General features: G+C 38.5%; 103 protein-coding genes (1 of these 103 running past the window's edge). 57 read left to right on the top strand and 46 right to left on the bottom strand.

Annotated features, from left to right (window positions below; all coding sequences use genetic code 11):
• Window positions 1–433, top strand: partial view of a biotin/lipoyl-containing protein gene (locus LVD16_RS14815; RefSeq protein ID WP_233769047.1) — the 3' portion only. Its footprint begins 215 nt before the window's first position; only the last 433 of its 648 coding nucleotides appear in the window; its start codon lies beyond the left edge, outside the window; the stop codon is at window positions 431–433.
• 41 nt (window positions 434–474) lie between these two features.
• Here LVD16_RS14815 and LVD16_RS14820 read toward each other — a convergent pair whose 3' ends face one another.
• Entirely contained in the window at window positions 475–1293 is an 819-nt protein-coding gene (locus LVD16_RS14820) for a glycerophosphodiester phosphodiesterase (RefSeq protein ID WP_233769048.1), read from the bottom strand.
• 218 nt (window positions 1294–1511) lie between these two features.
• On the opposite strand from LVD16_RS14820, the gene LVD16_RS14825 reads away from it, so the two are divergent.
• The 5 genes from LVD16_RS14825 to LVD16_RS14845 all read left to right on the top strand — a co-directional run bounded on the left by LVD16_RS14825 (window position 1512) and on the right by LVD16_RS14845 (window position 5325).
• Window positions 1512–2546, top strand: a complete 1035-nt coding sequence (locus LVD16_RS14825) for a serine hydrolase domain-containing protein (RefSeq protein WP_233769049.1) — start codon at window positions 1512–1514, stop codon at window positions 2544–2546.
• A 56-nt stretch (window positions 2547–2602) separates the two neighbouring features.
• Window positions 2603–2773 (top strand): hypothetical protein, encoded by a 171-nt coding sequence (locus tag LVD16_RS14830; protein ID WP_233769050.1) that lies wholly within the window; start codon window positions 2603–2605, stop codon window positions 2771–2773.
• A 123-nt stretch (window positions 2774–2896) separates the two neighbouring features.
• Entirely contained in the window at window positions 2897–3295 is a 399-nt protein-coding gene (locus tag LVD16_RS14835; RefSeq protein WP_233769051.1) for a hypothetical protein, read from the top strand.
• Window positions 3296–3747: 452 nt separating this feature from the next.
• Window positions 3748–4683: a hypothetical protein gene (locus LVD16_RS14840; RefSeq protein WP_233769052.1), complete on the top strand. Its 936-nt coding sequence runs from the start codon at window positions 3748–3750 to the stop codon at window positions 4681–4683.
• Window positions 4684–4860: 177 nt separating this feature from the next.
• Window positions 4861–5325, top strand: coding sequence for an SRPBCC domain-containing protein (locus LVD16_RS14845; RefSeq protein WP_233769053.1), 465 nt, complete (start codon window positions 4861–4863; stop codon window positions 5323–5325).
• Between the two features lie 56 nt (window positions 5326–5381).
• Here the strand turns inward: LVD16_RS14845 and LVD16_RS14850 are convergent, their stop codons facing one another.
• Window positions 5382–6368: a helix-turn-helix domain-containing protein gene (locus tag LVD16_RS14850; protein ID WP_233769054.1), complete on the bottom strand. Its 987-nt coding sequence runs from the start codon at window positions 6366–6368 to the stop codon at window positions 5382–5384.
• Window positions 6369–6609: 241 nt separating this feature from the next.
• Between LVD16_RS14850 and LVD16_RS14855 the strand changes: the two genes are divergently transcribed.
• Genes LVD16_RS14855 through LVD16_RS14880 form a run of 6 tightly spaced genes read left to right on the top strand, consistent with a single transcriptional unit; the run spans window position 6610 to window position 12529 of the window.
• Complete coding sequence (locus LVD16_RS14855; RefSeq protein WP_233769055.1) at window positions 6610–8202, top strand: S8 family peptidase; 1593 nt, start codon at window positions 6610–6612, stop codon at window positions 8200–8202.
• 38 nt (window positions 8203–8240) lie between these two features.
• Window positions 8241–9212, top strand: coding sequence for a hypothetical protein (locus tag LVD16_RS14860; RefSeq protein ID WP_233769056.1), 972 nt, complete (start codon window positions 8241–8243; stop codon window positions 9210–9212).
• Window positions 9213–9230: 18 nt separating this feature from the next.
• Window positions 9231–10277 carry a hypothetical protein gene (locus LVD16_RS14865; RefSeq protein ID WP_233769057.1) on the top strand — a complete coding sequence of 349 codons (1047 nt, stop codon included), beginning with the start codon at window positions 9231–9233 and terminating at the stop codon, window positions 10275–10277.
• 58 nt (window positions 10278–10335) lie between these two features.
• Window positions 10336–11085, top strand: coding sequence for a hypothetical protein (locus LVD16_RS14870; protein WP_233769058.1), 750 nt, complete (start codon window positions 10336–10338; stop codon window positions 11083–11085).
• Between the two features lie 46 nt (window positions 11086–11131).
• A complete protein-coding gene (locus tag LVD16_RS14875; protein ID WP_233769059.1) occupies window positions 11132–12148 on the top strand; it encodes a DUF6973 domain-containing protein in 1017 nt (338 codons plus the stop codon).
• Window positions 12149–12172: 24 nt separating this feature from the next.
• Window positions 12173–12529: a hypothetical protein gene (locus LVD16_RS14880; RefSeq protein ID WP_233769060.1), complete on the top strand. Its 357-nt coding sequence runs from the start codon at window positions 12173–12175 to the stop codon at window positions 12527–12529.
• A gap of 81 nt (window positions 12530–12610) precedes the next feature.
• Here LVD16_RS14880 and LVD16_RS14885 read toward each other — a convergent pair whose 3' ends face one another.
• Window positions 12611–13420, bottom strand: a complete 810-nt coding sequence (locus LVD16_RS14885; RefSeq protein ID WP_233769061.1) for a rhomboid family protein — start codon at window positions 13418–13420, stop codon at window positions 12611–12613.
• Window positions 13421–13434: 14 nt separating this feature from the next.
• Window positions 13435–14226: a 3-keto-disaccharide hydrolase gene (locus LVD16_RS14890; protein ID WP_233769062.1), complete on the bottom strand. Its 792-nt coding sequence runs from the start codon at window positions 14224–14226 to the stop codon at window positions 13435–13437.
• Window positions 14227–14383: 157 nt separating this feature from the next.
• Here LVD16_RS14890 and LVD16_RS14895 point away from each other — a divergent pair, with 157 nt between their 5' ends.
• On the top strand, window positions 14384–14590 hold the full coding sequence (locus LVD16_RS14895; RefSeq protein ID WP_233769063.1) for a hypothetical protein: 207 nt from the start codon (window positions 14384–14386) through the stop codon (window positions 14588–14590).
• 73 nt (window positions 14591–14663) lie between these two features.
• Here the strand turns inward: LVD16_RS14895 and LVD16_RS14900 are convergent, their stop codons facing one another.
• The gene (locus tag LVD16_RS14900) at window positions 14664–15737 is read right to left on the bottom strand and encodes a M57 family metalloprotease (protein WP_233769064.1); all 1074 of its coding nucleotides are present in this window, start codon (window positions 15735–15737) and stop codon (window positions 14664–14666) included.
• Window positions 15738–15999: 262 nt separating this feature from the next.
• Here LVD16_RS14900 and LVD16_RS14905 point away from each other — a divergent pair, with 262 nt between their 5' ends.
• The 3 genes from LVD16_RS14905 (at window position 16000) to LVD16_RS14915 (ending at window position 19345) form a co-directional block, all read left to right on the top strand.
• Window positions 16000–17286, top strand: a complete 1287-nt coding sequence (locus LVD16_RS14905) for an acetyl-CoA hydrolase/transferase family protein (RefSeq protein WP_233769065.1) — start codon at window positions 16000–16002, stop codon at window positions 17284–17286.
• 217 nt (window positions 17287–17503) lie between these two features.
• Window positions 17504–18055 (top strand): YceI family protein, encoded by a 552-nt coding sequence (locus LVD16_RS14910; RefSeq protein WP_233769066.1) that lies wholly within the window; start codon window positions 17504–17506, stop codon window positions 18053–18055.
• Window positions 18056–18085: 30 nt separating this feature from the next.
• Window positions 18086–19345, top strand: a complete 1260-nt coding sequence (locus LVD16_RS14915) for a hypothetical protein (RefSeq protein ID WP_233769067.1) — start codon at window positions 18086–18088, stop codon at window positions 19343–19345.
• 95 nt (window positions 19346–19440) lie between these two features.
• Here LVD16_RS14915 and LVD16_RS14920 read toward each other — a convergent pair whose 3' ends face one another.
• Window positions 19441–20958, bottom strand: coding sequence for an Ig-like domain-containing protein (locus LVD16_RS14920; RefSeq protein WP_233769068.1), 1518 nt, complete (start codon window positions 20956–20958; stop codon window positions 19441–19443).
• Between the two features lie 155 nt (window positions 20959–21113).
• Window positions 21114–22637 (bottom strand): Ig-like domain-containing protein, encoded by a 1524-nt coding sequence (locus LVD16_RS14925; protein WP_233769069.1) that lies wholly within the window; start codon window positions 22635–22637, stop codon window positions 21114–21116.
• 216 nt (window positions 22638–22853) lie between these two features.
• On the opposite strand from LVD16_RS14925, the gene LVD16_RS14930 reads away from it, so the two are divergent.
• Window positions 22854–24425: a carboxylesterase/lipase family protein gene (locus tag LVD16_RS14930; protein WP_233769070.1), complete on the top strand. Its 1572-nt coding sequence runs from the start codon at window positions 22854–22856 to the stop codon at window positions 24423–24425.
• 93 nt (window positions 24426–24518) lie between these two features.
• On the opposite strand, the gene LVD16_RS14935 is transcribed toward LVD16_RS14930, so the two are convergent.
• The 11 genes from LVD16_RS14935 to LVD16_RS14985 form a co-directional block, all read right to left on the bottom strand.
• On the bottom strand, window positions 24519–25436 hold the full coding sequence (locus tag LVD16_RS14935) for a hypothetical protein (protein WP_233769071.1): 918 nt from the start codon (window positions 25434–25436) through the stop codon (window positions 24519–24521).
• 608 nt (window positions 25437–26044) lie between these two features.
• A complete protein-coding gene (locus LVD16_RS14940; RefSeq protein WP_233769072.1) occupies window positions 26045–27535 on the bottom strand; it encodes an Ig-like domain-containing protein in 1491 nt (496 codons plus the stop codon).
• Window positions 27536–27730: 195 nt separating this feature from the next.
• Window positions 27731–28045 carry a hypothetical protein gene (locus tag LVD16_RS14945; RefSeq protein ID WP_233769073.1) on the bottom strand — a complete coding sequence of 105 codons (315 nt, stop codon included), beginning with the start codon at window positions 28043–28045 and terminating at the stop codon, window positions 27731–27733.
• A complete protein-coding gene (locus tag LVD16_RS14950) occupies window positions 28045–29196 on the bottom strand; it encodes an Ig-like domain-containing protein (protein WP_233769074.1) in 1152 nt (383 codons plus the stop codon). The genes LVD16_RS14945 and LVD16_RS14950 overlap by 1 nt, the downstream gene beginning before the upstream one ends.
• Window positions 29197–29341: 145 nt before the next feature.
• Window positions 29342–29722, bottom strand: coding sequence for a ribosomal maturation YjgA family protein (locus LVD16_RS14955; protein ID WP_233769075.1), 381 nt, complete (start codon window positions 29720–29722; stop codon window positions 29342–29344).
• 4 nt (window positions 29723–29726) lie between these two features.
• A complete protein-coding gene (locus LVD16_RS14960; RefSeq protein WP_233769076.1) occupies window positions 29727–30671 on the bottom strand; it encodes an alpha/beta hydrolase in 945 nt (314 codons plus the stop codon).
• 6 nt (window positions 30672–30677) lie between these two features.
• A complete protein-coding gene (locus LVD16_RS14965) occupies window positions 30678–31361 on the bottom strand; it encodes a GOLPH3/VPS74 family protein (RefSeq protein ID WP_233769077.1) in 684 nt (227 codons plus the stop codon).
• 4 nt (window positions 31362–31365) lie between these two features.
• Complete coding sequence (locus LVD16_RS14970; RefSeq protein WP_233769078.1) at window positions 31366–32703, bottom strand: hypothetical protein; 1338 nt, start codon at window positions 32701–32703, stop codon at window positions 31366–31368.
• A gap of 2 nt (window positions 32704–32705) precedes the next feature.
• On the bottom strand, window positions 32706–34829 hold the full coding sequence (locus LVD16_RS14975; RefSeq protein WP_233769079.1) for a hypothetical protein: 2124 nt from the start codon (window positions 34827–34829) through the stop codon (window positions 32706–32708).
• Window positions 34830–34907: 78 nt separating this feature from the next.
• Window positions 34908–35591, bottom strand: a complete 684-nt coding sequence (locus tag LVD16_RS14980) for a hypothetical protein (RefSeq protein WP_233769080.1) — start codon at window positions 35589–35591, stop codon at window positions 34908–34910.
• Window positions 35592–35655: 64 nt separating this feature from the next.
• Window positions 35656–36027 (bottom strand): VOC family protein, encoded by a 372-nt coding sequence (locus LVD16_RS14985; RefSeq protein WP_233769081.1) that lies wholly within the window; start codon window positions 36025–36027, stop codon window positions 35656–35658.
• A gap of 105 nt (window positions 36028–36132) precedes the next feature.
• Here LVD16_RS14985 and LVD16_RS14990 point away from each other — a divergent pair, with 105 nt between their 5' ends.
• From LVD16_RS14990 to LVD16_RS15020, 7 genes are all read left to right on the top strand, one after another.
• The gene (locus LVD16_RS14990; RefSeq protein ID WP_233769082.1) at window positions 36133–36444 is read left to right on the top strand and encodes an ArsR/SmtB family transcription factor; all 312 of its coding nucleotides are present in this window, start codon (window positions 36133–36135) and stop codon (window positions 36442–36444) included.
• Between the two features lie 4 nt (window positions 36445–36448).
• On the top strand, window positions 36449–36877 hold the full coding sequence (locus LVD16_RS14995) for an SRPBCC family protein (protein ID WP_233769083.1): 429 nt from the start codon (window positions 36449–36451) through the stop codon (window positions 36875–36877).
• Window positions 36878–36951: 74 nt separating this feature from the next.
• The gene (locus tag LVD16_RS15000) at window positions 36952–37752 is read left to right on the top strand and encodes a carbohydrate-binding family 9-like protein (RefSeq protein WP_233769084.1); all 801 of its coding nucleotides are present in this window, start codon (window positions 36952–36954) and stop codon (window positions 37750–37752) included.
• 15 nt (window positions 37753–37767) lie between these two features.
• Window positions 37768–37974, top strand: coding sequence for a hypothetical protein (locus tag LVD16_RS15005; RefSeq protein ID WP_233769085.1), 207 nt, complete (start codon window positions 37768–37770; stop codon window positions 37972–37974).
• 19 nt (window positions 37975–37993) lie between these two features.
• Window positions 37994–39070, top strand: a complete 1077-nt coding sequence (locus tag LVD16_RS15010; protein ID WP_233769086.1) for a glycoside hydrolase family protein — start codon at window positions 37994–37996, stop codon at window positions 39068–39070.
• Between the two features lie 11 nt (window positions 39071–39081).
• Window positions 39082–40062, top strand: a complete 981-nt coding sequence (locus LVD16_RS15015) for an isoaspartyl peptidase/L-asparaginase family protein (RefSeq protein ID WP_233769087.1) — start codon at window positions 39082–39084, stop codon at window positions 40060–40062.
• Between the two features lie 20 nt (window positions 40063–40082).
• Entirely contained in the window at window positions 40083–40901 is an 819-nt protein-coding gene (locus tag LVD16_RS15020) for a hypothetical protein (RefSeq protein ID WP_233769088.1), read from the top strand.
• 272 nt (window positions 40902–41173) lie between these two features.
• Here LVD16_RS15020 and LVD16_RS15025 read toward each other — a convergent pair whose 3' ends face one another.
• A complete protein-coding gene (locus LVD16_RS15025; RefSeq protein WP_233769089.1) occupies window positions 41174–41476 on the bottom strand; it encodes a GIY-YIG nuclease family protein in 303 nt (100 codons plus the stop codon).
• 331 nt (window positions 41477–41807) lie between these two features.
• Between LVD16_RS15025 and LVD16_RS15030 the strand changes: the two genes are divergently transcribed.
• Window positions 41808–42185, top strand: a complete 378-nt coding sequence (locus tag LVD16_RS15030; protein ID WP_233769090.1) for a tellurite resistance TerB family protein — start codon at window positions 41808–41810, stop codon at window positions 42183–42185.
• 258 nt (window positions 42186–42443) lie between these two features.
• On the opposite strand, the gene LVD16_RS15035 is transcribed toward LVD16_RS15030, so the two are convergent.
• Window positions 42444–42746, bottom strand: coding sequence for a GIY-YIG nuclease family protein (locus tag LVD16_RS15035; RefSeq protein WP_233769091.1), 303 nt, complete (start codon window positions 42744–42746; stop codon window positions 42444–42446).
• Between the two features lie 318 nt (window positions 42747–43064).
• On the opposite strand from LVD16_RS15035, the gene LVD16_RS15040 reads away from it, so the two are divergent.
• From LVD16_RS15040 to LVD16_RS15070, 7 genes are all read left to right on the top strand, one after another.
• The gene (locus LVD16_RS15040) at window positions 43065–44240 is read left to right on the top strand and encodes a family 43 glycosylhydrolase (RefSeq protein ID WP_233769092.1); all 1176 of its coding nucleotides are present in this window, start codon (window positions 43065–43067) and stop codon (window positions 44238–44240) included.
• A 47-nt stretch (window positions 44241–44287) separates the two neighbouring features.
• The gene (locus LVD16_RS15045; RefSeq protein ID WP_233769093.1) at window positions 44288–44833 is read left to right on the top strand and encodes an STM3941 family protein; all 546 of its coding nucleotides are present in this window, start codon (window positions 44288–44290) and stop codon (window positions 44831–44833) included.
• A 24-nt stretch (window positions 44834–44857) separates the two neighbouring features.
• Window positions 44858–45418 (top strand): hypothetical protein, encoded by a 561-nt coding sequence (locus LVD16_RS15050; protein WP_233769094.1) that lies wholly within the window; start codon window positions 44858–44860, stop codon window positions 45416–45418.
• An 87-nt stretch (window positions 45419–45505) separates the two neighbouring features.
• Entirely contained in the window at window positions 45506–46096 is a 591-nt protein-coding gene (locus tag LVD16_RS15055; RefSeq protein ID WP_233769095.1) for a WG repeat-containing protein, read from the top strand.
• A 122-nt stretch (window positions 46097–46218) separates the two neighbouring features.
• The gene (locus LVD16_RS15060; RefSeq protein ID WP_233769096.1) at window positions 46219–47130 is read left to right on the top strand and encodes a helix-turn-helix domain-containing protein; all 912 of its coding nucleotides are present in this window, start codon (window positions 46219–46221) and stop codon (window positions 47128–47130) included.
• A 50-nt stretch (window positions 47131–47180) separates the two neighbouring features.
• Window positions 47181–48239 carry a TRAP transporter substrate-binding protein DctP gene (dctP, locus tag LVD16_RS15065; RefSeq protein WP_233769097.1) on the top strand — a complete coding sequence of 353 codons (1059 nt, stop codon included), beginning with the start codon at window positions 47181–47183 and terminating at the stop codon, window positions 48237–48239.
• A 98-nt stretch (window positions 48240–48337) separates the two neighbouring features.
• Window positions 48338–48661 (top strand): TfoX/Sxy family protein, encoded by a 324-nt coding sequence (locus tag LVD16_RS15070; RefSeq protein WP_233769098.1) that lies wholly within the window; start codon window positions 48338–48340, stop codon window positions 48659–48661.
• A 6-nt stretch (window positions 48662–48667) separates the two neighbouring features.
• Here the strand turns inward: LVD16_RS15070 and LVD16_RS15075 are convergent, their stop codons facing one another.
• The gene (locus LVD16_RS15075) at window positions 48668–49039 is read right to left on the bottom strand and encodes a winged helix-turn-helix transcriptional regulator (protein ID WP_233769099.1); all 372 of its coding nucleotides are present in this window, start codon (window positions 49037–49039) and stop codon (window positions 48668–48670) included.
• Window positions 49040–49139: 100 nt separating this feature from the next.
• Between LVD16_RS15075 and LVD16_RS15080 the strand changes: the two genes are divergently transcribed.
• The 3 genes from LVD16_RS15080 to LVD16_RS15090 all read left to right on the top strand — a co-directional run bounded on the left by LVD16_RS15080 (window position 49140) and on the right by LVD16_RS15090 (window position 50952).
• Entirely contained in the window at window positions 49140–49685 is a 546-nt protein-coding gene (locus tag LVD16_RS15080; RefSeq protein WP_233769100.1) for an NAD(P)H-dependent oxidoreductase, read from the top strand.
• 48 nt (window positions 49686–49733) lie between these two features.
• Window positions 49734–50231 carry a J domain-containing protein gene (locus tag LVD16_RS15085; protein ID WP_233769101.1) on the top strand — a complete coding sequence of 166 codons (498 nt, stop codon included), beginning with the start codon at window positions 49734–49736 and terminating at the stop codon, window positions 50229–50231.
• Between the two features lie 100 nt (window positions 50232–50331).
• Window positions 50332–50952: a hypothetical protein gene (locus LVD16_RS15090; RefSeq protein WP_233769102.1), complete on the top strand. Its 621-nt coding sequence runs from the start codon at window positions 50332–50334 to the stop codon at window positions 50950–50952.
• Between the two features lie 72 nt (window positions 50953–51024).
• On the opposite strand, the gene LVD16_RS15095 is transcribed toward LVD16_RS15090, so the two are convergent.
• The 7 genes from LVD16_RS15095 to LVD16_RS15125 form a co-directional block, all read right to left on the bottom strand.
• Window positions 51025–54600 (bottom strand): T9SS type A sorting domain-containing protein, encoded by a 3576-nt coding sequence (locus tag LVD16_RS15095; protein WP_233769103.1) that lies wholly within the window; start codon window positions 54598–54600, stop codon window positions 51025–51027.
• 19 nt (window positions 54601–54619) lie between these two features.
• Entirely contained in the window at window positions 54620–55930 is a 1311-nt protein-coding gene (locus LVD16_RS15100) for a hypothetical protein (RefSeq protein WP_233769104.1), read from the bottom strand.
• 463 nt (window positions 55931–56393) lie between these two features.
• Complete coding sequence (locus LVD16_RS15105) at window positions 56394–56579, bottom strand: hypothetical protein (protein ID WP_233769105.1); 186 nt, start codon at window positions 56577–56579, stop codon at window positions 56394–56396.
• 150 nt (window positions 56580–56729) lie between these two features.
• Window positions 56730–57092, bottom strand: a complete 363-nt coding sequence (locus LVD16_RS15110) for a hypothetical protein (protein WP_233769106.1) — start codon at window positions 57090–57092, stop codon at window positions 56730–56732.
• Between the two features lie 185 nt (window positions 57093–57277).
• Complete coding sequence (locus LVD16_RS15115; protein ID WP_233769107.1) at window positions 57278–58573, bottom strand: porin family protein; 1296 nt, start codon at window positions 58571–58573, stop codon at window positions 57278–57280.
• A 66-nt stretch (window positions 58574–58639) separates the two neighbouring features.
• The gene (locus tag LVD16_RS15120) at window positions 58640–59236 is read right to left on the bottom strand and encodes a hypothetical protein (protein WP_233769108.1); all 597 of its coding nucleotides are present in this window, start codon (window positions 59234–59236) and stop codon (window positions 58640–58642) included.
• A 2-nt stretch (window positions 59237–59238) separates the two neighbouring features.
• The gene (locus tag LVD16_RS15125; RefSeq protein WP_233769109.1) at window positions 59239–59730 is read right to left on the bottom strand and encodes an RNA polymerase sigma factor; all 492 of its coding nucleotides are present in this window, start codon (window positions 59728–59730) and stop codon (window positions 59239–59241) included.
• A gap of 522 nt (window positions 59731–60252) precedes the next feature.
• Between LVD16_RS15125 and LVD16_RS15130 the strand changes: the two genes are divergently transcribed.
• Entirely contained in the window at window positions 60253–60750 is a 498-nt protein-coding gene (locus LVD16_RS15130; protein WP_233769110.1) for a VOC family protein, read from the top strand.
• An 87-nt stretch (window positions 60751–60837) separates the two neighbouring features.
• Here the strand turns inward: LVD16_RS15130 and LVD16_RS15135 are convergent, their stop codons facing one another.
• From LVD16_RS15135 to bla, 4 genes are all read right to left on the bottom strand, one after another.
• Window positions 60838–62595 carry a glycoside hydrolase family 13 protein gene (locus tag LVD16_RS15135; protein WP_233769111.1) on the bottom strand — a complete coding sequence of 586 codons (1758 nt, stop codon included), beginning with the start codon at window positions 62593–62595 and terminating at the stop codon, window positions 60838–60840.
• 348 nt (window positions 62596–62943) lie between these two features.
• On the bottom strand, window positions 62944–63330 hold the full coding sequence (locus LVD16_RS15140) for a DUF1801 domain-containing protein (RefSeq protein WP_233769112.1): 387 nt from the start codon (window positions 63328–63330) through the stop codon (window positions 62944–62946).
• A gap of 890 nt (window positions 63331–64220) precedes the next feature.
• Complete coding sequence (locus LVD16_RS15145) at window positions 64221–64916, bottom strand: 2'-5' RNA ligase family protein (protein ID WP_233769113.1); 696 nt, start codon at window positions 64914–64916, stop codon at window positions 64221–64223.
• Window positions 64913–65650, bottom strand: a complete 738-nt coding sequence (gene bla / locus LVD16_RS15150; protein WP_233769114.1) for a subclass B1 metallo-beta-lactamase — start codon at window positions 65648–65650, stop codon at window positions 64913–64915. The genes LVD16_RS15145 and bla overlap by 4 nt, the downstream gene beginning before the upstream one ends.
• 107 nt (window positions 65651–65757) lie before the next feature.
• On the opposite strand from bla, the gene LVD16_RS15155 reads away from it, so the two are divergent.
• Entirely contained in the window at window positions 65758–66198 is a 441-nt protein-coding gene (locus LVD16_RS15155) for a GNAT family N-acetyltransferase (RefSeq protein WP_233769115.1), read from the top strand.
• Here the strand turns inward: LVD16_RS15155 and LVD16_RS15160 are convergent, their stop codons facing one another.
• Window positions 66199–67377, bottom strand: coding sequence for a glycosyltransferase family 2 protein (locus tag LVD16_RS15160; RefSeq protein ID WP_233769116.1), 1179 nt, complete (start codon window positions 67375–67377; stop codon window positions 66199–66201).
• 214 nt (window positions 67378–67591) lie between these two features.
• Here LVD16_RS15160 and LVD16_RS15165 point away from each other — a divergent pair, with 214 nt between their 5' ends.
• The 5 genes from LVD16_RS15165 to LVD16_RS15185 all read left to right on the top strand — a co-directional run bounded on the left by LVD16_RS15165 (window position 67592) and on the right by LVD16_RS15185 (window position 82569).
• On the top strand, window positions 67592–75103 hold the full coding sequence (locus LVD16_RS15165) for an MBG domain-containing protein (RefSeq protein WP_233769117.1): 7512 nt from the start codon (window positions 67592–67594) through the stop codon (window positions 75101–75103).
• Window positions 75104–75175: 72 nt separating this feature from the next.
• Window positions 75176–77935 (top strand): MBG domain-containing protein, encoded by a 2760-nt coding sequence (locus LVD16_RS15170; protein ID WP_233769118.1) that lies wholly within the window; start codon window positions 75176–75178, stop codon window positions 77933–77935.
• Window positions 77932–78936, top strand: coding sequence for a PorP/SprF family type IX secretion system membrane protein (locus LVD16_RS15175; protein WP_233769119.1), 1005 nt, complete (start codon window positions 77932–77934; stop codon window positions 78934–78936). The genes LVD16_RS15170 and LVD16_RS15175 overlap by 4 nt, the downstream gene beginning before the upstream one ends.
• Before the next feature lie 23 nt (window positions 78937–78959).
• On the top strand, window positions 78960–80180 hold the full coding sequence (locus tag LVD16_RS15180; protein ID WP_233769120.1) for a hypothetical protein: 1221 nt from the start codon (window positions 78960–78962) through the stop codon (window positions 80178–80180).
• A gap of 187 nt (window positions 80181–80367) precedes the next feature.
• The gene (locus tag LVD16_RS15185; protein WP_233769121.1) at window positions 80368–82569 is read left to right on the top strand and encodes a GumC family protein; all 2202 of its coding nucleotides are present in this window, start codon (window positions 80368–80370) and stop codon (window positions 82567–82569) included.
• A gap of 51 nt (window positions 82570–82620) precedes the next feature.
• On the opposite strand, the gene LVD16_RS15190 is transcribed toward LVD16_RS15185, so the two are convergent.
• From LVD16_RS15190 to LVD16_RS15210, 5 genes are all read right to left on the bottom strand, one after another.
• Entirely contained in the window at window positions 82621–83430 is an 810-nt protein-coding gene (locus LVD16_RS15190) for a hypothetical protein (protein WP_233769122.1), read from the bottom strand.
• A 110-nt stretch (window positions 83431–83540) separates the two neighbouring features.
• Window positions 83541–85154 carry a phosphoenolpyruvate carboxykinase (ATP) gene (gene pckA / locus LVD16_RS15195; protein WP_233769123.1) on the bottom strand — a complete coding sequence of 538 codons (1614 nt, stop codon included), beginning with the start codon at window positions 85152–85154 and terminating at the stop codon, window positions 83541–83543.
• A gap of 144 nt (window positions 85155–85298) precedes the next feature.
• The gene (locus LVD16_RS15200; RefSeq protein ID WP_233769124.1) at window positions 85299–86564 is read right to left on the bottom strand and encodes a hypothetical protein; all 1266 of its coding nucleotides are present in this window, start codon (window positions 86562–86564) and stop codon (window positions 85299–85301) included.
• A gap of 2 nt (window positions 86565–86566) precedes the next feature.
• Window positions 86567–88051, bottom strand: coding sequence for an SLC13 family permease (locus LVD16_RS15205; protein WP_233769125.1), 1485 nt, complete (start codon window positions 88049–88051; stop codon window positions 86567–86569).
• Between the two features lie 15 nt (window positions 88052–88066).
• On the bottom strand, window positions 88067–88834 hold the full coding sequence (locus LVD16_RS15210) for a universal stress protein (protein ID WP_233769126.1): 768 nt from the start codon (window positions 88832–88834) through the stop codon (window positions 88067–88069).
• 234 nt (window positions 88835–89068) lie between these two features.
• Here LVD16_RS15210 and LVD16_RS15215 point away from each other — a divergent pair, with 234 nt between their 5' ends.
• Entirely contained in the window at window positions 89069–89878 is an 810-nt protein-coding gene (locus tag LVD16_RS15215; RefSeq protein ID WP_233769127.1) for an energy transducer TonB, read from the top strand.
• A gap of 12 nt (window positions 89879–89890) precedes the next feature.
• Window positions 89891–90457 carry an HI_0787 family protein gene (locus tag LVD16_RS15220; RefSeq protein ID WP_233769128.1) on the top strand — a complete coding sequence of 189 codons (567 nt, stop codon included), beginning with the start codon at window positions 89891–89893 and terminating at the stop codon, window positions 90455–90457.
• 12 nt (window positions 90458–90469) lie between these two features.
• Here LVD16_RS15220 and LVD16_RS15225 read toward each other — a convergent pair whose 3' ends face one another.
• The 3 genes from LVD16_RS15225 to LVD16_RS15235 form a co-directional block, all read right to left on the bottom strand.
• Window positions 90470–91063, bottom strand: a complete 594-nt coding sequence (locus LVD16_RS15225) for a YceI family protein (RefSeq protein ID WP_233769129.1) — start codon at window positions 91061–91063, stop codon at window positions 90470–90472.
• 66 nt (window positions 91064–91129) lie between these two features.
• A complete protein-coding gene (locus tag LVD16_RS15230; protein WP_233769130.1) occupies window positions 91130–92206 on the bottom strand; it encodes a response regulator in 1077 nt (358 codons plus the stop codon).
• Between the two features lie 16 nt (window positions 92207–92222).
• The gene (locus tag LVD16_RS15235; RefSeq protein WP_233769131.1) at window positions 92223–93476 is read right to left on the bottom strand and encodes a PAS domain-containing sensor histidine kinase; all 1254 of its coding nucleotides are present in this window, start codon (window positions 93474–93476) and stop codon (window positions 92223–92225) included.
• 140 nt (window positions 93477–93616) lie between these two features.
• Between LVD16_RS15235 and LVD16_RS15240 the strand changes: the two genes are divergently transcribed.
• The 4 genes from LVD16_RS15240 to LVD16_RS15255 all read left to right on the top strand — a co-directional run bounded on the left by LVD16_RS15240 (window position 93617) and on the right by LVD16_RS15255 (window position 99534).
• On the top strand, window positions 93617–94063 hold the full coding sequence (locus tag LVD16_RS15240) for a universal stress protein (protein WP_233769132.1): 447 nt from the start codon (window positions 93617–93619) through the stop codon (window positions 94061–94063).
• A gap of 59 nt (window positions 94064–94122) precedes the next feature.
• Window positions 94123–96312: a CotH family protein gene (locus tag LVD16_RS15245; RefSeq protein WP_233769133.1), complete on the top strand. Its 2190-nt coding sequence runs from the start codon at window positions 94123–94125 to the stop codon at window positions 96310–96312.
• An 18-nt stretch (window positions 96313–96330) separates the two neighbouring features.
• A complete protein-coding gene (locus LVD16_RS15250; RefSeq protein WP_233769134.1) occupies window positions 96331–98274 on the top strand; it encodes a sialate O-acetylesterase in 1944 nt (647 codons plus the stop codon).
• A 105-nt stretch (window positions 98275–98379) separates the two neighbouring features.
• Complete coding sequence (locus LVD16_RS15255; RefSeq protein ID WP_233769135.1) at window positions 98380–99534, top strand: ATP-binding response regulator; 1155 nt, start codon at window positions 98380–98382, stop codon at window positions 99532–99534.
• Between the two features lie 48 nt (window positions 99535–99582).
• On the opposite strand, the gene LVD16_RS15260 is transcribed toward LVD16_RS15255, so the two are convergent.
• A complete protein-coding gene (locus LVD16_RS15260) occupies window positions 99583–100620 on the bottom strand; it encodes a hypothetical protein (RefSeq protein ID WP_233769136.1) in 1038 nt (345 codons plus the stop codon).
• A gap of 211 nt (window positions 100621–100831) precedes the next feature.
• Here LVD16_RS15260 and holA point away from each other — a divergent pair, with 211 nt between their 5' ends.
• From holA to trmB, 9 genes are all read left to right on the top strand, one after another.
• Window positions 100832–101854 carry a DNA polymerase III subunit delta gene (gene holA, locus LVD16_RS15265; RefSeq protein WP_233769137.1) on the top strand — a complete coding sequence of 341 codons (1023 nt, stop codon included), beginning with the start codon at window positions 100832–100834 and terminating at the stop codon, window positions 101852–101854.
• 116 nt (window positions 101855–101970) lie between these two features.
• Window positions 101971–105027, top strand: a complete 3057-nt coding sequence (locus LVD16_RS15270) for a tetratricopeptide repeat protein (protein WP_233769138.1) — start codon at window positions 101971–101973, stop codon at window positions 105025–105027.
• Window positions 105028–105054: 27 nt separating this feature from the next.
• Complete coding sequence (locus LVD16_RS15275; RefSeq protein WP_233769139.1) at window positions 105055–106713, top strand: TonB-dependent receptor; 1659 nt, start codon at window positions 105055–105057, stop codon at window positions 106711–106713.
• Between the two features lie 141 nt (window positions 106714–106854).
• Window positions 106855–107742: an SPOR domain-containing protein gene (locus LVD16_RS15280; protein WP_233769140.1), complete on the top strand. Its 888-nt coding sequence runs from the start codon at window positions 106855–106857 to the stop codon at window positions 107740–107742.
• A gap of 1 nt (window position 107743) precedes the next feature.
• Window positions 107744–108421 (top strand): MotA/TolQ/ExbB proton channel family protein, encoded by a 678-nt coding sequence (locus LVD16_RS15285; protein WP_233769141.1) that lies wholly within the window; start codon window positions 107744–107746, stop codon window positions 108419–108421.
• Window positions 108422–108429: 8 nt separating this feature from the next.
• Window positions 108430–108819, top strand: a complete 390-nt coding sequence (locus tag LVD16_RS15290; RefSeq protein WP_233769142.1) for an ExbD/TolR family protein — start codon at window positions 108430–108432, stop codon at window positions 108817–108819.
• Between the two features lie 4 nt (window positions 108820–108823).
• Window positions 108824–109705 (top strand): energy transducer TonB, encoded by an 882-nt coding sequence (locus LVD16_RS15295; RefSeq protein ID WP_233769143.1) that lies wholly within the window; start codon window positions 108824–108826, stop codon window positions 109703–109705.
• A gap of 54 nt (window positions 109706–109759) precedes the next feature.
• Window positions 109760–111067 (top strand): bifunctional folylpolyglutamate synthase/dihydrofolate synthase, encoded by a 1308-nt coding sequence (locus LVD16_RS15300; protein WP_233769144.1) that lies wholly within the window; start codon window positions 109760–109762, stop codon window positions 111065–111067.
• Complete coding sequence (trmB, locus tag LVD16_RS15305; RefSeq protein ID WP_233769145.1) at window positions 111067–111726, top strand: tRNA (guanosine(46)-N7)-methyltransferase TrmB; 660 nt, start codon at window positions 111067–111069, stop codon at window positions 111724–111726. The genes LVD16_RS15300 and trmB overlap by 1 nt, the downstream gene beginning before the upstream one ends.
• Here the strand turns inward: trmB and LVD16_RS15310 are convergent.
• The 4 genes from LVD16_RS15310 to LVD16_RS15325 form a co-directional block, all read right to left on the bottom strand.
• Window positions 111719–112390, bottom strand: a complete 672-nt coding sequence (locus LVD16_RS15310; RefSeq protein WP_233769146.1) for a LytR/AlgR family response regulator transcription factor — start codon at window positions 112388–112390, stop codon at window positions 111719–111721. The genes trmB and LVD16_RS15310 overlap by 8 nt on opposite strands.
• The gene (locus LVD16_RS15315) at window positions 112387–113403 is read right to left on the bottom strand and encodes a sensor histidine kinase (RefSeq protein ID WP_233769147.1); all 1017 of its coding nucleotides are present in this window, start codon (window positions 113401–113403) and stop codon (window positions 112387–112389) included. Before LVD16_RS15315 ends, LVD16_RS15310 begins: the two co-directional genes overlap by 4 nt.
• Window positions 113400–113981: a hypothetical protein gene (locus LVD16_RS15320; RefSeq protein ID WP_233769148.1), complete on the bottom strand. Its 582-nt coding sequence runs from the start codon at window positions 113979–113981 to the stop codon at window positions 113400–113402. Before LVD16_RS15320 ends, LVD16_RS15315 begins: the two co-directional genes overlap by 4 nt.
• A gap of 326 nt (window positions 113982–114307) precedes the next feature.
• Window positions 114308–115339, bottom strand: coding sequence for a LacI family DNA-binding transcriptional regulator (locus LVD16_RS15325; protein WP_233769149.1), 1032 nt, complete (start codon window positions 115337–115339; stop codon window positions 114308–114310).
• Window positions 115340–115343: the final 4 nt, after the last annotated feature.

Genomic DNA, 115343 nt, shown 5'->3' on the forward strand with positions numbered 1-115343 from the left:
CATGCTTTATCAAGTTGAAAAAGGTCAAAAAGTGAAGGTCGATGGTATTTTAGCTGTTATTGGAAACAAGGGAGATGAATACAAACATCTGTTAACTGATGCTGAGCAGATTGCAGAAAAGACTGGCGATATCGCCTCGCTAACGTATAAATTGAATAGCTTATTATCTTCGGAAGATAGCTTCGTTATGCAGCTTAGGTATCTTAAAGGTTGCGACGAAACAAAGCTAAATGAATTATTGCAGGTCTTGCAAGATTTAGCTTTTCACTTAAGGAGTAGGGACGAAGTGCCAAAAGCTGTTGTTAAACTTATAATGGACATTATTCCATCTCTGATTTCTTGTTCATCACAGTATGTTGAAGAAGAGGAGAGAAACAGGATCAACCTGGCTATAGATAAATTGAGTCACGCCATCAGAAAATGTTTTGCTTAAAAAGTTACTTTTCAAGCTAAGGTAAGTATAGCAAAAAGAGTCTAAAGAGACTCTTCCTCCATCAATTCTATTCTCTCAAAAACTAGCTCCGGCTCATTGGTAGTAATATAATCAAATCCTTGCCTCAGCAGGTTATCAATAACGGTAGTGTCATTTACTGTCCAGCTATTTAATGATACCTGGTGGTCTTTGGCCAGTTTGACCCAGTCAGGATGTTTTTCAAATACCGAGAAATGGTAATCAAGGCCATTTATTCCATCAGCGTGTAGTTGATCAGGAGCAACGTCACCATTCAAGTACCCTACTTCTGCAGCTGGCATTAGTTCGGTCAGTTTTTTAACTATATCGTAGTCAAAGCTGATAAACATGGCCCATGGCTCTGCAGAAAGTTGTTTTACTGTTGCTACTACTTTCTCAGTGGTAGTAATTCCTCTTTCTTTGCTTATTACTGATGGTTTTATTTCTAAGACAAGTCGAGTGGACCGCTGCTGCATACCGGCATTCAAGTACTGTTCTAAGGTGGGAATGGTTTCACCGTTAGTCAGTTTGTATGACTTCAAAGAATCATATGTACTTTCTTCTATAATATGACCGAAGAACTCTTTATCATGATTAACCACTAAAATACTGTCGGCCGTCATCCAGATATCAAATTCAGAGGCCGTGCATCCCAGGCGGATAGCCTCTTCGAGGGAAGCTATGCTATTTTCTGGTAAATTCTTCTTTTTCCAAGCCCCTCTATGGGCAATTACCTGATTTTCAGCAAAATCCATTTGATCATCATTAGTGCTCTCATTCGATTTATTTTGGCAATTAAACAGTAAAGCAGGCATTAAAGCAAAAAGTAGTATTCTTCTCATAGCCGCAAACATACCCGCTGCTCACATTGCTCACAAGAAATGTATATGAACAATATGTGAACTAAAAGGGACTGCCTCCGATGCTAAAAGTTATGAATCCGACTTTCTAGACTCATAATCCATATCTATAGTATATTTATTACCACTTCTCTAAACTTTGCATTTTCAGCTGCAATTTGTAAAATTGAAAGTTTAAACACGCTTTCATATCAGATTGAATGAGTAAATCAGCATCAAAAAACGTCTTTAGAGTTATCCTGCTCGTAAGTACTGTCATTTCCTTATACTTTGTACCCTGGCCTATTGTAATCGCCTGGATTTCACCATTGCCAGACACAGTTCAGGAGCAAGTAGATAAAGCTGCAGATTATGGTTTCGATGGCATTATAGTATATGTAGACAAAGGAGGTAGCGCACCGGCATTTTATACCTCAGGCTACAAAAATAGAGCAACTCAGGAACCGGCGGATCCTCATTCCTTATTCAAAATAGCCAGTGTGAGTAAGCTTTATACAGCTTTGTCAATAGCCAAGCTGGTACACAGCGGTCAATTGTCTTTAGATAAAACTTTGGCAGATTACTTCCCAGAGCTAGCCGGTAGAATAGAAAATGCCAATAAGATCACGATAAAAATGATGGTTCAGCACCGAAGTGGCATCCCTAACTTCACTGATACCCAAAATTACTGGATGCACCCGAAACAGAGTGATAAGGAACGGCTTGACCTTGTACTGGATCAGCCTGCTAATTTTGAGCCTGACTCTGATTTTGAATATAGCAACACCAACTACCTATTGCTTTCTATGCTGATTGAAAAAGTAACGGGGGCCAGTAAATTTCAATATATCAAAGAAAATATTCTTAATCCTCTGAACTTAACCCACACCTATGGCTCCATTAAGGATGTAAACTTAGAAGACATAATGAGCGGCTATTATGTAGGCTATGATAACGATCTTAAAACTGATGATAACGGGCTTATGCTGGCTACCGCCGATGACCTGGGCACGTTTATACGGGCATTGAATGATGGTTCTGTATTTACAGATAAAAAGGAGCAAGAGATATATACGTCCATCTACAAATATGAGCACACCGGCCTTATTCCTGGCTACCAAACCATTGCTCAATACCATAAGGACATTGATGCCGTAGTGATCCAGTTTACAAACACCGTGAATTTTGATGGCTATAACTGGAGCTTATCGGAAATGATGTATAATCGGATTTTGAAGATTTTGAAAGGGCAATGAATGCTAATGAACTTTGAGATTGATAATACAGTTATTAATGCATATTTTTATATATTATGAAAGTAGAAGTTTTTGCTACCATAGATGAATTAAAGGCAGATAGAGTCAAGAGAAAACTATCTGATCAGGAGATTATTGATCAAACAAATTTCGTTAATTCATTTAAGCGTTTGAGGAGTAAGAATCTAAACACAGAGTCAAGTAAATCTGATAATAAAACCATCTGATTTTATAAGCCATTCCTAAATATAATTTCAATACAAGTTTGGAGTACCTAGACACAGTAATAGGTTTCTTCAATGAAAAGAAAGTGGATTATATGATTGTGGGAGGTACAGCTGTAAATATTTATGGGCTACCACAGACGATCTGAGAATCTACCAGAAGGTATACTTTTTGATTTTGATATTTGGTATAACCCCACCACCGAAAACTTCAGTAGGGTAACCGATGCGCTGTCGGCAATTCAGCCTAACAATAGAAAAGAATTGAAATCGATTATTTTTCATCCAGAAAGGGCATATTTAAGGATAACAGAAAAGCCTTTTAAACTAGAATTGCTACCTGAGATTAAAGGGTACTCTAAGTCCGAATTTTATAAGGTGTTTAAAAATGCCATCAATTATAATCTGGGTAAAAATCAGGCTACAATTATTTCATATCAAGATTTGATAAGGTCGAAATTGGCACTGGCTCGCTCTGTGGATGCAAAAGATTTGGAAGAATTGAGAAAAATCAATAAAAAGTAATGTTACATTCGATTCTAAACTAGGTTCAATATCCAATAATATTCTCAAAACGAATAGGGGATATCTTTCATTACCCTGTCTTTAAAATGGTAAGTCAATCATTATATGATACTTGTGTTTCTATTATATCCATTCCTTCAATGTTTAGGTAAATCACTCATTTAGACATTCCAAAACTCACTACTGCTGATCAGGGGATATTAAAAGAGAGGGCAGAATTGTATAAACCACAGCTGATTAATATATTGGAATTGAATAGGAATTACTTTAATGAAAATTATACTAGGTCAGTTTTTAAATCTGTCTTTTAAAGAGGATTTCATCCGGTATTATCACATTCTTTAAAGGAAAGTAGCTGATATGCTGCATGATGAAGGAGTGATTGTGATTCCTGAAAATGGCATTTACAGAGTAGCATTGGAGTAAAATAACCTTTGCTGTAGATCTAGCATATGATTAACAATATAAAACAATCTATCCACCCACCTTACCGATTTGATAAAACCAATGAAAGTCATGCCGCAAAGCGTAGACAGCTGGTAGATTTCTTAGTAATGGCCCCAATTTCATGCGTAATATTTGGGGTTGCTATCGCAGAGACTCGTTTCATTTTACTGCCTTTAGCAATAGCCATAATCCCCGCGACATTGGTTATCAAAGGTGTTTTTAGGCTTTTAAAAAATAAACATAAACGCTACTATAGACTTGTTAGACAAACTGTAGAACAGGGAGATAATGTTAATAGCTGCTATGTTGTACAGACTACTGTTTCTACCAAGACAATTAGTGAACTCGCATCTGATGATGTGAAGTGGAAAAACGCTGATGAATTTAGTAACAAAGAGGAGGCTGAGCATTTTCTAGATCGACATACTGAGCCGAAAATTATTAGTGAAAAAGTGATCTCAGAAGTTAGGAAATCTCTTAGAAGACCTACATTTTTAGATAGCTTCATGGAAATGCACAACCTTACAAGACTTCAGCTTAAGCCCTATTTTCCTGTATTGATCTTGTTGGCTATAGTCATTTGCTTTTCCTTATTTTTCAGTGTGCTATTATCATTGGTAAATCAAGACCCTTCTTGGGTGCTTTTCATTAGTCTACCATTGTTAATGACAACATTAGCTTTTTATCTCTTTTATACTAAAATGATTCGTTATCATAGACTTGTTAAAAGAACAGTTACTCAAGGCAGGTATAAAAAGACCTCAATTTTCATTCAATCATTTATTTCCAGAAAAGAGTTGATTTCTATAGGGGATGAAAAAGATAGAAAATGGCAGGACTTCTATATAAAAAATACCCTCTGGCTAGATTATGAAGAAAATCCTAAGAATCGATTCAATGAAGATACCATGGAGGTTAAGGTGTTTGAAGAGTTTGTTTAGTACATAAGCTTTCTGAAGTTGCATCTGGTTGTTTTTTTAAATTATTTTGTTGAGTTTGAGCGGAAGGCTTATCAATGATGCAACATCACACCCTCCAAATGTCGTTATCACACCTCAGGCATGGAAGTTTAAATAGGTAATTTAGTATTGAAATAAACTACCTTAAATACTCTAACCATGAAAACATTAGAATTTAAAAAAGATATCAAGGCTTCTGCGGAGAAGACCTATGACACTATGCTGGGGCTTAAGAACATTAAAACCTATGAGCAATGGGCCGCTGAGTTTAACCCAACCTCAACTTATGAAGGTAGCTGGGACAAGGGGTCTAAGATCTATTTTATAGGCACAGATGATGAAGGCAACAAAGGCGGTATGGTTTCAGAAATTGCTGATAATGTACCTTTCAGTTTTGTGTCCATTCGTCACTATGGCATATTAAATGGTGAAACCGAGATCACGAAAGGAGAGGAAGTGGAAAAATGGACCGGAGGAATGGAAAAATATAGATTCAACGAGCATGATGGAGTTACCACTGTCCATATAGAAGTTGATGTAGCAGAAGACTTTGCTGATGATTTCAAGGCTACCTGGCCTAAAGCTTTAAACAAGCTGCAGGAGCTTGCTGAGAATCAAAATTAAGATCCATTTAAAGATTTTTGCTGGCGCCGGCTCATCGCTGGTGCCCATTTCTATTCCTACACTGCTAGTCTTTCCAGGGCATTCACCTTCTTTCTAAGGCGATTGAAAAACCTTACCCGCTCCCTTTGATTAGTGCTACTTATCAACGTGGCTGTAGAAAGAAACTTTTCATGCATTTGTAGCGTGCGTTCGCAGAAATGTTGGTGGTGTGTTACTATGTTATCAATAATATTATGCGCTTTATAAACTGATTTTTGTTCGTTAATGTCCAAGATTATGGTGTTATCGCCAATCAGTATATCGCTGTAATAGAGATTGTAGTTCTTTTTGCATCCGTCACTATCTTCATTAAACTTAAACTTGCAGCCTATCTCAGCCTGTATTTCACAATGATCAATGAGTTCCTTCATTTTTTCCAATAGAACAATAAAGTCATCATCACTGGTGAAAAACCCCGAGTCATTATAAAACTGAATTTGGTTTAGGGTGCTGTTAAGCACGCCATCATTCCAAAGCTCTGAGGTTTCTACAGTATTATGATAATTCAGAATTTCCTCTGCAAGCTTTAGTCTTTTGTCATCTATCGATTTGGAGCTAAACTGAGCTTGTCGCAGATGTGGGAGTTGTGCTACGGATTTTTCCCAGAAAAAGCCTTTAAACTCTGCCAGTTCCGGAATTAGCAGATTGTAGAAGATCGGTATATCCTTGCTTGAGTAGAATAGGCGAGAATTAGGAATATCTGATAAAACCTCCATCTCACCCTTAATTCTTTCAAGATATAAGGTGTAATTAAACTCTTCACCGTTTCCCCAAGCCTGATGAAAATCTACTTTTTGAGAATTTTTACAAAGGAAAGAATCTATAGATATATTAAAGTGGTTGCAAATTTTGGATAATTCATCCAGTGTAATGTCTGTATCACCTCGCAGTCTTCTGTATACGCTATCTATGCTAACTGACAGTAAATCAGATAATTCTGAAACTAAAGAAGAGTCGTTTCTAGTAGATTTGAGATGATTGAAAATATCAACCTGAATACTCATTATTGATTTTTAATAAAAAGGGTTTAGGATTATTGATTATCACAAATTAATTAAATGTAATTAAATAATTCTGTTATTATATAATAATTTTTGTACCTCTCTTCGTGAACTTTTTAGAATCACGCCTGTACTATAATAAAAGCCTAACTTTTTTTAATAAATGCCACACTAAGGCTTATGATATTTGATTTTCTTTCACCGTAAGGTGTATGCTTATTGCGTTCATAATCAACTAACCATTATGAACTTAATAACCAAAATTCAAAAGGCATTATTGCTATTCGGAGTAATAGCAATGTGCAGTTGTGAAGATCAAACTACGGTCATTAAAACCGATGCAGAGGCCATAGCCGACCCTATATCTGGTATGGAGTTTCCTTTAATATCTGTGAAGGAAAATACTAAAGATGCATTGACCATTACAGATATTAATAGAATGGTTCCAGCAGAGGCTGGAAATCAATCGCCTTGGAGAGAAGTCGATGACTATGTGCTATGGAGTGCAGTAGTGAGAGGCGAAGGAAAAGTAGCCATAGGTGTTCAAGAACTTGATGAGCACGCCACACCAGCCCTTCAATCCGAAATCTCTGTGATGGAGTACGCTAAACTTTATACTCAGGCGTACTTAAACCTCTTGAATAAAGCAACTGATAATGCTGCCCTGGAATTTGAGTCTTATGATGGTTTCCCAATCATTTGGGCTACTATTAATGATTACGAAATGTTGGCCAAGCTTAGGCAGTTACCCACGGTACGATATATTGAGCCAGATGGCTTCGACCTGGCGGCAAATGAATCTATAAATGCTAAGCAAGCCAGCGGTAGTGGATGCTCTGATGATGAGAATTACGCCAATCAATCGGATAGATATACGATACCTCCAGGAACTAACTATAAAGTGAGTTGGCACTTATATACTCACAATATTCCTGCAGCCTGGAATTATGCAGACGGAGAAGATATAAGAATAGGCATGGTAGATACTGGGGTTGGAGAAAAACAAAATCAACTAAGAGGTAATTTCGGTTCTGGAAGAACAGTAATACTATCTCGTACCACAGAAGCACTATTCAAAAAAAACAGACATCCTTATGATGACTGTGGTCACGGTACCTCTATGGCTGGTCAGATGACTGCACCAAAAAATAGTATAGGAGCCATGGTGGGTATAGCACCACGTGCTGACTTGCATAGTGTAAAAATTGCCGATGGTGTAATAATAGAAACTACAAAAGAGCGTCAGGCATTTGTAAAGGCTGTTAGAAAACTGGCTGATGATGCTGCAGTGAAAGTAATAAACATATCCGTAGGTCGATTAAATGGCCGAGATGATATGAAAGATGCATTAGATTATGCTGATAGTAAAGGTAAACTGGTTGTTTGTGCTGCAGGAAGTGTATTAGGCCTGAAGATTTTCCCTGCCAGCTATAGCAAAACCATAGCCGCTACAGGTGTAGTTTATGACCCCAATCGTGATCCTCTGGGAATAAACCTACAAGTGATCCAGTCTGACGGTGTGCATAATGCCGATGGTGACCATGTAGACTTCGCCGTGTACCTTAAAAGAAAATCTGATGGTGACTATGCCTTAGGACTTAACAGAAGCAACCCTAATTCTAAAAAGGCTTTGGGTTCATCTGCGGCATCGGCAACAGTTTCTGGAATTGCTGCCTTAATCTGGTCGGTAAAGCCTAACCTTTCTAAAAATCAGGTGATCCAAATCATGCAGGATGCTTCCAGCTACCGCAGATACACCGGTGGACCCAGCAATAATTTCGGCTACGGAATCATAGATGCTGAAAGAGCAGTAAAGAATGCTCGTGATAACTACTAAGTAATCAATCAACCATATAATCACATAAATCATTAACAATGAGAAAATTAAATCTTTTTGTGGGTGCTATGCTATTGGCTATAGTTGGCACTTTCACCGCCTGTCAGGATCAAGATCTATCACAAAATCAGCAAGGTCCAATTGCTCTTAAAAATGATGTTCTGGTTTTCAAAACTCAGGCTGACTTTGAGTCTACTCTAACTTATTTGAAAGAAAATCAGGATGCTTTAGGGGAATGGGAGAAGAAATTTCCCGGGTTCGTATCACTAAGGTCTGCTTATGTAAAATTCGAGGATGCGTTAAATAACACTAATAGCGAGGCAGATGTAGAAGAGCTTATGGAGGCTAACAAATCCATCTTTACAACTACTGATAGAAGTGGCGAACTTGAATTAGTTCCTCTTATGGACGATGACCTTATTTCAACAGTATTTAATAAGGATGGGCTAATAGTAGTAGCGGGTAAATTGATGAAAGTGACTGATAAACAGTTATTTGAGCAAGAGCTTGTAAGTGATGCTGACTTTAAGGTGTCTCTACAGGATTTTCAACAATCAATATTGTCAGGAGGTGCTAAGAATACACCTGTAGTAAAAACAATAGTGAATTTCGATGTAAAAACAGGTAAAAGAATTGATACCTGTGATAAAACCTATGACGGCGGCAAGAAAAGATTGAAGGGCGAGATTTTTAGAAACATGGTGGGGCCTTTGTATTCATCTGTAGGAGCCAGAAGTAAGCATCAGAAAAAGAGATTAGGCCTATGGACAGCTGATAAAACTGATAAAATCAGATTAAAGATTGATGGTGAATACTTCCAGGAAGCACTTGGCGGAGTAGTTATACTTCCAATTACTTATGATAAGACAGAATCTGATGAGAATAAGATCTCTAAGACTTTTGAATTCTGTGTGTTGGTAGAATGTGAATTTGGCATCAACTACATGGAAAACCTTCACTGGTGCGATTGCGATGATTCCAATCAAAGAAGTTGCATTACAAGTATATAATTAACCCACCTAGTAATCATGAAAAATCTTTCAATTAATCTACGCATTTTCAGCTATTGGAGCTGTCTTATGGCTATCGGTTTTATAGTATTTCTTAGCTCATGTGAAGAAAGCGAAGATGGTCAAAAGTTAGGTGATGCACTTCAGGAAGTGACTTATCAATCAGATGACTATTCTGTTACTGTTAGGTTAGATCCAAACCTGGTACATAATTCTCACTCATTTAAGAGTTTGCAAGAGCACGATGATTACCTCATTGATTTAGAAAAATCATCTAATGGCCTGATTACACTTAATAAAAAGATGTATGAGGACTTATCGCATTATTTTGATCCATACCAAATAGCTGTTATTGATAATAACTATCAATTAGAAGTAGCGGGTGAAGTGTTCAAAGTGGATGAAGAGGCCGTGTATAAGCAAGTAAATGGAGCATGGGAACTGGATTTATTTTATGGTAAATCAGGTCTTGTGGATTTAGAGGAGACTGCCATGGTGTATAGTAATGTAGAAGATCTGGAAGCTCTAACTGACTACCAGTTTAAAAGCCCAGAGTCAAAAAGAGTGTATGAAAATAAAAAGGCGGAGATAAGCAGTGGTAAGGTGGCTCGTGACTATGGTTATTATTACTATAAGAACTCCAACGGAAGCCTAAGAAATGTAGAATACAAAAAAACTCCAAACGGCAATACTTACTATGCATATATAAGATGGTATTGCTGGAATGAATCTTATAGGAGAATGTTTGCTGCCAAGGCTAAAGGAGGAACTGAAACTCAAATCTTAAGGGCAGAAGATGGTGGTGATTTCGTGAAATTGAACAATGATGAAACTATTGGTAAATACTTAGTGTCCGGTCAGTTAGATACCGGCGGAGGTAATGTAATGGTAGAAATTGATGGAAGGACAGGGCGAATTGCTGGTGCTAGTGCCAGGTGGAATGCCATGCGAGATAATGTGAAAAGAGTAAAGGACAGATTCACACATAGCATACATTATGCTGCAGTCAGAGACAATAGCACTGGAACTTTGATTAGAGCAATGTACAGGTATGAATTAAACTAATATAAGGCTTACCACTATTAAAATTTCACTTATTAATTAATCTTAAATATCAACAATCATGAAACTTATTAAATTAAACTTAAGCTGGATTTGCGCATTAGCGTTAATGGCATCATGCTTTATGTCATGCGAAGAGCAGAAAATGGAAAAAGCTGAAGAAATCAATCACTTAGCTCAAGCACAGGCTGAATTCAACGTTTATGATGAAGCTAATGAGTACTTTGTTACATTGCAAATTAGCACTAATTCTCCTGAAGGATTGGATGAGGCTGATTTGAAAGGCTTTAAACTAGTTATCAATCCAGAGACAAAGTTATCTGCTGAACCAGTAAGCTACGATCTGGAAGACGGTTCTGATGAGGCGGGAGACGTGGTATCTGTTAATATTTTAGCTAATAACTTCGATGCTAGTGTTGAGTCTTACAAATTAGTAAAGTCGGTTCCTGAAGATTTAGTCAAGAGTGGAAGAATTGGATTCTTATGCAAGTCTAGAACCTATTGGTTCAAATCATGGCTTAGCAACAATGTTTATATCGAGAATAAAAATGGCGTTGATAAGTTTAAGGCTACTGTATACTATTGTAAATCAGCTGTTTCTCAGAATGCATTTGCTGCTATCGCTAATGATCATATAGAGGCTGGATTTTCGCCTTGGACTACAAAAGGTTCTTATGATATGCGTAAAAAAGGTGAGTCTAAATATATAAACACTTGTCCTGAAAACTATGGCTTCGGTATGGCAGTAAAACTAGAAACTAAAAAGTGTGCCACCTATGAGGTTAATTTCAGCGAACTACCATGTGATTAAAATGCCTTTATCCTTATTAAATTAATCTTATTTATATAAAACTAGAATGATCAGACTGAATAATACATGGTCTTATTTACCATTTGCTTTACTAATTATCCTTTTTGCCAGTTGTGAAAAAGATGCTGTAGAGCCACAAGTTGAAAAGGCAATTACTTTCGAAGGGTTGAAAGCCAGGATGCCTCAAAATTATAATGAGAATATACTTTCTCTATCGCTAGAGGACTTGAAGAGTCAGTATACCTCTCTTAAAGGATCTACCAACTCCAAAAGCAGCGCTGAGGAAATTGATGTTTCCATGGATGAGATGGCCTCGATAATATCAGTGATAATGAAGAAATATCCTGATACTGATGAGCTTACAGCAACAGATGTAGCTCGTGTTCAGGAAGACTTCAATGGTATTAGTAAGCAGGAAATCCATGAGAATATTGATGCCATCACCGACTTTTATGATCCTGTTTTGAGGTATGAATTGGTTAATGCTCTGGCGGCTTTTCAGCCACAAAGGAATTCTGGAGCCAGAACTTCTGATTATTTTGGTTATGATATCAGTGCTGCAGAAGCCTGGGCATTGATTTGGCACCCAAGGCTTATAAAGCCCACCAGGGATGCTACGGAAAAGGCCAAAGCGTTCACAAGTGAATATTTTCCAGGTCAGGGTGCCTGGAGGACCAAAGCTGATGCTTTCAGACATGGTATTTGGAATGCCTTACTGGCCAAATATGTAGGTGATAAGAAAAACAAAATCAGTAAGTGTACTGATTGGGCCAAAACCTTCACTGACAAACATGAAGAGGCAGCTGTGAAAATGCCAGATGTTACAGATGCTGAGTTCAGGTTGGATAAAGACATGGACTATCATAATAATAAAATAGGCAGAGACTACTTTAGCAGTGTGGCCTGGGTGGATAAAAGAAAATGGTACCAGACTGCAGTGGTAAAATCTCCTTCAGATGATACCATGGCTGATGCCATCTTTGCCAGGACCAATTCGGCCAGAAAAGTCACTACCAAAGCTCAAATGGATTCGTTCCCAAATAACCTGGTGTATTTATTCTAAGCAGTGAAAAAGGTGCTGTTTTTTATGCTAGCTATCTCTATTGCCACTTGTAATAAGTCGGGTTCCGATGAATTACAGGTGGTAGTAGAAAATAAGACTGATCAGGAGGTGGAAGGAGTGAAGCTATATACTAACATAGGATATAAGCACCATCAGTACACTGATTCTTTGGTTTTTGGTACGCTCAGAATGAAAAGCGACAGCAGCCAAGTTTGGTCTCTAACCCATTTGCCTAAGGCAGATGGTGGGTTTGTTTTAAAATACACATTGAAGTCAGGCCCCAGGGAAAGAGAGTTTGGCTATTTTACTAACGGAAACTTGTTAGATGACAAATATCATATTATCCTCGATAAGGACACTGTTCTTATCCTGCAAGAGTAGTTGATTAAGTTGTCAATAGTTGAAGTGGAAGAGGCTGTCTCAAAAGTAATTATAAGCCAATTACTTTTGAGGCAGTCTCTTTTACTTTTCAGAAAGTTCTTTCAGCCTTTTCTTCTCAGCATCGGTTAGCTTTTCGTACCCCAGGGCGCTTATTTTGTCCAGCAACTCATCTAGCTGCTGAGCACGAGAGGGTTCATACCTGTCATACTTCGGCTTGGATTTAGATGAAAAGGAATCAAAAACCAGGAAATTAGGATTCTTTAAAGTATAAAGTACAAAACCAATGCTAGGAATGCCTAGTAAGGCAAAGATCCATGGGTGAGATGTAAGTGTGTCAGGTCTAAGTAAGGCCGTGACGATCATGCCGATGATGGCACCACCCAGGTGAGCTTCATGGCCTACATTGCCAGTTTGCTTTCGAATTCCCCATACTGATACTAGTACGAAAATGATTCCCATTATCCAGCCGGGAATGCCCACCGGAATGAAAATAAACGAGATTCTTGAAAAAGGATTAAATACAATAGAAGAAAATATGACACCGAATACCGCACCTGAAGCCCCAAGAGCTCTATAATTTCCATGGTTCCTATGGACATATAAAGCCAGTAAGTTGCCTCCAATTAAGCTGGCCATGTAGAGTAATGAAAAACCACCAGCCCCCAATATATACCAGCTAAATTTTCCGAAAGATGCTAGCGCTAACATATTGAAGGCCAGATGTATCCATCCTCCATGTAAGAAGCCAGAACTGATAAGCCTGTAATATTCTTTGGCTATCAATATTCTATCTACATGAAAGAGATATTTTTCCTGAAATGAATAATTTCTCAGCCCATTATAGGTGATGATAACTATAAGAATAATCAGGAAAAAGATAGGAGAGTCCATGTGTTAGATTATGCTTACAGTTTTCTGATCCAGATGTTTCTAAACTGAGCTTTGGTGCCATGGTCTTGAAGTGAAATTACATCTTCCCCATGGGCTTCAGGGTAGTGGTGCAAGCCTATATATAATGTAAGGCCATTAATTGTTACATTATTTTGAACTATCACGCCATTATGCAGCACTGTAATGCGCGCAGGTGCATCTATTTGACCATTTTCTTTGAATCTGGGAGCTGTGTAAATCACATCATAAGTGTTCCATTCGTCTGGTTTTCGCATGGCATTTACCAAAGGAGCATGATCTTTATAAATACTACCTGCCTGGCCATTTCTGTAGGTTCTGTTGTTGTAAGAATCTAGCACTTGCAGTTCATATCTGTTTTGGAAGAATACACCGCTATTACCACGGCCCTGACCTGAATTTTCTACTTTATCAGGAGCGCTAAATTCCAGATGCAGCTGACAGTCAGCAAATTTCATTTTGGTTTGAATACCACCTTTTCCAGGCACTATTTCCATATAATCATTGTCCACTATTTTCCAGGCAGCCGCCTTACTGGGATCGTTTTGACTCACCCATTGATCCAGATTAGAACCATCAAATAAAATGATGGCATCTGAAGGGGCATCACCCAGCTTTTTACCCGGTGTAATCACAGCTACTTCCGGCTCCCAGATTTCTGTCATCTCTGGTTTCATAGGCATGGGAGATTCTTTGGGAGGAGTGTTAGGATAATTCTCCTGAGCGAAGGCTAATGTATTTAGTGCACCTGTAAGTACAAGTGCAAAAGCAGTTCTTTTTAAAAGCATTGAGGGAACGATTTTGTTAATGAGGCTCAAATTAAAGAATTGAGTTCAATTTTTCATCTTATCCCAAGCTTTTCGAAGATTGTGATCAATATATACTTCAATTCCAACCTTTTAGCCAAAGGTAGGGTCTTACCAATACACCTTATGAACTGGCTTTATGACTATAAATAAAAATATTACCTTCTATGAAAATGGAGAAGTAACTGATCAGTTCAGTTATATTCTTACCCGCAATTATATGGGATCACCAAACATGGTGTATCAAATATGTGTGGCCAATAACATTACCTGGGCGGCTAATTTGGACAAGACTAAGTTGTTCATAGAAGATCCTGAAGAGTTTGAATCTACTTTTATAAGATAGGCTCAATTTTAAACAGATCCATATAGAAAAGAGGGTGCTCAAATACGTTGAGCATCCTCTTTTTGTTTAGGAATTAAAATGCTTCCACCTTAATAGAAGAGATTCTGTCATTCCAATCATAATTTAACAGACAGCTGATATCTGAAGTAGCATAAGCACCAGCTCCCTGGAAATTATCATGTTCATAGAAAATGATTCTGTAGCCAGCGCTTACTCTGAAGCTAGAGATATCATCATTCACAGTGCCTCTGGCTTGCATTTGTGAAAGGGTGTAAGAACCTACAGGGTATCCTTGTGCAGCGCCACTATAGTTACAGTCTTTGTAAACAGTGACTACATTTCCTGTATTACCTTCAGGGTATAATACTTGCACGGCCACCTGATCATAGTAAGTGAAGCCATTCCATTCTAATACAAATGAATTCATTACTGAGTTAGCGTCTGTAGTAGGCGTTCCTGGTATGATGGCACCGTCAGTTTGGTTAGTGTGAAGCAAACCTATGTTATGTCCCATTTCATGAGCCATAGCAAATAGTTTCATGCCGGCACCCATAGAATTATAATAGGTGTTAATTTCCATGATGCTTCCTGGCGCACCGTTAGATCCTGGTAAAGTAGCTCTGGCCACCCAACCAGCACCATTGTCAGCAAGAGCACTTACTCTGATATTAGCGCTTCCGCTGTTACTCACTACTGACATGTAAAGCTTAGTGCCATTTACAGCATTCCACGCTGCTACGGCATCGTTAATGGCAGTTCTCCAGCTTGAAGGAACTGTGCCATCCATGTAGTACTTTACATTTGTAACGTAGGCATTGCTTACGATGTAAGTACCACGACGCTGCTGTTCTTTACCGTTTTTAGTGAGGCCATCTCTTTTAATGTAATTCTCTACTTCAGTTTTAGAGATCATTACATCTTCGCCGATAACGAACATCTGCCTTTCGTTATTAAAGGCGATTTCTTCTTTTTCAAAACCAGTGCTGGTAAGGAAAACCACATGATCATCAAGCTCTTCACTGAGAACTTCTGGCTTGTTGTTGGGAGCCATTTCTTCCTCCTGATTACAAGAATAAAAGGAGAACATAACAGCTAGAATAGCGAATACGCTCAAGTTCAATCTAAACTTCAATTGTTTAGTTTTCATAATTATTGGATTTAGGTTAAATAAATTGGTAGGTAAATTTACCTATTCGCCTAAACACTTCATCATGCTGAACCTGTCATAAAGGCGAATACCTTACATGCGTTTTATTTTGGGTGAAAAACCGATTTAGTTAAACTTAAAGGAGGGTGCTGATGGATTTCAGTAATTAACCTGACGCTTATCATATTCTGAACTTACCACCCAGTTTAGCTTTGAGGAGCAAAAAGAGATAAACGAATTTTTGATATAACTCATCATGATCATGAAAAATGAATTGAAAATAGTGAGCCCTGAAGAGGCAGTAAAATGCATATCATCTGGAAACAGAATTCTCATTCAGGGAGCTGCCATGACTCCTACAGTTTTGGTAGATGCACTCTGCCAGCGATATAAGGAGTTTGAAAACGTAGAAGTAATACATATGCACACAGAAGGTGAAGCATTATATACTGAAGAACCTTACAGGTCGTCTTTTAAAATCAATAGCTGCTTTGTAGGTAAGAATGTGCGGCAGGCAGTGAACAGTGGTTATGGTGATTATATTCCTATTTTTTTAAGTGAAGTACATCTTTTATTCAGAAGAAATATATTGCCATTAGATGTAGCCATTATTCAGGTTTCGCCACCAGATAAGCATGGCTATTGTTCATTAGGTACATCCGTAGATGTGGTGATACCTGCTTTGGAAACTGCTAAAATGGTTATCGCTCAGGTCAATCCAAGAGTACCAAGAACTCATGGCGACGGCATCATTCATGTGAGCAAAATCGACTTTGCTATTGAAGCTGATGAGCCTATTTATTGTTCCAGCATAAAAACTCCAACTGAGGTTGAAATAGAAATTGGAAGGCACGTGGCTGGTTTAGTGGAGGATGGAGCTACGCTACAGATGGGGATCGGTGGAATTCCTAACGTGGTATTGGCTAATCTGAAAAATCATAAGAGACTGGGTATTCATACAGAAATGTTTTCTGATGGAGTACTTCCATTAGTAGAGGCGGGCGTGATCACTGGTGAGGAAAAGCGTGTGAAGCCAGGGAAAATAGTGAGTTGTTTTGCTGTAGGTTCACAGGCACTCTATGATTTTATGGATGATAACCCATTGGTAGATATGAAAGAAGCGGCGTATACTAATGACACAGCTATCATAAGAAAAAATCCAAAAGTAACAGCTATAAACAGTGCCATTGAAATTGATCTGTGCGGTCAGATATGTGCAGATACTATTGGTAAATTCCAATACTCGGGAGTAGGAGGGCAGATGGATTTTATAAGAGGGGCTTCTTTATCTCCAGGTGGTAAAGCCATCTTTGCTATGCCATCTACAACTAATAAAGGTATATCTAAAATAGTACCTTATTTAAAAGAGGGGGCCGGAGTTACCACTACTCGAGCACATGTACATTACGTAGCTACGGAATATGGTGTGGTTGATCTTTTTGGTCTGAACCTCAAGCAAAGAGCACATGCATTGATATCCATTGCGCATCCTGACCATCGTGAGCAGCTAGAGCGAGAAGCTTTCGAAAGATTTAATGCCATGGTTTAAGAATTCCTTTTCCTTAACTTCCAAAAGGCCTTCCCGGAGAAAATATATCAGGGAAGGCCTTTCTTTTTTATGTTCTCCGAAGCCTCAACTAACTAACTGATATTCATCAGTTTTTTCTCAATTAAGTCTTCTTTTAAATCATCTTAAACTCTGACATCTGTCATATTCTACCCTTGTTTCCTCTCGTAATATTGTATCAACAAAAGCAACGAAGAAGATGAAACGATCTATCTATTTAACCCTGGTATTAAGTCTGGCAGCCTTTGCGGCGATGGCTCAAACCTATACAGTAAGTAATAAAACTTCCAAGCTGGAGGTGTTCGGAACTTCAACATTACATGATTGGGAAATCAAGGCAGAGACAGTGTCAGGAAAAGCGGATTTAACAGTGGATGGTACCAACGTCACTATTAACTCATTGTACTTTCAGCTAAAAGGAGAAACCCTAAAAAGTGGTAAATCTTCTATGGATAAAAACACATATGAGGCCTTAAAAACTGATGATCATCCATGGATTAAGTATCAGCTTAAAACAGCAAAAGCGGAGGGAGGTAAGTTGAGTACTACCGGTACGCTCACCATTGCAGGAGCTTCTAAGCAGGTCCAAATGAACGTAACACCCACTGTAGAAGGAAACAAGGTTTCTTTCAAAGGTAAAATCACTTTTAAAATGAGCGATTTTAAAATCGACCCTCCCACAGCACTTATGGGAACCATTAAAACCGGAGACGAAGTCACTATCAGCTTCGATGTACAGTACACCAAATAACGATCTATCTAATTTAAACACTATATTAAAATGAAAACTTCAATCAAAATAGCATTGGTAGCCTTCCTGGTAAGTTTAGCAGGACTAGGATATGCGCAGGAAAGCAGACAGCTGCAATTTTTCAGACCAGCTGGTCAGGATGGGCTAAACGTTTTTGAAACTGGTAAGCAAGATACAGTGCCTTACACTGGTCTTAAAGTAAGATTAGGAGGTGACTTTGCCATGCAGTTTCAGGGAATAGATCAGGAAAATGCTGGTGACACTTTGGTAGAATTAGGTTCTAACCTTAACTTACCTACCGCTAACCTGAATGTGGATGTTCAGTTATATGACGGTGTTAGAATGCACTTGAGAACGTATTTATCTGCAAGACACCACGAGGAATCTTGGGTGAAAGGTGGTCACATCCAAATGGATAAGTTAGATTTCATTAAACCAGGCTTCTTGGAAGGCTTTATGAAAATAGCAACCATAAGAGTTGGTTTGGATGAGTTTAACTACGGAGATGCTCATTTCAGAAGAACAGATAATGCCAGAGCTATCTATAACCCATTCGTAGGTAACTATATCATGGATGCGTTCTCTACTGAAGCCTTTGGTGAGGTCACTTTGCAAAGCAATGGCTGGTTAGGAGTAATTGGTGTAACTAATGGTAAGCTTAACCAAAATGTGGTAGTGAATGATAACACTGATAACAAGCTTTCTTTCTTCGGTAAACTAGGTTATGACAATCAGTTGAATGATGATTTAAGACTCAGACTTACAGGATCTTGGTACATCAACAAAGGTACAAGTACAGGTGGATATCTTTACGGTGGTGACCGTGGAGGTAGCAGATACTACTCTGTAATGCACACTTTGGTACAAGGTGGTAGCGACTTCGAAGGTAGATTTAACCCAAGATTTGCTGAGCTTACCGCCATTCAGATCAACCCATTCATCCAATATCAGGGACTAGAGTTCTTCGGTATCTATGAAGTAGCCAGCAACGGCGTGGATAATGGTGGGTCTTTCACACAAGTAGCCGGTGAGGTTATCTACAGATTTGGCGGACAAGATCAGCTTTACGTAGGAGGTAGATACAATACTGTAAGTGGTGAGATGGTAGAAAATGGTCCTACTATGAGCATCAACAGAGTGAACATAGGCGGCGGCTGGTACCTTACTAAAAACGTGATGGCAAAAGTAGAATATGTAAGCCAAAAATATGAAGACAACGGCTGGGGTGGTACTAAATACCAGGGCGGAAAATTCAACGGAATAAATATAGAAGCAACAATAGGATTCTAATAAGTAGTAGCTTGTAGGAGCAAAAAGAGGACGCCATTTGGCGTCCTCTTTTGTTTCATTTACATTTCTTACTTAAGCTTACAAATAGACCTATCTCACATGCTTCTTTTTCTACCCTGCGCTGTAGTTAACATATGACTTTCTTTGGCATAGTTTTTCTCCAGATTATTGAGATTGAGATGTGCATTTTCAGAAACCTTTATAAGGTCTAATGCCTCGTTATAGCCATCTATCTCTGCATAATCAATTAAATATAAACTTGATGAAGTCTCAGCGGCCGAAAGCTCAAACTCTTGCAATACTTCTGGTAACTGAAAAGCTGGAAGGGTTTTGTTTGAAGCTTGTGGCAAGTGTAATTCCCAGGAGACCTCTCTGTCAGGCATATAGAATGCTGAACTATAGACGGCTACATCGAAACTTCCGGTGGTACTATAAGTGGTGCTTCCCTCTGTAGTTTCAAATGAGAAGCTAGATTGAATTCCTTTATAAACCATATTATCAAGACCAAAGCTTCTTTGTTCGTAGCTGGTGGTTCTGTTATCAAGTCTTAGTGATAAACTGTAATCATCAAAGGAGTCATCTGGATATTCTATATATGCAGTTTGAAGATAAAAATCCGCTCTGATTTGTGATATAGGGAAGGAATGTTTCTCCTCTGTCAAATATCCCTCCACTGTAATTGTATGCTCAGCATGTTCAGGTAGTGAAAAAGATAGATTTTTATAGGGTTTATTAATTTGGTTAAGATCAATATGATTTTGACCTTCGCTTATGGAAAACATGTTATAACCAAGCTTCTGTCCATTCTGCATTTTAGTTACATAGATTGAAGTTGGACTTTGTTCTATTACTAAGCTCTTGACGTTATACAATTCGTTGATTCCTCGAAAATTCACTAAATTTGAAGCCGCTGAATAGCTGTAGTCTCGGCTGGCATTATCAAATGTGATTTCCGCTTCAAGATAATTAGGGTTTACAGATGCTTCATTTCGAATGGGCAGGGTCCAATGGCTACCTCTTTTTACACTACAATAGGTATAAAGTTCAATATATTCGTCCCCTTGCTTAAATGCTTCAGTGACATAGAAATCAGTTCCATTGAAATCAGAGTTTCGTAGGTGGAGCTCTTCATCTAATGCCAATTCTGCGCTCACTATTACTTCACCCTGCTCGTTAGAAACAAATATATATCCTGAGGTTTCCTCTTTAATATTCTCATTATCAACTGATAATGAAATTAGATCATTTTTAAGAATTACTGTGATCTCCTCTTCTGAAACATTACCAGAAGGGTCCGTGGCTACCACTTTTAAGTTATGGGGGCCATCTGTTAAATCACCAGTAATCCAGTCTCGGGATATAGTTTCTTTATTTTCACTCGCTGCGAGTAATTGATCATCAATAAAAAGTTCTAGAGTGAACACAGAGATATCATCAGTAGCTGAAGCTTGAATATTTACCGTGTTCCACAGTTCATCACCGTCTGACAGGTTGGTAAATGCTACTTCAGGCTTCATATCGTCTATTTCTTCTGGATCATCTGAGCAGGATTGAAATATAACGGCGGTTAAAAAAACTAATAGCTTGATACTATTCGAAAAATGATGGTTCATGTTGGGTGTTTAATCAGAAAGTTTAAAAAGTGGTTTGTGATTTTAAAAGCCGCAAATCTTCATAGTAAAATTTAAATACCGTAATTTTTTCAATTGTTTTTAAATAAGAAAGGGCGCCTGGAGTGGCGCCCTATGTTATAATAATTCAAAGAAGATTATTTTTTTAAATTAAGCCACCTTTCAAACAGAGTAGGCGCTTGAGTATTTCTTTTTTTACCATTTTCTGTATCCAGTGAAAAGTCTATTGCGCTGTGAGTATGCCCCGCCTTAGATTCATTGAAACTATCTGACGTAGTTACGAATTGTAATAGTTCCTCATAACCATTAAGCCCCGAATATTCTTCTAAAGAAATAGACTTGCTATTTTCTGTATTAAGGATATTAAGTGGTTCTAAATGGTCAGGAAGGTGAAATATTGGAACTGTTCGTTCATTGGCTTTGGGGAGAAGCATTTGCCACATTATTCGTTTGTCATTGATGTAGCCATCTACAGAATAATTGATATAATCGAAATTTCCTGAGGAGGAATAGCTAAGGGTATTGTTTTTAATTTCAAAGTTAGAATTGTGGCTAACTTCTTTGACAATCATGTTATCAATACCGTAACTATATTGTCTGTACTGGTAACGGCCTTTACTGTAACTAAATTGTAATTGGTGTTGATCAAAGGCCTCTTCTGCATAAAATAACCTGGTTGACGTTGTGCCTGACTCAATACTTGATTCATTAAATACCTCATATTCATCATTTAATTCTATATCACCGTAAAGGCCCCATATAAAGAGATAATAACTATCATAGTCTGGTAAGTTAAATTCTAAGTTTTTAAAAGGGATATTGACTTCGTCTAAGTCAAGCGTATTCTCACCTTCATTTATGTCAGTGAAGAGACGGTAGGTCAGAGGGTTGTGTTCATTATCAAATTTTACAACATATATTACGCCGGGGTTACTAGACAACTCAACTGTACGAGTATTATTTAATCCCTTCCTGATAAATTCTTCGTTATATCCACTAGTATAGGCTCTGTAATAAACAGATTCCGCGGCATTCTTGAAGGTAATATGAGCCTGAAAGGTATCGTTGCTTTGAGACTTTAACGGCGTTATTCTCCATTCGCGCCCACTTTTTATATCAGAGAATGTATTTAGGAGGCGGTAATTACGTATATCACTATCATAAACTTCAGTGAGGTAAAAAATGGAATCTTCAAATTCACTATTCTTTAAAATTAACTCTTCACCTGCTCTTAGTTCATCACTAACAATGACATTTCCATTCCTATCAGATAGAAATATGTATCCTTTCTGCTCATGAGGAAGTTTAGAGTCAAGTACTTGTAATTTTATTAGGTTGTTTTTGACGTTAACACTAATTTCTTTTTCAGATATATTTCCAGAATTATCAGTTCCTACTACTTTTAAGGTATGAGCTCCATCTTCTAAATCACCTGTATTCCAGTTGCTGGTTATTGTTTCTTGATTCTCTTTTGACGCAATTAATTGATCATCCACTAAAAGTTGAATGCTAGCTATTGAAATGTCATCTATTGCTGATGCCTGAATTTCTATCGTATTCCAAACATTATCTCCTTCAGCAAGATTATTAAATTCTACATCCGGCTTTATGTCATCTACGTCTTTTGGGTCATCAGCGCATGATTGAAATGTTAATATCACTGAAAAACATAATAGCTTTAAATTGCTAGATAAGTAATGGTTCATGTGGTTATAAATAATAAAATTTACATGTAGGTCGCCTCTAAATATGCTTAACGAATTATAGGTAACCTTTAAATATTTATAATAGCCAATGATTACTGGAACACTAACTACTGAAGATTCAACAAGTTTACCAATAATTTTTATCTAACTTTAGCTAAACGCATTTAACTCATGAATAAGCAGATAATCACAACAGTACTATGTTTCATTATATCCATCACTTTCATGCAAGCTCAGAACAATGATGGTGTGCAAGTAAAAATAGCCAACGGAAAGATTGAAGGGTTTCACGATGCTAATATGAAGCTCGATCGGTTCTTCGGTATTCCCTTCGCTCAACCACCGGTTGGCGATTTAAGGTGGAAGGAGCCGCAACCAGTGAAAGATTGGAAAGGTGTTTTAGAAACCAAAAAATTCGGTCCCACACCTATGCAGTTGCCTGCCTGGTGGGACATGATCTTTAGAGCTGATAAAATGAGCGAAGATTGTCTATACCTTAATGTGTGGACACCTTCAGATAGGAAGAAGGCTAATCTACCAGTGCTATTATACTTCTACGGTGGCGGATATGCTTCTGGTGGAGGCTCTGAGGCCAGGTATGATGGAGCTAGAATGGCTCAAGAGGGTATTGTGGTAGTTACGGTGAACTACAGGGTAAATGTATTTGGTTTTATGGCTCATCCTGAATTAAGTCAGGAAGCTTCTTACAAGGCCTCTGGCAACTACGGTTTGTTAGATCAGTTGGCAGGTTTGAAGTGGGTATATGAAAACATAAAGGCCTTTGGTGGCGATCCTAATCATATCACCATTGCAGGAGAGTCGGCAGGATCCATAGCGGTGAGTACTCACATGGCTTCTCCATTATCTAAAGATATGTTGGCAGGAGCAATAGGGGAGAGCGGAGCTGGAATTAACCCAACCTTGCCACCAGTTTCGTTAAAAGAAGGGGAGGATAATGGCAAAGAATTCGTAGAAGCTGCTGGCTATAAGTCGATTAAAGAGATGCGTGCTTTAAGTGCGGAAGAGTTATTGAAACTTTATCAAACCAAAAAGCCAAAATTAGCGCCAGTGGTAGATAATTACTTTTTACCAGATTATTTACCTGAAATTTATGAAGCAGGCCAACAAGCTCAGATACCTCTATTGGTAGGTTGGAACTCTGCTGAACTCAATGGCGAATTTTTGTTGAAACCCCCGTATTCTGAAGAGAACTATAAGAACAAGATCAAAGAGCTTTACCCTGAGAAATATGAGGACGTACTTAAGTTATACGGCTATGGATCTGAAAAAGAAATAGCGCAATCAGCTACAGCACTCATTTCAGATAGATTCATTTCCTATAGCACCTGGAAATGGTTTGATTTACAAAGAAAGCACAGTGATAAGCCTGTTTACAGATATTACTTTGATCAGCCAAGACCAAAGGGAGGTCCAGAGCAAGAGAATCCGAAAGGAGCACCACATGCATCAGAAATACCTTATTGCATGGGAAATCTCTATCTGGTAGATATTTTCAAGTGGACGGAGGATGATCGAAAGACTTCTGATACTATGATGACTTATTTCGCCAATTTCATAAAAACAGGGAACCCAAATGGTGAAGGTGTGCCAGAATGGCCAGTCGCTAAAGCTGATGATAAAACCCCACCCGTAATGATTCTAAAACCGATGTCAGAAATTGAAAATGCCCAACATGATGATAGGTATGAGTTTTTGGATGTGGAATATGGTAATAAGAAATAATGGTATCAAAAAAGAGAGCCACCTTTAAAGTGACTCTCTTTTTTGATAATATTTTAAGGAATTTGCAAAGTCCTCTATCAATTTAAAGAACGGTTACTTTTTTCTTCCCCCTGTATTTTCTGTATTTAATGTTATATCTAGTTTGGCATAACCTTTTTCGGCAGTATACAAATCGTATTGACCATTTTCGGAATTAGAGATGTAATCTTTAAATCCTTGAACACCCTCAAATGAATAGAACTCAGCCAGCTTTAAAGAATAATCAGCCCCGTCATATGTAACGGCATATTTTTCTAATTCCGTTGGTAGTGTTAAAAGCTTGGTAGTTAAATCATTACCTTCTTCTATATAATAAGTCCAATCATAAGAAATGTCATCAGAATAGGCGGAAATGAGTAATCCAATTGACTCAAAACTTCCTTCTGCTGAATAGCTTATCTCAGAGTCATCCCATGTAATACTTCCGGTATATTCTATGCCTGTATAGCCCATTTTATCTATACCATAACCATATTGATAATAATCAGAGTTATCAGTGTGGCTGGAAACTTGAGTATAATAATTATTAAAAACCTCTCCTGGATAATAAATGTCTAATGAAGTAGGCTCTGCATATGATCTATTATTTGAGAAAATAGGGAAAATCGCGTTAGGGTAATCGTTAAGAAAACCTATTATTAAAAGGCTAAATTCATTACTTGTAGGTATAGTGTTAGTGATTATATTGAAACTGTTGTCAACCTCATCTAAGTCCACTTCAATTTCACCAGCAATAATGTCTGTAAAGAGATTAAATGCTAAAAGATGAGTCTCATCTGATTTAGTGACGTATAAAGGACTAGGATTAGCTGTGAGAGGCAATGAAATAGAATTGTTTGATGAAGTTATTCTAGGAGGGAATATAGTTAATGCACCAGTATACGCGTTATAGTAAACATCGTCTTCTGATGCTGCATTGTTGAAGGTAAGATTCGCGCTCTCAGAAGGCTCAGAAATCGGAGGGTAGATCATTTCACTTCGCTCAAATCCTGAAGCCACCCATTACTGACCTCTCTTCATGTTTGTGTAAGTATCTATTTTTACGTAACTATTTTCTGGTTCTTCATAAGCTTCTGTAATATGAAATGAGGAACCATTAAAATTTTCGTTTTTAAAGGTAAAATCACCATCTTGGGTCACCTCTTGGGTCATGATCACTTGTCCCTCTTCATTATAAGTAACCTGGAAATATTATTATTATAAATTAATCATTTAATAGTTATGTAATGGCTTTTACGGAGTGCCGTGATATGCTATTTGGAAGATGTGTGATGATAAAAAAATAAAGACCACCCGTGGGTGGTCTTTGAGCTAGGTTGGATAGCAAAAAAGATAAGTTTGCGTCTCCATATAAGTAACAATGTGATGGGGTTGATCCCCTATATGATTTAGAGAAAGATTAAAAAAAAAAGGCCACCTTTCAGCAGCCCTTGTCACATTTATTAATCAACTACTATTCTTTCTTAGTTAAAAATTGTTCCTGAACAATAACCTACACCTTCTGCACCACTGAATTCCCCTATTGGAAATGATAAAAAAGGCCACAAAATGTAGGTGGCCTTTCTTCTGATGAGGATTTATTAATCGACATTCGCTTGTCTAAATACTGAATAACCTAAGCCCTCAGTATGTTCAGTGTCATAATAACCATAGGTACTAGTGCCTATGAATTCTTTTAGATCTTCATAATTTTCCATATCATCAACATCATAAAAATATCTATTTCCATATTCGGACAAATATTCAGCACCATTCAAACTTTCTGGTATTTCTAATAATGGTATTTCTCTGTTTTCTCCGCCGCTTAATATGTATTCCCAGGGAGTATCATAGCCAGGGTTCTCATTAGTGATGTAAAAAGTTATTTTCATATAATCAAAGCTTCCATCGGCACTATATGAGAACATGTCATCTTTTAGTTCTAAGTTAAAGTTCTGCTCTACTGCATTGATTTCATAGTCATCTATGCCATATGTATACTGGTCAAAGGACGAATATGCATCATACCAAGCAATATGGATTTGGTAATTGTCGAAGGTGTCTCCTGTATATGGAAATGAGGACACAGATTTGTCAGCGGCTCGCTCTGAGCATACTTGCACTCGTTCATTAAAAGAGTCATTATAACCATAGATATAGCACATGGATTTTTGATATTTTGGAAATGAAATATCTACATAATCAAACTCAGAAGTTACCTGTGATAAATCTATGTTAGACCCGTCTACCACGTTATTGTAAAGATGATAAGCTGCCGGTACATATCTACTGTTCTCTTTTATGACTATAAAATCATAAATGCCATCATACGCCGGAATGGTTATTTCATCCCTATTTACATCCCTTAGATTGTAAGCTGTGGAGATTTTGTAATGTGCATTGCTTTCCATGTTTTCAAATTTTACGGTTCTGCTAGATTGCGGATGACGGTGATCGATGGACCGATGACTTACATTCCAGATTTGTCCTCTTTCAATATGTTCATAGGTAATTAATCTTTGTAGATCATCCTCAAATGGACCAAACATTTCTGTTAGGAAAAACTCAGTGCCATCATAACCATTTTGTCTAATTTCAATAGTTTGTCCTGAGGTTATGGTTTGTTCTATAATTATTTTCCCCTCAAGATCAGAAAGAAATACTATTCCGCTTTGCCCACTGTCCATTAAGTCGGCCGCTGATTTTAATGTTACCAAAACATTCTTAATCTCAAAGCTAACTTCTTTTTCGGCCTTATTGCCAGCGTTATCAGTAGCTACCACTTTGATCGTGTGTTGGCCATCTTCATAATCATTTGTGTCCCATTCAGTCTTTATTGAGCCTGTGGTTTCATCAGATTTTAATAGCTCGTTATCCAGATAGAGCTCTATGGATGCTATGGCAATATCATCTGTAGCACTTGCCTGTATAGCCAGGTTATTCCATACTGCTTCATCATTTTCTATTCCTGATATTGTAATTTCTGGGTTTGTGGTGTCTAAAGGTTCGTCACTGTCACCATCATCGCCACAAGATTGAAAAAATAGGGCAGAGCTTAAGGCTGCCAATCGTAAGTAGTTTTTTAAATGCATTTGTTTGTATTGTTTGAAAAATCTATTCCTATTACTCGACAAGTTCATGTAGAAAATCCCCTATACAATTATGAAAAAGTTTTAAAAAAATAAAGGCCACCCGAGAGCAGCCTTTATCCGATTTAACAACCATATCAATATACTGATATGCATCTATGAACTTAGTCTTGATTCTGTGTTAACTCATATTAGTACTTACAAATTTGTGTAATTAAGGATGGTTTTATTTATTTTTAAGTCTCTCACTCCTTGAAGGCCATCATTTGTATTTTCTATTTTTTTCAAAAAGTCTTGATAATCATCTATTCCTTCGATATCATACATTTCATGTCCATACCGCAACAAATTATAGTCTGTAAACTCATCACTAATAATTTGAGGTAATGAGGGAATGATAAATTCATTATTTTCTCCAGTAGGTAAGTTATAGGTCCAGCGAGCTCCGTGGTTCTGACGTTGATATGAAAAATATATGGATATAAATGAAAAAGATCCTGATGTTGAGTACACTAGTTTATTTTCTTCCTGTTTATTGAGAAATCATAATTAACAGTCTGTGGAGAAAAATTGGTCTCGTTTAACCCATAATTGTATTGATTAATCGTTATGTTGTTGGTTGCATGAAAGCTTAATAATGTGAGGTAGTTATCGAAGGCAGATTCAGAATAGTGTAATGCGATGCTATTATTGCTGTTACTGGTTTCTCCTTCTGACAATAGATATTCACTTCCATCTTTTAGCCCAAGCAGCTCTACCTCCCAACGTTGATCTGTAGGAAAGTCTATTGTTTTAATAGAAAGAGGGGTGGTGAAATTACTGTTATCAATTTCAATTGAGTTTTCAAAACTTCCAAATAGCTCACCATAATATGCATTGCCTACTTTTTTAACACAATAGAAGCCAGGTTTATTTGACTGATAACTAATGGGGCTTTGTATTTTTAAATTACTGAAAGTATCAATATAGTAACTGTTTTCCGTTGAAATTTCACAGCTGGTCTCTTCATTGTCAGGGAAATTTTTAAAGGTTATATAAGCTCTTGTATTTTCATCTGAAGCTTCTTGAAAAGTGGGTGATGATAATGTCCAATCGTCACCTCGCTTAAGACCAGTGAACGTGTTTAATATCCATTGATCATCTTTTTTAAAAGCTTCGGTAATATTTAGCGCTTGTCCTGTGAAGTCTTTGCTTCTTAAGATGATGGCAATGTTATTTTCAATATTAGCTTGAGTTATTAGATTGCCATCAGTATCCGATATGAATACAATTCCAGTTATTTCATCTGAAAATAAATCAGAGGGGGTAGATATTGAAAGAAGTGTATTTTTAATTATGAAGTTTATAGCATGCTCAGCCCTGTTTCCGGCTTCATCTGTGGCTACTGCTTTGATAGTGTGCGCTCCGTCTTCTACATCATTAGTATCCCACGTTTTGTTTATAGACGCTGAAGTTTCATCTGATGTGATAAGCTCGTTATCCACATATAATTCGATTTTTGCTACCGCAATATCATCGGTGGCACTTGCTTCCAGATTGATGGTGTTCCAAACTTCATCACCTTCTGTAATTCCCGAAATAGTAATCTCAGGCACTGTTATGTCTTTGGGGCCATCATCATCCCCACAAGACTGAAAAAATACGACAGAGCTTAATGCTGCCAATCTTAGGTAGTTTTTTAAAATGCATTGTGCTAATGTTTAAAAAATTAGTGTTCTTATTAGTGAACAACCTGATGTTTAAAATCCCCTAGTGTTATTCTAAGAAATTTTAATTTTTTTCATCAGCACAAGTGGGAGATGAAGAATGCTAGGCAGTTTTTGCAGTGCCTCTTTTATGCTCAATGAAGATGATGGTAAGAACTCCCAAGGTATACGCAAGCATATCTACCCATTCGAAAGAAACGCCTATTACAATTACTGCCAGGCGATTACCTCTTAAACCTAAGATGTCTACTAAACCAATATACTGCATGAATTCTACGAAATATGAAAATAGTAGTACTCCGATGGCCAGCTTTGTGGCTGGTACATCCAGGAATGATTTTAGAAAGCAATAAATAAGCATAACCACAAGATAATCACCAATATATGGTCTTACAATCCTGTCGTGTACATAGAGGGCAATAACTACTTCAATAAGGAAAATGGCGATAGCGAGAAGAGCGTACTTAAATTGGAATTTGATCATTTTTCTACTTCAAAAACAACTGCATGTTTTCGGTCCATTCTTTTTCATGCTCAAAGACATAAATATTGTGACCAGAGCCCGGAATTATCTTTTTTGTTTTGGGCCCCGCTAAGTTAATGTAAATCTGATCAATTTCTCTTTGTGTTACTCGTACATCATTTTCGCCATACATAAGCAGGGTAGGCGTGGTTATTTCCTTAGCGTAATCTGCAGGATTGTGTTTGAAGCTATTGTAGTCATTAATAAATCCGCCCCAAAACAATAGAATTTTAGACATGGGAAATGTTGGTACTCTGGTGCTTCTAAATCTGGCATTTACCGTTTCTTCCATGGTGCCAAAAGGACATTCTAGTAAAAGTGCCTGAGGCTTAAGGTCATCATAATCCTTCATGGCCTTCATAATGGCTGCAGCGCCCATGGAGTTGCCAAATAAATAAAGATTATCGTCAGGGTAGTTGGCTTGTAAATAGTCATACGCATCTTTTACCTGCACTGCTTCATAATAGCCTATCGAGGTGTGATTGCCTTCGGAGCCACCTGATCCCATGAAGTCGATGAGCAAGGTGTTGTATTTCATTTGGTTGAGGATGTGGGCTTTCTTCACCAGTTGTGATTTATTGCCGATATAACCATGAAACATGATCACAGTGCCAATAGCACTATCCGCAGGGATATACCAGCCCTCTAGCTTGTGATTATAGCTATCAAAATGAACCACTTCATATGGAGTTTCTGGCAGACGGTCATTTTCCGGGCGGGCCAGGTCTATACCTGTGAAAAGCATTTTAATTTTCACGTCCATGGTGCGGTTATCCTTTGGCGCAGACACTTCACCCGAGGTAGAAAAATGAGTAAACTTATAAGCATGAATAGCTGCTATGATATTCATAGCAGCGAAAATGATAAGGGCTGCAATCCCAATTTTTATAAGTAAACTCTTTCTTTTCAATCCTTTTTAACTTGCTGTGCTTGCCGTAACAGCCGCTGTGGTGGCCACTACAGCTATTATGGTGGCAATGGATTCATTAATCTCCTGGATAGCTTGGCTGGTAACCTGACCCATTTTGTCGCTCTCTAGCAGCTGCTTGATCTCTTTCTTGTAGGCTCGTCTATTTTCCTTACCAAAAACTTCCTTGATCAGCCCACTGGCACTTACTAATCCGAGTAACATAACATCCTCGGCATTTGGTTTCAACTGATGTGTCATTATGCTTGCCAACCTCCGTCTTATTTCATTTTCAGGTTGTTGATTCTGAGTAGGGTAGTGGGTAGTAGGGATTATCCAAAGGATCTTGCCCTCTTTTCTTTCTAGTATGTTTAAATCAATGAGTTTATCTAAGCTCTCGTATTTTAGTCTTTTAAATGATGAGCCAAAGTTGTTTACCCAATAACGCAGCTTTTTCTCTTTATTCGAGGCGATAATGATGTCGAGATGCTTGTCTAGCATAATATCACTGGTTGAGGATGAGTCTTTTACCACCACCCGATCATTGTGAAGACCAATTTTCTCTTTCAAAGCAAGTTCCATCATCACCCCGCCAGCAAGCGCATATGGTAATGCAATAGAGTCTGATACAAAGTTTCCTTTATCATCATCCAATGCCAGAAGTGTAAGCTGATCTAATAAATTCAAGTACATGGTGTTATTTTATGAATTGTATAAAAGCATTAACGTCAGTTTCTTTCATTTTGATTTCACCAGTCAGACTTAGAAATCTTTCACTCATATTTACAGGGCTTGCACTATTCAAACTACCAAATATCCTTACAGATGAAATATGACCGAATGAATTGTTTAATATTTTTTTGGTGTCAATTTTTTTAAAATTTGCATCAATACCAATTATATCAGTTGACACAATATTTCCTGTTGGGAAATTTTTTGTATTACCTATGTGCAGGTATTCACCCGTTTGAGTGGCATTTAATTGATAAAGGGGAAAAAAATCTCTGTTAACTACTCCATTAGTTACCACAAGCTTGTCCTCTAGATAATTTAAGAGTTGATTTCCTTTAGTTTTGATCATTAAATCTAGTGACGGTACCGTATCAGTGATTATTTCAGCGGTTTCCACTTTTTCGAAATCATCATTAAACTCATAGGTGATAATGGTATCACTTTGCGTTGTTTGCCCTTTAACTTCCAGGTCTATATAATCGTCATAGTAGGAAAGTAAGCTGTCCCACGAAAAGATGGTGCTATTCCATTCAAAGGTTTTTCCTGCTTCAATGGTTGGTCGGCCAGAAAACCAGATATGGGCCACACTATCTCGGTTAGTTTTTCTTATAGGGTTTGAAGTATTAAACTGAAGGTATCGCTGTAGAAATAGATTGGCTTTAATTTCTAATGAGCCATTTTTGAATGTACCTGTTATCTCAGAACTGTCCGATAGCGCAATGATGTCACTATTGGTAGCTTTTAGGCGTTCTATTTTATAATTACTGGCATCTTTTCTTTCAGTTTCTAGCAGTAAGTCCGCAAGAATGACTTTTACGTTGTCCTTGTTTAATGATATGGCTACAAATAAGCGATCATCGTTGAAAACTAATTGTAAAAGATGATCTTTTGAATAACCATAGATATACTCGTTTTCGAACTCATAATGGTCTATAGATAATCGATTTTGTAAAAAAGACTTAATGTTTACACTATCCTTAATTTTTAAAGAGGTGAAATACGCATCAGGTGCATTATTGAGGTTATAAATGAAGAGATTGGCAGGAATATTAAAGCTGGGAATATCTTCATCCTCATCAGTATCGGTGCTATCAGGGGCAGATTCTCCGAAATAATAACTAGGGTGGCCGATGGCGTTGAGAGCTAACTTCTTGATAATCTGGTCTATATTAACCCTAACAATGACATCAGCATTTTCGGGAATGTGCCTGTAAGACCGTGTTTGCCTAATGGTTAGAAAAAGGTATAAAATAAGAAGCAGCAATAGAATAACTATTGCTGCCCTTTTTAGAAATCTTAACATATTTATCGAGATAAATGGTCAATCAAGTCAATGAGGTAGGTGGTAGCGTCTACGTGCCCTTCAGGTACCTCCATAACGATTTCACTGTGTATCATGTTGTTTTTAATGCGCTCTGATCTAATGTAGAAGTCTGTTGCATTTTCCTGAGCATAATCTAACTTGTTTCTGAATTCTGATTCTCCAGGAGCCATTTTCTCAGGCGAGAAGTCTTCGAAAAGAGCCTTACTTTTAAAGTAAACGGTGTAGTTCCCGGTTTTAATAATTTTCTTATGCTTTTTAGAAACCTTAGTTTTAAAGCTATTAGTTACAATGGCGTTCATGTCTTTTTCTGAAGTACTCATAAAGAAAATGCCGTCTTTGATCATAAAGAAAAGATCCATTGGCATATCTCTTTTGGGTAATTCTACTTTATAAAACCCTGCTGTAGTGGGTGTTATCAAATGTTTTTCTGCCATGTAGCCAATAAGCTTACCTGTAAAGTCAGGTGACTCTGTAGATGCCATCACCAAAAATTCCGGAAGCGGCTCTTTCTTAGTTTTAGTTACTTCTTTGAAGTTATAATCCTCATCATATTCATAGTCAGTGTAAGTCACTTCTTTTTCTCCTACACCAGAAACAAGAAATAGCAAATCACCTTTGATGAGGTCACCAATGGCTTCTTCATCAAGCATTAGGGAGAACAGATCTGTGGCTAGAGACATTTCTGCATCACTTACACCAGCTATGCCTTTATATTGTTCACTTATAATATCAGGATATGCCTTTAAAGCCTTTTCTACATTGATATTGTAGGCTAAATAGCCCAGCAGTTCGTCTTCATTGATATACTTAAAAAACTTCTTATTGATCTTTTGATCGGTAGCTTCCTTATATGCTTTAGCTAAATCCTCTTTTAGCGTGACATCAAAATTCCAATTGGCAGCATCTTCATTGAGCATGAGGTTACATGACATTTCACCATAGTTCATATTGATTTTTGAGTACATGTTCATGATAGGGTTAAAGGAAGCTCCATCATTCATGGTTTTCATTAAAGCACCCATATTTCCTAGCCAGAAGTTAAGTACGGCGCCTTCCTTTACTTGAGTTAAGTATTTTTTGTTGTTCAAAATTGAATTTCCAGAAGGGTAGAAGGCACGCTCTGTGTAGTTAAGAATCCACTGCTTTTCTAGGTATTTCTTTTCGTTATAGTAATCCTTATAGTCCAGATTGCTCAGGTATTTATTCTCTTTAATGCTGAAGCTATCACTGAAGAACGTAGCATTCTTTGCTATGGAAGATGCCTTTTCTCTAAGTTCTTCACTTTCAATAGTAGTTATTGCCTTTTTTAAAGCATCATTTTTTGCTTTAAGAAATTGATCCAGATTGTCGGGGTCAGGTTTACTAATGCTGTCTACCTCGAGTGCTGCAGTACCAATTTCCTTTGACTTAGCCTCTAGTGCTTCAAGGCTTTCTGCAGTTAAACCCTCATTGATCTTCTCAATGAATTCGCCTTGAAATTCATTATACTGATTAAGGTAAAGCTGCAAGGGATAATTAAACATAAAGGGAGGCTGAGCATTTGCTGCCTCTTCTCCATAAACCTCAGCTACTACGGCTTCAGCAGCAGCTTCTTCAGCTTGCTCTACTTTGCCTTCCACACCACTAAAGTCATATCCATAGAAGTAACTGTCTATATAACTGCCAGAGCTTATGATTAGCTTCTGCTCGTCCCAGGTGATATAAGTGGTGCCACCCATCTTTTTGGTAGAGTAATTTCCACTTTTTGCCAGCTCTTCATCATCTTTCATCAAATCTGTGATTATCTGCGATTTATTAAGAGGAAGAATGAAATTGTAGTAAAGAATACTATCTGTAACAGCCATATAGAAGTAGCCAGACTTATGAATATCTACTCCTATAGATTCTAAAGAGTTGATCTCATAGGCAAGTGATTTAGATAGCTTTTCAAAGGCCTTTTTTAAATGAGTAATATCATGCAGTCTCTGAATTACCTGTGGTTTAAATAATTCATCACCATGAATACTGCCAACCATCACGGCATCTGCAGGAATATATTGCCTCAAATCCTGGCTGAAGCCTGCCGTAGATATTAAAAATGTAAGTAGAAAAAGGAGTTTTTTCATTTCAAAAAGTTGATAAAATGTATGTATGCCTGTTATTGTATTCTGTTATAATATAGAAAAAATCAGCTATTGAAGCATCTATTCTGCCAGTTCTATTTTGTTAGAAAGTGAAGTGTTTCCATTTATTACGTCTATTGCTGAGCACTTTAGCATAATGGCTTTCTTTGATTTTGAAAGTTTGGCCTTATCGTTACTAAAAGTCTTTACTTCACTACCAAACCGGTAAATGCAGGTATAAAAAGCATTGTCAAAAACCTCTTTATCATCACGCTCTAATTTGCCATACTTTTCCTGAGCACTGGTGTTAAAGGTATTGGCGCGGTTAAAGGTTTTGCTGGTATTGCTGTAAGTAAAAGAGGTAGTAAAAGGTTTTACTTTAAGCTTGTTAGTTAGTTCCTGTATTACCAGGTTAACATTTTTCACATGCTTAAAATCACAGCTCAGTGAGAAAATGAAATTATCAAAATCTACTTTTTTCTGAATATTGCTGAGACCATCAGACTCTTTTAAGTAGCTAACTGCCTCAGAAAGAGCATGATTCACATCGGCTTCAGTAGGTACTTTATGACCGTTGATGCTGTCTAATAGCATAATAGAAGCCAGCTTGGTTTTGCTTTTGCTCAGATTCACAGTAAGTGTCATGGTGCCCGAACCATCATTATTTACATTAATCTCTTCAATAATGTCAAAACAAGAGGTGAGAGAAAATAACAATGCAATACAACTGAGCTTAAAAAATAGACGCTTGGTCTGGCTTCTCATTATTATGAATTTTTAAATAATAAATTACAAATCTAGAATTGGCTGTGTTAATTCAAAGCAAAAACTATTCTATATTGCTACCAATCTTAAAATCAGGGTTATATATTAAGCCTATAAGGTTTCCCCACGGATCTTTTACCGTAGCAGTCATAAGTTCTCCACCCACATTTTCCGGTGCTTCATAAGCAGTGGCACCCAGGCTGATAAGTCGGTCATATTGAGCTTGAATGTCAATAACACCCCAATAAGTGGCCACACTATTACCAGGAATCACTTCACCTTCATAAGGCATTACACCCAGCTCAAATCCACCAATGTTGAAACCTACATAGAATGGTTGATCAAAATAAGGCACTGCTTTAAACGCCTTGCAATACCATTCTTTGCCCTTGGCTATGTCTGGTACTTTATAAATTGTGGTTCTTAATCCTAACATGCCCTCAAATTATGAAATTTAATGATGTCATAGAAATTATTAGTGGTGCTAATATTGTGTAACAACATGGTTACGTATATATTTGTAATCAAACGGTTACAGATTATGAGGAGAGATGTATTTCAGGCCATTGCCGACCCTACCAGGCGGGAGATCATTCATATTTTGTCAAAGGCTCCGCTCACACCGAATGATGTGGCAGAACGATTTGATATTAGCAGGCCTGCCATTTCCAAACATATTAAAATACTGCATGAATGTGCGCTAATTTCAATAGAGCAAAGGGGCCGGCAACGCATTTGTAAGGCCCGACCGGAAAAGCTAAAGCAGGTGTCTGACTGGGTGGCCCAATACAGTGCTTTCTGGGACGAGAAGTTAAATGCCCTGGGTAGATTTTTAGATGAAAATAAAGACTAATCATATGAGCGAAACAATTGTTAAAGAGCAAACTTATAATGCTCCGGTGGAGCGGGTTTGGAAGGCGATCACAGATAAAGATCAAATGAAGCAATGGTATTTTGATCTGGCCGAATTTAGACCTGAAGTAGGTTTTGAGTTTGAATTTCTGGGTAAAGGACACAAGGGCGAGAGCTACCTGCACAAATGCAAGATCGTAGAAGTGATTCCTTTAAAGAAGTTGAAACATACCTGGACGTATGAGAACTACGAAGGTGTTTCTTATGTCACTTTTGAACTCCTTGCTGATGGCGATCAAACCACCGTTCGTCTCACTCATGAAGGTCTGGAGAGCTTCCCTCAGGATAATCCTGATTTTGCTGTTGAAAGCTTTAATGGTGGCTGGACTCAGCTCATAAGTACTTTACTTAAGGATTTTGTAGAAAAAGGCTGATAATATTTCAAATAACACAACCATTCATGTAATCCGCTGTGAATTATGTGGATGGTTCGTTTATATTAGCCCTAATGATTATTCAAAAATGCTGCGCAGTACTTTACTGCTCTTTGTGCCTGTCCTTCTGCTCTTTAGCTCAAACTGACTTACCCAGATCTTATAATGTTGTCCAGACATCTACACCCATTGATATAGATGGAAAAGCCGATGAACAATGGTCTCAGGCTACATGGTCAGAGTCTTTCATTGATATTGAAGGACAAAAAACTCCCAAGTATGACACCAGAATGAAGATGCTTTGGGATGACCAATATCTATACATTTATGCTGAAATGGAAGAGCCTCATGTCTGGGGAGATATCACCAAAAGAGATGAAATCATCTTCTTCAATAATGATTTTGAGGTGTTTATAGATCCTGATGGAGACACTCATAACTATATGGAGTTCGAAATCAATGCGTTGAATACTGGCTGGGACTTATTCCTGACCAAACCTTATCGTAACCGACCAAAAGTTATTGATAACTGGGACATCAGAGGAATAAAATCAGCGGTTGACATTAAGGGCACATTGAATAACCCAACGGATATCGATACCGGCTGGTCAGTAGAAATAGCCATGCCATGGTCAGCACTCGGTGAAGCCGGATATAACCTGAAAGCACCAGCAGGAAAGACCTGGAGAATAAACTTCTCACGGGTAAACTGGGATTATGAACTCGTTGATGGTAAATACTCAAGAAAAAAGGTAGATGGCAAATACTTACCTGAATACAATTGGGTTTGGACTCCGCAAATAGCTATAGACATGCATCGTCCTGAAATGTGGGGCTATATTTATTTCTCAAAAAGTAATGATGATACTTTTTAAAGGTCTGATGATCAGATGATTGAGTATCAATTGTATGCACTTTATCGGCAGGTTTTTGAAAAAGGTAAGCAAGCAGTGAAGGATCAAAAAATGCTTATTAAGGGTAAAGAAATCCCTTTAATATTTGAAGAACACACTTCTGGTTGGAATCTTTACGTTGTTAGTCCATTCAGCAAAAAGAAAATTATTATAAAAGAAGATGGCAAATTGATTCATCTTTAAACCATACACTTACTAAACCATGAACCTTACCTCCAAAACCTTAATAGCTTTCATCCTCTTGTTTTATGGATTGAATGCTATGGCTCAAACCGCTAAGGCAGATTTTAAATACTGGACCTGGCTTACCTACGATCAGAAAAAGAAGGATAAAGAATACAATAAGTTATTTCATCATCTAAGAGAAAATGGGATTGATGCAGTACTGATTAATACCAATGGCAATCCAGATGATCTGAAGAAAATGGCAGGCCTTGCGGGTAAGGAAGGCCTGGAGGTACATGCCTGGATCATGGCCATGAACCGCCCCGGAGATAAAGTGGCCCTGCAACATCCTGACTGGTATACAGTGAGCCGCGAGGGAAAATCGTGCTATGACACCCGTCCTTATGTTGATTATTATCAGTGGCTTTGCCCCACCAGAGAGGCCTCTCGTAACCATGTATTAGGCCTTGTAAAAGGATTAGCTGAAGTGGAGGGAGTTGCCAGTGTGCACCTGGATTACATTCGCTTTTCAGATATCTTTCTACCTATTGGTTTATTGCCTAAATATAACCTTACTCAAGACACAGAATTGCCAGAGTTTGATTTCTGCTATTGCGATGTGTGCATCTCCGAGTTTGAAGATATGCATCACAAGAATCCGCGAGAAATGGAGCATCCTGAATTAGACATAGAATGGAGGCAATTTCGTTTGAATAAAATTAAAGCAGTGGTTGATGATGCTTACAAAATAGCCCATGATCACAATAAGATATTAACAGCCGCAGTATTTCCTTATCCTGAAATGGCAGGCCGCATGGTGAGGCAGCGCTGGGATAAGTGGCAGATAGATGAGGTACTGCCCATGGTGTATCATAATTTCTATAATGAAGAAATAGACTGGATCGGCTGGGTAACACAGCAGGGTGTGAATGACCTGAAAGATACCGGCACCGGATTAAATACCGGAGTTTTCATTCCAGCTATACAGCCTGAGGAAATGGCTCAGGTCATAGACCAGGCCAAACAGAATGGTGCCAAAGGCATTGCCTTTTTTGATGCCAATGCTCTTACAGATGAGCACCTGGCCGTAATAAAATCATCAAAAAAACCTTAACCCATTATAACATGATCAAAAGAAGAGACTTTTTAGGAAAAGCAGCATTAGGAACCGTTTCATTGAGTGCATTGCCCACCATGGCTATGAAGGCAGAGAGCAAGAAGGGAGCGAAAAAGCCAGTGGTAATCTCCACCTGGAATCACGGTGTTCAGGCTAATGAAACTGCTTACCCTCTATTAGAAAAAGGAGGCACAGCTTTAGATGCCGTGGAAATGGGCGTAAGAGTAGTAGAAGCAGACCCTAAAGTGATGACCGTAGGCCTGGGAGGCTTTCCCGATCGTGAAGGCAAAGTGACTCTGGATGCTTGTATCATGGATAAGCATAGCAATTGCGGATCAGTAGCTTTTTTACAGAATATAGTGCACCCGATATCCGTAGCCAGAAAGGTTATGGAAGAAACTCCCCACATTATGCTGGTAGGAGAGGGAGCGTTGCAGTTTGCTAAGAGTCAGGGATTTAAAGAGGAAAACCTATTAACACCTGAAGCAGAGAAGGCCTATAAAAAATGGCTTGAAGAGTCTAAATACCAACCAGTGATCAATATAGAAAACCACGATACCATCAGCATGTTAGCCCTAGATAAAAATGGTGACCTGGCAGGATCCTGCACCACCAGCGGAGCCGCCTGGAAAATGCACGGCAGAGTAGGGGATTCTCCAATTATCGGAGCAGGTTTGTTCCTGGATAATGAAGTGGGCGGAGCCGCAGCCACCGGTCTGGGAGAAGCAGTAATCCGCACAGCAGGCAGCGCCATGGTAGTAGAGTTGATGCGCCAGGGAGACTCACCTTATGATGCCTGTAAAAAAGTAACAGAAAGAATTTACCAACTCTACAAGCGCAGAGATGATTTACAGTATTTGCAAGTAGGCTTCATTGCCCTAAGCAAAACAGGAGAGTATGCTGGCTACAGCCTAAGAAAAGGCTTTAACTACGCCTTCCAGGAGCCAGGAAAGAATGGCTTGTCAGATGCTGATTTTTCTATGGATTAAGCTGATAGGTAGTTCATAAAATGAAGGACTCCAAAATAATATTTTCCCTGTTTGTTGATCGTGAGTTAGAAGAACTATTGCCTGAGTTTAGTAAAATATTTGGTGTCAATGATTTTCTGATAGGGAATGAACAAAGTTTTGAATGGGTTGAATCAAAAGATGAAGGAGCTATTCGCTTGAATATTAAGCGAATGTACCAATGGAAGTCTGGCAATGATCTGGAACCAGCAATAGTGACTATAGAAAGTGTCGATTTGATAGAGGTAGATAAGATTGTTAAGGACATTCAGAAGCATCTAAACACTGAGGCAATAAACATTAAAACGGGAATTGAGAATGATAGACCTTTTGTAGTTAAAAGTTTGAGATTAGATAATAGATCTACCTTGTGGCACTTATTTATTCCATTTTTATTGTCAATTATGGGTGTTGTAATTTTGTTAAATATTCATGAGAATGAACCTATTGTTCATCAAATTATTTTAGGAGCCACTCTTTTTTTATTATTCCCTGTGATCATGCTTTGGATTAAGACAAGTAAGGTGGTTTTTGATCATGAGAAAGTAATGCGGAAATCTTTACTCGGCACCAAGGTTATATGGAATAGAGATATAAAGTCTATAGGTACTTTTGTACAAAGTAAGTATTCGGCCATTACGACTCCAGTGGGTTTTCTTAATAAAAAGGAATGGCTTGATTTTAACATGATCTACATCTGTGAATCTTCTGACCTGAACTTTAACAAATGGCGGATGGCCAAACATATCCGATTGCAGTTTAGGCCGATTGTATATGAGAGGATTTTATATTGGATTAAAGTACCATACAAAAAGGAGTAAACATCCAACTAATTGATTTTTACGGTTCTAAGCAAGAACCATCATTCCGGAATCATGTAGCGTAGCGAAATGATATCCGGAATCTTACTGTTCGGATGCAGCGGCTGATCAGCGAGATTCCGGCTCTCCACTGCGTTGCGGCCGGAATGACGCTGTGGGCTCCCCACTGCATTGCGGCTGGCATGACGGGCCTTGGCTCTCCGCTACGCTTCGGCCGGAATGACGGTTGGCAAGGGACGGGGTTGTTTTAGAATGTTTTTTATGCTCTTGGTTCACTTCATATCACCAACCTCATCATATAAATCTCTTAAGTCAGGATTGATTGTTCTTATCAAGTCGAATTTCCATTGGCGTTTCCACTTTTTGAGTTGTTTCTCTCTGGCTATGGCCGATACAATGTCTGGTAGAAATTCAAAGTAGACCAAGTCGGTGCATCTATATCTTTTGGTAAATTGTGAGCCTTCTCCATGCCTGTGCTGCCATGATCTGGCGGAGAGGTTAGATGTTACACCAATGTACAAAACGGTTCTGCTTTTATTACTCACTATATAGACATAACCACCTTTTACTCTCATTACAGAATTTAGTGAAAATAGAATTGGATTTAAAGAGAAATAGATGGTTTGCGGTTCATGTCGAGAACCGTCATTCCGGAATTATGTAGCGTAGCGAAATAATATCCGGAATCTTACTGTTCAGTCTCTGCTAGCGAGCGGTAAGATTCCGGCTCTCCACTGCGTTGCGGCCGGAATGACGCTCTTGGCTCTTCGCTGCGACTGGAACGGCGTGTTGTCGAAGAAATTTTAATCATAACCCTACCTCATTTTAATTCCTTTTATTTACCTTTTCAAATTAATTATAAGTACAGTTATGTGCTGGTGCACAATAGCATAGATAAAATAAAAAATGGCTGATAAAGAAAAACTTTACGAAACACTGGGTGAACTACTTTTTGTAATTGCCAAGGCTGACGGAATTATTCAAAATGAGGAGAGAGACTCTCTGAACGAACTTTTAAAAAACCATGCCTGGGCTTCTGAGATTAAATGGTCTTTTAACTACGAGGAGTCAAAGCAAAGCTCTGTAGAAGAAACTTATAATAAGGTGATTAACTTCTGCCACAGCTATGGACCTACTCCAGAATATAATGAATTCATTGACGCCATGAAGTTTGTAGCCGCTTCTTCACAAGGTATCGATCAGGACGAATCCGAAATTATCAATTCATTTTCCAGCGATCTTATTGAAAGATTTCAAAAGGATATGGATAAGTTGATGGGGTAATATTTTATCAGCGGTTCTATTAAAGAATCGTTATTCCGGAATTATGTAGCGCAGCGAAATAATATCCGGAATCTTACTGTTCGGGCACAGCGGCTGATCAGCAAGATTCCGGCTCTCCGCTACGCTTCGGCCGGAATGACGCTGTGGGTGTTTCACTACGTTAAAAGGTATGACCTGCAGGTTCACCACTGCGGCTGGAAGACGATTTATACAGTATATGCTTTCCTTGGTCTATAATAATCATGAGCAATAGTCATATCACTTCATATCCCCAACCTCATTATATAAATCTCTTAAGTCAGTGTTGATTGTTCTTATCAAGTCGAATTTCCATTGACGTTTCCATTTTTTGAGTTGTTTTTCTCTGGCTATGGCCGATACAATGTCTGGTAGAAATTCAAAGTAGACCAAGTCGGTGCATTTGTATCTTTTGGTAAATTGTGAGCCTTCTACATGCTTATGCTGCCATGACCTAGAGGCGAGGTTGGATGTTACACCAATGTACAGAACGGTTCTGCTTTTATTACTCACTATATAGACATAACCACCTTTTACTTTCATTACAGAATTTAGTGAAAATAGAATTGGATTTAAAGAGAAATGGATGGTTTGCAGTTCATGTCAAGAACCGTCATTCCGGAATCATGTAGCGCAGCGAAATGATATCCGGAATCTTACAGTTCGGATGCAGAGGCTGATCAGCAAGATTCCGGCTCTCCGCTACGCGTCGGCCGGAATGACGCTGTGAGCTCTCCACTGCGCCGGAATGACGTTCTGGGCTCTTCACGGCACAGCGTCCCATTTGAAAAATGACAGGCTAGACCAATCATTAGCAATTATCATATAAAACGTTTAATTTACGTTTATAATTATCAGCTCATGTACTACGACTCCCAACGAAATATATCTGTTTTTATAATGCTGTTATTTCTCAGTTTTTCATCAATATCCTTTGCTCAAGATAGAGTAGAGCCAGCTATGTCGGCTAAGGAGATTAGGAAGGGGTTGAAATCTCATGATAAGGCCCTGTTTATTAAGGAGCATTGGATTCGTGATCCTTATATTGTGCTGGGGCCTGATGATTATTACTATCTTACAGGCACCACACCAGCACCCAACGACCCCAGTGAGCAATCAGATCCCTATAACATTGGTCTGGGTAAGGAGTCGATCGTGGGGAATACAGTACGGCTTTGGCGCAGTAAGGATTTGATTGATTGGGAATATCTGGGCACACCTTTTACTTTAGACGATGCTTACAGAAAACAGAAAGGCCTTGGATCATCAGAAGCCGATTGGGGTGCGGCAGATAAGGATGTTTTGTGGGCTCCTGAGATTCATTGGGTGGGAGATAGGTGGGCTTTAACCCATTGTCCGCAGGGCTTCAGCAGTCTGGCTTTTTCTGCTGGTAAGGAGGTGGCAGGTCCATGGAGCCACCCTATGGGAGAGGCCTTTGATGGAAAACATGATCCTTCACTCTTTCAGGATGATGATGGCACCTGGTATGCGCTCTGGAAAAACACTTTTATAGCCCGTCTGAAAAGTGATTTCTCTGGCTTTGACTCTGAGCCTGTTTATATTCCACCGGCAGGTAACAGGTCTGATCCTAATGATGCTAACAAAACGATCAATCGAATAGGTCATGAGGGAGCAACGATGCGTAAAATCGGAGGTAAATATGTTTCTTTTGGCACCGCCTGGTCTACAGATAAGGGGCGAAAGGGTTCTTACAATCTATATTATTGTGTAGCGGATAACGTATTTGGACCTTATGGTCCGAGGAAATTTGTGGGCAGATTTTTAGGGCATGGTACACCCTTTCAAACCCGTGATGGCAAATGGTGGTGCACGGCATTTTTCAATGCCAATATCCCTCCGTTGTCTAGGGAAGGTATTGAAAATCAGGATCTTTCAGAAAATGCGCAAACCATAAACCAACGTGGAACTACTATAGTACCGTTGGAGGTGAAAGTTTTGGATAACGGAGAGATCTATATCAGAGCAATTGATCCTGCCTATGCGATGCCTGGTCCGGATGAAAATCAAAAGTTTTGATAACCAACAGTTTGTAGATTTTGAGATAAAGGGCTTTATTAGTCGTTATGAACGACGTCATCGAAATACATAGTAGTAAAGGCAAACTTTCTGCTCTGTTGGTAGGAAGTTTACTTTTCGTAATTATAAGTGTTCTCATGTTGGTTAATGCCAGCAGCTTTAAATCGCCAATATTTCAGAATGAAGTGCTGATCTTGGTAGTTGGGATTCTAGGACTAGTTTTCTTTGGTTTCTGTACTATTTTCATTGTAAAAGCCATATTTAGTCAAAAGATAATGCTTACTGTCAGTGAGTCCGGTATTGAAGATCGGTCTAGCGGGGTGAGCATAGGTTTAATAGAATGGCAGGACATTGTGGGCATTGAAACCCGTCAGATCTATTCTCAGAAGTTCGTGGTACTCTTGACGAGCCAGCCAGACAAATATTTGGACAAAGCGAATAGTGCCATGAAGCGGAAAGCAATGCAGGCCAATGCAAGGCTATGTGGATCTCCACTAGCTATCAGTTCCAACTCTTTAAAAATCAATCATGCCGATTTAGAAACTATGCTGCATCAAAAGTGGGAGAATTATCGAATAGGGTTAGATAGATAAAACTGTCTTCAAATCTCAATTATAATGTGCCATTTTATCACAGCCATAATTTCCTCCAATTCTGACCTTACTTTGTTGAATCGTATTGGTGATCAATTTGATATCGCTTTTGATTATATTAATAATGACCACATCAAAAATCAAATTGATACTAACTATAGCTATCTACAGAAATTAACTGCATGCTGTGAATGCGGCACCTCTCTGGGAGCTCAGGATCATATTATGTCAGCTGAAAGAGAGCAAATCAAGGATATAAACAGACTTAAAAGGAAAGGGTGGTCCCAAAACAAGATTGAAAGTTGGCTGACCAATAAACAGAGAAGTTCGGTGAATCAGCAAAGGAGTTTTGATCACCAATCAATTAACTACCAAGAGGATGCTGTGAAATGGTTGGGTTTCTTATCTCTGTTAATGAAATCATCAGAGATAGGCTATTTTGGACTTTTATTTCACTGGTACTCTGGTAGCGTAGATTCGGAAGACTTTCAGATTATAGAATATGAGAGATTAAAAGAACATCAGTTGAATGAAGATTTTATTTTTCACATGAAAGAGGATATTGTTTATGAAGTGTTGTTTTAATGATTCTGAGTCGCAATAATTGAATTATTTGAAGAGTTTCATTTTAGGGCCGAAATTGGCAAAACATGATATTTAATTACTAAACCGATGTCACCCAAACACTACCTCATTCCCATACTATTATTTGCCGCTTGTAAAAGTGCACCTGAAAACAAGGCCGAAGAAAAAGGACAATACTCAGAGACCTCATCTACTATCCAGAAAGGTGATACTCTATTTGCAGTAAGCCGCACGGAGTTTCTCGAATACGGCGAGAATATAGCTTTCATTAACCAAGAGGGCGATACGATTATTCCATTTGGTAGTTATGCCTATTTTGGCACTGACACGCTGGTTTATTATGCTAATGTCTTGGAACATCCTAACGACAGCACCTTTGGAAAGCCTGTTGGCATTAATGCGGAAGGACAGGTGCTCTTTGATCTCTATCTATTTGATAATGGCCCTGATTATTTCAGTGAAGGCCTCGTTAGGGTACAGCAGAATGGCAAAATAGGCTATGCCAATCAACTGGGGGAGATTGTTATTCCCTGTAAATATGCCTATGCAGGTCCATTTGAAGGCGGTCAGGCATCTGTGACCTACGAGGGGCAGGAGTATAAAGATGGTGATGATCATACCAGAGTAGAAAGTGACTCCTGGTTTAAGATTGATAAAACGGGCAAGAAAGTGGAGTAGTTTACAATTTCGACTACAACAAAGCCAGATTCGGTCACAAAAGGTGCAAAAGCATTGTTTAAATTTGTTCTTGTAGAAGTAGGAGTAAGTGATATTACTTTCCTGCATTAATGTTGTAGAAGATGAGCCCTGAAATTCTGAGAGTAAAAACGGTATCCCAATATCATAAAATTAAAGGTCTGACCAGCCCGGATCATCCCTTAATTAGTGTCATTGATTTTGCAGATATTCGAAATCCAGAACAAGCGCAAAACACTACCTATATCTTTGATTTATATGCTGTTGCGCTGAAGCGAGGATTTAAGGGTAAGATGAAATACGGACAGCAGGAATATGATTTCGATGAGGGAGTTTTATCTTTTATCGCACCTGGACAGGTCTTTGCCTTTGATGTTAATCTTAATACAAATTTATCCGGATTTCTCATTCTATTTCACCCTGATTTCATCTGGAATACACCTCTGGCCAGAACCATTAAGAACTTCGAATTCTTTAATTATTCGGTAAATGAAGCGCTATTTCTTTCCGATAAGGAAGAGAATACCTTGAAGCATATTGCGAATACCATAAAGTCCGAATACAGTGCAAACATTGATGATTTCAGTCAGCAGCTAATCATCTCTCAGTTAGAATCTTTTCTGGTGTATTCAGATCGGTACTACCATAGACAATTTCTGACCAGGAAAAGGAGTAGTCATGCCATTTTAGATAGGATGGAAGAGGTTTTGAATGATTATCTCAATGGTCATCAGGTGATGGAGAATGGTATTCTTACGGTCACGTTTCTATCTGATCAGCTGCACGTTTCTGCCAGCTATTTGAGTAGGTTGCTAAAGACCATTACCGGTAAGTCTACCCAACAACATATTCACGATAAGCTCATTGAGGTGGCTAAAGTAAAGCTATCCACCACAGATATGTCCATCGGTGAGATAGCTGTGGAACTTGGTTTTGAACATTCACAATCTTTCAGCAAACTTTTTAAGTCTAAAACTAGCTACTCGCCATTGGAATTCAGGCAGTCCTTCAACTAATCTTTTTTATTTTAATTATTTAATAATCAGCTATTTATAAATTATTTATTATGAATATCATACGCAATTTATGTATGAATGGGATAACTATGTCCTTTTCTAAAGCATCACTAATCATCCTCTTTATCATGACGTTACCATTTTCCCTGGCAGCACAAAAGACCTTGGTTTACTCCGATCATCAGCCGTTGGAGGGTATGAGGACTAAGTTCTTAAATGAAGTGTTTTTTCCAGCCATAGAGCGTGAGTCGGGAGGTCGATTAAAAATAGAAGCTCACTGGGACGGAGAGCTGGCTATTGCCTATAAGGCACTTGGTGCGGTAAGCGATGGCAGCGTAGATATCTCAACTGTAGTGCCTGAATACACCGCGAAGGAACTGCCTCTGCATCAAATCTTTAAAAGCTTTCCTGTGGGCCCATCAGGAGCTGATCAGGTGGCGATGTTTAGGAAAATATATGAGGAAGTGCCTCAGTTTACCGAAGAGTTCAATCAGAATAATATTGTGCCGATTTTCCTGGGTACAGGTTATCCGGTTGGCTTCTTCAGCAGAGAACCGATGGAGAACCTTGATCAGCTTGCTGGAAATAAATGGCGCTCAGCGAGTTTCTGGCATCTTGCTTTTCTTGAAAATCTAGGGGCTGTGCCGGTAAGAATGCATTGGGGCAATGAAATTTACGAGGCTTTAAAAAATAAAGAGCTGGATGGTATTATGGTGAACGTAGACAGCGGATATGATTTGAAGGTGTATGAGCATGCGCCCTATATTCTGGCATCAAAGGATCTGTGGTTGGGGCATCTGTATCCTGTAGCCATCAATAAGAATACTTGGGAGGCGCTCGATAAGCAGGATCAGGAAGCTATTCAAAGAGCTGCAGTTTACGCTTATAAGTCACTAGGTAAGGTGATGGATAAGAGCTTCAAAGCGCAAATGAAGACGTTGAAGCAGGAGGGGGCTACCGTGCGGTATCTAACCAAGAAGGAAGTTGAAGCATTTAAAGTAAAAACGAAGTACATGCAGGAGCAAGACCGCTGGGCGAAAGAGCAGCAAGAAGCCGTACCTAATGTCATTGAAGTAATGCAGGCGGTGAGAAAGATTATTGGTGAATAAAATTATGTAGACTTTCCAGTATAAGAACTCGGGAAGTCTACATCATCACTTTTGCGAGTATTAATAATTTACTACTTTGGGTCTAAAATCCCATAATTATGGCTTACGATGAAAAACTTGCCCAGCGCGTGCGTCATTACCTTCGTGAAAATGACATTCAGCCACAAGAGAAGAAAATGTTTGGCGGGCTGGCTTTTATGATCAGTGATAAAATGTGCGTGAATGTGAGTAAGAACAATCTTATGTGTCGCTTTGATCCTGTTCAGACTCAGGAACTGGCGGTTAAAAAAGGTTTTTCTCCTATGATCATGAAAGGCCGTGAATACAAAGGCTATTGCTATGTGGAGCCTGAAGGATTTGCCTCCGATGGTGATTTTAAATTTTGGGTTGATTTGTGTTTGGAGTATAATAAGACATTATAAACATTACTATTGTTCAACAAACTCACCCTTTTGCTCTACCACATGATTGCCCCATTGGGTGATGGCGGTTAGCACCGGAATGAAAGATTTACCAAATTCTGTAAGGCTATAAACCACTTTCACCGGAGGTTTCTTGCCATATACTTTTCTTGAGATTAGTCCATCTTTCTCTAACTGTTTCAATTGAAGACTGAGCGTCATTTCTGTTACTGAAAATAGCTCCTTCCTTAGCTCACTGAATCTTTTGGGCGAATCCTGAAGGTGGTAGAGAATCACTGTTTTCCATTTTCCTCCTACCAGATCCATCGCCAGACTAACGGTGCAAGGATATATCCTCTCACCCAATTTCACATAATTTGTTAAGCATTCATCCTTCATAAGCAGCTTTTTGCACCTATCAGAGTTGATAGTTATTGCTTTCCTAATGTACTAAAAATAGTTTTGTAACTATCATTTTTATAGTACTAAAATTCTACTTATGACTTTAATCATTTTAGGCCATCCGAATTATGAAAATTCTCTGGCCAATAAAACAATTATCGATGAATTACAGGCTAGTGATTTATCCGTAGAAGTAAGAAATATTTCTCAGCTTTACCCTCATTATCAGATTGATACAGTTGAAGAGCAGGCTGCATTGTTAAGACATCAGAACATTGTATTTCAATACCCGCTCTACTGGTATAACATGCCGGCCATACTAAAGCAATGGTTCGATCAGGTGCTGGAATACGGATTTGCCTATGGCTCTGCAGGGGATAAATTGAAAGGTAAAAACTTCATTCCCAGCTTCACAGTCGGGGCACCAGAGGCAGAGTACCAGACCCTGGGTGAGCACCATTTCAGGGTTTATGAATTTTGTAAGAACCTGGAGCAGACCGCTTATTATACCGGGATGAACTATGTAGAACCATTTTATTTCTATGGTACTTCTTTGAATGCGGGGTATACTGAATTGGAGGTGAGGAGTAAGGCGAAAAACCAAGCTCAGGAATTGATTCTAAAGTTGAGGCAGTTTGAGTGAATCTAGGTTTGCACGGTAAGTTTAAAATCTCTTTTTTAGGACTTTAATATGAAGGATTATTATAGAATATTAGAGATAGATTCAAACGCTTCTGTTGATGAAATAAAAAGGCAATTTAGGATGAAGGCATTGCAACTGCATCCAGATCAATCTAAAGCGGATACCAAGGATGCATTCATAGAATTATATGAGGCATTCGCCATTCTGAGAGCGGATAAGTCCAGAGAAGAATATGATACAGAAAATACCTCTAATAGATCTGAATCTCAAGCTTTTCGGGAAGAAATAGCATTGATAAGACAGGATGCCGAAAGATACTCTCGTAATTTCAAGGAATTCAATAAAAAAGTGATTCTATGGATTATACTGGCATCAATTCTTGACAGGAATTTATTTGCCTGTGTATTATTGGTGTTTTTTGGGATTTGGACTAGTATAAGAGGTGTGATGGATTTCAATATTGTTTATTTAATCATCGGCCCTGTTATGTTATTCTTTGGTTTATGGTTAGGCCGGAATAGGATTTGGTCTGAATTTAAGGTTTGATTATGGAATTAGCGGCTAACTATAAAGCTGGATACATTTTAACTATCTATTTAAAGGTCCGAAATACATTTTGAGAACAGATATATGTGCAGATTGAGTGATGAGGAGATTTAATTATTTAGCTTGTCTATGTATAGTCCTTTTTTTGCTAAGCTGCTCCATTAAGAAGAGAGAGCAGCAAGAAGAGGATCATCATTTGGTTCTGGATAGTGTGGTTTTACATGAAAAACCGACTACTGAAGCCCCTGACAGTATTTATTCATTCATAAAGCGCTTTATAGATCTTGATAGTATTGAAGCTCCTAATTCTGGCAAATTGATGATCGCTGGAGTGTTAGTTCCTGATTTACATGACTATGATATCCTGACAAAAAAGGAATTTTTTGTTGATAGACCTAATCTAGAAATATTCCACAAATTCAGTAGAGACCTGATCAATAATAAATCAAAATGTGGAAATTACTTTTTGAAAACAGATAAGTTACAGGGAGTAGGGTTAGTAGCAGCTGATTATCTGCCATTTATCCGTAATTCAACCATGTGGAATGGTCCGTCCTACTATCAAATTAATACGCCTTTATTTAACACCGATGCGAGCTTGGCCGTGGTTCATGTAACTTTGCATTGTGATGGATTATGTGGCGGAGAAGAATATGTGTTTTTAAGAAAGGATGAAGGGAAATGGGGGAAATTGGGAGAGATAGTAACTGTCTATGATTAGTTGGTTCTCTATTTAAAGCCCAAGAAATTAAAAAGACGTTCCACTGAGGAACGTCTTTTCTGTATTTTAAAACTATTTTCTAATTATTCTTCGGCTATTGGAAGTGCCATCTGGCAGTTCTATTTTTAAAATATAAATACCTGATTTCAAGGAGGATATATTAATGCGCCCTTCCAAATGAAATCCGCTAAAGACCTGGTCTTTACTTTCTATGAGCTTTTTGCCCCATATATCATATAAGGAAATTAGCACCTCGCCTTCAAGATCTGTATCGAGCTTAAAGTTAACTACTGAAGCCGATGGATTAGGATAAATAAGTAGTCCATTGTTATCGATAGCCTGATTGGTTAATTGACCTGCATCTTCCATAATTCTTGCTGAACTATTATTGGGATTTAAACCACTGCAGTAACTGTTCATAGCACTATATTGAGAACCACTCTGCTGACTAAAATCAGTATAATAAATGTTATACTCATCTCCGAAAATCGGATGATCACTGAAATTGTAGGTAGATAGAACTTCATCTGTTTCTGCTAATTCCGTGACTTTTTCTACTAATTGATAGGAGGGAGCATTACTGGTTTCATAGGCAAACACTGATTCACCCCCATAAATCATATTGGAATTTGCAAAGGACCTACTTAGGTTTCTGGCTATTAATGAACTCATAGTCAGCGATGTTACTCTATATGAAACATTAATCCATTTTGAAAGTTGGTCAGCTATTTCTTCGTCAGTGATGTTGCCATCTAGGCCTCCTATATTAGCTTCTATAGTTTTCCAGTCTATAAGATCTGAAATATCATGTTCAGCAATAAGACCTTCAGCGCCATTTACACCGATCAGTGTGGTGTAGCCCCTATCTGAGGTATACACACCGGTACTCTGATAATTAGCGGAATCAATATAAGTTTCTACGCTCAAGTTTATCGATAGAATGTCTTCTATTTTTCCTCGTGCTGAGTTATTATGGACAAAATATGGCTTTTCTTTAATGCGTAGATAAGCCTTGTGTTCATCACCATTACTAACTATTGCTATCCCAAATTTTGGCTGATTAAGTAGGTTATAGTTACCTAGAGGTTTATCATACAGTGGTGTGGCTCCGAGGGTACCATTGTTATACCATTCGCAACCAGGCCCTGTACAAGGATTTTTGCCGCCAGGAGTCACAATAATACCATCACCATCTCTGAGCATTTGTGTTTGTATGGTCAAGGTGCCTTTTAGGGCAAGATCACCAAAAATCACATGTGGGCGTGGTGGTGGTGCAGTCAGGTTTATATCCTGATCATCATACTTGGTTCTGTCTTTTATGTCATCATAATATAGCTTTTGAGCACTAGCAATTTTCAAGGTGCCTTTGCCTTCAACTATGGCGCTGGCACCCTGACCTATTTGAGCTATTCCTTGAGCTACTATGGCCCCACCTACCGCGGCATCTTTGCCCCAGTCTGCATAAAAGGTTGTAGGTACCATAGTTGCCACACCCTCAGCTATGGTAGCGGAGCCTTCAGCAATCATAAACCTACCACCTTTTATTTGTGCATTTCCTTGTTGTTTGGTGCCTTCCCATTCTAGTTTAGCGGCTTCTTTTTCCCAATCTTGAACGTCACTTCCTACCAATATTCCATTAATATCGTCAGAGTAGTCCCTCATGTCATATTGATCATACTGGTTGAATACTGTGGTGCCAAGGCTATTCTCCAAGCCACTATAGTCATTATCCATCACGCCCATTAGATAGTCTTCTCTATGATCTGCCCACTGATCATATTCCTCTGTGCCGGCAGGCAGACTTCCTCCTGAAAGTTTGCCAATAATAGAGAGGTCACCTCTGGTTTCTTTATAAATAGATAAGCTGAAATTAGATTCAAAAAAACAAACACACGGGTCAAACTCTGTATGGAAATCAGCAAAATACCATTGCCTGCCTGATGAGCTATAAAATGTAATGGGCTGGCTAAAAGCACTTGTTACTACTTTGTCTAGTGAAGCAAATTGTGCCATTCCACCCCACATTTTGGGTTTATAGCCCTCACTGTTGTTAGTACTTAGGCTCAAAATGAGCTGGTTGGCTTCTCCTTCATTTTTGGTGTACGCCATTACTCTTATAATTCCCGCCACACGGTCATATAGCATCACATAGGGGAGTAGCGGTGCTTGGGGCCGCACGGTACCATTGGCATTATACCCCAAATCAGCCTTTATTAGCTCCCAGCCTTCCTGATTAGAAAAGTCCTCGCCGCCCATATATTGACCATTTGAGCTATTATATCGGGCAGATATACTATTATAAAAGGTGCCGCTCTGGTAGAAAGGGCTAAATACTTCGTCTGTTTGCACACCATTATCCTGATACCTGATTGGCCATTTGGTCTGGGTCCAATCGAAGGTGTTAACTATTTCACCTTCAGGTGCGTGAGGGAAAAAGGCGTCAGATGAACGATAGTTACTGCCATCATCAGATCCAAAATCATCTCTCATGTTCACCAGTCCGTTTTTTAATGTGTAGGATAGCTGTACAGCACCACTGCTCAGACTGGTCAGCATTCTTGCATATTGTGATATGGATTGGTTCATATAGAACTCCGAAGGATCATTGAGTGCTAGTTTATATGTACTTTCTCCTTGTGTGGCCACTAAAAATTTTTGACCTTCAAAACCAAAAGTGATAGGTTCATTCACTAGAAAATCAGTTTGAATTTCATCGCCAAAAATTACCTCTCCTGATCTGGGTAGCTCTTGTCCTCCGGCACCAAATACCAGCGAAATGTTTCCATCTTTTATTCGCAATCCCACTTTTGGTCTTGCGTTTTTAAATACTTCACTTTTGAAATCATGCCGTGTATAATCTACAAAGCCTATGGTTCCCTCAGTGCCTGGTTCTATGGTTATTTTAAAATCATTAGTGCCAAAGTCACCTACAAAAAATAGTGATGACACAAAGTTGTTTTGTTTACCATTTGCCTGCTGCGTAATGCGTGTGAAAAGATTCACGGTGTCTTCTAGAATAGTACCGTGGTTTACATTATCCAGAGGTTCAGCTTTCTCAAAAGAGATGGGGAAATATAGTTCGAATGGAAAATCTGCTTCCCTTATCTTAAAACTGTGCTCACCATTTTCAGATAGCTTCAATATATTGCAATGACAGTCATTATCAATGTCAGGATTTGTAAGACTGGTGATGTATCCTTGAGCTATAATGCCATTTTGCTTATCTTCTTCAGTAGATGAGGGGCCTTGTGAGCTCATTCTTAACAGGAGCTTATTGTTCAAAGTATCCAGCTCATTTTGAAAGTAAGAAGATCCATCACGGTTTATAATTAGGCTATGACCCCTTTGCGTGGTGCTGAATAGATGGAAGTATCCATTAAACCTATTTTCAACTATCCAGAAATAGAAGCTTTCATCACTTGGGTCCAGTGTATCTAGTGTTGCTTCACCATTGGCAGCATGTTTTAGGTATAATCCGTTTTCCCTGTTTTCTTGGATCCGATAAACTCCTGAGAGGTAGGAACCCAATGGCAGGTTTCTAAAATCTGGTTCTTTAAAATTCAAAGCACTGCTTTGCGCGTTTGCATCAGTGGCAAACCATACACAAGCGCATGCAAAGAATAGATAGTAATATATTCTTGTAAGCATAATATACTTGTTTTATGGTTTATTTAATTTGGCTTAAAGCTTTCTGAAGCTCTTTGTTCTCTTCTTTTAAGCTTTGAAGCTCTTTTTCTAACCTGATCAGGTGAAGGTAAATGGTCTCTATATTTTCTACAGACTGAATGGCTACAGTGTTTAATGATAAACCATTAGTTACCACCTCTTGCTCTGATGGCATATTAGGCAGATGATGGTAGCTTTTCACAAACTGTTCCATATCTGAAAGAGACATTACTTCATAATTTTCTTCAAAAACATAGTCAGGAAAGCTGGCAGCTGAAGTGACGAACGAGGTGGCGTAGGCATCGCCATTTACATGGAGTTTGTGTGCTACATTAGTAGTTCCTACACCTAAATTTCCTTCTTTGGTGATCGACATGAGGTTTTGATTACCTGTCTTAAACATGAAGATGTTTTTGTTATTGTTTGCCGAATCAGCAGTGAAATTTATAGCTCCGTTTGACATTAGATGATGGCCATTTTCAACGAAAATATCGCCATTTACATGAAGTTTGGCATTAGGAACTGCAGTGCCTATTCCAACATCTCCATCTTCGCTGATCACCATATTAACACCTGAGTCATCACTAGCCGAAAACATAAGACCTTGATAGCCTTCAAGTTTGTTCAAACCAAAAATACTTGAATTATCTGCTACTCGGATGTTGCCATTCACATGTAGTTTTTCTGAAGGCTGCATTATGCCAATGCCAAAATTACCGTTTTCCTTCATTAACATATGAACCTGATCAAATGACTTGAATCGGATATCTCCACCGTCATCAGCTCCTTCAATGTTGGCATGGATGTTAAGGTGTCCCTTAGTCATTAAATTATGATTGGCGGCCATAAGAATGTTACCATTTACATGCAGCCTCTGTTCGGGACTATTGGTGCCAACTCCAAATTTGGAATCGAAATTTGCCATTCCTTTTGGTATAAATATCACATCAGCATACCAAGTTTCATGATTCTTATGACTTCTGAGATTAGCTTTTAAGTGCCATTCTTCATTTTTAACGTACATAAATACCTTCAAAAAATCTCCGGTGTTATTTTCCTGTACATCAGCGCTTAAAATCTGAAATCCGATGACTCCTGCCTCCCAAGCATTAGCATCGAAGCCCGTGTTATAATCTACTTCATTACCCAGATTGGCATATCTTTTTATTCTCATCTGTGCTTCAGAGCTGATGCTCATAGCAGTTAGCATAAGAATAGTAATAGCGGAGGTTAGCAACATTTTTTGCAAACCATGACTGCTGTAAATGAAAGGGTTATAGAGGTTTTTGATTCTAGTAGATAGAGTTTTCATTTTAATAAATTTTAAATTATAAATAGATTAATGAATACATGTCTGGCCATTATTTCGGGTTGGAAATAATGGCCCTGACACCCTATCTGCGAAGCAATTAGAACTTATAAGAAAGCCGAGATTACATAGATTTTACTTATAAATCTCCTGAAAGTAAGACCCACTCAGCTTAGGTTGTTCTGAATTTGTTAATACAAAGGTAGACTGAGATAAAGCCTTTTCGATAGAAGGAAAACGACAAAGGATACAAGATATACGACACGGACTAAAACAAATCCGACATTGGGGATGTCGGATTTGTTCTGATTGGATCAAATCAAGATGTCAGCCTCTTTTCTGTCTATCCGCAATTTGTTGAAGGTAGTTCATGAAAAGAAAGAACAAGAGTGCCAAAATGAAAATTGCACTGACTAAGCTGCCGGTAAATATGCTATACCATTTATTTAAAACCACATCTTCGTCATTATAGAGGATTGATATCTCCAGTTTTATAGGTTCTATCACCAAGGGTGCCTACATGAAAACTGCTAGAATCCACGTCATAAGGTCTCTTAAATTTCGCATGGTAATTATAGGAGTCTCGCTGCACTTTGTATTTATAATATTCCTCTTTATAAATGACTGCCTTGGCTTCTTTAGAGTTATTCATCAAAAACCAGGATTCCGTAATTATAAAAAATAGGAATGCACCAAGTGCCACAACTAAGAATATGAAAATAACAACCGAGAAAGCTGTTTTGAATTTAAACATTATGTGTTGTATGCTTTAAATTGCTAGTTTTTAACCTTGAATTATAGCTTAGCCATTAGTATTATCCACCACCTCCAAGCCAAACGCATTACAAAGAGGCTCTAGTTTCTTCAGAAGTTTTTCTTTGTTTTTCATGCCTTTCAGATGAAGTTTATTGTCATCATCCAACTTTAAATAGGCATTAAATACCTGGTTAGTGAAAGTGCTTGAAGCACTTACCCTGCTGTAAATTCTTTGGCTCATCATGGCAGAGTTTACATATATCTTTTGTGCAGAATGATACTTTTCCCAGCTTCCTAATTTAAGTCCGGCAATATCGTAATACTCTCTATACTTGTTTGCATCCAGGTTGAATTGAAAGCCTTTTTCCGTGATGATCATCAATACTCCAATTAATATTAAAAGCGGCATTAATATATAATTTTGAGCAATTAGGCTTATGCCAACTATTATAAATAGAAGACCTGCGAATTGAAATTGCCGAGGAAATAATTTTGATGATTTAAAGTTTATGATTTTCACTTAGAAGCTATATGTTTAATTTACTTAAATATATAGCATTTAATAATGAGTTAAAAGATATGTTGTTAGAGAATTCAATTGCTTTTTAATATATCAAATGCGAGAACAATAAAAGATTTGTGCATTGCAGCATTTAATCCTGTACCATTAGATAAGCCAGATCCACTTTCGTATCTATATTGAACAGAGAGGCGATCACGTTTTAGGCCCACACCAGCCAACCAACCTGCTTCATAATTTGTTGCTTCGAGGATTTCTTCTTGTTTTATTCTGCTCGTTCCATAGAATTCTGATGTCTCAATTTTGAAATTTTCCTCACTTAAAAGAAAACCATTGATTACACCCATGTTGAACATTAGTTTCCAATTGTTTATAATATAGTTATACCTTAACATGTTCTTTAAATGTATATAAGAACCTCCAAAGTATGAATAGGTATGACTGTAATCGTTCTCATTATTGAAATCAGTATATTCCCCATCAGTTTCATATTTGGAGTAAATCAACTCATTGTTAATTGACCATTTGCCTCTATTGCGAGGGAGAATAATTTCTAAATATAATCCGCCGGTTACGTCTAAGGAAGCTGGAAAATTTGTCTTTTCCAAATATTGGGAGTTAGATGATAAAACATCTGTTTTACCATCTTTAAAGACAATATTTGTGCTACTTAAACCACCAATTAACCCAAATTGTAAAGTTTTACCTTTTTTATCTGGCGAGTAAGAAGGTTGAGTGTCAGAACACTTTTGGTAAAATTCTTCAAATAGATTGAATAAACTATTTTGTCGGTATGCTGTATTGTTGAGTTTGGAATCTATTTCTTTACAGGTGTTGAGGTATAATTTTAGCTGACCTATAAATTTTTTATTTTCTTTGATCTTTTCCTTATCGTAGTACTTTTTGTAAATCAGTAATTCTGGATTTTTATCATTACCAATGTAGAAATTTTCTTTGCCTTGTTCTGTAACATTGACAAATAGGTTCTTCTCGCCTTTTAATAACTGTAGTATAAAGGTGGTGTCCTTATCAATATTAATCTGTGGCGAATTTTCAAAACCTTTGTTGAAAGTGGATGACGAAGTTTCTGTTTCTACGATCGCACTCAGATATTTCTCATTATTCACATTAAAGCCTTCGATTTCAAAGGGTTTATATGTTTCCTCTTCAGTATTTGGGGCTAAAGATTTTTTGAACTTGATGATCTTTGGGTTAATCTTCCAATTTCTGTAATTAATATAACCGTTAGTAGATTCTCCACTATTTAACACTATGCTCCCAGGAATATAATTTTTCTGCGCTTTTAAACAAGATGTTGAAAGGAGTACGGTTATGAATGTTAGTCCGAGGAAATAAGTTGCTTTATTCATTATAGAGGTTAATAGAAATTAATGCCGAAATTCAAATCTAGAAGTTATAATCAATATTAGAATAGTTTAACCTTCTAATTCTTTCAAAATATTCTCCGCAGAGGAAGTGATTTTTACATAATGATTATAACCCCATTTCGAAAATATTATCAGAGCCACTAAAAATATTGGGATACACCACCATACTTTTAAACTAATCTCCATAAGGTCTTTATTGCTAAGTAACTTGCTGGACACTAAAATTATCGGCATCATAAAGAACCAGTTCATGTAAACACCTGCTTTTTGTATGCCAAGTACTCTTTTTCTGGCCTTAGTGAAGTTGAAAATGGTGTCTTTATAATTGCTCTTACCGATTTCTACGCTACGGATGTCTCGCAGTGACAGTAATACCATGGTGGGTAATATGGTCAGGTAGGCAATGGTAATAAGACCGCTGGTGGCCAGGTACCAATTATCCAGCTGCTGGAAGTTGGCTACAACGTAAATGGCTATGCTAAAGGTGATTACCGATGCAATAGTTTCATATTTATTGATGGTTCTAAACCTGTTTTTATATTTCTCCTTTGTCATATCAAGAATCATTTGATTGGTGAGTTTTTTTTGATTTTCTAACTCGAGGCTCATCTGTCCCCAAAGTGCTTTCATTTCTTCAAGTTCCATGGCTAGCTGTTTTTAATCTGGGACTTTAATTTTTGTTTAATTCTTGAAAGACGAGTACCTACGTTACTACTGGTAAAACCGGTAATAGCAGCGATCTCATCATAGTTTTTACCTTCCAGAAAAAGTAGAATAATACCTTTTTCAACCACGCTCAACTGCTTTATTTGGGCATAGAGCATGTTCACCCTTTCTTCCATTACAGTGTCTTTTTCATCATACACTATATGCAAGTCCAGGTCTATGGGTACATGATGTTTTTCTTTTCTATTTCTCCGGTTGAGATGGGAAATGGAGGTGTTCAAGGCCACTCGATACATCCAGGTGGATACTTTAGATTCTTCCCTAAATGATTCAAATGACTTCCATAGTTGATATACAATTTCCTGATACAGATCCTTTTGATCGTCCTCATCAGAAGCGTATACCCTGGAAATTTTGAATATGATCCCCTCATTTTCCTTTATCAATCGTACAAACTCGTCTTTACTGCGCATTCTAATTGATCAATTACACCTGATTAGTTTATGAGGGTGGAGATAAATCACACAAAAATAGAAATATTTTTTTCAGGGGGTGAATTTTAGGAGGTAGGGGCGTTGCAAACCTAATTGTGTCACCTCACCCAACCCTCTCCTCAAGGAGAGGGCTCTTATTCCCTTCTCCTTGAGGAGAAGGGCTGGGGATGAGGTGATTCTTTAACTATCTATTCCATTGTCATTTTGAACGATAGTGAAAAATCTATGAATTAGATTCATGCCCGCTGTGAGTAAGCCACAAAGTGAATAGATCTCTTCTGCGTTGAGATGACTGGTTTCTGCAGGCGATATACACACTTGCTCGTTTTAAATCTTATTGTCACCTCACCCACCTTCTCCTCAAGGAGAGGGCTTTACTCCCTTCTCCTTGAGGAGAAGGGCCGGGGATGAGGTGATATTCTTCGCATTACCCCCTTCAAAGTGACGGGATTCATGGTTGATATAAATTTATTTTATCACCATTTTTGAAATAAAGAAAAGATGGCCACCCTGAATAAAATATCAACATGTCTTTGGTTTAATGGAAACGCTACGGAAGCAGCAGGCTTTTATACTTCCATATTTAAAGATTCCAGCATAGAAAAAATCTCTCATTATTCGAAAGGCTTTGAGGAATCAGGATGGAAAGAGGGAGATGTTCTTTCAGTGGATTTTTATTTATTAGGTTATCACTTCGTAGCCATAAATTCCAACCCGAATATTCCATTTAATAAAGCGGTTTCGTTTATGATTAACTGTGATAATCAGGAGGAAATAGACTATTATTGGACTCGTCTTTCTGAAAGTAGTGACCCGGTAACACATCAATGCGGTTGGCTGGTTGATAAGTTTGGGGTCACCTGGCAAGTGAATTACAAGGATATGTCAGATTTCCTTTCACACTCAGATCCGGCGAGAGCCCAGGCGGCCTTACTTGCTCTTTCTAAAATGAAGAAATTGGATATTGAAGCACTAAAAGAGGCATCATTACACGTTTGACCTCATTTGGGTGTTACAATAATATCTTTTTACGTGGAGAATTAAGACCCTTCTCTACTTGCGAGAAGGGCCGGGGAATGGGTTTAATCACTTGCGTACAATAACCGCCTGATACGGCTCTAATGTCAATTCATTTCCGCTTAAATTCAAATCTGCCATATTATTGATCATAATGTTTTGAGCATCAATCTCATAAGGTAGGTTCAGTGTTGCTCCCTGGTCGGAGAAATTGAGCAGCACCAGAACCGCTTCACCATCTAACGATCTTTCGTAAGCATAGACTTGCTCGTTGTCAGGGTACAATAGTTTATAATCACCATAGATGAGGATGGGGTTTGACTTTCTGAGTTGGGTCATTTTTCTGAAGTAGTTTAAACAGCTATTGGGGTCCTTATCTTCTGCGTCTACGTTGATGGTGGTATAGTTAGGGTTTACGGCAAGCCATGGTGTTCCTCTAGTGAATCCTGCGTTTTCTGATGCATTCCATTGCATGGGAGTTCTGGCATTGTCGCGGGACAGAAAATTGAGTTTTTTCATAAACATATTCATATCATCACCTCTTTCTTTGGCAGCAGCATAGCTGTTGATGGCGCTGATGTCTTTATACTGTTTAATGTCATTAAAATCAATGTTGGTCATGCCGAGTTCATCACCATAATAGTAATAAGGCGTACCTCTCATAGACATGATGAAGGTGGTGAGCATTTTAGAAGAGGCCGCTCTAAACTCCGGACTGTCATTACCAAACTTGCTGACCATACGTGGCACATCATGATTGGCCAGGAAAATAGAATTCCATCCATTGTTCTGTAAAACGCTGTCCCAACTGGTGTAAACTTTTTTGAAGTCTTTCAGATCATAGCCATCCAGGCTGTTGCCAACATCCATGCCTTCAAAATGATAAACCATATTCAGTTCATGGCGATCGGGAGCCACCAGGTCAATGGCATCTTGAAAGGTAGAACCAGCCCCTTCAGCCACTGTCATAATATCGTATTTGCTAATCACTTCCTTGTTCATCTCCTGCAAATATTCATGTAGGTGCGGCCCCATGCCGTAGTATTTAATGATATCTTTCTCATATCCTTTCGGAAACTCAGGAAACAAAGTGTCTTTAGAGGCAAATTGAAAAGCATCCAACCTGAAGCCATCTATTCCTTTGTCTAGCCAGAACTTCATAATGTCATAGACCTCATTGCGGACTTTCGGATTTTCCCAGTTCAGATCAGGTTGTTTTCTGGAGAAATAATGCAGGTAATAGGCTTCCGTTAATGAATCGTAGAGCCAGGCATCGCTATTCACATCAAAAAAGCTCCAGCGTGGGGTGGGAGTTCCCTTTTCTGCGGGCCACCAGTGGTAATAGTCTCTGTAAGGATTGTCTCTCGAACTTCTTGACTGTTTGAACCACTCATGTTCATCACTACTGTGATTGACCACCAGGTCCATGACCAGCTTTATATCTCTGTCATGCATGCCCTGCAGCATGGTATCAAAATCGGCCATGGTGCCGAACTCATTCATTATGGCGCGATAATCACTGATGTCATAGCCATTGTCATCATTAGGCGAAGCATAAATAGGGTTCAGCCACACCATGTCTACTCCTAAGCTTTTAATATAGTCAAGCTTTTGAATAATACCCTTCAGATCACCCACACCATCACCATCTGTATCCTTAAAGCTTCTGGGATAAATTTGATATACAATGCCTTCTTTCCACCACTTTTTATCTGAGTCAGTTGCTACAGCGGTGGTGTCCATGTCTTTATCAGGGTTTGATTCTTTTTTAGGTGAGCAGCTCATTATGAGTGTAAATCCGAAGAAGAGTAGTAGCAATTTTTTCATGAGGCGATAAATTTTGATTAAGTAGCTTACTTAAATTACGATTTTTCATTGAAAGATGTGTAATGAGAGGAGGGTGTTTATTCACCTCACCCAACCCTCTCCTCAAGGAGAGGGCTTTTGCTCCCTTCTCCTGATAGGAGAAGGCTTTACTCCCTTCTCCTGATAGGAGAAGGGTCGGGGATGAGGTTTCTACGCTATTTTCTATAGCACAGACTGTCATTTTGAACGATAGTGAAAAATCTATGAATTAGATGGTACCTGTCCGGAAGGTAGCGGTTAAATGAATAGATCTCTCCTTCGCCGAGATGACCGGATGAGTGTTAAGTAGGTAATGATTACATTGTATTATCAAACAGCCACTTTAATCCATTGAGCAATGATGTGAGCGAAGGCAGCTTTTTGATCATCAAATTCACTCTGATTGTTGAAGGTGGCAATGGCTCTGTCGTTAGTTGCCCATTTCAAAATGCCGCTTTCATCATTGATGAGTTTGTTTTCTGGTTGGGCTTTGACTTTGGCCCCACGATGAAATATGACCTGTATGCGTTTGGGAGGGAAAAGCTTCATGGTAATGATATCAGTATCCTGAAGGCAGAAGCTGGGTGCATTCCATTTAATGTGTTCATCTAATTGATTATCAGAGTCTTTGATGAAATTCCTTATGTCCAGAATTAAATCTTTCATGGGATGCTCAAGTTCTTGCAGGAATTGATCTACGGTCTGGGTTGCTGGCATTGGATTAGCTTTTAACTTGTAGTGATATGTAATTTACCTAAAGCTAAAATAGTAGTTTACATTATAAATAAAGAAGTGTGAATGCGACATCGTAAGGGGCGAACCTTTCCTGAAAGGAGAGGTCTGTTACTCCCTTCTCCTGGTAGGAGAAGGGGCGGGGATGAGGTGTTAATAATCAAATTCTTATAAGTTTATTCTCAATGTTTTTTCGAATGGTAGTGATCTATGAAGTAGACTTATACATCAGTTAACTGTCATTTTGATTTGTACGTTTGAAATAAGTGTTCACCTCGACGCGACTGCCTGGAAATATGGATGCAATCCCGATCGTCTACCCTTCGACGGGGCTCAGGGTGACTCGGTTAATGTAGTAAATCTTGCTGCGAGAAAGACTTCGACTGAAAAAAAGTAATGGAACCGTGAGTATGAAATGAATACCTAGCAATAATCGCATTACAAATGCTGGGCTCTACAAATCCTCGTTAAAAACAAGGATTAGAGGTGGTTGTGAAAATATAAAGATCTCTTCTGCGCACAGATGAGTAAATCTTGCTGTCCAGTCGTGCGGTGAAATAATATTGAAAAATAGGCTTTTCTCAAGTCCTTAGTGGTAGTGAAGGTCTATGAAATGCTCCAGTTATCGGAAGACCTTGCAGCAAGAAATTTTTTTTTGTTACTTTTTTGATCGATTGCAAAAAAGTAAGGTACCTCTGCAAATGGAATATAAAAACTAGATAATCCAAATTAACTGGTGTTTGAAAAGTCTAAGCCAAAAGAATAGATTGATGCATCCTTTCGAACCAATGATATATCATTCTTCTTGGTGCGTTGAAACAAATGTTAGATCTCGAGATGGCTAGTGGGGTAGGAGGATTATAAGTATGCTAGCTTCAATCCAAAGGAAGCTCAAAAGCCTTCAGCAAATCTACTTTCTCAGTCTTCTGATACCAGTCGTTAAACACCAGTTCTAAGGTCTTCACTTCAAAGCTTCCGAAATCAAAATGATGGTATTCATCTAAAAGCCTTAAGTACTTCTCTTTTTGATTTAATGGCTGCTGAAATCGAACTACGGTTGAGTGGGCGGTCTTGATCGTATAGCGCTTGTCTATGGACTCTTCCAGGTCAGAGTTTTTGAATACTTCTCTCAGATTGGTTCGAATTTGGTTTAAAGTGCTATCTTCCGGGTAGCCGCAGATCATGATTGATGATGGTGATGCGGTAATTCCTTTATAATGGACTTTGAATGGCTTGATGGATGATAGGGCTTCTACCACCTTCTCAATATAATCAGGAACATGAGCCTGATTGAGTTGAAACCCAGAATAAGCCGAAATAATGGACATTACGGTGATGTGAATGTCTGAATTTCTATAGTAATAATGATGAGGTTCCACTGACTTCAGTTGTTGAAGAAAGCCTTGGATATTTTCTTTAATCCCATGGGGTGGTCTGGCCAATAAGGTCAGTCCACAGCGATCATCAGCGGGATCATTAATAAGAGGATCCGTCGTGCATACTTCTGATTGAATGGTTTGTATTGATTTCTTGTATAGCTGCTCGTAATGCTCTCTTAGTTCCTCGTTCACTCTTTGGTAAATAGCTTTTCTGTGTAAGTAAATAATTCTTTCCCTCCAACCTTTCCATGGCCCGGTATTACTGTTTTTACATCTGGATAGGCCGCTTCAATGTTCTGCATGGTTTGTGGCCAGGCATTTATATTAGCATCTCCCAGATTACCTTTTCCGGCACCGTCACATTTCAAAAGGCATCCTCCAAACATCACCTGATCATCGGGCACATAAACAATCACATTGTCTGAAGTATGACCTTCACCCATGAATTTTACCTCTACGGTTTGTGAGCCAGCAGTAAAGTCCTTATCGCCATCAAAACCAAATTGTGGTCTTCCATAATGTTCTATCTGTGAATTGGTTATAGTTAACTCATTGGCATAAGAGGGTATGCCGTATTTGTGAAACACATCCAGTCCGCCGAGGCAATCAATATGAAAATGGGTAGGGATCACGGCATTGATCTTTGCTTTTTCATTATGCTGAATCCAGTGCACCAGTTCTTCCGAGGTAATCGAGTCGCTGGGTGTGTCAAATACCAGGGCTTCATTGCCGTCAATCACGATCATGCCATTACATTCTACTTTGCCAAAGTCATCAGTATTTAAATAGGTAATATGTTCATAAACATGATCTGAAAGTTGATGAATGATCAGATTTTCGGAGCTGTAAACAGGCTCATCTTCATTGCTTTTACAACAAAAAAAGGCCATTGAAAAGCCTATCAGAAAGGTCAGGTTTTTGGACATGGTCAGGACGTAATTGGAGCTTTAAAGTTATTCTAAAAAGATAAATTATTTGATATCAAAACTGATTTGTCTTTTTAATATTGCGGCTGTTCTACAAATAACTTGTTATGATTAGTCTAGTACGAACCAGCCAGGATCATCCGGATTTTCTATTGCTAACACACCTTTTAAATGAAGATCTGGCGGTGCGTTATCAAGTAGAGCCTTCACTTTTTGTGAAAATCAATAGTAAATATCGCTTTGATCATGTGGTTTTGGCTTATGATGAAAATGAACCTGTCGGCTGCGTAACCATGAGTAACTATGCAGATGGTGCAGCAGAGCTGAAGAGGATGTTTATCCATCCGAAACATAGAAGGAAAGGGGCAGCCAAAATGCTGCTTTCTGAATTAGAAAAGTGGATGGTGGAGCTGGGCTATACTCGCTGTGTACTGGAAACGGGAATCATGCAGCCTGAAGCGATTCAGTTTTATCAATCGAATGGTTTTCATTCTATTCCTAGTTACAGCGGCTATGAAGGAAGCCGCTGTTGTGAAAAGAATTTGTAATTAAGTCGCTCTTTTTGCTTTTTCCCAAACGGCGGACTGAGAGCCTTTCACGTATCTGAAAAAGCCTCTAAATACAGCATAGTTCATCATACTGAAATAATAGGGAATAAAGAAAATCTTGATTTTGAGATTGTTGTTCTGTAGCAACCATCCAATAATTGAAAATAGATAAAAAGCCACCTGGCAAATCAATATCAACTCATACAAAGGTATTTGTAAATAGGCCAGATAAATGTTGGTGAAAAGCACCAATAATAAGCATAAAGGAGCTAATGTCCATCTTAACACCCTGTGAGAGATGTATTGAAAGCTCAAAACTCCATATTTAAAGAAGTTTAAAAGGCCTTTAAGTTTTACAATGGCTTGAATACCGCCTGCTGCAATTCTTATTTTTCTTTTCAGCTCTTCGCCCACAGATGCAGAGCCTGATTCCATTGCGTAGGCATCGGGTTCATAGACTACTTTATAGCCTTGCATGGCCAGGGATAATGATATGTAAAAGTCTTCAATTACTATGTTGGTGTCTACAGGCTTGAATAATTCTGTTCTTATCGCAAACAATTCGCCAGCGGCGCCTACAACCGAGTGTAATTCAGAGTCCCATTTCTTCAGTTTAGACTCGTATTTCCAATAGAAACCTTCACCTGAAGCAGCGGCTCCGTCCTTATCTTTAGACATTACCCTCTTTTCACCAGCCACCAGGCCTACCTTTTCCGCTGAGAAATGACGCACTATGTTTTTATAAGCTTCGTCATTAAGCAGGGTATTGGCATCTGAAAATACGGTTATAGATGATTTGATGTAAGGGATCATCCTGTTTACTGCAGCAATCTTTCCATTACGGCTATCTTCGTGGTAATGCTCTATTTCAGGATATTCTTTAATAATATCCATCGTTTTATCATTAGAGCCATCTGTAACAATGATTACCTGTAGTTTGTCCTTCGGATAATCAAGGTTGAGGGAATTACTTATCTTCTCTCTAATAAAATCTTCCTCATTGTATGCGGCAATCACATGGGTAATCTGAGGAAGAAAGTCAGTTGGAAGTTCCTCTTCTGCTTTACCAAAGGCTCTTTTGAGCTTTACTAGAATAAAAAGTAAAATGCCATATCCCAGATAGGAATAGAAAATGATAAACAAACCTATCCAAAATAAAATCTCTATAACTTCCTTCATTGATTCTTGTTAGTGGTAAAAGCTTCACAAAAAAACGACATAGAATTACATATCAAAACTTTTTGTTGGCCATTACGGTATCTTTTATAAAATTATATTCGAAACGTGTAATATTTTCTCTTAAATTTGTTATTCGGCTTAACTACACATATCTATTTTGGTTGGTTTTAAATATATATTAAGGACAATACTGCTTGGTGCAATTTTCTGTACATTGGTTTTTAATGCACAGGCACAAGTAATACAATTCACTAGTACTCCGGTAACTACCGGTACCTATAATTCCGCTTACTCCTACAATATTACTACCTCTGGTCCGGTGGGGGAAACCAGGGAGGTGATACTGGCCTCTGGCACTTTGCCTTTGGGTATTTCACTGGTGGATAATGGTGATGGTACTGCTTTATTATCCGGATCTCCTGGCAATAGTGGAACATTCAATTTTACGCTAAGAGTGCAGCTGGTCTCAGATAATTCCCAGCAAGATGACCAGGTGGTGGCACTTGAGGTTAGTAAAGCATCGGCAACTGTAACGCTTAGTGATTTATCGAAAACATATACTGGGTCACCCCAGGGAGCAACTGTGGTTACGGCTCCGGGAGGTTTATCAGTAGATGTAACTTATGATGGTAGCAGTACAGTGCCCACTGATGCTGGCACTTATGCTGTAGAGGCTACGGTTAATGATCCCAATTACGTAGAGAGTGCCTCGGGAACCTTGGAAATAGCCAAGGCTACAGGTACTGTTACGTTAAGTAGTTTAACAAAGACCTACAATGGTTCACCGCAAGGAGCAACGGTAGTGACCTCACCAGGTTCCTTATCGGTGGACGTCACATATAACGGTAGCAGTACGATACCAACAGATGCAGGAATGTATGCTGTAGAAGCTACCATTAATGATCTTAATTATGAAGGAAGCGCTTCTGGTACACTGGAAATATCCAAAGCCACCGCTACAGTAACCTTAAGTGATCTTACTAAAACATATACCGGTTCACCTCAGGGCGCTACGGTGACCACTTCACCAGCCTCTCTAACAGTAGACGTAACTTATGATGCTAGCAGCACAGAACCAACAGATGCAGGTAGTTATGCTGTAGTGGCCACAATCAATGATGCTAATTATGAAGGGAATACATCCGGTACTTTAGTCATTTCAAAAGCTTCAGCTACCATAGCCCTATCTAATTTAAGTAAAACTTATAACGGCGCTCCTCAAGGAGTAACTGCCACCACTACTCCTGCTGGATTATCTGTAGCATTTACTTATAACGGTGCTACTACTGAGCCTACTAATGCGGGATCTTATACTGTAATAGCGAATATTGTAGATGATAACTACTTTGGAAATACCTCAGGAACATTCGTTATTAATAAAGCAACTGCTACAATATCATTATCAGATCTAACGAAAACATATACAGGAGCAGGGCAAGGAGCAACTATTACTACAAGTCCATCGGGCCTCACTGTAAATACTACCTATAACGGCTCTTCCACCTTACCTGTGAATGCGGGCACATATGCAGTGGTATCCAATATCAACGAAACGAATTATGAAGGCAGTGCCACTAATACCCTTGTTATTAATAAGGCTACTGCAGGTATTAACATTAGTAATCTATCTCAGAACTATAACGGAACAGCCAAGTCGGTGACTGTAACCACTACACCTTCAGGTCTTACCACTTCGGTGACTTATGATGGAGGTAGTACATTACCCGTAAATCAGGGAAGTTATGCTGTAGAAGTGACAGTGAACGCCACCAACTACGAAGGTACAGAGACAGCAACATTAGTCATTAACGGAGCACCAACCAGCACTGCCATAAGTAATGTGAACGTTGCGGAGGATGCTGCCAACTCAACAGTAAATTTGAATAATAGCTTTGATGATTTGGAAGATGATGATTCGGAACTAACGTATTCCATTATAGGAAACAGTAATCCAGGATTGTTCTCCAGTGTGAATATCTCTGCAGGAATCTTGACCTTGGATTATGCAGAAAATAAGAATGGTACATCAAATATTACGGTTAGAGCTACTGACACCGGAGGTTTATTTAAGAATGAGTCTTTTCAAGTGAATGTATCCGCAGTTCAAGATGATCCTATTTTCACGAGCACACCAGTAACAGCTGCTGCTCAGGGGCAACTCTACACTTACGCCATAACTACAAGTGACCCCGATGCTGGTGATATTATCAGTTTTCAAAGTGTAGCTATTCCAGACTGGCTTTCATTTACAGATAATGGGGGAGGTCAAGGAGTTCTTACAGGAACGCCTTCTAATAGCGATGTCGGTACTGACGTAGTGGCTATTCAAATAACTGATAATCATGGAAATACTGAAACTCAAATATTTTCTATAAGTATATCTAATTCCAATGATACCCCTGAGTTTACTTCTATTCCCATAGTGGAAGCGACCGAGGGTGTTACTTATACTTACAACGTTACCACATCAGACGAAGATGCTGGCGATACTAGAACTATAACGGCTACGCAAAAGCCTATTTGGCTAACACTTACTGATAATGGAAACGGTACTGCTACACTAACTGGTGTGCCATCTAACGATGACACGGGAGATAATGATGTCACTTTGAGAGTAACAGATAACCTGGGAGCTTCCACCAGTCAATCATTTACTATAGCCGTAAATAATGCCAACAGCGCTCCGAAATTTGATTCATCACCGGTACTGATCGTAAATGAAGACGCTACTTACACCTATAATATTCAGACTTCAGATTCTGACGCCGGTGATGTGCTTACCATTACTGCACTAGCGAAACCTTCATGGTTAACCTTAACCGATAATGGTAACGGCACCGCAGTGTTAACAGGAACACCTACTAATGATAATGTAGGACAAAATAGTGTGGTTCTTAATGTGGCGGATGCAGAGGGAGCAGCTGTGAATCAGAACTTCACAATCACAGTTAGAAATACAAATGATCCTCCAGCATTTTCAAGTACACCGGTAACCGTGGCCATTCAGGGTTCTGAATATGTATACAACATTACTACTACAGATCAGGATGTTGGCGATACCAGAACAATAACGGCTACCACCAAGCCTTCATGGTTAACTTTAACCGACAACGGAAATGGTTCTGCGGTATTAAAAGGCACACCGGATAATGCTGATTTTGGAACGCATAATGTGAATATCAGAGTAAGAGATGCTGCAGGTTCAGTAGTTAACCAGCCATTCACGATTACTGTAGATAATGCCAATGATCCACCCGCATTTACCAGCACACCAGTGACTAGTGCTATTGAAGATATTCAATACACCTATAATATTACGGTTAATGACCCTGATGCCGGTGATGAGATTACAATTACAGCACTATCTCTACCAGGATGGCTCACTTTAACTGATAATGGTAATGGAACCGCAGTTTTAACCGGTAAGCCGTTGAACAGTAATGTTGGTAATAATACCGTGGTGCTAAATGCTAAAGATGCTATTGGTGCTAATGTAAATCAGAACTTTACTATTTCAGTAGCTAACACTAATGATGCTCCTGTATTCACCAGCGCACCTATCACTAGTGCTATTCAGAACATAAGTTATACTTACAATATCACCACCTCAGATCCTGATATCGGTGATTCAAGAGTGCTTACTGCCATCATTAAACCTGATTGGTTGAGTTTTACCGATAATGGAAATGGAACAGCAGTACTCTCAGGAACTCCAACTAACCTGAATTTAGGAGCCAATGTGGTGCAAATAGAAGTAAGAGACCAGTCTGGAGCAAAAACCTATCAGAATTTTGAAATCAATGTAGATAATTCTAATGATCCACCTGCATTTACAAGCACCCCTGTTTTAACAGCTGTTGAGGATGTAGTTTATACTTACAATATTATTACCAATGACCCTGATGCTGGTGATATATTGGAGATACGAGGCTTAACAATACCAGCCTGGTTAACATTAACAGATAATGGAAATGGTACTGCTACTTTAACAGGGACACCAACAAATAGTAATGTGGGTACCGGCAACGTAGTACTTAATATAGAAGATGCACAGGGTTTAAGTGTAAATCAGAACTTTACCATTACAGTATCTAATACCAATGATCCTCCAGTGTTTACTAGTACACCTATCACGGGGGCTATCCAAGGAGCTACTTACACCTATAATATCAATACGTCCGATCCAGACTTGGGTGATTCCAGAGATATTACAGCTAATACTTTGCCTTCATGGCTTACCTTAACTGATAACGGCAATGGAACCGCGACGCTTACAGGTGTGCCTACCAATTTAAATATTGGTGCGAATCCAGTTCAGTTGGTTGTGACCGATCAGGCAGGAGCCGCTATTCAGCAGAATTTTGTGATTAATGTCGATAATGCCAATGATGCTCCGTCTTTCAGTAGTATGGCTGTTACCTCAGCTATAGAAGATGATGTCTATACTTATAATATCACTACTTCGGATCCTGATAATGGAGATACCAGAAGTATCACCTCTCTAAGTAAACCCTCATGGCTTACGCTTACAGATAATGGTGATGGTACAGCGATTTTAACAGGAACACCTTTAAACACTCATGTAGGTAGTCATACTGTGGTTCTTAATGTTCGTGATGCTTTAGGTGCTAACGTAAATCAGAGTTTTACCATCGTGGTTTCTAATGTGAATGATGCGCCTTACTTCAGCAGTCCAGCGGTGACTTTTGCTATTCAAAATCAAGAATACGTTTATAATATTACCACTGCCGACCCAGATCAAGGTGATTCAAGAACAATAACAGTAGTAAGCAAGCCTTTCTGGTTGTCTTTTACTGATAATGGTAATGGAACTGCCGTACTATCAGGAACGCCTGGAAGTGGCGATTTAGGTGCTTATCAGGTTACTCTAAATGTAGAAGATGCTGCTGGTGCAGCCGTAGATCAGATCTTTACCATAAATGTTGATAATAGCAACGATGCTCCTCAGTTTAGTAGCACACCTACTTTATCAGTAGATGAAGATTCTCAATATACTTACGAAATAGCCACCACTGACCCGGATGAAGGGGATACTCGTTCGATTGTTTCTCTATCAAAGCCTTCATGGTTATCACTCACAGACAACGGTGATGGTACTGCTGTGTTATCTGGCGTGCCTAATAACTCACAAGTAGGTAGCTATAGCATCGTGTTGCAAGTGGAAGATGTGCAGGGAGCTACGGCGAACCAGAATTTTGATATAGAGGTGAAAAATATCAATGATGCACCTATCTTCAGTAGTACACCAATAACCGGTGCTATTCAGGATGCTAATTATGTTTATAATATTTTGACCTCTGATGTGGATGCCGGAGATAGTAGGTCGATAACTGGTACAACATTACCCTCATGGTTAACATTAACCGACAATGGTGATGGTACTGCCACTTTAACAGGTACTCCTTCCAATTCTAATTTCGGAGCCAATGAGGTAGTTCTTACTGTAACCGATGGCGCTGGAGCTGCTACCAATCAAAACTTTGTAATTAACGTGGATAACTCTAATGATCAGCCATCTTTCAGTAGCACTCCGGTAACAACGGTAGATGAGGATGTTGTCTATATTTATAATATTAAAACCACCGATCCTGATGCTGGTGATACCAGGACAATAACTTCTCTATCCGCTTTACCTGCATGGTTAGAACTGATTGATAATGGTGATGGCAATGCGCAGCTAACCGGCACACCGAATAATGATCAGGTAGGATCTTATAGTATAGTTCTGAAAGTTCAGGATGCATTGGGTAGCTCAGATACTCAGTCATTTAATATCGTAGTAAGTAATGTGAACGATGTGCCACTATTTACTTCGGAGCCTATCATTACTGCAAGACAAAGTGTAGCCTATACATATAATATTGTGACAGCAGATGTTGATGCTGGTGATTCACGAACTATTGATATTGTATCACCACCATCATGGTTATCGCTTACAGATAACGGTAATGGTACTGCAACCTTGAGCGGAACCCACCCAGTAGATACTGAGGATAATAATATAGTTTACAATATTCAGCTGGTAGTTACGGATAATCAAGGAGATCAAAGTGAACAGAATTTCGATCTTACAGTGAAATTTGAGAACCAACCACCAACTCTTGATATCATTCCAACACCGGAAGCCATTTTGGAAGATACAGAGCAGTTAGTGATTAACCTTAGCGGAATTACGGCAGGTGATGGTGAAAATCAAAACTTAAGTGTTGAAGTGACCTCAGATAATGAGGCTCTGGTTAATGATTTTACGATTAATTATACCAGCCCTGCTACAGAAGGACAGATCATATTAAGTCCTGAAGCTGACGCATTTGGTTTAGCCAATATTATTGTCACTGTAAGGGATGATGGAGCAGAGGTGAAGAATTATGTCATAAGACAATTTGAACTTACAGTGACTCCTGTTTCAGATGCTCCGGAGTTTACGAGCACACCAGAAACTACGGTCATAGCAGGAGAAGTTTATACTTACAATATCACTGTGGCCGATCCTGATCCTAATGATGTTTTAACTATAGCATCGGTTACACTTCCTTCATGGCTAACATTTGAGATCACAGGTGAGAATCAGGCCGCTATCACTGGTACAGTGCCAGCCTCGGGAATTGATGGTGACAATGAAGTAGAATTACAAGTAACTGACGCTACGAATGAAACTGCCACTCAGAGCTTTTTATTAAACTTCAATAATGCGCCTATTCTGAGCCCAATTACTACTTCTATAGAGGAAGATGTAACACTTTCATTACCACGTTCATTATTTGAAAATCAATTTACTGATGCGGATGATGATGAATTAGCGTCAGTAATTATCAAATCATTACCAGGTCATGGTAGACTTACTTTTAATGATGCTAATGTTAATGCCGGTGATGAAATTTACCTTACTGGAACAAGCGAGGGGTTAAAGTACGCTCCGGAAACTAATTTCAATGGCAATGATAGTTTTCAGTGGAACGCTTCTGATGGACTAACTAATGCTTTATCTAATGGTGTGGCAAGCATTGCAGTACTCCCTATCAATGATAAACCGACCGTTGAATTTGGCAAACCTCAACTTTCATTTAGCCAGGGGGATCCTCTACCATTAAGTGATACTACACAGGTGTCAATCTTCGATATTGATAATAATCAGATGGCATCAGCGAAAATTCAAATTACCACCAATTATGTTCAAGGTGAAGATTTTCTCAAGCTTGACTTAGTTCAGTTTCCTAACCTTGAAACAAGTTTTGATGCTGCCAGTGGTACGTTATCAATTACAGGAATAGATAACAATAACGTATATGAAAAGGCCATTGCTAAGGTAGAATATAGTAATAGCATATTAGGTGAGGTAGAATTTAATGAGAAGGCTATTGATGTAACGGTGAATGATGGTGAACTGAATAGTGATGTGACCACCTTGAGTATTATCATTTCAGAGGTTTTTCCAGACCTGGTAATATTCAGTGCTTTTACACCTAATGGTGATGGTAATAATGATCAGTGGGACTTTGATAATCTACAGTATTATACAGATATCAATATCTCTGTCTACAATCAGGAAGCCCAGGTGGTATATGAATGTAACTCACAGGATTGCGCCTGGGATGGTACTTATGAAGGTAAGGAATTACCCGCAGGTCCTTATTTATATACCATAGATCTTAACAATGGTAAGAGACAGTATAAAGGAGTAGTTAATATTTTAAAAGGTGAGTAGGCCGAAGAGGTGGAATAACTTTTATATGAGATGGATGTTATACATGCATTGCCCTCTTTACCTAAACTTGAGATGAAACACATATATCTATTTTCTATTAAAGCAGGTTTGCTATCTGTTGTACTTAGTCTGTGTGCATTTAGCATGACACAAGGTGCCAGCTTTACCAGCACTCCAGTAACGGAAGCTGCTATAGGAGAGGAGTATACATATAATATTACTACCGAGGGATTATTTTGGCTATTTGCAGATATTGATCTTTCAGGAGATTTGCCGAATGGCCTTTCTTTTACAGATAATGGTGCAGGAAGCGCTGTAATTTCTGGCGTGCCTACTGAGACTGGAGAGTTTGAAATAACATTGCATGGTAGTGATATAAATGATGATATAGAACAAACTTTTACCATTACAGTAAGTAAGGGTAATGCCAGTATTATATTCTCAGATCTTAACACTACATTCAATGGCAGCCCTCAATCAGTAGATGTATCCACAAATCCTTCAGGTCTTAATGTTACACTTACATATAACGGCCAGGCTCAAGCTCCAACTAATGCTGGAGTCTACACTGTGGAAGCCACTGTAGTGGATGATAATTATCAAGGCACAGCTTCTGATAATTTTACTATAGAAAAGGCCAATGCCTCCATAGCCATAGGAAATAAAAATCAAACATATAATGGCCTGCCAAGAGAAGTAAATGTAACACCTACTCCAGCTGATTTGTCTTATAGCGTTACTTATGATGGTAATACTAGTGCTCCGATAAATGTGGGTGTATATTCAGTGCATGTAACCATTAATGATAATAATTACCAGGGAGATAAAACTGCTAATCTCACGATTAATAAGGGAGAGGCCGATATTACCTTGACGAATCTTATTCAATACTATGATGGCACGTCCAAGCAAGCTGGTTACACTACAGATCCATCTGGCTTGTCAGCCAATCTAACCTACAACGGATCTACACAATTACCCGTGGAGGTCGGTACCTATAATGTTATGGCTGAAATAGCCGATGCTAATTATGAAGGTTCCGCTTCAGGAGTACTCCAAATCAATAAGACACAGGCTCAAATTACTTTAATCGGCCTTGAAAAAGTTTATAACGGAGAGGCACAGGCAGTGACTTATACCACTGATCCAGAAGGGTTGGACGTGAATATTACTTATAATGGTACAGGCAATGTACCTACAAATGCAGGTGTTTATACCGTTTATGCTTCTATTGTGAGTGATGACTATTCCGGATCTGTTACAGACGAGCTTGTGATAGAAAAAGCTAATGCTTCCGTAACCGTAACAAAGCTCAATCAGGTTTTTGACGGAAATCCGAAGCCGGTAAGTGTAGTGACTGCTCCTACAGGATTAAGCTACAAAGCTACCTATAATGGTTCTACCACAGTTCCTTTTAATGCCGGCGAATATGACGTGAAGGTAACAGTACAAAACGCCAATTATAAAGGTAGCTTCGAGGGCACATTGAAAGTTGAGAAAGCTCCGGCTACGGTTACTATTAATAACCTTGAATATACCTATAACGGTAATCCGCGTGGTGTTAACGTCACTGTTTCACCGACTGGTTTGCCATTTACTGTTACCTATTCAGGAGAACAAGCAAAGCCCGTAGATGCTGGAGAATATGAGGTGAAGGTAACTGTGAACGGTAGTAATTATAAAGGAGAGAAGACTGCTACCATGGTCATCAAAAAGGCTCAAGCCCAAATTACACTTGCTGATCAGGAATATACTTATACAGGTGAGGAAAGGGAGGCTGTATTCAGCACATCTCCTGGTAACCTTGCTGTGGATCTAACTTACAACGGAAATACAGAGACACCCGTTAATGCCGGAGTTTATGATGTGCAAGCAACAATAGCAGAAACAAATTATGTAGGAAGTACTTCTGGAAAACTCACTATAAATAAGGCTGAGGCAGATATTAGTTTTTCTGATCTTACAGTGACTTATAATGGAGAGCCAAGAGAAGTAGGGATCACCACAAGTCCTGAAGGTCTGAATGTATTGGTAACATACAATGGCGGCGAAAATCTGCCCAGAGAAGTAGGTAGTTATAATGTACTTGCTACTATTGATGAGCCTAATTATGTGGGGTCTAATACTACTACATTCGTAATCAAAGAGCCTGAAGGTACTAACTCCAAACCCGTTCTTACCAATATTGAGACAGACCCAATTTATTATAGACAAGGAGATGGAAAGGTAATCATTACTAATAATCTGATTATTAATGATTTCGATAATGTTTATATGAAATCAGCTAAGCTCACTATTGAAGGAAATTATGAGGCAGGAGTTGATAAGCTGGTTTATAATGGAGAGAATCAGGAGCTAGATATTAGTTTTAATGCTCAAACAGGGACCATGTCCATTATAGGAGAGGACACCAGGTCTAATTATGAGAACATTTTAAGAAGTATTAAATACGAGAATACCTTCTTTGGAGAAACAAATTATTTAACAAAACGTATCAATATCACTGTTAATGATGGCTTTAATGACAGTAACGAAGTGACCCGAGATGTAGAGATCACTGCATTGAAGGATCTGGGTATTGTAAGTGCATTCACTCCAAACGGAGATGCAGTAAATAATACCTGGTATGTTGAGCATCTGGATCAATACAGTTCAGTTCAGATAAAAATTTATGAGAAAAATGGTAATGAAGTTTATAATTGCGGCGGCAAAGAATGCCAATGGGATGGTACTTACAAGGGGCACGAGCTACCGGTAGGCACATACTTCTACACTATTGATCTAGACAAAGGAAAAAGAAGATTTCAGGGTACCGTTACAATTTTAAGATGAGTAAAATAAAGTTATTTGTTATAGTACTTTTAGCCTGTTTGGGCACAGGGAAGTTATTCGCGCAGCAGAGTAACATCTTTTCGCAGTATTACTATAACCTGCCAGCACAAAATCCGGCCTTTACTGGTATGGACCCATTTCTCAATGTGAAATTCGGGTTCAGACAGTCATGGAATGATTTTGCCAATACCAATAATTCTATCTTCTTTTCAGCTGATGCTGCACTAGGACAGAACTCATCAGAGGTACTGAAACATAATGTTTTACGCACCAGCCAGCAACAAAAAGGAGCCAAGAAAAATTCAAGGAGACATCATGGATTGGGTGGAATGGTTTTATCTCAAAAAATTGGCCCCTATGAATTAACTCAGCTTAATCTTAATTATGCATATCACCTGCCTTTATCAAGTAGCTGGAATTTGGCTATGGGTACGAGAGTGGCTTACGGAGCCTTCAAACTAGATTATTCAGATCTTACAGTGAGAGATGAAGCCAGCGATGCAGTTTATCAAAGTCTGGTAAATGCAGGGGCAGGGCAGCAGCAAAATATATTGGTAGACTTTGGCGTTACTTTGTACACAGACAAGTTTTATATGGGTATATCTTCTGTAAATCTTACTAGTGCCGAGTTGAATAGTGATGCCTTAGAAGAGGCAGCGCCAGAAAGTAGTTACAAGGCTAACCTGGGCTGGAATTTAACCCTTAACCGTAATTTTGATCTTTTACCCTCTGCAGATATTACTTACAACGATCTTTATGGTATGAACTGGCAGGCCACGGCTCGCCTGAGATACAGAGACTTAATCTATTTAGGATTGTCTTATGAGCAAGATATAAGAACATCATTGTTATTTGGCTTGTCTTTTGAAAATACCTATTATATTCACTATTCTTATGACTACTTTACCAATGATCTAAGTGATTTCAATAAAGGAAATCATGAGTTCGCCGTTGGAATTTTACTGTTCAATAAGTACGCTGCTACTCCTAAGTTTTGGTGATTTTTAAATTTTATTTGAATTAGATGATAAAACAGCTAATTGGCCTGATTTTTTTGATTTTTGCGTTTTGCAATACTTACAGCCAGGTAAAAGAATTCACAGCACCTGTGAAGCTGCCCTCTCAGATTAACTCAAAGGCAGAGGATATTTACCCAATACTATCTACAGATGGGAAAACACTCTATTTCAGTAGAGCTTTTGATAGTAAAAATGTAGGGGGCGAATACGCAGGTCTAGATGTATGGTTTTCCACTAGAGCAGCTAATGGCCAATGGGCAGAAGCTAAGAATGACCTGGAAAACTTAAATAATAAAGATAACAACGCCGTAATTGGTATTAAGGCAGATGGTCAAACCATTTACTTGCTCAATTCATATTCCAGAAAAGATGGGATTGCGTTCTCTAAAAAGGTAAAAGATCAGTGGATAAAGCCGGAGCCGATAGATATTCCTGGCGTTGATAAAAATAATCTAATGGGCTGCTATATGGCACCTTCTTATGATGTAATGATTCTGTCACTAGTTCAAAATAATGGTTATGGACAGGAAGATTTATATGTAAGTGAGCTAGTTAATGGCAAATGGACCAAGCCTGAGAATCTCGGAGCTACTATTAATACCAGCGGTTTTGAAATCTCACCTTTTCTCTCCCCAGATAAAAGACGTCTCTATTTTGCCAGCGATGGGCACCCAGGAATGGGGGAGGCCGATCTTTTTATGGCCGAAAAGCAATATGACAGCTGGTCAGTATGGTCTAAGCCAGTGAATCTTAAAGAATTGAACAGTAATAAATTTGATGCATACCTGACCATCTCAAATGATTCAGTCGCCTTCTTTTCAAGTAATAGAGCAGGTGATTATTCAGACATATATTATTCTAAAATACAAGAGGCTTATAATCAGGATTCTATCAGTATTTTATTAGCAGAAACAAAAAAAATGTTAGATGAAATCAATCCTGAATCAAATTATAGCTATATTGTGTGTGATAAACCTCTAATAAACAACTCTACTAAAGAAGCGGAACGTGCCAGTCTTAAGAAATTTTTTGCACAGTTCGCCGGATTAAACGTTACAGTAAACATAAGTGCTAAAAATGATTCATATGAGGATCAGGCTTCCTATCAGTTGATAAAAGAAACTATAGAAGCTGATGAACTTGTAGGAAAAAAGAGCGTTATAACTAAAGTTGACCCACTGGTTGATAGAGGTTGTACCAATATTAAAGTGACGTTAACAAAATAGTTAAACATTGTAGTTATGGTTACGAAAAGATTAAATCTTACACTGTTACCATACTAAAGTAAATTGTATTAAATATAATCAATATAGAATTTTTTTAAATTAGGAACAATAACTAAGTTCGCCCGAATTTTAATAATATAAAATGGATATTGTACTCATATTAAGGTTACTAACAAGACGGTTATGGTTGATTTTACTCGTACCGTCAGTTGCAGCCGTTGTAACATTTTTTCTAAGTAGAAACGCTGCGAAGGAATACAGATCCACCGCACATATTTCTACTGGATATACACAAGATGTGGGGATTAAGCTGACTGATGAGCGTTTTAACGCTATGGATGCAGGTACTAAGTTTTCTAACCTTATAGAGCGTGCTACTTCCAAGCAGGTACTTAGCTTAATAAGTTATAGCCTTATATTACATGACCTCCAATCTGAAGATCCATTCAGAAAATTGGTAGATAAGGATGATCAGCCCATCCGTATGAGTGCTGAGCAAAAGCAAATGGCCATTGCTTTATTTGAAAAGAAAAAGCAAAATATGGAGATTCTTTCATCATATAATGATGATGAAAGAGAGCTTATGGAGCTTTTAGATAAAGTAAAATATTCACCTGAGGATATTGCTGAGAATTTGAATGTAAGTAGAGTGAAGTTTACTGACTTCTTGTCCATCTCTTATTTATCTCAAAAACCAAAACTTTCGGCATTTGTGGTAAATACTCTTACAGATGAATTAATCAGATATGAGAAGTCACTACGTGCTGATAGAAGTACTGAAGCACTAGATTTCTTTGCTTCTTTATTAGCCGATAAACAGGCTGTTTACGAGGAAAAAACTGAAGCATTAAAAGCTTATAAAGCTGCCAATAATGTTGGCGATGTAGCTTTAGAGAGTTCTTCCAAAATAGCCCAGAAAGGAAGCTTGGAATTGCAGAGGGAAGAGACTATTAGTAAGATTCAATCTCTCAACCTTACCATACGTAATCTTGAAGGGAGAATTGCGAGAATGGAAAGCAAACAAGATTCTGAAGGTAGTTTAGCAGAACTCAATACAAAGATTGCAGAAATTAGAGGTAGAATTCGAACCCTAAGATCAGCTTACATTGATGGAGGATCTAAAGATGCTGACCTAAAGTCTAATATTGACGCTCTGAGTGCAAGGTTGGACATTCTTAATAATCAAGCAAGTCAGATATCCACTGTGAAGGTAGAAGGGGCCACATTACCTGAATTGAAGGAGCAATTGACGCAAGCTGAATTAGACTTGCAAATTGCGCAAAGCAAACTCTCTACGGTAAGCGCCACCATCGGTACCATTCAGGGTGATGTTAAAAACTATGCGGATAAGGAAGGTACAATTTCAGTTATGCGTCAAGCTGTAGAAAGAGCTGCGGAAGAATATTCAGATGCACTTAACAAATATAATCAAGAAAAAAGCAAGTCACTGATATCTGGAGTAGGGTTAAAACCTGTTTTAAGAGGTCAACCTGCTGGCGAGGCGGAGGCATCTAAAACCTTGCTTAAAACTGGACTTGCCTTTGGAGCAACATTAATGCTGTGTGTTTTTGGAGTGATATTTATTGAGTTTGCGGATCTGTCTGTAAAAACTCCTGCGCAGTTTGAAAGAATGACTAAGCTTGAACTTGCTGGTGTAATTAACCAGATTAAGATGACTAATAATAAGCTTAACCTTGGTTATATATTTAGTGATGACGGCAATACAGGCGATCTTACCACTTTCAAACACCTCATTAGAAAAGTAAGGTATGAAATTGAGAGCGATCAGGCACAGTCTATTCTTATTACTAGTACAGAAGATAAAGTAGGTAAGTCATTCCTTATTGTTTGTCTGGCTTATAGCTTGAGCCTTATTAAGAAAAAGGTTCTTATTGTAGATACTAACTTTAGAAATAACTCATTGAGTAAGATGCTGATGCCTAAGCAGAGCAATCAGAAATTACTTAAGAAAGGAGACTTTGATGATGTGAAGCTGATACCATCTAAAAGTGGTGAGCCGGCTTCTGAGGAGACTGAAAAGGACAGCAGATCTATTATTTCTAAAACTGCCCATAGAGATATTGATATTATAGGAAGTATTTCAAGCACAGACTCTCCATTGGAGATTTTATCAGGAAGAAACTTTAAGTTCTTGATAGAAGATCTAAAATTAGATTACGATTACATCTTAATGGAAGGAGCCTCTATTAATAATTATTCAGATACCATGGAGTTAGCTGCTTTTGCTGATAAGGTATTGCCTGTATTCTCAGCTGAATCTGTTATTAAGCAGGTAGATAAGGAATCAATCAAATACTTGAGGACCTTGAATGGACAGTTAATTGGCTCTGTTCTTAATAAAGTGAAAACAAAAGACATGAAGTCTTAATATTATAAAATCATTGAAAATGAAAAGGAAGCTGAAAGGCTTCCTTTTTTGTTAGTAAAAGATAGTATTCGAGGTGGATGTAGTATCCTCAAAACTTAGTGTGATTTGATGTATTTCTAAGCGACGGTTCAGGCTATCTACTGAAAATTCATAGTCTGTAAGCATATCTCCTCCCTGCCAATTATCTTCATAGATTTGCGTAGTTGAATTTTCTATTATATTCCAAATTAGCACAGTTAGTACACCCCAGGTCTCCCCAGCATCTCCACCAGCACTATTAATAATAACCAAGTTTTCTTTATCTGATATGTTATATACTTTATCAACCCAAAGTGATCCAATGCCGATGTAATAGATTTTTGGAAATATAAATTTGAGTTGAAGAGAATCATTCCGATTTTGCCAGATTGTGATGATATGCGCTACATTTTCAAAGCCATCGCCAGCCATCACGATCAACTTTTCCTCTGAATTTAAGTCATAATATTGCTTTATCCAGTCGCTTGTGCTAAAGTGCATTAAATGATTTGCATAATCATCATGTAAATGAGCGGATGAAGTATCTAGTTGTATAATAGCCTTTAATGAATCTCTCTCATAATGACCAAGTAATTCAAGGTGTTTTATGTCCGACTTGTGAATAATGATTGAATCGCTCAAATCTCGTAAACTACTGGAATCTGGCTTAGTTAAATTCTTCTTGTTATTAAGAGTTTCCGGTAAGCAGTTATTTTCTAAGTGGGTGGAATCACTTAATGGGCTTGTTTCTGTTTTTATTAAAGTTTCCCTCTTTTCAGTAGGAGTATCACATGCTACGATACTTATTATCAATAATATTAAAATTACTTTGTTTGTTATCATAGGAACTTCAAGTTAGACTTTTTTCAATTTAAAGGAGAGATTAAAAACAAAAATCCCCAGAGTATTCACTCCGGGGATTTTCTTATCCAACTGTTCTGTTTTTTCCGGCTTTAGGCCTGTTGCATAGCGGCTGGCGCTCCGGTCATGATCTCCTCATTAGCATATGATTCATAGTTTTGGAAGTTTTCAGTGAATTTCTCTGCTAGGAGTTGAGCTTTTTCGTCATACTCTTCTTTGTTGGTCCAAGTATTACGTGGGTTAAGAAGCTCCTCTGGTACACCTGGGCAAGTTGTAGGGTAGTTTAATCCAAATACCGGTAATTGGTTATACTCTACATTTTCAAGCTCGCCGTTTAGTGCAGCAGAAATCATTCTTCTGGTATACTTCAAAGGAATTCTATGTCCGGTGCCGTATGCACCACCGGTCCATCCGGTGTTAATCAGCCAGATATTTACTTTATGGTCTTTTATTTTCTCTCCGAGTAACTCAGCATATTTTGTTGGGTGTAGCGGCATAAACGGTGCCCCGAAACAAGCACTAAATACACTGGTTGGTTCTGTAATACCTGCTTCAGTTCCTGCCACTTTAGCAGTGTAACCTGAAATGAAGTGGTACATGGCTTGACCCACTGTAAGCTTACTTACCGGAGGGAACACTCCTGAAGCATCACAGGTAAGGAAGAAGATATTTTCAGGATGATCGCCCTTAGAAGGTTTGCAAGCACCTGAGATATAATCTATAGGGTAAGATACCCTGGTGTTTTCTGTTACCTCTTTGTTAGAGAAGTCTACTATGCTAGTACCTGGGATAAATCGTGTGTTTTCCAGTAATGAACCAAACTTAATGGCGTCAAAAATTTGTGGTTCAGACTCTCTGGTGAGGTCAATTACTTTTGCGTAGCAACCACCCTCGAAGTTAAACACTCCGTTTTCAGACCAGCCGTGTTCATCATCACCTATCAGGAATCTGTCAGGGTCTGCAGATAATGTTGTTTTTCCTGTACCAGATAGCCCGAAGAAAATCGCTGTATCGCCTTCTTTACCCGTATTGGCACTACAGTGCATTGATAATACATGCTTTTGCTCAGGTAGTAAGAAGTTGAGCACGCTGAATATACCTTTTTTAGATTCCCCAGTATATCCTGTTCCTCCCACTAGAATAATTTTTCTGGTGAAGTTGATGATCGCAAAGTTTTCAGCACGTGTGCCGTCTACTTCAGGATTAGCAAAGTACTCTGGTACTGCTACAATAGTGAAGTCAGGCTCAAAGTCTACAAGTTCTTCTTTTTCAGGTCTTATAAACATGTTATAGCAGAATAGATTGTGCCAGGCCTGAGTATCAATTACTCTTACTTTAAGCTGGTAATCTTTATCTGCACCAGCGTAAGCATCTCTTACAAACAGCCTTTTGTAAGCCAGACTGTTTACTACTTTGTCAAAAAGCTTATCGAATTTATCTGAATCAAAAGGAATATTGATATTTCCCCACCACACTTTATCTGCTGTAATATCATCTTTTACTATGTATCTGTCCTTTGGAGATCTTCCGGTAAATTTACCAGTGTCGCACATTAAGGCTCCCGTGCTGGTAAGTACGCCTTCATTGTTTTTGATAGCTTCAGAAACTAGTTCAGCAGGAGTTAGATTCCATAATACACCTTTGGCGTTAGCCAGGCCTAAATTTTTAAAGCCTTTAAAGATAGATTCGAGGTTAGAACGTTTCATGATTATTTAGTTTAAGTTTTCTGTGGTTTTAAAGGTGAGATTTGTTCTCTCGTTGTCTTTTTGATTTACGATATGAAGATCGCTTTATTTTCTATTGTATTGAATGACCTATGTTCGTCATAAAAATGATCTACATCAGGTTTATTAAAACTTGAATTGATATTGTAGAATGAATAGGTTTTTTCTGTCTATGGCCGTGATTTTCCCTTCTCTATTTTCAAAAATTGGTCGGTTTTGAAAGCCCAGACTTATTTTAGAGTGCAGGTCATTAGGGAAGTAATTAATGGCGAAGTCATAGTTGTTTACGCCGTCATTTAAACCGTCATAGTCAGCATAATAATGGCTTATTCCAGGCTGTATCATACGGTCATTGCCCAGATGGATATTCATGGCCAATTGGCTCATCCAAATGTTACCAGTACCAGCTGCCGGGTAGCTATTTCCTTTGCCATTAAAAGAAAGTGATTCTGTAACCGCACCATTTGCGGCATTGTTGGCTCCTACATTTCTAACAAAGTTTTTACCCAGATTCGAGTTTAAGTAGCTGCCATAGAAAATGATATCCATTTTAGCATTCAACTCCAATTGCCCAAAAACATCTATACCTTTCATTTGGATAGAGTGAAAAGTGGTGTCACCTTCGCTTAAATACCACATGGCTTTAGGTTGGTAGAGCTGACCTATACCTACATTTAAGATGTTTTTACGACCCATATAAAACTGTGGAGCAAAAGATGAACTCTGTTTTTCCTTATCAAGAAACTGATATTTAACATACCAGCTGGTTTGATAAGGTGAGTAGGCGTAAGCGAAGGTGGCTACATCATCCATAGGAGCAACCGTTTTCGTTTCCAGATAAGGTTTGGCCACAGCCAAACGATAATCCCAATTGCCTATTTGTCCGTAGGAAAAAACTGATGGTCTTCGCATCATATCATCATAAACATTGATGACGGGTAGGGCACTGAAAAAGATGTCTGATGAAACCAGTGATGAGGTTCCCGGGGCTGCATATCTGCTCAGGCCAACCCAGGCGCTTTTTCCAGCTCCAACATTTAACCATGGCCTTATTTGATAAAAGGCATAGGCATCCAATATCTTTAGCACATTTTCTTTAGAGTTAGTGTTAAGATTATTTTGACCTACCTGAAAAACAAAGCCTAGCTGATCTGTAAGTTGACCATATAGTTTCAGCCTTAATCTGCGTATAGAAACATCTGTAACTGAAGACTGCTCACTACCATTAACCACGGAACCTGGATTAAGCTCAGTGTGACGAAGCCAAAACTGACCTGAACCTTTTATGCCAATGTAATGACGATTGGTAGTGTCCAGGTTCACTTTAAGCTGTCCCTGACTCTTAAGAGCCAGGAAGCTTAAAGCTATAGCGATGATGAATCTTAGTTTCATGATTATAAGATTCCAATGTTGATATCAAAATAAAGAAGACCAAAGGCCACTAATAGCCCGATTATACCTACTGATATACCTATTACTGACAACTGTTTGGTGCTTATAAGGCCGGTGCTGTATGCCAAGGCATTTGGAGGCGTACTTATAGGTAAGCACATGCCTAAAGAAATAGCTAGTGTGGTGCTGATTAACAATGTTTTACCACCACCAAGGCTTTCCAGAGACATTAGACTGCCACCAATCACGGCTATAATCGGTATTAGAAGATTAGCTGTGGCTGTGTTAGACATAAAGTTGGCTATAACAAGACCTGTTACAGCGGCCAGAACAAAGATGAGGTAAACTGGCATATGAGCGAATGGAATACTATTTACGATAACGCCTGCCAGACCTGTGACACTTAGTGCCAAGCCTAATGCGATACCGCCAGACACTAGCCAAAGTACATCCCAGCTTACATGTTTTAGGTCATCTTTATTGAGAATATTAAGTGACAAGAATACGGCTATAGGAATAATAGCAATTACGTAGGAGTTCATACCATGCCAAAAGTCTGTGAGCCATAGCAGTACGGTCACTATGAAAGTTCCGTAAATGATCCTTGCGGCTCTCTTATCTTTAGTTTCGTGGAGTATGTTTAGTTTTATGTTTTTAGTGGTAGGCGGGTAAACCATAAGAATGATTAACCAGCTAATAATGAGCATGATAATTACAAAAGGAACTCCTAATGCCATCCATTTGCTGAATGTAATATCATTGCTTAAATATTTCATAGCAATGGCATTTGGCGGCGTACCAATCGGGGTGCCCAGACCTCCGATATTGGCTGCAATTGGAACGCAAAGAACAAAACCTACTCTTCCCTTATCTTCCTTATCCAGGCTGGCCAGTACTGGTACCAGTATAGAAAGCATCATAGCAGTAGTAGCAGTGTTACTCATAAACATGCTAAATACAGCTGTTATACTCATGATACCGAGCATAACCCATTTCGGCTTAGAGCCAAATGGTTTAATGAAGGTTCTGGCCATGGTAGAATCCATATTGTATTTTGAAGCGGCAATGGCTAGAAAGAACCCTCCCAGAAAGAGTATGATAATGGGAGAGGCGAAGGTGCCAATGATCTCTTTATAGTTTAAGATCACTCCAAACATTTCAGATTCCTTATTTAAAAAGGCGAAACTGATACCACTATCAGATAACAGCACCAATTCCAGAAGAATTACCACTATAGAGGTAGCATAGATTGGTATTGGTTCAAAAATCCAAAAGATGGCGGCAAAGGCGAATATAAAGATGGTTCTGTGTTGGGTAATGGTTAACCCTTCAAAAGGAAACCAGGCTGTAGGCATAGCCCACACTAACAGAGGTATTGCTATGCATAATACAAGTTTTAGTGCTGTGGTGTGGGCTACAAAGTTGTGTTTCAGGTGGCTGAATCTTCGATTGAGAAAATCGAAAGAATGTCTAAAATAAGCGTACATGGTTTAGGGTGCTTGTTAGCATAAAATGAGCATTGGTACTTTGGTGTTTTCAGCTATGTGGTAAATAAGCTTACCTTCAGAGTCAGATTTGTTTCTACCATGATCCCTAGAAAGTGTGATTAGTAAATCAATCTCTTGCTCATCTACATAGCTGTTAATAGCATTTTCCATATCCACATCATTTATAGCCACATATTCGTGCTTGATGTTTTCAAGGTAGTATTCCAAGATGTTTTCAGAATTATCAACAAGTACTGGCTCTTTTTCTCTGTTTACATGGAAGATGTAGAGCTTAGCAGCAAATTTTAGAGCCAACTCCATTACATCTTTCAAAACCTGAGATACTCTTATTTCCTTAAAGTCATTACCGTAGGCTATTCTGGCTAATTCAAACTCCTGATAGTCTTCAGGTACTGCTATTACTGGGCAATCCAGGTTTCGTAGTAAATCACCTGCTATGCTAATGCTACCTTTTCTGTTTTCAGTTTTCAATCCCATTACTACCAATGTTGCTTCATGTTCATCAGCAGCACGTGTGAGTTCTTCAGATGGGTCTCCTATATAAATATGGAATTCATACTGAGCTATGCCATCTAAGGCCTCATCTCGGAAAGCAATGAATTGCTCTTCAATATCTCTTTCAGAAAATAGGTTCTGAGTAGTTACATGAACCAGCACCAGATTAGCAGGATCCTGATCAAAGAGAAACTTGGCGTACTTGACTGCATTTTTACTGGCTTCAGTAAAGTCAATCGGGACAAGAATGCTTTTAGGATTTTTCATTTTTATTAATATTTAGGTGAAAGGACTATAATTAGGAGAAGTTCTCTCTCCTCTAATTTCTTAATGCAAGATAGACTTAAACCAATATTTAATAGTATGATGGGGGTTAGGGTAAAGACTGACTTTCGTCACTTTGGGTGGGTGCTAAAGGTCATATAGCATCCATACCTACGTCATGTTCATTCCGCTTAGGAAAAGTGACCTTTAGGTATAATTCAATAAAACAAAACGATCATGTTACTCGCTGAAAAAACATATAGTCCCACCATAGATAAGTATACAGAGAATACTCTCAAACAGGTGGAAGCAGATGCGCGTCATGCTCAGGTTATCACTGACCTGATTGCCATAAAAAAAGCTAAGAATAAAAAAGCCAAAGCACAGAGTTTGCTGTTTTTTACTATAGGTCTTTTTATTACAATGGTTGGAATAGTAGCAGTCTTTGAATGGAAAAGTTATGAAAATGGTGAATTAGTAGCCATAGCTGAAAGTAACGCTCCAATAGATGAGTTGCTAGAGATTCCTCCCACAGAGCAGGCCCCTCCGCCACCTCCTAAGCAGCTGCTACAACAACCAAATATTGTAGAAGTACCCGAAGAGGAGCAGATACAAGAGGAGATAGAAATAGACTTTGATATTGACATCACCACAGAGGAAGCCATAGAACAGATTGATTATGATAATCTAAACTTGACGGAACCTGAAGAGGAAGAGGTAGAAGAGGTGTTTACAATTGTTGAAACAAGACCTGGTCCTAAAATGGGTATGACAGAGTTTATGAAGTTCTTATATGAGAATATAAGATACCCACAAGGAGCGCTGGATGCCAAGGTACAAGGTAAAGTGTTTGTACAGTTTATAGTAAATTCTAATGGTACACTCACCGATTTCGAAGTGATAAAAGGGATAGGACAGGGGTGTGATGAAGAAGCTGTGAGAGTCTTGAAAAAAGCCGAGCCCTGGAATCCTGGAAAACAACGCGGTAAACCTGTAAAAGTAAGAATGGTACTGCCTATAAATTTTGTTTATAAAGAAAGAATGTAACAATAAGAAATCATGAAAGCCGTGAATAACATATTGAAAAGCCTGAAAGACTTTGAAGGTGAAAAGGGATTTTTTACCGGAGATAAAGTGAAAGATAAGTATTTCAAAGCCCACGTAGGAAATGCAGATGTCGAAGATATTACCCTGAAAATTAGCGCAATAGAAACGGATGAGCTCAGGCAAATAGTACCTGATTTAAGGAATCTCTCTAGCTACATTGCTAAGGCTGGAATAGATGAAGGGCTGGTAAGTGGAGACCCAACGGTGGTAAATAAGCTAATGGAGTTCTATCAAGGAGGTGAAAGAGTGACTTTTATGACATTTTGCAGTGCTTATAGCTGCTGGCATAATAAAGACGCCTATCCTGTTTTCAATCTGGAGGCCATCCGTATATTAAGTAAATACTACAAACGAACATTTTCTGAATACTTAGATGACTACACATTATTTCAGCAAGATATGGTAAAACTAAGGGAGAAGCTTGGCCTGGAGGAACTCAACTTTCAGGAGCTTGAGAAGTTCTTCTGGCTGTTTGCCAATGAATTAGAAAAGACTGAGGTAAAACCTGAAACGGCTTAAAGACGCGAGTAATTATTTCATTGTTACATGAAGGTGAAGGTTAATGGAGATTATTTCATTAACCTTTACTATTCCCATAAGCGCAGTAGGAGGGGTGATGTTAAAATCCCTCATATTAAAGTTGGCTTTTAATTCTATTTTATAACTTTCTTCAGAAACCTGCTTTACCTGATATGTGAGTAGATATTTATTGGTATTACCAGCAATGGTAATTAATGATTCTGCCTCTGCTTCACAATCACCAGCCACCAGCCCTTTAATACTCAAGAGCTCAAATTTAATCACAGGAAACTCATCTGACTGCAAAGCATCTTGCAGGTCATGCGTCATTCGCGAGTTTTCACAGTCAAACTTATTGATGTTAAGAGCAAAGCCTGAGTTATCAAACGTATATAGGTCTTCCTTTTCCTGATAACATACGGCTAGTTGATTTCTTGACAAACCTTTGGTCATGTTGCAGGTAAAATGGTTCACATTGGAGGTTCCAGATAGGGAAAATGTGCTCTCAGGAAGTATTGTAACATGTTTAGTACCTTGTGCATTACATAGCATAGATGCTAAACACAAGGCCAAAGGGGTGAGTTTTAAGGCATTTTTTATAAACATGTAGCAAAAAAGGCGATGAAACCATTGAAACTCAATGATCTAAGTCAGAGCAAACAGTGATGCTGATCATGACTTTGCAAAATGCCACTTTTGAATCTGGGCCAGCTTATCGTGGCTCTTGATCACGATCTTTCCAGAACGTGTTTCCACAATATCTTCATCTTTCAGGTCAGAGATAACTCTGATTACTGATTCGGTAGCGGTACCTACCATATTAGCCAGATCATCTCTTGATACAGATAGTTCGAAGTCAGCACTTTGTTCTGGATTAAACTTCTCACTAATGGTGAGTAGAGCCTCTGCTGTACGCTGCCTTACCGAATTATAGGCCAGGTTGAGCAATTTCTGTTCTTTCTCGGAAACTTTATTAGAGAGCATCTCAATGAATTTTTTTGATACTTCTCTATTTCCATATACCAGATCAAAAAACTCTTCTTTAGGTATTTGAATTACCTCAGACTGTTCCATAGTTTCAGCACTATCAGGGTGCTCTATGTTTTCTAAAAGCGCTTCATAGCCAAAGAAATCACCGGTAGTATAAATGCTGGTTATCAGCTCTTTACCGTCTTCATTGGTGCGGATGCTTTTCACTTTCCCTGAAGCCACGAAGTATACAAAATTCGCATATTCACCCTCGCGGTAAATATCGTGCTTCTTTTTATACTGTCTGGGTTTTTTGTTTTCATGAAGATGGCTCAGGTCATGTAGATCTTTTACATCCTTAATGAATTGGTTTAAACCTTCTGCATTGCTGTGATAATCCTTCTTCAGAGCTTCAGTTTTCTTTAATCTGATTTCTATGGCATCTAAAAGCTCAGTATCCTCAAAGGGTTTAGTAAGGTAATCATCGGCACCTAAATTCATGCCTTTTCTCACATCTGATCTTTCAGTTTTTGCCGTAAGAAAAATGAACGGGATACTGGCGGTTTGCTCTTTTTTAGCTAAAATATGAAGTACTCCATAGCCATCAAGTTCCGGCATCATGATATCGCAAATAATGAGGTCAGGCTGCTCAGACATGGCTAGTTGCACACCTTCTTTTCCATTAGATGCCTGCACAGGATTATAGCCGTCTAGCTCAAGAATTTCGGCTATATTCTCTCTTATTTCATGATTATCTTCTATGATCAGAATTTTTTTCATAATTCAGGTTGCTCTGTTATTTAGGTAAATCTACAATAAAGGTGGTTCCTTCGTTTAACTTGCTTTTAAAGGTAATATGCCCGTTAAGCATGTCTACATATTTTTTTACTATGTTCAGTCCCAGGCCTGTACCCTGGATATTGGTTGCATTCTTGGCTCTAAAGAACCTTTCAAACATATGCTTTTGCTCTTCTTCAGGTATGCCCATGCCCTGGTCTGTTACCTGAATTTGTATATTATCATCAACCTCGGCCATTTCTACAAAAATTTCAGTGGAAGGCTCTGAGTATTTAATAGCATTGCTTAACAGGTTGATAAGGATATTTTTAAAAATCTTCTTATCGGTATTAAGCACAATAGTATTGGGATTAGACTCAAACTTAATAGTCTGCTGGTCTTTGCAAATAGTGCTCAATTCATCGATAATATCTTTGAGCTCATCGGTGATGTTTACAGTGCTTTCATCTATTTCTACCTTACCTTCTTCCAGCTTTGAAAGCGATAAAAAGTCATTCAAAATGTTGGTAAGGTTGCTAATGCCGGATTTGATCTTGTCAATATGCTTTTTTCTTTTCTCTTCTGTGCCCGGTTCGCGATAGCGTTCTATTAAAGATGCTGATGATAAAATAGTGCTCAACGGGGTGCGGAACTCATGAGAAGCCATGGAGACAAATCGAGATTTAAGCTCATTAAGTTCTCTTTCCCGACTCAGTGCCAGTCTGGTATCATCTTCTGCTTTCTTCCTAATTCTCACTTGATCTTCCAGGTCGGCATTCACCTGCTCCAGCTGCTTAATGGTGTCATCAAGGTCCTGAGTTCTCTTAATTACTCGTTTCTCCAGTTCGGCAGCATAGACAATCAGTTGCTCCTCACTTTTCTTTAAGGCTACCTCAATTTTTTTTCGTTCGGTGATATCAATAATGAAGGCCAGGGTATGATCTACACCCTCAATTTGTGCCCTGTTTAGACTTATCTCTACAGGAAATTCACTGCCGTCCTTTTTTCGGCCAGCCAGGTCACGCCCATGACCCATTTTTCTTGGAGAGGGGTTTCTATCATAATTTTCACGGTCTTTCACATGGTGTGTACGTAGCGCAGGAGGAACTAATGACTCGATAGAGAGCCCAATCATTTCATTGTTTTCGTAACCAAAAAGCCTATGAGAGGCCATGTTTGCCATTATTATTTGGCCGCTGCTATTCACTACAAGAATTCCTTCCTCACAGGCTTCAAAAATGGCTTTATATGGATCGATGGCTTCGTTTTTCACTGACTTGGCGAATTTATAGAATTAGTGTCATTTCAAAAATATGATAAAAATCAGTATTTCAGTTGATCAAGCACCATAATTCCATTTTCCCAACCTTGATAATTTAGTAGAAAAATTATTTTAGACAGAGTAGTACCAACATGTTTAAACGAATTATTTATCCCACTGATTTTACAGAGACTTCCCTGAAAAGTTTCTCGCTGGCATTAGACATTGCCAGGGTTAATGAGGCTGAGATAATTGTACTTTATACATATAGGCTGATCACAGGAAGCTTAGAGCAGAGTAACAAGAGCAAGATAATGTTTAAAAGAGATCTGGAAGCCGCAGCTAATAGGAAGTTTGAAGAATTAAAATCATTTTACCCTGACATAGAAAATATTGATCATACCTTTCTGTCAGAAGTAGGGTTTGTAAAGGAAAGACTGGCTTCGGCAGTAAAAACATTTAACACAGACCTTGTGGTACTTTGTGAAAATATTCAAAGGAAGTTGCTAGAATGGGATCTGAGCGATGATAAATCATTAAGCGTCTTCCACTGCCCAGTGATGCTGGTGCCCTCCACTCAGGAACTGGTAAAACATTAAGGTTTTAGAGAGCCAACAAAAATCATTAGATTTGGCTCTATTCTATACCTTAATTAACAATGACTAAAACCTTTTACCTCTGCCTATTCTTAATAATTTCTTTCACCTCTTACGCTCAAGTTGATCATTGGGAATCTATAATTCGGGAAGATGATTCCTGGAAATTCATGGTGCCTACAAGTCAGCCCTCCAGCTCCTGGTACACTAATGCCTATGATGATAGCGAATGGAATGAGGGCCAGGCCGGATTCGGCTATGGCGATAATGATGATAATACTGTGCTTCCTGATGGAACAATAGCAGTATTGTTACGCTACACTTTTAATATAGATGATCAATCTATAATAGAAGATGCTTTACTACATTTAGATTATGACGATGGTTTTGTGGCTTACCTTAATGGCGTTGAGATAGATAGAAAATACCTAACAGCTGCAGGTGACCCAGCCTATAACGAATTAGCATCTGAGATACATGAGGCAGTATTGTATCAGGGGCAAGTACCTGAAGCATTTTCTGTAGATCCTGATCTTTTTATTAAGGGAGATAATGTCTTAGCGATAGAAGTGCACAACCAGAGCAGCACGTCCTCGGATTTTTCTGCTATTCCCGTACTTTCTGTAGCTGTTAATGTTACAAACACTACTTTTAAAGACCTACCATCCTGGTTTCAGGAGCCTCTAAACTTTACTCAAAGCACACTACCAATAGTGGTGATCGATACCGAAGGGCAAGAGATATTGGATGATCCTAAGGTTACTGCTCATATTGGCATAATAAGTAATGGAGAAGGAGAGATTAATCATCTTAATGATGAGTATAATGAATACTCGGGCTTTTGTGGAATCGAGCTCAGAGGAGAGTCATCTTTAACATTTGCCAAGAAGTCATATGGTTTTGAAATGTGGGATGAAGAGGGTGAAGATATGGATACATCGTTCTTAGATTTCCCTGCTGAAGAAGATTTTATACTTTACGGCCCGTATGCTGATAAGTCTTTGATGAACAATAGGTTAGCTATGCAGTTAGCTAATGATATGGGACATTATGCCAGTAGAACCAGATATCTTGAATTGGTAATCAATGGTGAGTATATGGGTGTTTATGTTCTTATGGAAAAAATTAAAAGAGGTGGTGATAGAGTAGATATCAATAAACTTAAAGAGGATGAAATAGAAGGAGATGACCTCACCGGAGGTTATATCATAAGAGTGGATAAGGGCGTGCATGACGGTTGGGCCTCTCAGTATGACGCTTATAACCGTGACTACAAGCTGTTTTTCCAGTATTTCTATCCGGATGAAGAAGATATACAACCAGAGCAAGAGGCTTATATTAAATCTTACGTTGATGAATTTGAGGCCGCTATGGCAGCCCGTAGTGGTTTTAATGCCCAAGGAAAACATTATACATCCTATATGGATCTAAACTCATTTGTTGACAACTTCATCATTAATGAATTAAGCAAAAATGTAGATGCTTACAGACTAAGCTCTTACTTCTACAAAGATAAAGATAGCAATGGAGGCAAGCTTACCTGTGGTTACTGGGACTTTAACCTTTCCTTTGGAAATGCCGATTACTGTGGTGGCGATGATACCTCTGGCTGGATTTACTATCAATGTCAGGAAGGTAGCCCTTTTTGGTGGAATGAGCTTTTGCAAGACTCTCTATTCACTAATGCCTTAAAATGCCGATGGGAGCAGTTAAGATCTACCACACTGAGCAATTCAAGTTTAATGAATGACATTGATAACTATGCCGCTGAACTTGAAGAAGCTCAGGTAAGAAATTATCAAAGGTGGCCCGTATTAGGCACCTACTTATGGCCTAACCCATGGTACTATTCACAAGCCGCTACTTATGATGATGTAATCACAGCAATGAAAGGCTGGCTCACTGATCGCTTGGCTTGGCTGGATAACAATATGCCAGGAGAAGCAAATCATTGTGAGCTTTATGAAGATTTTGATGAGTTAAATCTAGAGGATATTGTCTCTAGTGTAGAGGAGTTAAATAGTGGTATGAAGTTATATCCTAACCCTGCCGGCGTCGTTATCAATATCGAATCAAAGGAAATTATGAATGAAGTATTGGTTACTAACTTGTCGGGTAAGGTGTTAGCTACCTACCAGCCAAAAGCCTATCAATATCAGATTGATTTGGAGAAATATAAATCAGGGCTTTATTTAGTGACGATAAGAACCTCAAATAATACAGTTATAAGAAAAATTGAAGTGGTGAAATAACACCATAATCCTAACGCTATGAAAACTAATTTTAAGAACCTTTCCCTATTAATACTGCTGCTATGCGTTTGCGTAGTTGCTGAAGCCAAAATCAAATTACCAAAAGTCTTGGCTAGCCATATGGTGCTTCAAAGAGATAAGCCAATAAAAATATGGGGTTGGGCAGATAAAGGAGACAAAATAACCGTAGAGTTCAACGGCCAAAAAGCCAGCACGAAATCAAAGAAAAACGGATTGTGGGAGGTGGAGTTGTCCGCCATGCCCTTCGGTGGCCCATACACATTGAAAGTAAGTGGTTCCGGAGACGAGATCACCCTTGAGGATATTCTTATTGGTGATGTATGGATCTGTAGCGGTCAGTCTAACATGGAAATGCCACTAGACGGGTGGGGCACTATTGACAATGCTAAGCAGGAAATTAAGAACGCTGATTATCCTAATATCAGGTTACTTAATGTGGATCAGGACAGAAGCTTCTCACCTAAAGAAGATATCAAAAAAGGCGAGTGGCAGGTGTGCTCTCCAGATAATATAGCGCCGTTTTCAGCTACAGCTTATTTCTTTGGAAGAAAGATCAATAAGGAGTTAAACATTCCTATAGGACTTATTAGCACTAACTGGGGCGGTACGTACATTCAGGCCTGGACCAGCTGGGATGTGATCAGCCAGGATGCTGAATACAAAGACCTGGATCCTAATGAGTATGAACAACAATTGAAGAAGTGGGAAGAAAATAGAGTAGCTTATTTAAAGGCCATTGACAATGAGCCAGGTTTGAAAGAAGAATGGTTTAAGCCAGAAAACACTCCTGATGGATGGAAGGCTGTGAAAATGCCTCGTCCTTATGAGCAGTCTGTAGTAGGAAATGTTGATGGAGTAGTTTGGTATAAATATGAGTTTAATATTGATGATGACCCAACCAACGACAAGGCTCAGCTAAGCCTTGGACCAATAGATGACTTTGATAAAACCTATGTAAACGGACAGTTAGTAGGAGAGATGGGGGGCTGGAATACGCCAAGATTTTATGATCTTCCCAAAGGACTTTTAAAGAAAGGTAAAAACACTATTATGATCCGTGTATATGATAGCGGCGGCGGCGGTGGTACTCTTGCTGGTGTAAATGACTTCTATCTATCACTAGATGGCCAAAAAGTGAGCTTGGTAGGTGAGTGGCAATACAAACCAACCGTTACTACAGACCAATATGAAGTGAGAGATACAGGGCCTAATTCTTTTCCGTCACAGCTGTATAATGCAATGATAGCACCACTGCTTAATTTGAAAATTAAAGGAGCTATCTGGTATCAGGGGGAATCTAACACCTATGAGGCATACCATTACAGAACCATGTTTCCTTCCATGATCAAAAACTGGAGAGAAAAATGGGGTGAGGAGTTTCCGTTTTTCTGGGCTCAGCTGGCCAATTTCATGTCAGAAAGGCCAGAGCCGGTTTCTAGTGAATGGGCAGAACTAAGAGAGGCTCAGCACATTACATTAGATTTACCTAAAACCGGAGAAGCGGTTTTAATTGATGTTGGTATGGCGAATGATATTCACCCAACCAATAAACAAGATGTAGGCTTAAGACTGGCTTTATCAGCGCTTTCAGTGGCTTATGGTAAAGATTTAGTTTTCTCAGGACCGACCTATAAATCTATGACATTAGAGGATAACAAAGTGATTTTGGATTTTACCCATATTGGATCGGGGCTCATGGCTAAGGATAAATATGGATACCTGAGAGGCTTTGCTATAGCTGGTGCTGATCAAAAGTTTGTGTGGGCTAAAGCCGAAATTAGAGGTGATAAAGTGGTGGTTTATAGTGACCAAGTTACAGAGCCTAAGGCAGTAAGATATGGCTGGGCAGACAATCCTGCTGATGCTAATTTGTATAACAAGGAAGGTCTTCCTGCGTCTCCTTTCAGAACGGATAACTGGAAACTAACCACTCAACCTTAAGAAAAACGCTAAAATTAATCATACGAAGGACGTTATTTCGATTGTATCTTAATAGGAATTTTTTTAATTTATATTAAGATAAGTTTCAAGTCTCTGGTTTTAACAATGCAAAGAGATGTCCTTCGTATATTGGTGATAGACTCTTTGGCTGGTTTCGATTTAATCACTCAAGAGTTTGAGAAGAGAAAGGATAAGGTACTCTTCTCTCGTGTGGATACCGAAAGTGACTTTTTAAGTTCGCTGAAAGTTTCCATTCCTGATATTGTCATTTCTAAGCATTTGCATCCTGACTTCAGTGGTTTGAGAGTGCTACAATTAGCGCATAATGAAGGATATAAGTTTCCTATTATACTTATAACCGATTCTGAAGATCAGGAAGTAGTTAAAAGTTGTTTAAAACAGGGGGTTGATGAATGTATTTTTAAATTAAACCTTTCCAAACTCCCCATGGCTGTTAAAAACGTTCTCCACCAACATCAAACACTCCTGAAAAAGGATGAGTTGCAAAAGTCTCTTTTAAAGCAAAATGAGCAGCTTAAAAGAATCAACAGTGACCTCGATAACCTTGTGTACAGCGTATCACATAACCTAAGAGGACCACTGGCTACCATAGAAGGACTGATCAATGTAGCTGAAACAGATCAGAATAATAAAGGCTATAATGCTGGCTTTTATTTCAATCTGATTAAAGATCGTCTGGATCTGATTGATCAAACCATAAAACAGGTATTAGAATACTCTCGTAATTCCAGAACCAGTTTGGCGTCAGAAAATGTGAATATTTCTAAAGCCATCCATGAGGTATGGATGAGCCTTTCATACCTGCCATTATGGAAGCGTGCTATCTTTGAAACAGATGTAGACCCCACCCTTAGCTGGGCGGGAGATAAGCACCGCCTGATTGTCATCATTCATAACCTGCTCAGTAACGCTGTGAATTTCATTGACCAAAGTAAATCAGTGAATCTGGTAAAAGTGCATGCCTACGAAGTAGAAAGTCGCTTACGAATAGATATTGAGGATAATGGCATTGGCATACAAAAAGACATGATGCCTAAAATCTATGATATGTTCTACAGGGCATCAGAACAAGGTGAGGGAGCAGGCTTAGGCCTCTATGTAGTAAAAGAAGCGGTGAAGAAATTGCTAGGCCGAATAAAGATAGAAAGTGAATTCAGAGATGGAACCTCAGTATATCTCAATTTGCCAGCTCGGTATAAAAGCCGACAAACCATAGAAGAACTTATAGTTTCGGCATAAAAAAAGGCTACCTGAGAAGGTAGCCTTTCTTATTATCTTTAAAACCGATTATGGTTGTACTTTAATAGCTATTGTAATTGATCCAGTAAATCCTGAGACAATATTTGTTACTTTGATAATACCCTTATGACCATAGTTGTCAAGGAAAGCAAAAGTATCACCTACAACAAGACCTTTAACTGTTTGTACATCGGAAGTAGTTACAGATAAAGTTCCAAGGTCACCAACTGTAGTTACGGCATCAAAATCAACTGTAGTCTCTGCAAAATAGAAGTTGTTCAAATCTGCTTGAGGAGTATTAGTTAAGGTTGCGATACCAACTAAGTCATTTGGATCACCATCATCATCATGATCAAATAATTTAGGATAACTTGCAGGCGATGAAAGGCTAGCCTTGTTAGTATTTCCATAGTAATAACCTAAATCCCAATAAGCAGCAAGCTCAGAACTACTAAGTGCATAAACTTGTCCGTCAAATACAGACATAAATGTTTCAGATGAACCATCATCTAAAGGAGCAGCTAATATTGTAGCAGAATATTCTTTAATTGCAGTGGCATCATTGCTACCACCATAGTTCAATGTTAGTGTTGCAGGACCTACTAATAATCTCTTATCAGTTTCTCTGTAATCACCTTTTCCATATGTAGCCCAGAATGTATAAACTACAGTTCCAGATCCTTGTGAAGGTACTGGTAAATCAAATTCGTAAGTAACATCATTACCGTTGGTTCCAGAGATATCTAGAGCTCCATCACCTTTAGTGTCGATGCTAATACCTGAGTCTTTTAGGTCTTCTTCTAATTCATAAGGTTCATCACCTTGAGCATTTACATTTTGAAGAATATAAATTCTGGTCATTTTATCTGAAGCACTTGTAAAGTGTAATCTAACAGTTTTTGAGGTTACACTAGAGCTTACATTTACTGAAGTATCAGTAGCCATTGATTCTGACCCATTAATAACGATAGTCTCATCAGCTGGTGGAGTATCAGGAATGATCTCTGTGTTATCATCACAACTAGCTAACAAACCTGTTGCACCAATCAAGCCAAAAAATAATAGTTGATTAAATCTCTTTTTCATATTGTTAATTTTAAAAATTTGGTTGTGCAATACTACAGACATAAACTGTACCAATTTATCATAAGTGTTATTTAAAGTTTTTGAGGCTTGGCAGTGTAGAGGTGCTGTGGAATTGAGAAATTAATGTGGAAGTTTAGAAACACTCCTTCCACAATTTAGGCGTTTAGGCTGTTTTAGCTATTTTTGTCGAACTTATAACGAATCAATTTTTATGGCGCTAACTCCAGAAAGCATTCTGTCTGATCTTAAGAATAAAAAATTTTCGCCCGTGTACTTTTTTCAGGGAGAAGAGACTTATTATATAGATATGCTCACCGATTATATTGAGGACAATGTGCTCAATGAAACCGAAAAAGGTTTTAATCAGGTGGTCCTGTATGGAAGAGATGTGCAGATGAATGAGGTCCTTACTAATGCGCGCAGATTTCCTATGATGTCTGAACGTCAGGTGGTTATTGTGAAAGAGGCTCAGAACATCTCAGATATCAATAAAGAATCTGGACAAAAGCTGTTGATCGATTATTTAAAAAATCCGGTAGGTTCTACTGTTCTTGTTTTTGCCCATAAAAATAAGTCATTAGACAAGAGAAAAAGCCTTGGAAAGCTTATAGATAAGCATGCGGTAGCTTTAACTACTAAAAAGCTGTACGATAATCAGGTGCCAAGTTGGATAGATGGCTACCTTAAAGCTAAAGGCTTTAAAGCCACCACTAAGGCAGTGCAGATGTTGGCAGATTCCATTGGCAATGATTTGGAAAGATTGGCCAATGAGGTGGACAAAATTCTCATTAACTACAAGGAGAAAATTGATATAGACGAAGCCATAGTTCAGAAATATGTGGGAATTAGTAAAGACTACAATGTATTTGAGCTCCAAAAGGCACTAATTGCCAAGGATGTAATTAAAGCGAATCAAATCATTAATTACTTCGACGCCAACGAGAAGAAAAACCCCATTATACCAATCATTGCTGTCTTGTTTAGTTTCTACAGCAAGCTACTAATGGTGGTAGGTTCTAAAGATCGATCTGAAAGAGGCCTTGCTTCCGCACTTAAAGTAAACCCGTACTTTGTGAAAGATTATCTGGTGGCTGCAAGAAATTACTCACCAGTGCAGATCATCAATAATATTCATTATATCAAAGAAGCTGACTTGAAATCTAAAGGAATAAACAATGCATCAGCCACAGACGGTCAGCTTTTAAAAGAATTGGTTTACAAACTATTACATTAAAATAGAGCCATTAAAATATTTTCGATTGAAAATGTTATGCATCGTAAATAACTTTTTCCATTGTTTTCGTTATTAGGAGTGTAACCTCAAAAAAGAGTAAGAGATTTAAAAAATATATGCGATTTAAATATATCCTCATTGCCCTGGTTTTTCTTTCATTTCATGTAAGTGCCCAGAACACTTTGTACCAAACCAATGAAAATGAACTATATAGAAAGGGGCTAGACCTTCTGGACAAATCAAACTATACCGCAGCCCGCGAAAATTTTGAAAAATTCATAGCAGTTACAGATGATGACATTAAAAAGGCAAACGCCGAATATTATGTAGCTTTCTGTGCGCTTAATTTATATAATCCTGATGGAGAGAAGCTTATCTCAGATTTCATAAAAGAGAATGAGCATAATCCCAGAGCTATCTCTGCTTATTTTGACTTAGGAAACTTCTATTTCAGTCAAGGTAATCATAAAAAGGCGATTGAATACTTATCTAAGGTTAGGTTATCGGCCTTACCGATGAAGGAGAGGGATGAGACAAGATTTAAGTTAGGCTACAGCCATTTTGCACGCCAGGAGTTTGATGATGCTTTAAGATATTTCAATCCTATTAAAAACGAAAATAACCCATATTCTGCCGCTTCCAGCTATTATGCAGGCTATGTGGAGTACGAGAAGGGACAGTACGATCAGGCTGTAATAGATTTGCAAAGAGCAGAGAAAAACGATTCTTACAGAGCTGTAGTGCCAGGAATGATTGCCAAGGTATATTACAAGCAAAAGAGATATGATGATCTGATAAAATACAGTGATCAGGTAATGGCCTCAGGTAAAGCATCTCAGACAGATTTCTATTTACTTACTGCCGATGCCTATTTCAATAAAGAAAATTACAGCAAAGCTTCAGAGCTTTATGCCAAGTACTCTGATAAGATTCAGAACCCTCCGGTTGATGTAAGATATAGGATAGGATTTACCAATTATAGATTAGGCAATAATGAGGTCGCGATTACCAATTTGAAACAAGCAGCCTCAGAACGGGACAGCGTTGGGATCTACGCTTCCTACTATTTGGGTATTCTATATTTGAAAGAAGGAAACAAGCTATACGCGCTTACAGCTTTTGATAATGCTCGTAGAAATAAGATAAGTGCCGATCTGAGAGAAGAGGGGGCATATCAGTACGGTAAAATTAATTATGATCTGGAGAGATCTGGAGAGGCGATTCAGGCATTTGAAGAATTTATTCAAACTTATCCTAACAGCAAGCACTCTGATGAGGTGAATGACCTGCTCTCTGAGGTTTATCTTAACTCTAATAACTATAACCTGGCGATAGATCATATCGAGAAAATGAACTTCGCCAATCAATCTCTGCGGAAGGTGTATCAAAAGGCCACTTTTTACAAAGGGGCTGAGCTCTTTAATCAGGGTAATTATGCCCAGGCTGTGGAGTTCTTCAATGAGTCATTAAAATATCCAATGGAGCCTGAATACAAAGCCATGGCTAACCTTTGGACAGCTGAGGCCTATTCTGTAGGACTTAAATATGAGGAATCTATTCCATACTATCAGGCCATAATCAATGACAGCTATGCTAAAAACACGGCGCATGGCCTTAAAGCCAGGTATGGTTTGGGGTATGCCTATTATAACACCAAGCAGTATAGCGATGCTCTGAAACAGTTTAAGGCTTACGTGAATGCCTTAGAAAACAGTACAAATAAAGAATATTATGATGATGCATTACTTAGGCTCGCAGATTGCTATTATGTGTCTAAGTTCTATAAAGATGCTTTGACCTATTATCAAAGAGCAATCAGATATAACAAGGTAGATAATGATTATGCCCATTTACAAGCAGGTACTGTAATGGGACTTGAAAATAATGCAGAAGGAGCTAAAGAGGAGTATGATTACATCATTAAGAACTACCCTCAGTCTCGTCACTATGATGATGCTTTGTTTCAAAAAGCGCAGTTGAGCTTTGAAAATGGTAACTACGAGCAGGCGGCTAAAGATTTTACTAACCTGATGGCCAGAAAGCCATCCAGCCAGTTCATTCCTTATGCCTATATGAGAAGAGCTTCTGCTTATTATAACCTTAAAGAGTATGATAAGTCCATCGCTGATTATAAGAAAATTCTAGACGAATATACTACGCATTCTGCAGCTAAGGAAGTTCTCCTTCCATTACAAGAGGTATTGAACTTAACCTCAAGATCAGGAGAGTTTGATCAGTACCTGGCTAAGTTTAAAAAGGCCAATCCTGAGAACAAAAGCCTGGATAATGTAGAATATGAAACAGCGAAGAATCAGTACTTCAACCAGGCTTATAGAAAGGCCATAAGCTCATTTAGTGAATACTTAAAGAGCTATCCTGATAACGCCAATGCTGATGAAGCAAGATATTATATTGCCGAATCTTATTACAGATTGGCAGAGTTTGAACCTGCATTAGATGTGTATAATCAACTGCTTTCTGAAGGAAGATTTAAACAAGTGAGCAGGGTAGTAGACCGTATTGCTGAGATAGAGTTCAGAAGCAAGAGATATGAAAATGCCGTTTATTTCTATTATAAGTTGGTCTCATTAGCTAATACCAAGAAGGAGCAATATTATGGTTGGGCAGGTTTAATGGAATCATATTATTATATGGGTAAATATGATTCAGTAAAACATTATGCTAACGTCATATTAGAAAGAGGTAATGTAAACATAAGCTCACAAAACAAGGCTTCTCTTTACCTGGGTAAAGCTGCTTACGGACAGGGAGACCTTGAAGGGGCCAAAGATGAGTTTATAAATACTTTGAATACGGCCAAAGATCAGAATGGAGCAGAAGCACAATACCTGCTTAGCAAGATCTTCTACGAAAATAAAAACTATCAGCAATCAATAGAATCGTTGATTGATCTTAATCAAAACTTCACATCATATCAGGAGTGGGTTGGTAAGTCTTTCCTCATGCTGGCGGATAATTACGTTGCCATGAAGGATTATTTCCAAGCGAAAGGCACGCTTAATTCCATTATTGAGAACTTCCCGTTGGAAGATACCAAACAAAAGGCTCGTGAAAAGCTGAAAGTGGTTAATCAGCTGGTGGAGACGGAAAATAAAAAGTCTCAGAATGCAGGTGATAGCCTTACTATTGATATAAAAGATGTGGACAATTAATTCAGGTATAAAATGCTTTCGATAAAGATGAATAAGAAATTAATATATATAGTGTTTTTCTTTTGCCTTGTGTCAATGGGTGCATACGCTCAAGACGGGTGGGGAGAAGAAAGTGGTGAAATTGAGGATGTAGAGATTAATATTATTAAAGACCTTCAAATTACATTGCCTAAAGCCAATCGTAATTTTGAAAAAATACCACCGCTTACTACAGATGATAAGCCTGCTAACTTGCAGTACTTTTTTAGCAATCTGAATTTTGCTCTGCCGGATATTGATGTGAAGATGAGACCTTTGAGAATTAAGGATGAAAGTCTCAATAAACTTTATGGTAACTATGTAAAAGCGGGTTTCGGAAACTATGCCACACCTTACCTGGAAGCATATTTAAATAACAAAAGAAGTAAAGAATATAGTTATGGTGCGCATTTTAACTATTTGAATTCAGCCAAGGGACCAGTGGATGGTAAGAACTCTGGATCTGGGAATTTAGATCTTGATTTGTTCGGGAAATACTTCACTAAAAATGCCACTTTCAGTGGCGATGTAGGCTTCAACCAGCGTAAATATCATTTCTATGGTTATCCGGAAGGAATTGAACTGGATGAAGATACCTTAAAACAAAGCTTTAATGATATTTATGTTAAAGCTCAGGTTGAAAGTGCCAATAAGAAATCTCCATTTCACTATACATTAGGTGGTCAATACGATCGCTTAAGTGATAAGTATGACGCAAGAGAAAGTGAGGGGCAGCTGTTTTTAAAGTCTAATTATGATTTGAATGAGGATGCTTTCATCAGATTGAATGCCAGCCTTTCCTCTATTAGTCGCAAAGACGAGTTAGTGGAAAAGCAGAGTCGTACATTATTCAAGCTTAGGCCAACGGTAGGATTTGATCTGGAAGGATTCAAAGTGGAAGCAGGTTTTAACCTGGCTTATGAAAATGATAGCCTTGGCGACGGTGATAAGCTCCATTTTTATCCGGTGGCCCAGGCCAGTTATCCATTCACTGAGAGTATCATGATCTATGCCGGTATTCGTGGAGATATGCAAAAGAATAGCTTAAGAAGCCTTTCTACTCAAAATCCATACATGAGATCGAATGTGCCTATTTATCACTCTAACAAGGATTTTGATCTTTATGGAGGTTTTAAAGGTAAGCTAGGAGCCAAGATTGCATTTGAGGCTGGTTTGAGTGTAGCTAATTATAAGAACATGTACTTCTTCGTGAATGACTCTACAGACCAGTCTAAGTTTGATATTGTGTATGATGAAGGAAATACTGCTGTGGTCAATATCTTTGGTGAAATAGGAATCAATTCCAGCGAAAAACTAAGGGTGGCAGTAAGAGGTGACTACTGGGGCTATGGTACAGATGGTATTGATGAAGCATGGCACCGACCAAATTATAAGCTATCAGGACTGGCCACTTATAATTTATATGGAAAATTTTTATTTGATGCCGAATTGTACGCACTTGGCGGTATGAAAGGAAGAGATAACGATGGTGATGCCGTTAATTTATCTCCTGCTTTAGACTTTAACTTAAAGACAGAATACCTTGTTTCTGACCAGGTTTCGGTATTTGTGAAGTTTAATAACATCTTCAGTAAAGAATACGAACTCTATTATCACTACCCATCCAGAGGGTTTCAATTTATGGCCGGCCTTACCTACAATTTCTAGCGATAGGCCATTGATTTATAAATATTTGATAAAATTTATATATTGTGAACACGTGTGATAGCATGGTACATTTGTCACAGTGAAAATTTCAACTATTTTTGTACGTATTTTTTAAACTAGAGCAATTTTAAAGATTCAACCATGGCCAAGAAGAAAAAAGATGAAATAGAAGAGAATGATGATTTACATCAGGATAACGATAATATAAATGAGGCTGATGATAGTTTCGGTCTGCCAGATGTAGATTTTGAGCCCATCAGCAGAGAGGAACCGGAAGAAGAACCAGAAGAAGAACCATCATATACTACTACTGACAGCATTGAAGAGGAAGAAGAAACTACTGTAGAAGAACCTTATAATAATGATTATCAGGAAGAAGAGGTAGAGAGAGAAGTAGTAGAGGAAGAATATACTGTAAAAGAAACGGTATACTACGAGCCGGAATCTGATGAAAATGCTTACGAATCTGAAAAAGAACAGGAGTACGTGCCAGGAAGCTATACTCCTCCAAAAGATAATTCTGTAGTGCCTAAAGTTTTAGGTGTGCTGGTAGTTGTTTTATTAGCGGCTATAGCCATATGGTTCTTTGTTTTCGAACAGCCTAAAAATGACCAGGCAGAGAGTGATGCACTAAGAGCAAAAGCAGATAGCGTAGAACAAGCACAACTTGCTGAGAAACAGCGAGAAGCTGAAAGAATAGCGCAAGAAGAGGCTGCCAGAAGAGCCGCTGAAGAACAAGCTGCTGCAGAAGCCGCTGCCAAACCTAAAATAGGTGCGATAGAAACAATTTCATCAAGGACCGGACGTTACTATGTAGTAGTTGCCAGTGCTATAGATGGAGATCTTGCCATGGATCATGCTAAAAAGCTCAGTAAGGCCGGCTCTGACGTTGCCATTATTAAGCCTTTTGGTAAATCTAAGTTTCATCGTGTAGCCATTGGAAGCACAGACTCCTGGGCAGAGGCACAAAATAATGCCAATGACCTGAAAGGAGAGTATGGTGACGGCGTATGGGTAATTAAATATTAATATGATTTTTGCACAAATTACTACAAGTCTAGATACAGCTGAAGTTGTAACGGGACCTGATTCAGTATCAATATTAGACCTCCTTTTTCAAGGAGGTTTTATGATGGTTCCAATTTTGATTTTATCAATTGGGGCAGTTTACATTTTTGTAGAACGAGTTTTAACTATTAGTAAGGCGGAGAAAACTCCTGATGGATTCATGTCCAAAATAAGAGACATGGTGGAGAAAGGAGATATCAACGGTGCCAAAATTCTTTGCAAAGAGTACAATTCACCTACTGCTCGTATGATTGAGAAGGGCCTTTCCAGAATAGGTAGTCCTTTGAAAAACATCGAGGTAAGTATTGAAAACGTAGGTAAGATTGAGCTTTTCAAGCTGGAAAAGAACTTGTCATTAATGGCTACCATATCAGGATCGGCTCCTATGCTTGGTTTCCTCGGTACGGTAATAGGTATGATTGATGCCTTTATCGCTATAGCTCAGGAAGAAGGCTCAGTGAGTCCTAAATTACTTTCTGAAGGTATTTATACCGCCATGGTTACTACAGCTGCTGGTTTGTTCGTTGGTATTTTGGCCTATTTAGGCTATAACTATCTTGTAGCAAAAGTGCAGAAGGTAGTTCACAAAATGGAATACAATTCCGTAGATTTTATTGATTTATTACAAGAACCTAGATAAGCTTATTAATGGCTCTTCAATCAAAACATAAAGTAGACGCTATGTTTAGCATGTCTTCAATGACAGATATTATATTTCTGTTATTGATCTTCTTCATGCTTACATCGTCTTTTATTACACCTTCAGGTTTACCTGTAAATTTGCCTTCAAGCAAGGCGTCTACAGTAGAGATGCAAAAGGTTTCCGTTACAATTACAAAGGATTTAGAGTACTTTGTAAATGATAAGCGTGTTACCCAATCTACGCTTGAAAGGGAACTAAAACGCCAGCTAGTTGGTAATGAAGGAGTGGTAGTACTTCATATTGATGAAACCGTACCTACCAAAAATTTAGTTGAAGTAGCGGGTATAGCTACCTCTTTAGAGGCCAAAGTATCTATAGCTACTGAACCAAATTAATAATATGGAAACAACACTTCAGGAAGCAAAGAATAAAAGGGCAGGATTGATAGTAGCGGCATTAACACATGCCATAGTGTTACTGATATGTCTGTTTATTCTTGCGTGGGAGCCACCAGATCCACCACGTCCTGAATATGGTATTATGGTGAACTTTGGCAATAGTGCCAAAGGAACCGGAGATATACAGCCCACACAACCTGTAGAAGAAACGAAATCTGATGAAGAAGCTGCGCCCGAAGAAGTTCCGGAGGCCGCTGAAGAGCAGGTTTCTGAAGCAGAACCTGTAGTGGAAGAGGCTCAAACTGACGTTCAGGAAGTAGCACCTACTCCTGTTAGTACACAGCCGAGCCCGGATGTGGTTCCTGAAAAGAAAGTGGAGCAGAAAAAGCCCGAAGTAAAGAAAGAAGTAGTAGAAAAGCCTAAGGAGGTAACTAAACCTGCTGAGAAGCCACCAGTGAAGCCAAGCACAGGAGCTAATGGTAAATCTGGCACCAATGATACACCTCAAAACTCTAGCCAGGGAAATAGTACTGGAGCTACTGGAGATCAGGGAAAACCTGAAGGTAATCTCGATTCAAGAGCGTTGGTAGGAAGCACCTGGGATGGTTCTGGTTCTTCATTATCTATGACTGGCTGGGTATGGGATTCAAGGCCCGACCCTAAGGATGAATCTAGCGAGAATGGTCGTATAGTTTTTCAGATTAAAATAGACGATAGAGGTGAGATCTTGAGCATCACTACCTTAGAGCGTAGTGTTAGTCCTGATGTAGAGAAAAAGTATAGAGCCGCTGTACAGGAGCTTACTTTTAGCAAAACGGCTGATAACACTATACCAGCACCGATGTCAACGGGAACCATTACCTTCAATATTAAATCCAAGTAGTTTTTATACTGTCAATTTATTGATGAGATTTGTTGATCTTTTTGATTTTCAACTATGTCAGACAATAAAAACGGTAAATTTTCTTCATATCAAGAGGTTTTAGACTATTTATTTGTGCAATTGCCCATGTTTCAGAAGCAGGGAGCATCAGCATATAAAAAAGATCTTGATAATACCATAAAACTACTTGCGGCCTTAGATAATCCAGAACGCAAGTTTAAAAGTATTCATGTAGCTGGCACTAATGGCAAAGGCAGCACGTCTCATTATCTTTCTGCTATTCTGCAGGAGGCAGGTTATAAAACAGCATTATATACCAGTCCTCATCTCAAAAATTTCTCAGAACGAATAAAGCTGAATGGCCAGGAAGTATCAGAGGAATATGTGCTTGAGTTTATGAATCGGGTGGTGCCAGTATTAGATGAAGTGAAGCCCTCATTTTTTGAGTTTACAGTGGCTATGGCCTTTGATTTTTTTGCGAAGGAGAAAGTGGATATTGCCATCATCGAAGTAGGAATGGGAGGAAGGCTGGACTCCACGAACGTAATCACTCCGGAATTCTCCTTAATCACCAATATTGGATATGACCATCAGCAGTGGCTTGGCAATACACTGGAAGAGATAGCAGGAGAGAAGGCAGGCATTATCAAAAAAGGCGTGCCTGTGATCATCAGCGAGCGCCAACCTTCTATCAATGAGGTGTTTGAAGCCAAAGCCAAGCAACATAAGGCGCCTATTGTATTTGCTGATGATATTTACGAAGCTGAGTTTGATCATGAGCATCTGGTGCTTAACGCTGTCGATGAGGAGTTTCCGTCATATAGCTTTCACTTGCCACAGGCAGGGAAATACCAAAAGAAGAATCTTGCAGGCGTTTTAATGGGGGTAGAAGTATTGAACGAGCTGGGGTATGATATTGACCTGGATAATATCATTACTGGAGTAGAGCAGATGAAAGCGCTTTCTGGCCTTAAAGGAAGGTGGCAAATTATTGATAATGAGCCATTAACAATATGCGATGTAGGACATAATGAGGATGGTGTGAAGTATATTGTTGAGCAAATTAAGCAGACTCCGCATGAGCATCTACACATGGTGTGGGGTACGGTAAATGATAAAGACATTTCTAAGGTGCTGCAGCTACTTCCGAAAGAGGCAACTTATTACTTCTGTCAGGCGCATATACCGCGCGCGTTGGAAGCTGCTTCATTAGCCCAGAAGGCCAATGAAGCAGGTTTGAAAGGCGAAATTATACCAGAAGTGAGCGATGCCATTGCCCAGGCGAGAAGAAATGCTAAAAAAGATGATCTGATTTTTATAGGAGGCAGTACCTTTGTGGTTGCAGAAATTGAAAATTTATAATGGCAAGAGGAAAATTGTCGCGTTTTGCGGCTAATGCTGAAAGACACAATGTAATAGAGCCAGGCAAACCCATCATTGATGTGATTAAGGGTAACTGGCATAAGGATTACTTTAACAATGATAATGAAATTACTTTGGAGCTGGCGTGTGGCAGAGGTGAATATACCATTGGTTTATCTCAACTGTTTCCTGCTAAGAATTTCATTGGAATTGATCTAAAAGGAGATAGAATCTGGAAGGGTAGTGGTATTGCACTGGAAGAAGGAATTGAGAACGTAGGTTTTCTTAGGGTTCATATCTTAGAATTACAGAAATACTTTGAACCTGGTGAGGTGGCTAACATCTGGATCACATTCCCGGACCCACGTCCTAAAGATAGGGATGAGAAGCGCAGAATCACGCATGCTCGCTATCTAGATATTTACAAAAGCATTCTTAAACCAGATGGCAATATCTTCTTTAAAACCGATAATACCGGTCTTTTTGAATATACCCTGGAGGTTTTGAAAGAAAGGAATGATATTAAGGATCTAGTTTATACTTTTGACCTGTATCACTCTGAATTAAAAGATGAGTGCTATGATATCAGAACCCGCTATGAGAAGAAATTCAGCGCGGAAGGCCATGATATTAAGTATATGAGGTTTAAGTTCATTTAAAAATATCCATTACCTGCTTTCTATAGGTATTACCTATGGGAAGCAGTTTTTTACCGACTTTTATACAGTTCCCCTCCAAATACTCTACTTTATCAGCGTTTATCAGATAGGACTTGTGAATTCTTAGGAAATGTGGCTTTAGCTCACTTTCCACTGACTTCATTGTGGCATTAAACACCAGGTTGTTCTCTCTGCCGTAAAGCTTCAAATAATCACCAGCACTTTGTATGTAGTCAATGTCTGCAGGTTTTAAAACATAGGTTCTGTTGTTCGTTTTTACCGTAAAGGGTTTTTGAACAGATATACTCTCATTCCATCTCTCACATTTTTCAATGGCTTTTTTAAATCTCTCAAATGAGTATGGCTTAACCAAATAATCAACAGCATCCATTTCAAAGCCTTCAATAGCGTATTCTGGGTAAGCTGTAGTAAAAATAACTGCCGGAGGATGTATAAGCCCTTTTAATAAGTCTAAACCATTAAGCCCGGGTAGATTGATGTCCATGAAAAGTAATTCTACCTCTTCATGATTTTTGTTGAGCCAGGTAAGTGCTTCTATTGAACTGTCGAATACTTTTACTATTTCCAGTGCCGGCACAGCATTAACGTAACTTTCCAGTATCTCAATGGCTAACGGCTCGTCTTCTACTATAATGCATTTCATTTTTTGAGGCTGTTAATGGTAAGCTGTATGGTGTAACTGTCCACATTCTCATCAATATTTAACTGATGCCTACCAAGATAATAAATATTTAACCTGTTTTTGGCGTTGGTTAAACCAATGCCTTCAGTAGATGATTTTTTGCCTTGGTAACTGTTTTTGATAGTGAAATCAATATCATTTTCAGTGCTTTGCAGCGAAATAGATATAAAACCGGATGGGTTAGCGCCTAGATCTCCATGTTTAAAGGCATTTTCAACGAAGGTAAGTAATAGAAAAGGTATAATCTTCTTGTCATTAACTATCGAATGATCGATGGTTAGTGTCACGTTATCACCATATTTCAGGCGCAGTTGTTGAAGTTCAATATAGTGCTTAACAATTTCTATTTCCAGACTCAAGTCTATGTATTCATCTTTCTGATAAAGCACATATTTTAAAATTTCGCTGAGTTTAAGAATGGAAGCAGGTGTTTTATCATCTTTTTTTAAGGCCAATCCATATATGCTATTCAGAGTATTCATTAAAAAATGTGGATTAATCTGAAGCTGTAAGTTGTAGAGTTGCGCCTGGGTAGCTTCACTATGTAAACGTTCTACCTGAAACCATGCCTTTGATAGTTTTAGTAAACTGCTGATAAATAGGTAGATACAGAATATGGTAGTAAGTATATATGCATCTGAAAAAGATACAATAAAATAGTCAAAAGGAAGCCGCGGTATTATTATGTTGAAAACTAATTCATGAATATAATATACCAATATTAATAGAAGAGGAATTGATAATGCATAGAGCAAATACTTTCGTTTTGAAAGCAGTAAGGGTATAAGTAAAGAAGTATTAATGTAAACCAGCGGCACCAGCGATAAATGGAAATAAGCTGAATAAATAATATCAATACTTTTTATTTCATTAGAAATAGAAAAGTAGTAGGTGATGATGAATAAGGATGCACCCCAAAAGCTGAGGTGCTGAACATACCTGTTTTGAAAAATATGGTTAATAATCGCTTTCATTCACGGGTATATTTTACGGTCTGATCAAAAACTGATTCATCTTTAGAATATACCTCAATAAATTTCTGAAGTTCTTTTGGTTGGGCGGTAATCACTACCTCAGCATCTTCTGGATCACCATTCTGAGAAACTAGTTCATGTCTTAGTCTTATTTGATTTCGTTTGAATAATTCACTTAGTCGCTCTAATGAAAAAGTGGTGATAGACAGTTGATTATCTTTGATTGATACTTTTTGAAAAGTATGCATAGGGTAGAGGTTCATAGCGTATACCTCTAAAGCATGATGTAGATCTCCCATTTCAGGAAACATGTCTAGATAGAATTCATTACCTATTTCTACCAGAAAGGTCTTGAATTTATATTCACCACCAGAGTCGATAATGGTCATAATATAGCCCTCTGAAGTGTCCTCTTTGTTATTTAACTTAAAGGTAAGTTCGTTTTCCGGGCCTTTCCATGTACCTATTAATCGTTGATTATAACGAATTGTATCTGGTGTATATATAGGGAATAAAGAATATACACAGGAGCTTAAAATGAAGCTCATGGCTAACAATAGAATAATTGATTTTTTCATTTTTTTAGGTTGAAATACGCCTTTATTTATCAAGGATAATAATTTATTCGATGTGTGACGAAAATCAGCAGGTCAATAATGATTTTGGACCGATAAATTTTGAGGAAAGAGAAGACTATTCTTTACCTTTGTGCTACTCACAAGGTCGGCAAGTTTTTTAAACCTAACATTAAATACAATACCGAGTGAAGCCTTTGATCTAGGCCAGGCCTCACCCGCTTTGCGGGCCTCGTTTTTAGCAGGTTAACAGTGGAAGGCCGAAATTGTAGGGCAGCTCAAATCCTGTCTTATCGGGGGTTTAAATAACCACGAACCTTGTGAGTATTTTAATTTCTCACAGATGATTTTCTAACGATAAGGCTGGTTTTCAACACAACAGTCTCTGGCTCTATCACCTCATCTTCCTTAGCTTCAATCTCTTTTATTAGTAATCGTGCCGCTTCCTGTCCCATTTGAAATCCGGGCTGATCAATAGTAGTTAATGCAGGTTCTGTTAGTGATGTAAAACGCCAGTTGCTAAAACCAACCACACCAATATTGTCTGGTATTTTCAATCCTCTTTCCTTTATAACCAACATAGCTCCAAGTGCAGCTACATCGTTATTTGCAAAGATTGCATCAGGTGGAGTTGGTAGGTCTAACAATTTGTTAGTCAACTCTTTAGCTACGCGTTCGTCTTTAGATTCTGTTTCTTCTACTATCAGCTCTTCAACTACCGGTAGCCCATGATCCTCAAGGGCCTTTTTATAGCCCTCCAGTCGCTGAGCAGATAACAAAAGACTTAAAGGTCCAGAAATGTGAGCTATTCTCTTATATCCTTGATCTATGAGGTGCTTTGTACTTTGGTATCCTGCATCGAAGTCGTCTATGATTACCTGGCTACAGTTAACCGCTGAACAGATTCTATCATAGAAAACCATGGGTATGCCTCTGTTTACTAAAGACTGAAAATGATCATAATTCTTGGTTTCTCTGGAAACGGAGGCCAATATACCGTCTACACGGTTATTGAATAGTGCTTTTGTATCTACAACCTCACGTTCATAAGATTCATTACTTTGGGATACAATTACGCTGTAACCTGCCGCATAGGCCACATCTTCTATACCGTTGATTACAGTAGAAAAAAAGAAGTGAACCAGTTCAGGGATAATGACTCCTATAGTATTAGATTTCTTTTGTCGCAAGCTTAGGGCAATTGAGTTTGGCTGATAGTTTAATTTCTCTGCCAGTTCCGTAACTGCCTTTTTCGTTTCAGGGCTAATATCCGGATGATCCTTCAATGCTCTGGAAACTGTAGAGGCACTTACACCTAATGCTTTTGCTATGTCTTTAATAGTAACTTGCGAACCTTTCATCTAA

Origin of the sequence: Fulvivirga ligni (genome assembly GCF_021389935.1) — a bacterium.
GTDB classification, from domain to species: Bacteria; Bacteroidota; Bacteroidia; order Cytophagales; family Cyclobacteriaceae; genus Fulvivirga; species Fulvivirga ligni.

Bases quoted from the DNA above. Each gene is read 5' to 3' on its own strand.
- LVD16_RS14820 (WP_233769048.1), bottom strand. From the start codon at position 1,293: ATGAGAAGAATACTACTTTTTGCTTTAATGCCTGCTTTACTGTTTAAT.
- LVD16_RS14825 (WP_233769049.1), top strand. From the start codon at position 1,512: ATGAGTAAATCAGCATCAAAAAACGTCTTTAGAGTTATCCTGCTCGTA.
- LVD16_RS14830 (WP_233769050.1), top strand. From the start codon at position 2,603: ATGAAAGTAGAAGTTTTTGCTACCATAGATGAATTAAAGGCAGATAGA.
- LVD16_RS14835 (WP_233769051.1), top strand. From the start codon at position 2,897: ATGGGCTACCACAGACGATCTGAGAATCTACCAGAAGGTATACTTTTT.
- LVD16_RS14840 (WP_233769052.1), top strand. From the start codon at position 3,748: ATGATTAACAATATAAAACAATCTATCCACCCACCTTACCGATTTGAT.
- LVD16_RS14845 (WP_233769053.1), top strand. From the start codon at position 4,861: ATGAAAACATTAGAATTTAAAAAAGATATCAAGGCTTCTGCGGAGAAG.
- LVD16_RS14850 (WP_233769054.1), bottom strand. From the start codon at position 6,368: ATGAGTATTCAGGTTGATATTTTCAATCATCTCAAATCTACTAGAAAC.
- LVD16_RS14855 (WP_233769055.1), top strand. From the start codon at position 6,610: ATGAACTTAATAACCAAAATTCAAAAGGCATTATTGCTATTCGGAGTA.
- LVD16_RS14860 (WP_233769056.1), top strand. From the start codon at position 8,241: ATGAGAAAATTAAATCTTTTTGTGGGTGCTATGCTATTGGCTATAGTT.
- LVD16_RS14865 (WP_233769057.1), top strand. From the start codon at position 9,231: ATGAAAAATCTTTCAATTAATCTACGCATTTTCAGCTATTGGAGCTGT.
- LVD16_RS14870 (WP_233769058.1), top strand. From the start codon at position 10,336: ATGAAACTTATTAAATTAAACTTAAGCTGGATTTGCGCATTAGCGTTA.
- LVD16_RS14875 (WP_233769059.1), top strand. From the start codon at position 11,132: ATGATCAGACTGAATAATACATGGTCTTATTTACCATTTGCTTTACTA.
- LVD16_RS14880 (WP_233769060.1), top strand. From the start codon at position 12,173: ATGCTAGCTATCTCTATTGCCACTTGTAATAAGTCGGGTTCCGATGAA.
- LVD16_RS14885 (WP_233769061.1), bottom strand. From the start codon at position 13,420: ATGGACTCTCCTATCTTTTTCCTGATTATTCTTATAGTTATCATCACC.
- LVD16_RS14890 (WP_233769062.1), bottom strand. From the start codon at position 14,226: ATGCTTTTAAAAAGAACTGCTTTTGCACTTGTACTTACAGGTGCACTA.
- LVD16_RS14895 (WP_233769063.1), top strand. From the start codon at position 14,384: ATGACTATAAATAAAAATATTACCTTCTATGAAAATGGAGAAGTAACT.
- LVD16_RS14900 (WP_233769064.1), bottom strand. From the start codon at position 15,737: ATGAAAACTAAACAATTGAAGTTTAGATTGAACTTGAGCGTATTCGCT.
- LVD16_RS14905 (WP_233769065.1), top strand. From the start codon at position 16,000: ATGAAAAATGAATTGAAAATAGTGAGCCCTGAAGAGGCAGTAAAATGC.
- LVD16_RS14910 (WP_233769066.1), top strand. From the start codon at position 17,504: ATGAAACGATCTATCTATTTAACCCTGGTATTAAGTCTGGCAGCCTTT.
- LVD16_RS14915 (WP_233769067.1), top strand. From the start codon at position 18,086: ATGAAAACTTCAATCAAAATAGCATTGGTAGCCTTCCTGGTAAGTTTA.
- LVD16_RS14920 (WP_233769068.1), bottom strand. From the start codon at position 20,958: ATGAACCATCATTTTTCGAATAGTATCAAGCTATTAGTTTTTTTAACC.
- LVD16_RS14930 (WP_233769070.1), top strand. From the start codon at position 22,854: ATGAATAAGCAGATAATCACAACAGTACTATGTTTCATTATATCCATC.
- LVD16_RS14935 (WP_233769071.1), bottom strand. From the start codon at position 25,436: ATGATCTACCCTCCGATTTCTGAGCCTTCTGAGAGCGCGAATCTTACC.
- LVD16_RS14940 (WP_233769072.1), bottom strand. From the start codon at position 27,535: ATGCATTTAAAAAACTACTTACGATTGGCAGCCTTAAGCTCTGCCCTA.
- LVD16_RS14955 (WP_233769075.1), bottom strand. From the start codon at position 29,722: ATGATCAAATTCCAATTTAAGTACGCTCTTCTCGCTATCGCCATTTTC.
- LVD16_RS14965 (WP_233769077.1), bottom strand. From the start codon at position 31,361: ATGTACTTGAATTTATTAGATCAGCTTACACTTCTGGCATTGGATGAT.
- LVD16_RS14970 (WP_233769078.1), bottom strand. From the start codon at position 32,703: ATGTTAAGATTTCTAAAAAGGGCAGCAATAGTTATTCTATTGCTGCTT.
- LVD16_RS14975 (WP_233769079.1), bottom strand. From the start codon at position 34,829: ATGAAAAAACTCCTTTTTCTACTTACATTTTTAATATCTACGGCAGGC.
- LVD16_RS14980 (WP_233769080.1), bottom strand. From the start codon at position 35,591: ATGAGAAGCCAGACCAAGCGTCTATTTTTTAAGCTCAGTTGTATTGCA.
- LVD16_RS14985 (WP_233769081.1), bottom strand. From the start codon at position 36,027: ATGTTAGGATTAAGAACCACAATTTATAAAGTACCAGACATAGCCAAG.
- LVD16_RS14990 (WP_233769082.1), top strand. From the start codon at position 36,133: ATGAGGAGAGATGTATTTCAGGCCATTGCCGACCCTACCAGGCGGGAG.
- LVD16_RS14995 (WP_233769083.1), top strand. From the start codon at position 36,449: ATGAGCGAAACAATTGTTAAAGAGCAAACTTATAATGCTCCGGTGGAG.
- LVD16_RS15000 (WP_233769084.1), top strand. From the start codon at position 36,952: ATGATTATTCAAAAATGCTGCGCAGTACTTTACTGCTCTTTGTGCCTG.
- LVD16_RS15005 (WP_233769085.1), top strand. From the start codon at position 37,768: ATGATTGAGTATCAATTGTATGCACTTTATCGGCAGGTTTTTGAAAAA.
- LVD16_RS15010 (WP_233769086.1), top strand. From the start codon at position 37,994: ATGAACCTTACCTCCAAAACCTTAATAGCTTTCATCCTCTTGTTTTAT.
- LVD16_RS15015 (WP_233769087.1), top strand. From the start codon at position 39,082: ATGATCAAAAGAAGAGACTTTTTAGGAAAAGCAGCATTAGGAACCGTT.
- LVD16_RS15020 (WP_233769088.1), top strand. From the start codon at position 40,083: ATGAAGGACTCCAAAATAATATTTTCCCTGTTTGTTGATCGTGAGTTA.
- LVD16_RS15025 (WP_233769089.1), bottom strand. From the start codon at position 41,476: ATGAGAGTAAAAGGTGGTTATGTCTATATAGTGAGTAATAAAAGCAGA.
- LVD16_RS15030 (WP_233769090.1), top strand. From the start codon at position 41,808: ATGGCTGATAAAGAAAAACTTTACGAAACACTGGGTGAACTACTTTTT.
- LVD16_RS15035 (WP_233769091.1), bottom strand. From the start codon at position 42,746: ATGAAAGTAAAAGGTGGTTATGTCTATATAGTGAGTAATAAAAGCAGA.
- LVD16_RS15040 (WP_233769092.1), top strand. From the start codon at position 43,065: ATGTACTACGACTCCCAACGAAATATATCTGTTTTTATAATGCTGTTA.
- LVD16_RS15045 (WP_233769093.1), top strand. From the start codon at position 44,288: ATGAACGACGTCATCGAAATACATAGTAGTAAAGGCAAACTTTCTGCT.
- LVD16_RS15050 (WP_233769094.1), top strand. From the start codon at position 44,858: ATGTGCCATTTTATCACAGCCATAATTTCCTCCAATTCTGACCTTACT.
- LVD16_RS15055 (WP_233769095.1), top strand. From the start codon at position 45,506: ATGTCACCCAAACACTACCTCATTCCCATACTATTATTTGCCGCTTGT.
- LVD16_RS15060 (WP_233769096.1), top strand. From the start codon at position 46,219: ATGAGCCCTGAAATTCTGAGAGTAAAAACGGTATCCCAATATCATAAA.
- dctP (WP_233769097.1), top strand. From the start codon at position 47,181: ATGAATATCATACGCAATTTATGTATGAATGGGATAACTATGTCCTTT.
- LVD16_RS15070 (WP_233769098.1), top strand. From the start codon at position 48,338: ATGGCTTACGATGAAAAACTTGCCCAGCGCGTGCGTCATTACCTTCGT.
- LVD16_RS15075 (WP_233769099.1), bottom strand. From the start codon at position 49,039: ATGAAGGATGAATGCTTAACAAATTATGTGAAATTGGGTGAGAGGATA.
- LVD16_RS15080 (WP_233769100.1), top strand. From the start codon at position 49,140: ATGACTTTAATCATTTTAGGCCATCCGAATTATGAAAATTCTCTGGCC.
- LVD16_RS15085 (WP_233769101.1), top strand. From the start codon at position 49,734: ATGAAGGATTATTATAGAATATTAGAGATAGATTCAAACGCTTCTGTT.
- LVD16_RS15090 (WP_233769102.1), top strand. From the start codon at position 50,332: ATGAGGAGATTTAATTATTTAGCTTGTCTATGTATAGTCCTTTTTTTG.
- LVD16_RS15095 (WP_233769103.1), bottom strand. From the start codon at position 54,600: ATGCTTACAAGAATATATTACTATCTATTCTTTGCATGCGCTTGTGTA.
- LVD16_RS15100 (WP_233769104.1), bottom strand. From the start codon at position 55,930: ATGAAAACTCTATCTACTAGAATCAAAAACCTCTATAACCCTTTCATT.
- LVD16_RS15105 (WP_233769105.1), bottom strand. From the start codon at position 56,579: ATGAATAACTCTAAAGAAGCCAAGGCAGTCATTTATAAAGAGGAATAT.
- LVD16_RS15110 (WP_233769106.1), bottom strand. From the start codon at position 57,092: ATGCCGCTTTTAATATTAATTGGAGTATTGATGATCATCACGGAAAAA.
- LVD16_RS15115 (WP_233769107.1), bottom strand. From the start codon at position 58,573: ATGAATAAAGCAACTTATTTCCTCGGACTAACATTCATAACCGTACTC.
- LVD16_RS15120 (WP_233769108.1), bottom strand. From the start codon at position 59,236: ATGGAACTTGAAGAAATGAAAGCACTTTGGGGACAGATGAGCCTCGAG.
- LVD16_RS15125 (WP_233769109.1), bottom strand. From the start codon at position 59,730: ATGCGCAGTAAAGACGAGTTTGTACGATTGATAAAGGAAAATGAGGGG.
- LVD16_RS15130 (WP_233769110.1), top strand. From the start codon at position 60,253: ATGGCCACCCTGAATAAAATATCAACATGTCTTTGGTTTAATGGAAAC.
- LVD16_RS15135 (WP_233769111.1), bottom strand. From the start codon at position 62,595: ATGAAAAAATTGCTACTACTCTTCTTCGGATTTACACTCATAATGAGC.
- LVD16_RS15140 (WP_233769112.1), bottom strand. From the start codon at position 63,330: ATGCCAGCAACCCAGACCGTAGATCAATTCCTGCAAGAACTTGAGCAT.
- bla (WP_233769114.1), bottom strand. From the start codon at position 65,650: ATGTCCAAAAACCTGACCTTTCTGATAGGCTTTTCAATGGCCTTTTTT.
- LVD16_RS15155 (WP_233769115.1), top strand. From the start codon at position 65,758: ATGATTAGTCTAGTACGAACCAGCCAGGATCATCCGGATTTTCTATTG.
- LVD16_RS15160 (WP_233769116.1), bottom strand. From the start codon at position 67,377: ATGAAGGAAGTTATAGAGATTTTATTTTGGATAGGTTTGTTTATCATT.
- LVD16_RS15170 (WP_233769118.1), top strand. From the start codon at position 75,176: ATGAAACACATATATCTATTTTCTATTAAAGCAGGTTTGCTATCTGTT.
- LVD16_RS15175 (WP_233769119.1), top strand. From the start codon at position 77,932: ATGAGTAAAATAAAGTTATTTGTTATAGTACTTTTAGCCTGTTTGGGC.
- LVD16_RS15180 (WP_233769120.1), top strand. From the start codon at position 78,960: ATGATAAAACAGCTAATTGGCCTGATTTTTTTGATTTTTGCGTTTTGC.
- LVD16_RS15190 (WP_233769122.1), bottom strand. From the start codon at position 83,430: ATGATAACAAACAAAGTAATTTTAATATTATTGATAATAAGTATCGTA.
- pckA (WP_233769123.1), bottom strand. From the start codon at position 85,154: ATGAAACGTTCTAACCTCGAATCTATCTTTAAAGGCTTTAAAAATTTA.
- LVD16_RS15200 (WP_233769124.1), bottom strand. From the start codon at position 86,564: ATGAAACTAAGATTCATCATCGCTATAGCTTTAAGCTTCCTGGCTCTT.
- LVD16_RS15205 (WP_233769125.1), bottom strand. From the start codon at position 88,051: ATGTACGCTTATTTTAGACATTCTTTCGATTTTCTCAATCGAAGATTC.
- LVD16_RS15210 (WP_233769126.1), bottom strand. From the start codon at position 88,834: ATGAAAAATCCTAAAAGCATTCTTGTCCCGATTGACTTTACTGAAGCC.
- LVD16_RS15215 (WP_233769127.1), top strand. From the start codon at position 89,069: ATGTTACTCGCTGAAAAAACATATAGTCCCACCATAGATAAGTATACA.
- LVD16_RS15220 (WP_233769128.1), top strand. From the start codon at position 89,891: ATGAAAGCCGTGAATAACATATTGAAAAGCCTGAAAGACTTTGAAGGT.
- LVD16_RS15225 (WP_233769129.1), bottom strand. From the start codon at position 91,063: ATGTTTATAAAAAATGCCTTAAAACTCACCCCTTTGGCCTTGTGTTTA.
- LVD16_RS15230 (WP_233769130.1), bottom strand. From the start codon at position 92,206: ATGAAAAAAATTCTGATCATAGAAGATAATCATGAAATAAGAGAGAAT.
- LVD16_RS15240 (WP_233769132.1), top strand. From the start codon at position 93,617: ATGTTTAAACGAATTATTTATCCCACTGATTTTACAGAGACTTCCCTG.
- LVD16_RS15245 (WP_233769133.1), top strand. From the start codon at position 94,123: ATGACTAAAACCTTTTACCTCTGCCTATTCTTAATAATTTCTTTCACC.
- LVD16_RS15250 (WP_233769134.1), top strand. From the start codon at position 96,331: ATGAAAACTAATTTTAAGAACCTTTCCCTATTAATACTGCTGCTATGC.
- LVD16_RS15255 (WP_233769135.1), top strand. From the start codon at position 98,380: ATGCAAAGAGATGTCCTTCGTATATTGGTGATAGACTCTTTGGCTGGT.
- LVD16_RS15260 (WP_233769136.1), bottom strand. From the start codon at position 100,620: ATGAAAAAGAGATTTAATCAACTATTATTTTTTGGCTTGATTGGTGCA.
- holA (WP_233769137.1), top strand. From the start codon at position 100,832: ATGGCGCTAACTCCAGAAAGCATTCTGTCTGATCTTAAGAATAAAAAA.
- LVD16_RS15270 (WP_233769138.1), top strand. From the start codon at position 101,971: ATGCGATTTAAATATATCCTCATTGCCCTGGTTTTTCTTTCATTTCAT.
- LVD16_RS15275 (WP_233769139.1), top strand. From the start codon at position 105,055: ATGAATAAGAAATTAATATATATAGTGTTTTTCTTTTGCCTTGTGTCA.
- LVD16_RS15280 (WP_233769140.1), top strand. From the start codon at position 106,855: ATGGCCAAGAAGAAAAAAGATGAAATAGAAGAGAATGATGATTTACAT.
- LVD16_RS15285 (WP_233769141.1), top strand. From the start codon at position 107,744: ATGATTTTTGCACAAATTACTACAAGTCTAGATACAGCTGAAGTTGTA.
- LVD16_RS15290 (WP_233769142.1), top strand. From the start codon at position 108,430: ATGGCTCTTCAATCAAAACATAAAGTAGACGCTATGTTTAGCATGTCT.
- LVD16_RS15295 (WP_233769143.1), top strand. From the start codon at position 108,824: ATGGAAACAACACTTCAGGAAGCAAAGAATAAAAGGGCAGGATTGATA.
- LVD16_RS15300 (WP_233769144.1), top strand. From the start codon at position 109,760: ATGTCAGACAATAAAAACGGTAAATTTTCTTCATATCAAGAGGTTTTA.
- trmB (WP_233769145.1), top strand. From the start codon at position 111,067: ATGGCAAGAGGAAAATTGTCGCGTTTTGCGGCTAATGCTGAAAGACAC.
- LVD16_RS15310 (WP_233769146.1), bottom strand. From the start codon at position 112,390: ATGAAATGCATTATAGTAGAAGACGAGCCGTTAGCCATTGAGATACTG.
- LVD16_RS15315 (WP_233769147.1), bottom strand. From the start codon at position 113,403: ATGAAAGCGATTATTAACCATATTTTTCAAAACAGGTATGTTCAGCAC.
- LVD16_RS15320 (WP_233769148.1), bottom strand. From the start codon at position 113,981: ATGAAAAAATCAATTATTCTATTGTTAGCCATGAGCTTCATTTTAAGC.
- LVD16_RS15325 (WP_233769149.1), bottom strand. From the start codon at position 115,339: ATGAAAGGTTCGCAAGTTACTATTAAAGACATAGCAAAAGCATTAGGT.